The organism is Paenibacillus brasilensis (assembly GCF_009363115.1).
In the GTDB taxonomy this organism is placed as follows: Bacteria; Bacillota; Bacilli; order Paenibacillales; family Paenibacillaceae; genus Paenibacillus; species Paenibacillus brasilensis.
Genome location: NZ_CP045298.1, coordinates 1,002,672 through 1,118,014 on the forward strand (window position 1 = coordinate 1,002,672; position 115,343 = coordinate 1,118,014).

General features: G+C 48.0%; 104 protein-coding genes, 1 tRNA gene, 8 pseudogenes and 2 riboswitches (1 of these 115 only partly in view). Of the genes and pseudogenes, 39 read left to right on the top strand and 74 right to left on the bottom strand.

The features are described 5' to 3' along the window. Nucleotides 1-706, bottom strand: partial view of an MIP/aquaporin family protein gene (locus GCU48_RS04615; protein ID WP_152379216.1) — the 5' portion only. 116 nt of this gene lie to the left of the window's left edge; only the first 706 of its 822 coding nucleotides appear in the window; it begins with the start codon at nucleotides 704-706; its stop codon lies off the left edge, out of view. 344 nt (nucleotides 707-1,050) lie between these two features. On the opposite strand from GCU48_RS04615, the gene GCU48_RS04620 reads away from it, so the two are divergent. Continuing rightward, a complete protein-coding gene (locus tag GCU48_RS04620) occupies nucleotides 1,051-2,529 on the top strand; it encodes a PTS transporter subunit EIIC (RefSeq protein ID WP_152379217.1) in 1,479 nt (492 codons plus the stop codon). A 235-nt stretch (nucleotides 2,530-2,764) separates the two neighbouring features. Here the strand turns inward: GCU48_RS04620 and GCU48_RS04625 are convergent, their stop codons facing one another. Continuing rightward, nucleotides 2,765-4,183, bottom strand: a complete 1,419-nt coding sequence (locus GCU48_RS04625; RefSeq protein ID WP_208811950.1) for an alanine/glycine:cation symporter family protein — start codon at nucleotides 4,181-4,183, stop codon at nucleotides 2,765-2,767. 168 nt (nucleotides 4,184-4,351) lie between these two features. Then, nucleotides 4,352-4,446: riboswitch (glycine riboswitch) on the bottom strand. 584 nt (nucleotides 4,447-5,030) lie between these two features. Here GCU48_RS04625 and GCU48_RS04630 point away from each other — a divergent pair. Then, nucleotides 5,031-5,546: a thioredoxin family protein gene (locus GCU48_RS04630; RefSeq protein WP_152379218.1), complete on the top strand. Its 516-nt coding sequence runs from the start codon at nucleotides 5,031-5,033 to the stop codon at nucleotides 5,544-5,546. A gap of 197 nt (nucleotides 5,547-5,743) precedes the next feature. Here the strand turns inward: GCU48_RS04630 and GCU48_RS04635 are convergent, their stop codons facing one another. Further along, complete coding sequence (locus tag GCU48_RS04635; protein WP_152379219.1) at nucleotides 5,744-7,102, bottom strand: sugar phosphate nucleotidyltransferase; 1,359 nt, start codon at nucleotides 7,100-7,102, stop codon at nucleotides 5,744-5,746. Nucleotides 7,103-7,262: 160 nt separating this feature from the next. Here GCU48_RS04635 and GCU48_RS04640 point away from each other — a divergent pair, with 160 nt between their 5' ends. After that, complete coding sequence (locus GCU48_RS04640; protein WP_152379220.1) at nucleotides 7,263-7,958, top strand: response regulator transcription factor; 696 nt, start codon at nucleotides 7,263-7,265, stop codon at nucleotides 7,956-7,958. Nucleotides 7,959-7,999: 41 nt separating this feature from the next. Here the strand turns inward: GCU48_RS04640 and GCU48_RS04645 are convergent, their stop codons facing one another. From GCU48_RS04645 to GCU48_RS04655, 3 genes are read right to left on the bottom strand one after another with little or no spacing between them, the layout of a single operon-like run. Then, nucleotides 8,000-12,427: a polysaccharide biosynthesis protein gene (locus GCU48_RS04645; RefSeq protein WP_152379221.1), complete on the bottom strand. Its 4,428-nt coding sequence runs from the start codon at nucleotides 12,425-12,427 to the stop codon at nucleotides 8,000-8,002. 48 nt (nucleotides 12,428-12,475) lie between these two features. Further along, a complete protein-coding gene (locus GCU48_RS04650) occupies nucleotides 12,476-14,209 on the bottom strand; it encodes an ATP-binding protein (protein WP_152379222.1) in 1,734 nt (577 codons plus the stop codon). Next, complete coding sequence (locus GCU48_RS04655; RefSeq protein WP_025718351.1) at nucleotides 14,206-14,655, bottom strand: hypothetical protein; 450 nt, start codon at nucleotides 14,653-14,655, stop codon at nucleotides 14,206-14,208. Before GCU48_RS04655 ends, GCU48_RS04650 begins: the two co-directional genes overlap by 4 nt. A gap of 46 nt (nucleotides 14,656-14,701) precedes the next feature. Here GCU48_RS04655 and GCU48_RS04660 point away from each other — a divergent pair, with 46 nt between their 5' ends. Then, complete coding sequence (locus tag GCU48_RS04660; RefSeq protein ID WP_152379223.1) at nucleotides 14,702-15,406, top strand: response regulator; 705 nt, start codon at nucleotides 14,702-14,704, stop codon at nucleotides 15,404-15,406. On the opposite strand, the gene GCU48_RS04665 is transcribed toward GCU48_RS04660, so the two are convergent. The 4 genes from GCU48_RS04665 to GCU48_RS04680 are packed head-to-tail and all read right to left on the bottom strand — an operon-like array spanning nucleotide 15,374 to nucleotide 19,846. Beyond that, nucleotides 15,374-16,285, bottom strand: a complete 912-nt coding sequence (locus tag GCU48_RS04665; protein WP_152379224.1) for a glycosyltransferase family 2 protein — start codon at nucleotides 16,283-16,285, stop codon at nucleotides 15,374-15,376. The two genes, GCU48_RS04660 and GCU48_RS04665, sit on opposite strands and share 33 nt — an antisense overlap. Beyond that, the gene (locus tag GCU48_RS04670; protein ID WP_152379225.1) at nucleotides 16,248-17,471 is read right to left on the bottom strand and encodes a glycosyltransferase family 4 protein; all 1,224 of its coding nucleotides are present in this window, start codon (nucleotides 17,469-17,471) and stop codon (nucleotides 16,248-16,250) included. The genes GCU48_RS04665 and GCU48_RS04670 overlap by 38 nt, the downstream gene beginning before the upstream one ends. Then, complete coding sequence (locus GCU48_RS04675) at nucleotides 17,455-18,720, bottom strand: polysaccharide biosynthesis protein (RefSeq protein WP_152379226.1); 1,266 nt, start codon at nucleotides 18,718-18,720, stop codon at nucleotides 17,455-17,457. Before GCU48_RS04675 ends, GCU48_RS04670 begins: the two co-directional genes overlap by 17 nt. A 4-nt stretch (nucleotides 18,721-18,724) precedes the next feature. After that, a complete protein-coding gene (locus GCU48_RS04680) occupies nucleotides 18,725-19,846 on the bottom strand; it encodes a glycosyltransferase (RefSeq protein ID WP_152379227.1) in 1,122 nt (373 codons plus the stop codon). 411 nt (nucleotides 19,847-20,257) lie between these two features. On the opposite strand from GCU48_RS04680, the gene GCU48_RS04685 reads away from it, so the two are divergent. The 7 genes from GCU48_RS04685 (at nucleotide 20,258) to GCU48_RS04715 (ending at nucleotide 27,828) form a co-directional block, all read left to right on the top strand. Then, the gene (locus tag GCU48_RS04685; RefSeq protein WP_152379228.1) at nucleotides 20,258-21,979 is read left to right on the top strand and encodes an NAD-dependent malic enzyme; all 1,722 of its coding nucleotides are present in this window, start codon (nucleotides 20,258-20,260) and stop codon (nucleotides 21,977-21,979) included. Nucleotides 21,980-22,051: 72 nt separating this feature from the next. Continuing rightward, on the top strand, nucleotides 22,052-23,005 hold the full coding sequence (locus GCU48_RS04690) for an AEC family transporter (RefSeq protein ID WP_152379229.1): 954 nt from the start codon (nucleotides 22,052-22,054) through the stop codon (nucleotides 23,003-23,005). Nucleotides 23,006-23,164: 159 nt separating this feature from the next. After that, a riboswitch (TPP riboswitch) is annotated at nucleotides 23,165-23,268 on the top strand. Between the two features lie 134 nt (nucleotides 23,269-23,402). Then, entirely contained in the window at nucleotides 23,403-24,092 is a 690-nt protein-coding gene (gene tenA / locus GCU48_RS04695; protein WP_025718339.1) for a thiaminase II, read from the top strand. Continuing rightward, nucleotides 24,089-24,931 carry a hydroxyethylthiazole kinase gene (thiM, locus tag GCU48_RS04700; RefSeq protein ID WP_152379230.1) on the top strand — a complete coding sequence of 281 codons (843 nt, stop codon included), beginning with the start codon at nucleotides 24,089-24,091 and terminating at the stop codon, nucleotides 24,929-24,931. Before tenA ends, thiM begins: the two co-directional genes overlap by 4 nt. Continuing rightward, nucleotides 24,928-25,758 (top strand): bifunctional hydroxymethylpyrimidine kinase/phosphomethylpyrimidine kinase, encoded by an 831-nt coding sequence (gene thiD / locus GCU48_RS04705; RefSeq protein WP_152379231.1) that lies wholly within the window; start codon nucleotides 24,928-24,930, stop codon nucleotides 25,756-25,758. Before thiM ends, thiD begins: the two co-directional genes overlap by 4 nt. Then, complete coding sequence (gene thiE / locus GCU48_RS04710) at nucleotides 25,755-26,444, top strand: thiamine phosphate synthase (RefSeq protein WP_152379232.1); 690 nt, start codon at nucleotides 25,755-25,757, stop codon at nucleotides 26,442-26,444. Before thiD ends, thiE begins: the two co-directional genes overlap by 4 nt. A gap of 265 nt (nucleotides 26,445-26,709) precedes the next feature. Next, complete coding sequence (locus tag GCU48_RS04715) at nucleotides 26,710-27,828, top strand: MFS transporter (RefSeq protein ID WP_370881028.1); 1,119 nt, start codon at nucleotides 26,710-26,712, stop codon at nucleotides 27,826-27,828. Between the two features lie 48 nt (nucleotides 27,829-27,876). Here GCU48_RS04715 and GCU48_RS04720 read toward each other — a convergent pair whose 3' ends face one another. Continuing rightward, nucleotides 27,877-28,356, bottom strand: a complete 480-nt coding sequence (locus tag GCU48_RS04720; protein ID WP_152379234.1) for an Lrp/AsnC family transcriptional regulator — start codon at nucleotides 28,354-28,356, stop codon at nucleotides 27,877-27,879. A gap of 171 nt (nucleotides 28,357-28,527) precedes the next feature. Between GCU48_RS04720 and GCU48_RS04725 the strand changes: the two genes are divergently transcribed. Then, a complete protein-coding gene (locus GCU48_RS04725; RefSeq protein WP_152379235.1) occupies nucleotides 28,528-29,709 on the top strand; it encodes a serine hydrolase domain-containing protein in 1,182 nt (393 codons plus the stop codon). Between the two features lie 382 nt (nucleotides 29,710-30,091). Further along, on the top strand, nucleotides 30,092-30,592 hold the full coding sequence (locus tag GCU48_RS04730; protein WP_152379236.1) for a hypothetical protein: 501 nt from the start codon (nucleotides 30,092-30,094) through the stop codon (nucleotides 30,590-30,592). 105 nt (nucleotides 30,593-30,697) lie between these two features. Here the strand turns inward: GCU48_RS04730 and GCU48_RS04735 are convergent. The 5 genes and pseudogenes from GCU48_RS04735 to GCU48_RS04755 all read right to left on the bottom strand — a co-directional run bounded on the left by GCU48_RS04735 (nucleotide 30,698) and on the right by GCU48_RS04755 (nucleotide 35,629). Then, nucleotides 30,698-31,708 (bottom strand): annotated as a pseudogene (locus GCU48_RS04735) (transposase). A gap of 140 nt (nucleotides 31,709-31,848) precedes the next feature. Beyond that, a complete protein-coding gene (locus GCU48_RS04740; RefSeq protein ID WP_152379237.1) occupies nucleotides 31,849-33,135 on the bottom strand; it encodes an MFS transporter in 1,287 nt (428 codons plus the stop codon). An 84-nt stretch (nucleotides 33,136-33,219) separates the two neighbouring features. After that, complete coding sequence (locus GCU48_RS04745; protein ID WP_081752212.1) at nucleotides 33,220-33,987, bottom strand: CPBP family intramembrane glutamic endopeptidase; 768 nt, start codon at nucleotides 33,985-33,987, stop codon at nucleotides 33,220-33,222. Then, on the bottom strand, nucleotides 33,971-35,104 hold the full coding sequence (locus GCU48_RS04750; RefSeq protein WP_152379238.1) for a helix-turn-helix transcriptional regulator: 1,134 nt from the start codon (nucleotides 35,102-35,104) through the stop codon (nucleotides 33,971-33,973). Before GCU48_RS04750 ends, GCU48_RS04745 begins: the two co-directional genes overlap by 17 nt. A gap of 303 nt (nucleotides 35,105-35,407) precedes the next feature. Beyond that, nucleotides 35,408-35,629, bottom strand: a complete 222-nt coding sequence (locus GCU48_RS04755; protein WP_231503764.1) for a hypothetical protein — start codon at nucleotides 35,627-35,629, stop codon at nucleotides 35,408-35,410. A 428-nt stretch (nucleotides 35,630-36,057) separates the two neighbouring features. Here GCU48_RS04755 and GCU48_RS04760 point away from each other — a divergent pair, with 428 nt between their 5' ends. From GCU48_RS04760 to GCU48_RS04770, 3 genes are all read left to right on the top strand, one after another. Further along, a complete protein-coding gene (locus GCU48_RS04760; protein ID WP_152379239.1) occupies nucleotides 36,058-36,468 on the top strand; it encodes a lactococcin 972 family bacteriocin in 411 nt (136 codons plus the stop codon). A gap of 98 nt (nucleotides 36,469-36,566) precedes the next feature. Next, nucleotides 36,567-38,795 carry a bacteriocin-associated integral membrane family protein gene (locus GCU48_RS04765; protein ID WP_167518646.1) on the top strand — a complete coding sequence of 743 codons (2,229 nt, stop codon included), beginning with the start codon at nucleotides 36,567-36,569 and terminating at the stop codon, nucleotides 38,793-38,795. A gap of 1 nt (nucleotide 38,796) precedes the next feature. Next, nucleotides 38,797-39,438, top strand: a complete 642-nt coding sequence (locus GCU48_RS04770) for an ABC transporter ATP-binding protein (RefSeq protein ID WP_152379241.1) — start codon at nucleotides 38,797-38,799, stop codon at nucleotides 39,436-39,438. A gap of 25 nt (nucleotides 39,439-39,463) precedes the next feature. On the opposite strand, the pseudogene GCU48_RS04775 reads toward GCU48_RS04770, so the two are convergent. Next, nucleotides 39,464-40,433: pseudogene (locus GCU48_RS04775) on the bottom strand (LacI family DNA-binding transcriptional regulator). 171 nt (nucleotides 40,434-40,604) lie between these two features. Here GCU48_RS04775 and GCU48_RS04780 point away from each other — a divergent pair. Further along, nucleotides 40,605-41,950 (top strand): annotated as a pseudogene (locus tag GCU48_RS04780) (6-phospho-beta-glucosidase). Nucleotides 41,951-42,192: 242 nt separating this feature from the next. On the opposite strand, the gene GCU48_RS04785 reads toward GCU48_RS04780, so the two are convergent. Next, nucleotides 42,193-42,266: transfer RNA gene (locus GCU48_RS04785), tRNA-Arg, on the bottom strand. 172 nt (nucleotides 42,267-42,438) lie between these two features. Here GCU48_RS04785 and GCU48_RS04790 point away from each other — a divergent pair. Further along, nucleotides 42,439-42,732 carry a magnetosome magnetite crystal formation protein family gene (locus GCU48_RS04790; protein ID WP_025717540.1) on the top strand — a complete coding sequence of 98 codons (294 nt, stop codon included), beginning with the start codon at nucleotides 42,439-42,441 and terminating at the stop codon, nucleotides 42,730-42,732. A 304-nt stretch (nucleotides 42,733-43,036) separates the two neighbouring features. Here GCU48_RS04790 and GCU48_RS04795 read toward each other — a convergent pair whose 3' ends face one another. Then, complete coding sequence (locus GCU48_RS04795; protein WP_025717538.1) at nucleotides 43,037-43,396, bottom strand: hypothetical protein; 360 nt, start codon at nucleotides 43,394-43,396, stop codon at nucleotides 43,037-43,039. 163 nt (nucleotides 43,397-43,559) lie between these two features. Here GCU48_RS04795 and asnB point away from each other — a divergent pair, with 163 nt between their 5' ends. Then, nucleotides 43,560-45,404, top strand: coding sequence for an asparagine synthase (glutamine-hydrolyzing) (gene asnB, locus GCU48_RS04800; protein WP_152379242.1), 1,845 nt, complete (start codon nucleotides 43,560-43,562; stop codon nucleotides 45,402-45,404). Nucleotides 45,405-45,554: 150 nt separating this feature from the next. Here the strand turns inward: asnB and GCU48_RS04805 are convergent, their stop codons facing one another. From GCU48_RS04805 to GCU48_RS04815, 3 genes are all read right to left on the bottom strand, one after another. Continuing rightward, a complete protein-coding gene (locus GCU48_RS04805) occupies nucleotides 45,555-46,187 on the bottom strand; it encodes an XTP/dITP diphosphatase (RefSeq protein ID WP_152379243.1) in 633 nt (210 codons plus the stop codon). Continuing rightward, nucleotides 46,187-46,948, bottom strand: coding sequence for a ribonuclease PH (rph, locus tag GCU48_RS04810; RefSeq protein ID WP_152379244.1), 762 nt, complete (start codon nucleotides 46,946-46,948; stop codon nucleotides 46,187-46,189). Before rph ends, GCU48_RS04805 begins: the two co-directional genes overlap by 1 nt. A 93-nt stretch (nucleotides 46,949-47,041) precedes the next feature. Beyond that, nucleotides 47,042-48,100 carry a GerMN domain-containing protein gene (locus tag GCU48_RS04815; RefSeq protein ID WP_152379245.1) on the bottom strand — a complete coding sequence of 353 codons (1,059 nt, stop codon included), beginning with the start codon at nucleotides 48,098-48,100 and terminating at the stop codon, nucleotides 47,042-47,044. A 151-nt stretch (nucleotides 48,101-48,251) separates the two neighbouring features. Between GCU48_RS04815 and GCU48_RS04820 the strand changes: the two genes are divergently transcribed. Beyond that, entirely contained in the window at nucleotides 48,252-48,809 is a 558-nt protein-coding gene (locus tag GCU48_RS04820) for a phosphatidylglycerophosphatase A family protein (protein WP_152379246.1), read from the top strand. Nucleotides 48,810-48,848: 39 nt separating this feature from the next. Then, nucleotides 48,849-49,313: a GNAT family N-acetyltransferase gene (locus GCU48_RS04825; protein ID WP_152379247.1), complete on the top strand. Its 465-nt coding sequence runs from the start codon at nucleotides 48,849-48,851 to the stop codon at nucleotides 49,311-49,313. A gap of 107 nt (nucleotides 49,314-49,420) precedes the next feature. On the opposite strand, the gene GCU48_RS04830 is transcribed toward GCU48_RS04825, so the two are convergent. From GCU48_RS04830 to GCU48_RS04850, 5 genes are all read right to left on the bottom strand, one after another. Beyond that, nucleotides 49,421-50,206 (bottom strand): SDR family NAD(P)-dependent oxidoreductase, encoded by a 786-nt coding sequence (locus GCU48_RS04830; RefSeq protein WP_152379248.1) that lies wholly within the window; start codon nucleotides 50,204-50,206, stop codon nucleotides 49,421-49,423. Between the two features lie 112 nt (nucleotides 50,207-50,318). Further along, nucleotides 50,319-50,951: a TetR/AcrR family transcriptional regulator gene (locus tag GCU48_RS04835; protein WP_152379249.1), complete on the bottom strand. Its 633-nt coding sequence runs from the start codon at nucleotides 50,949-50,951 to the stop codon at nucleotides 50,319-50,321. Nucleotides 50,952-51,167: 216 nt separating this feature from the next. Beyond that, entirely contained in the window at nucleotides 51,168-51,803 is a 636-nt protein-coding gene (locus GCU48_RS04840) for an NAD(P)-dependent oxidoreductase (protein WP_152379250.1), read from the bottom strand. 82 nt (nucleotides 51,804-51,885) lie between these two features. After that, nucleotides 51,886-52,905, bottom strand: coding sequence for an MBL fold metallo-hydrolase (locus GCU48_RS04845; RefSeq protein ID WP_152379251.1), 1,020 nt, complete (start codon nucleotides 52,903-52,905; stop codon nucleotides 51,886-51,888). A 22-nt stretch (nucleotides 52,906-52,927) separates the two neighbouring features. Continuing rightward, complete coding sequence (locus GCU48_RS04850; protein ID WP_025717526.1) at nucleotides 52,928-53,710, bottom strand: class I SAM-dependent methyltransferase; 783 nt, start codon at nucleotides 53,708-53,710, stop codon at nucleotides 52,928-52,930. 231 nt (nucleotides 53,711-53,941) lie between these two features. Between GCU48_RS04850 and GCU48_RS04855 the strand changes: the two genes are divergently transcribed. Further along, complete coding sequence (locus GCU48_RS04855) at nucleotides 53,942-54,820, top strand: DUF72 domain-containing protein (protein ID WP_152379252.1); 879 nt, start codon at nucleotides 53,942-53,944, stop codon at nucleotides 54,818-54,820. Here the strand turns inward: GCU48_RS04855 and GCU48_RS04860 are convergent. Genes GCU48_RS04860 through GCU48_RS04880 form a run of 5 tightly spaced genes read right to left on the bottom strand, consistent with a single transcriptional unit; the run spans nucleotide 54,812 to nucleotide 59,780 of the window. After that, the gene (locus tag GCU48_RS04860; RefSeq protein ID WP_152379253.1) at nucleotides 54,812-55,942 is read right to left on the bottom strand and encodes a glycosyltransferase family 2 protein; all 1,131 of its coding nucleotides are present in this window, start codon (nucleotides 55,940-55,942) and stop codon (nucleotides 54,812-54,814) included. The genes GCU48_RS04855 and GCU48_RS04860 overlap by 9 nt on opposite strands. Next, nucleotides 55,939-56,727 (bottom strand): class I SAM-dependent methyltransferase, encoded by a 789-nt coding sequence (locus tag GCU48_RS04865; protein ID WP_152379254.1) that lies wholly within the window; start codon nucleotides 56,725-56,727, stop codon nucleotides 55,939-55,941. The genes GCU48_RS04860 and GCU48_RS04865 overlap by 4 nt, the downstream gene beginning before the upstream one ends. Then, entirely contained in the window at nucleotides 56,720-58,069 is a 1,350-nt protein-coding gene (locus GCU48_RS04870; RefSeq protein WP_152379255.1) for a nucleotide sugar dehydrogenase, read from the bottom strand. The genes GCU48_RS04865 and GCU48_RS04870 overlap by 8 nt, the downstream gene beginning before the upstream one ends. Nucleotides 58,070-58,072: 3 nt before the next feature. After that, the gene (locus GCU48_RS04875; RefSeq protein WP_152379256.1) at nucleotides 58,073-59,053 is read right to left on the bottom strand and encodes a polysaccharide biosynthesis protein; all 981 of its coding nucleotides are present in this window, start codon (nucleotides 59,051-59,053) and stop codon (nucleotides 58,073-58,075) included. A 19-nt stretch (nucleotides 59,054-59,072) separates the two neighbouring features. Continuing rightward, nucleotides 59,073-59,780 (bottom strand): glycosyltransferase family A protein, encoded by a 708-nt coding sequence (locus GCU48_RS04880; protein WP_152379257.1) that lies wholly within the window; start codon nucleotides 59,778-59,780, stop codon nucleotides 59,073-59,075. A 184-nt stretch (nucleotides 59,781-59,964) separates the two neighbouring features. Between GCU48_RS04880 and GCU48_RS04885 the strand changes: the two genes are divergently transcribed. Beyond that, complete coding sequence (locus tag GCU48_RS04885) at nucleotides 59,965-60,678, top strand: GT-D fold domain-containing glycosyltransferase (RefSeq protein WP_152379258.1); 714 nt, start codon at nucleotides 59,965-59,967, stop codon at nucleotides 60,676-60,678. A gap of 69 nt (nucleotides 60,679-60,747) precedes the next feature. Beyond that, a pseudogene (locus tag GCU48_RS04890) lies at nucleotides 60,748-61,803 on the top strand (SGNH/GDSL hydrolase family protein); the annotation flags it as partial. A 218-nt stretch (nucleotides 61,804-62,021) separates the two neighbouring features. Here the strand turns inward: GCU48_RS04890 and GCU48_RS04895 are convergent. Then, a complete protein-coding gene (locus GCU48_RS04895; protein WP_025716820.1) occupies nucleotides 62,022-62,438 on the bottom strand; it encodes a hypothetical protein in 417 nt (138 codons plus the stop codon). A gap of 174 nt (nucleotides 62,439-62,612) precedes the next feature. On the opposite strand from GCU48_RS04895, the gene GCU48_RS04900 reads away from it, so the two are divergent. The 3 genes from GCU48_RS04900 (at nucleotide 62,613) to GCU48_RS04910 (ending at nucleotide 66,383) form a co-directional block, all read left to right on the top strand. After that, nucleotides 62,613-64,592 carry a methyl-accepting chemotaxis protein gene (locus GCU48_RS04900; RefSeq protein ID WP_152382110.1) on the top strand — a complete coding sequence of 660 codons (1,980 nt, stop codon included), beginning with the start codon at nucleotides 62,613-62,615 and terminating at the stop codon, nucleotides 64,590-64,592. 58 nt (nucleotides 64,593-64,650) lie between these two features. Beyond that, nucleotides 64,651-64,827: a YjfB family protein gene (locus GCU48_RS04905; RefSeq protein WP_152379259.1), complete on the top strand. Its 177-nt coding sequence runs from the start codon at nucleotides 64,651-64,653 to the stop codon at nucleotides 64,825-64,827. A 200-nt stretch (nucleotides 64,828-65,027) separates the two neighbouring features. Beyond that, the gene (locus GCU48_RS04910) at nucleotides 65,028-66,383 is read left to right on the top strand and encodes a dipeptidase (RefSeq protein WP_152379260.1); all 1,356 of its coding nucleotides are present in this window, start codon (nucleotides 65,028-65,030) and stop codon (nucleotides 66,381-66,383) included. A gap of 369 nt (nucleotides 66,384-66,752) precedes the next feature. On the opposite strand, the gene GCU48_RS04920 is transcribed toward GCU48_RS04910, so the two are convergent. The 5 genes from GCU48_RS04920 to GCU48_RS04935 form a co-directional block, all read right to left on the bottom strand. Beyond that, the gene (locus tag GCU48_RS04920; protein WP_208811952.1) at nucleotides 66,753-67,139 is read right to left on the bottom strand and encodes a hypothetical protein; all 387 of its coding nucleotides are present in this window, start codon (nucleotides 67,137-67,139) and stop codon (nucleotides 66,753-66,755) included. Nucleotides 67,140-67,209: 70 nt separating this feature from the next. After that, complete coding sequence (locus GCU48_RS04925; protein WP_025716815.1) at nucleotides 67,210-67,701, bottom strand: hypothetical protein; 492 nt, start codon at nucleotides 67,699-67,701, stop codon at nucleotides 67,210-67,212. A 144-nt stretch (nucleotides 67,702-67,845) separates the two neighbouring features. After that, nucleotides 67,846-68,319: a hypothetical protein gene (locus GCU48_RS04930; RefSeq protein ID WP_152379261.1), complete on the bottom strand. Its 474-nt coding sequence runs from the start codon at nucleotides 68,317-68,319 to the stop codon at nucleotides 67,846-67,848. A 298-nt stretch (nucleotides 68,320-68,617) separates the two neighbouring features. Continuing rightward, a complete protein-coding gene (locus GCU48_RS26760) occupies nucleotides 68,618-68,791 on the bottom strand; it encodes a hypothetical protein (RefSeq protein ID WP_208811954.1) in 174 nt (57 codons plus the stop codon). 47 nt (nucleotides 68,792-68,838) lie between these two features. Next, nucleotides 68,839-69,066, bottom strand: coding sequence for a helix-turn-helix domain-containing protein (locus tag GCU48_RS04935; RefSeq protein ID WP_007431813.1), 228 nt, complete (start codon nucleotides 69,064-69,066; stop codon nucleotides 68,839-68,841). Between the two features lie 303 nt (nucleotides 69,067-69,369). On the opposite strand from GCU48_RS04935, the gene efeO reads away from it, so the two are divergent. The 3 genes from efeO to GCU48_RS04950 are packed head-to-tail and all read left to right on the top strand — an operon-like array spanning nucleotide 69,370 to nucleotide 73,466. Further along, nucleotides 69,370-70,248, top strand: a complete 879-nt coding sequence (efeO, locus tag GCU48_RS04940; protein WP_152379262.1) for an iron uptake system protein EfeO — start codon at nucleotides 69,370-69,372, stop codon at nucleotides 70,246-70,248. Nucleotides 70,249-70,252: 4 nt separating this feature from the next. Beyond that, a complete protein-coding gene (efeB, locus tag GCU48_RS04945; protein WP_152379263.1) occupies nucleotides 70,253-71,614 on the top strand; it encodes an iron uptake transporter deferrochelatase/peroxidase subunit in 1,362 nt (453 codons plus the stop codon). Nucleotides 71,615-71,639: 25 nt separating this feature from the next. Beyond that, entirely contained in the window at nucleotides 71,640-73,466 is a 1,827-nt protein-coding gene (locus GCU48_RS04950; protein ID WP_152382112.1) for an FTR1 family iron permease, read from the top strand. Nucleotides 73,467-73,575: 109 nt separating this feature from the next. Here the strand turns inward: GCU48_RS04950 and GCU48_RS04955 are convergent. The 12 genes and pseudogenes from GCU48_RS04955 to GCU48_RS05010 all read right to left on the bottom strand — a co-directional run bounded on the left by GCU48_RS04955 (nucleotide 73,576) and on the right by GCU48_RS05010 (nucleotide 85,998). Continuing rightward, nucleotides 73,576-74,977 (bottom strand): annotated as a pseudogene (locus GCU48_RS04955) (type III PLP-dependent enzyme domain-containing protein). A gap of 105 nt (nucleotides 74,978-75,082) precedes the next feature. After that, nucleotides 75,083-76,186 carry a Gfo/Idh/MocA family protein gene (locus GCU48_RS04960; protein WP_152379264.1) on the bottom strand — a complete coding sequence of 368 codons (1,104 nt, stop codon included), beginning with the start codon at nucleotides 76,184-76,186 and terminating at the stop codon, nucleotides 75,083-75,085. Further along, entirely contained in the window at nucleotides 76,183-77,343 is a 1,161-nt protein-coding gene (locus GCU48_RS04965) for a UDP-glucuronosyltransferase (RefSeq protein WP_152382113.1), read from the bottom strand. Before GCU48_RS04965 ends, GCU48_RS04960 begins: the two co-directional genes overlap by 4 nt. A gap of 53 nt (nucleotides 77,344-77,396) precedes the next feature. Continuing rightward, nucleotides 77,397-78,932 (bottom strand): hypothetical protein, encoded by a 1,536-nt coding sequence (locus GCU48_RS04970; protein WP_152379265.1) that lies wholly within the window; start codon nucleotides 78,930-78,932, stop codon nucleotides 77,397-77,399. 64 nt (nucleotides 78,933-78,996) lie between these two features. Further along, the gene (locus GCU48_RS04975; RefSeq protein ID WP_152379266.1) at nucleotides 78,997-79,809 is read right to left on the bottom strand and encodes an ABC transporter permease; all 813 of its coding nucleotides are present in this window, start codon (nucleotides 79,807-79,809) and stop codon (nucleotides 78,997-78,999) included. Between the two features lies 1 nt (nucleotide 79,810). Further along, a complete protein-coding gene (locus tag GCU48_RS04980) occupies nucleotides 79,811-80,617 on the bottom strand; it encodes an ABC transporter permease (protein WP_152379267.1) in 807 nt (268 codons plus the stop codon). Next, a pseudogene (locus tag GCU48_RS04985) lies at nucleotides 80,607-81,598 on the bottom strand (ABC transporter ATP-binding protein). The gene GCU48_RS04980 and the pseudogene GCU48_RS04985 overlap by 11 nt, the downstream one beginning before the upstream one ends. Nucleotides 81,599-81,655: 57 nt before the next feature. Next, nucleotides 81,656-82,786 carry a hypothetical protein gene (locus GCU48_RS04990; RefSeq protein WP_152379268.1) on the bottom strand — a complete coding sequence of 377 codons (1,131 nt, stop codon included), beginning with the start codon at nucleotides 82,784-82,786 and terminating at the stop codon, nucleotides 81,656-81,658. Next, complete coding sequence (locus GCU48_RS04995) at nucleotides 82,779-83,024, bottom strand: acyl carrier protein (protein WP_152379269.1); 246 nt, start codon at nucleotides 83,022-83,024, stop codon at nucleotides 82,779-82,781. The genes GCU48_RS04990 and GCU48_RS04995 overlap by 8 nt, the downstream gene beginning before the upstream one ends. 17 nt (nucleotides 83,025-83,041) lie before the next feature. Next, entirely contained in the window at nucleotides 83,042-84,418 is a 1,377-nt protein-coding gene (locus tag GCU48_RS05000) for a preATP grasp domain-containing protein (protein WP_152379270.1), read from the bottom strand. Between the two features lie 50 nt (nucleotides 84,419-84,468). Then, a complete protein-coding gene (locus tag GCU48_RS05005) occupies nucleotides 84,469-85,662 on the bottom strand; it encodes a radical SAM/SPASM domain-containing protein (RefSeq protein ID WP_152379271.1) in 1,194 nt (397 codons plus the stop codon). Nucleotides 85,663-85,719: 57 nt separating this feature from the next. Then, the gene (locus GCU48_RS05010; protein WP_152379272.1) at nucleotides 85,720-85,998 is read right to left on the bottom strand and encodes an acyl carrier protein; all 279 of its coding nucleotides are present in this window, start codon (nucleotides 85,996-85,998) and stop codon (nucleotides 85,720-85,722) included. A 351-nt stretch (nucleotides 85,999-86,349) separates the two neighbouring features. Here GCU48_RS05010 and GCU48_RS05015 point away from each other — a divergent pair, with 351 nt between their 5' ends. From GCU48_RS05015 to nagA, 3 genes are read left to right on the top strand one after another with little or no spacing between them, the layout of a single operon-like run. Further along, a complete protein-coding gene (locus GCU48_RS05015) occupies nucleotides 86,350-87,216 on the top strand; it encodes a MurR/RpiR family transcriptional regulator (RefSeq protein WP_152379273.1) in 867 nt (288 codons plus the stop codon). 1 nt (nucleotide 87,217) lies between these two features. After that, nucleotides 87,218-87,946 carry a glucosamine-6-phosphate deaminase gene (gene nagB, locus GCU48_RS05020; protein ID WP_152379274.1) on the top strand — a complete coding sequence of 243 codons (729 nt, stop codon included), beginning with the start codon at nucleotides 87,218-87,220 and terminating at the stop codon, nucleotides 87,944-87,946. Beyond that, a complete protein-coding gene (nagA, locus tag GCU48_RS05025; RefSeq protein WP_152379275.1) occupies nucleotides 87,943-89,163 on the top strand; it encodes an N-acetylglucosamine-6-phosphate deacetylase in 1,221 nt (406 codons plus the stop codon). Before nagB ends, nagA begins: the two co-directional genes overlap by 4 nt. A 91-nt stretch (nucleotides 89,164-89,254) precedes the next feature. Here nagA and GCU48_RS05030 read toward each other — a convergent pair whose 3' ends face one another. Next, nucleotides 89,255-90,235, bottom strand: coding sequence for a YhcN/YlaJ family sporulation lipoprotein (locus tag GCU48_RS05030; RefSeq protein WP_152379276.1), 981 nt, complete (start codon nucleotides 90,233-90,235; stop codon nucleotides 89,255-89,257). Between the two features lie 172 nt (nucleotides 90,236-90,407). Between GCU48_RS05030 and GCU48_RS05035 the strand changes: the two are divergent. After that, a pseudogene (locus tag GCU48_RS05035) lies at nucleotides 90,408-91,188 on the top strand (alpha/beta hydrolase); the annotation flags it as partial. A gap of 67 nt (nucleotides 91,189-91,255) precedes the next feature. Here GCU48_RS05035 and GCU48_RS05040 read toward each other — a convergent pair. Beyond that, the gene (locus GCU48_RS05040) at nucleotides 91,256-91,522 is read right to left on the bottom strand and encodes a helix-turn-helix domain-containing protein (protein WP_081752171.1); all 267 of its coding nucleotides are present in this window, start codon (nucleotides 91,520-91,522) and stop codon (nucleotides 91,256-91,258) included. Continuing rightward, a complete protein-coding gene (locus GCU48_RS28790; protein ID WP_081752170.1) occupies nucleotides 91,459-91,821 on the bottom strand; it encodes a hypothetical protein in 363 nt (120 codons plus the stop codon). Before GCU48_RS28790 ends, GCU48_RS05040 begins: the two co-directional genes overlap by 64 nt. 185 nt (nucleotides 91,822-92,006) lie before the next feature. Here GCU48_RS28790 and GCU48_RS05050 point away from each other — a divergent pair, with 185 nt between their 5' ends. Then, nucleotides 92,007-92,210: a hypothetical protein gene (locus tag GCU48_RS05050; RefSeq protein ID WP_025719269.1), complete on the top strand. Its 204-nt coding sequence runs from the start codon at nucleotides 92,007-92,009 to the stop codon at nucleotides 92,208-92,210. 80 nt (nucleotides 92,211-92,290) lie between these two features. On the opposite strand, the gene GCU48_RS05055 is transcribed toward GCU48_RS05050, so the two are convergent. The 4 genes from GCU48_RS05055 to GCU48_RS05070 are packed head-to-tail and all read right to left on the bottom strand — an operon-like array spanning nucleotide 92,291 to nucleotide 96,454. After that, nucleotides 92,291-93,229, bottom strand: coding sequence for a DUF4340 domain-containing protein (locus tag GCU48_RS05055; protein WP_152379277.1), 939 nt, complete (start codon nucleotides 93,227-93,229; stop codon nucleotides 92,291-92,293). Further along, nucleotides 93,226-94,617 (bottom strand): GldG family protein, encoded by a 1,392-nt coding sequence (locus tag GCU48_RS05060; protein ID WP_152379278.1) that lies wholly within the window; start codon nucleotides 94,615-94,617, stop codon nucleotides 93,226-93,228. The genes GCU48_RS05055 and GCU48_RS05060 overlap by 4 nt, the downstream gene beginning before the upstream one ends. A gap of 5 nt (nucleotides 94,618-94,622) precedes the next feature. Next, the gene (locus GCU48_RS05065; protein WP_025719264.1) at nucleotides 94,623-95,345 is read right to left on the bottom strand and encodes an ABC transporter permease; all 723 of its coding nucleotides are present in this window, start codon (nucleotides 95,343-95,345) and stop codon (nucleotides 94,623-94,625) included. Then, nucleotides 95,342-96,454, bottom strand: a complete 1,113-nt coding sequence (locus tag GCU48_RS05070; protein ID WP_244316084.1) for an ABC transporter ATP-binding protein — start codon at nucleotides 96,452-96,454, stop codon at nucleotides 95,342-95,344. The genes GCU48_RS05065 and GCU48_RS05070 overlap by 4 nt, the downstream gene beginning before the upstream one ends. 732 nt (nucleotides 96,455-97,186) lie before the next feature. Between GCU48_RS05070 and GCU48_RS05080 the strand changes: the two genes are divergently transcribed. After that, nucleotides 97,187-98,281, top strand: a complete 1,095-nt coding sequence (locus GCU48_RS05080; protein WP_152379280.1) for a glycosyltransferase family 4 protein — start codon at nucleotides 97,187-97,189, stop codon at nucleotides 98,279-98,281. Nucleotides 98,282-98,426: 145 nt separating this feature from the next. Here the strand turns inward: GCU48_RS05080 and GCU48_RS05085 are convergent. Beyond that, nucleotides 98,427-98,849 (bottom strand): annotated as a pseudogene (locus GCU48_RS05085) (apiosidase-like domain-containing protein); the annotation flags it as partial. 215 nt (nucleotides 98,850-99,064) lie between these two features. On the opposite strand from GCU48_RS05085, the gene GCU48_RS05090 reads away from it, so the two are divergent. Both GCU48_RS05090 and GCU48_RS05095 read left to right on the top strand, forming a co-directional pair. Then, a complete protein-coding gene (locus GCU48_RS05090) occupies nucleotides 99,065-100,108 on the top strand; it encodes a LacI family DNA-binding transcriptional regulator (RefSeq protein ID WP_152379281.1) in 1,044 nt (347 codons plus the stop codon). Next, complete coding sequence (locus GCU48_RS05095; RefSeq protein WP_025719254.1) at nucleotides 100,105-100,323, top strand: DUF5316 family protein; 219 nt, start codon at nucleotides 100,105-100,107, stop codon at nucleotides 100,321-100,323. The genes GCU48_RS05090 and GCU48_RS05095 overlap by 4 nt, the downstream gene beginning before the upstream one ends. Before the next feature lie 13 nt (nucleotides 100,324-100,336). On the opposite strand, the gene GCU48_RS05100 is transcribed toward GCU48_RS05095, so the two are convergent. The 4 genes from GCU48_RS05100 to GCU48_RS05115 form a co-directional block, all read right to left on the bottom strand. Further along, nucleotides 100,337-101,242 carry an NAD(P)/FAD-dependent oxidoreductase gene (locus GCU48_RS05100; protein WP_152379282.1) on the bottom strand — a complete coding sequence of 302 codons (906 nt, stop codon included), beginning with the start codon at nucleotides 101,240-101,242 and terminating at the stop codon, nucleotides 100,337-100,339. An 86-nt stretch (nucleotides 101,243-101,328) separates the two neighbouring features. After that, a complete protein-coding gene (locus GCU48_RS05105) occupies nucleotides 101,329-101,727 on the bottom strand; it encodes an Rrf2 family transcriptional regulator (RefSeq protein ID WP_152379283.1) in 399 nt (132 codons plus the stop codon). A 129-nt stretch (nucleotides 101,728-101,856) separates the two neighbouring features. Beyond that, nucleotides 101,857-102,786 (bottom strand): NAD-dependent epimerase/dehydratase family protein, encoded by a 930-nt coding sequence (locus tag GCU48_RS05110; RefSeq protein ID WP_152379284.1) that lies wholly within the window; start codon nucleotides 102,784-102,786, stop codon nucleotides 101,857-101,859. A gap of 127 nt (nucleotides 102,787-102,913) precedes the next feature. Continuing rightward, the gene (locus GCU48_RS05115) at nucleotides 102,914-103,234 is read right to left on the bottom strand and encodes a hypothetical protein (RefSeq protein ID WP_244316086.1); all 321 of its coding nucleotides are present in this window, start codon (nucleotides 103,232-103,234) and stop codon (nucleotides 102,914-102,916) included. A gap of 311 nt (nucleotides 103,235-103,545) precedes the next feature. Between GCU48_RS05115 and GCU48_RS05120 the strand changes: the two genes are divergently transcribed. After that, nucleotides 103,546-103,923, top strand: a complete 378-nt coding sequence (locus GCU48_RS05120) for a hypothetical protein (RefSeq protein ID WP_025719246.1) — start codon at nucleotides 103,546-103,548, stop codon at nucleotides 103,921-103,923. A gap of 4 nt (nucleotides 103,924-103,927) precedes the next feature. Here GCU48_RS05120 and GCU48_RS05125 read toward each other — a convergent pair whose 3' ends face one another. The 12 genes from GCU48_RS05125 to GCU48_RS05185 all read right to left on the bottom strand — a co-directional run bounded on the left by GCU48_RS05125 (nucleotide 103,928) and on the right by GCU48_RS05185 (nucleotide 115,342). Next, the gene (locus GCU48_RS05125) at nucleotides 103,928-105,121 is read right to left on the bottom strand and encodes a glycosyltransferase family 2 protein (RefSeq protein WP_152379286.1); all 1,194 of its coding nucleotides are present in this window, start codon (nucleotides 105,119-105,121) and stop codon (nucleotides 103,928-103,930) included. A gap of 58 nt (nucleotides 105,122-105,179) precedes the next feature. Next, on the bottom strand, nucleotides 105,180-105,893 hold the full coding sequence (locus GCU48_RS05130; protein ID WP_152379287.1) for a glycosyltransferase: 714 nt from the start codon (nucleotides 105,891-105,893) through the stop codon (nucleotides 105,180-105,182). Further along, complete coding sequence (locus GCU48_RS05135; protein WP_152379288.1) at nucleotides 105,890-106,891, bottom strand: NAD-dependent epimerase/dehydratase family protein; 1,002 nt, start codon at nucleotides 106,889-106,891, stop codon at nucleotides 105,890-105,892. Before GCU48_RS05135 ends, GCU48_RS05130 begins: the two co-directional genes overlap by 4 nt. Next, the gene (locus GCU48_RS05140; RefSeq protein ID WP_152379289.1) at nucleotides 106,852-107,706 is read right to left on the bottom strand and encodes a dTDP-4-dehydrorhamnose reductase family protein; all 855 of its coding nucleotides are present in this window, start codon (nucleotides 107,704-107,706) and stop codon (nucleotides 106,852-106,854) included. Before GCU48_RS05140 ends, GCU48_RS05135 begins: the two co-directional genes overlap by 40 nt. Next, nucleotides 107,703-108,689 carry a polysaccharide biosynthesis protein gene (locus tag GCU48_RS05145; protein ID WP_152379290.1) on the bottom strand — a complete coding sequence of 329 codons (987 nt, stop codon included), beginning with the start codon at nucleotides 108,687-108,689 and terminating at the stop codon, nucleotides 107,703-107,705. Before GCU48_RS05145 ends, GCU48_RS05140 begins: the two co-directional genes overlap by 4 nt. Next, nucleotides 108,682-109,773 (bottom strand): non-hydrolyzing UDP-N-acetylglucosamine 2-epimerase, encoded by a 1,092-nt coding sequence (wecB, locus tag GCU48_RS05150; RefSeq protein ID WP_152379291.1) that lies wholly within the window; start codon nucleotides 109,771-109,773, stop codon nucleotides 108,682-108,684. Before wecB ends, GCU48_RS05145 begins: the two co-directional genes overlap by 8 nt. 131 nt (nucleotides 109,774-109,904) lie before the next feature. Continuing rightward, the gene (locus GCU48_RS05155; protein WP_152379292.1) at nucleotides 109,905-111,542 is read right to left on the bottom strand and encodes a glycosyltransferase family 4 protein; all 1,638 of its coding nucleotides are present in this window, start codon (nucleotides 111,540-111,542) and stop codon (nucleotides 109,905-109,907) included. 60 nt (nucleotides 111,543-111,602) lie between these two features. Further along, complete coding sequence (locus GCU48_RS05160; protein WP_152379293.1) at nucleotides 111,603-112,736, bottom strand: CgeB family protein; 1,134 nt, start codon at nucleotides 112,734-112,736, stop codon at nucleotides 111,603-111,605. Between the two features lie 33 nt (nucleotides 112,737-112,769). Next, a complete protein-coding gene (locus GCU48_RS05165; protein ID WP_152379294.1) occupies nucleotides 112,770-113,861 on the bottom strand; it encodes a CgeB family protein in 1,092 nt (363 codons plus the stop codon). 177 nt (nucleotides 113,862-114,038) lie between these two features. Further along, nucleotides 114,039-114,395 carry a hypothetical protein gene (locus GCU48_RS05170; RefSeq protein ID WP_167518603.1) on the bottom strand — a complete coding sequence of 119 codons (357 nt, stop codon included), beginning with the start codon at nucleotides 114,393-114,395 and terminating at the stop codon, nucleotides 114,039-114,041. Nucleotides 114,396-114,692: 297 nt separating this feature from the next. After that, nucleotides 114,693-115,025, bottom strand: coding sequence for an alpha-helical endospore appendage domain-containing protein (locus GCU48_RS05180; RefSeq protein WP_152379296.1), 333 nt, complete (start codon nucleotides 115,023-115,025; stop codon nucleotides 114,693-114,695). A 29-nt stretch (nucleotides 115,026-115,054) separates the two neighbouring features. Next, a complete protein-coding gene (locus tag GCU48_RS05185) occupies nucleotides 115,055-115,342 on the bottom strand; it encodes a nucleoside-diphosphate sugar epimerase (RefSeq protein ID WP_152379297.1) in 288 nt (95 codons plus the stop codon). Nucleotide 115,343: the final 1 nt, after the last annotated feature.

Below are 115,343 nucleotides of genomic sequence, written 5' to 3' on the forward strand. Positions count from 1 at the left end.
CTTTAAACACTGCCTGGTAAAACAGCCCTCCGAAGGAGCCTCCCAACAGCGGTCCTACCATTGGTACCCAGGCGTATTTCCAATTGGATGCTCCCTTGCCGGGAATCGGTAGTAAATAATGTACAAGCCGCGGGCCAAAATCCCTCGCCGGATTAATCGCATAACCCGTCGTTCCGCCAAGCGATAAACCAATACTCACTACCAGAAAACCCACAATTAGCGGCTTCAGGCCCTCTGTAAATGAATTGGCACCAAGCGCCTGCAAAGCAAGAACAAAAATGAAAGTACCTATCAGTTCACTCAGCACGTTGGCGAATGGATGATCCACAGCCGGCCCTGTGGCAAATACACTGAGTTTGGTTGCTGCGTCCTCTGTCTCTTTCCAATGGGGCCAATAATGTAAAACCACAACCACAGCACCCGCCATGGCACCAAGAATCTGAGCCACAATATACCCGAGAACGTCTTGCCATGGAAAGACACCCTGAAATGCCAACGCCAGTGTCACTGCCGGATTCAAATGCGCTCCGCTGATTTGACCTACCGCGTACACTGCAATAGCAACCGCGAGTCCCCACCCCATTCCGATGACAATCCAGCCGGAAGCGTGGGCAAATGATTTTTTCAGGGATACCCCTGCGCACACTCCGCCACCCAGGACAATCAGAATCATCGTCCCTATAAATTCGGCTACGTATGGCGACATATAACCTACCTCCTCAATAGACCACCCAATTTTAATCGCTTTCATCGCGCACAACAAAAAAAGAAAAGCCATCACAAACCGCTCCCGTGCTTTAGCATAGGATGTCTGCGTGGCTCTCTTGTCTCCGTCACGATTATTAACTTAAATTTGATATTATATAAGGATGTAAGCGATGTCAACTACGAATTTACGCTGTTCTATGGTTCAAAATAATCGTTGACCATGTCAGATGCTCCACTTTATGATGTAAAAAAATGGGTAGCATAGCGGTTCTTTTTTGTTGTCGGCACATATTTCAGAGAGAACATGTTGTTCCCAAACTGAATGATGAAGGGAAGAAGGTTATGCTGAAATTATTGCAAAAAATCGGAAAGTCGTTAATGCTTCCGGTAGCAACGCTACCCGCGGCGGGAATTTTGCAGGGGCTGGCTCTGATCAACTATGAGACGGATATTCCGCTTGGCTCTGTGGTAGGTGGCTTTTTGAATCATTATGTCACTCCTTTTTTGAACGAAGGCGCCGGGGCCATTTTCGGCAACCTGGCATTAATCTTTGCCATCGGTGTTGCGATCGGTCTGGCAGGGGATGCTGTAGCCGCACTATCTGCAGTCATCGCCTATATGGTGCTGACCCGTATTTTGGCGGCAGTACCGGGCATTTTCGCGTATATCCCCGATGACGTTAAGCTGGATATGGGGGTGCTCGGCGGCATTTTTATCGGTGGCTGGTCCGCTTATCTGTTCAAAAAGTACCATAACATCCAGCTTCCGGATTGGCTCGGCTTCTTCTCCGGCAAACGTTTCGTCCCCATGATTACCGCCTTCACCACCATGATTTTAGCTGTTCTGCTCGGTATGATCTGGAGCCCGATACAAGATGCGATTGCGACCTTCGGCAACTGGATCGTTGGCTTCGGCGGAATAGGGTCGATGGTGTTCATGATTGCCAATCGACTGCTGATCCCGCTCGGTCTGCATCATGTACTAAACTCAATCGCGTGGTTTCAGATTGGTAACTATACGAATGCAGCTGGCGAGGTTGTTCATGGTGACCTGACCCGTTTCTTTGCAAGCGATAAATCAGCTGGCCTATTCATGTCCGGCTTCTTCCCTATTATGATGTTTGCTCTCCCGGCAGCCGCTCTCGCATTCATCCATACGGCCAAACCTGAAAAGCGTAAAGCGGTCGCTTCTATTTTCATTGGATCTGCGCTCGCATCTTTTTTGACCGGAATTACCGAGCCCCTTGAATTTTCCTTTATGTTCGTTGCACCGTTGCTTTATGGCATCCATGCGCTGCTTACAGGTCTGAGTGGCCTGATCATGTACCTGCTGGATGTCAAGCTCGGCTTTTCTTTTTCAGCAGGACTCATCGACTATTTGGTCAACATGAAGCTATCCACCCACCCGCTGCGAATGATTGCAGTCGGTCTAGCTTTTGCCGTCGTATATTATTTCCTGTTCCGGTTTATCATTATCAAATTCAATCTCAAAACCCCTGGACGTGAAGACGACGTAGAAAACAGCCTCCTTTCGGATACAAACCAATCCATATCCATTGAAAAGCCAGAAGTCCTATCTGACGGCCAAGCGAACGATGCAGGGAAGATACTGGCCCAGCTTGGCGGTTCAGACAATATCCAAAGCATTGATGCATGTATTACACGACTACGGCTGACAGTCAAAGACGACCATGCTATAAACGACCAAGCCCTCAAGCAGCTTGGAGCGTCGGGAATCATCAGGCTTGGCAACGGTGTAGTGCAGGTTATTTTCGGTACTCGGTCGGAAATTCTGAAAGATGAAATACAGCGCCTAATATGACAATTCTGACGATGAACCAGATTGCGTGATCTTGATATTAAAGACACACACGTGCTTTTTTTGGGTGGGTGAATGATGCTATGCCAGTTTATTTCCGACCTTGCCGCCGGGCAGTTAAGAATCGAATTTACTTGAATCCATGAACCACAAGTTTTGATGATACTATCAAAAAGGAGTGTCCTATAAGCCTGTGATGGCTGAAGGCACTCCCTTTATAGTTTACGGCTTTCAATTATTATGAATTGGCCGCCTGTCCTTTTTCTTCTACCTGGATAGTCGCACCAACACTGGCACCTGCAAAAATACCCTTTTTCTTATTAGGATAGAGGGAGTCCATATAGGTTCGGGTTTCTGCAACGACAATGCCCGACAAGCCGAGCAGTGCAATCAGATTCGGAAAGGCCATCATCGCGTTAAAGATATCTGCCAGCAGCCAGATGGCATCCAGCTTGATGAACGCGCCTCCGGCAACCAGTGCGATGAACAGATATCGGTATGGCTTAATCCATTTGACGCCAAGCAAATATTCAACACAGCGTTCCCCGTAGTAATTCCAGCCAAGCATGGTCGTGAACGCGAACATAATCAGAATGATCGTAAGCAATTCTGCACCCAGCGGAAATGCGCTGGAAAATGCCTGCTGAGTCATCAGACCCGCATCGGTAGGACCGCTCCACACACCACTAACCAGTAGCGTCAGCCCGGTCATCAGACAGATAACCATGGTGTCAATAAACACACCTGTCATGGAGATCAGCCCTTGCTCCGCAGGCCATTTGGTTTTGGCAGCTGCGGCTGCAATCGGCGCGCTTCCCAGACCCGCCTCATTGGCAAAAATACCTCTGGCTACCCCACTGCGCATCGCCAGCATAATCGTGGCCCCGGCAAATCCCCCCGTCGCAGACGTGGTCGAAAATGCGGAGTGCAGCACAAGCGCGATTGCGGCGGGAAGCTGGTCAGCAAACCGAATCAGTACGATGATACAAATCAGCACGTACAGGCCCGTTTTAAAGGGAACGACCTTGGTCGATACCTTGGCAATGCTTTTGAGCCCTCCAATCGTAACCAGTGCTGTAAGGGTGGCAATAATCAGCGCTGTTGCAATTGGCGGAACGCCAAAGCTGTTTTCGGTCGAGGATACAATGGCTTTGACCTGTGGAAACGTTCCAATGCCGAATAACGCCACCAGCATACCCGAAAAGGCAAACAGCATCGCCAGCGGTTTAAAGCGGCGTCCCAGACCATTTTCAATATAATACATCGGGCCACCGGAAAATTGTCCATTCCGATCCTTCACCCGGTACTTTACCGCAAGTACACCTTCCGCATATTTCGTCGCCATCCCAAAAAAGGCTGCAACGAGCATCCAGAACAAAGCACCTGGCCCACCCAGCTTAATAGCTGTCGCTACGCCGACAATACTTCCTGTGCCAACTGTAGCCGCAAGCGCTGTGCTCAGGGCCGCAAAGCTGCTTACATCCCCGCTGCCTTCATTGGGGGCCTTGCCAATCAGCTTGATCGCCAAAGGCAGGCGAAATACCTGCAGCAATTTTAAACGTATGGTCAGCCACAACCCCGTTCCCATCACGAGAATAATGAGAGGCGCCCCCCATATCCAACTGCTAATCGTTTCTAACACATGTACCAAATTCATCTCAACCCGCTCCTCCAGCATATTAAAAAACAAAAAAGAGTCAAATCCGCTGATTCGACTCCTGGAGAGGTTAAAGGCACGAAAAAATAAAACCCTTTTGTGCAGGTTCTGGGCCACTACATAGCTTAAAATAGCTATAAAAAAGTAGGGCACTCCCTGTCACAGGTTATTCGCGTCTCTGTCCTTTTGCCTGAGAGTTTAAGCAGATGTTCTCTGCGGTGCACCTTCGGCGCCCAATTAAGGGTCTCTCCAGAGTTCTGTCCGTTTACGGTCCCGCTTGCTGTAATCAGCCAAGCACCTGAGAGTTTTGCCCCTTCGGTCGGAACTTTCGTTCCATCTCCCGCAAACATCAACCAGACATATGAAATTGTTTTTTATTATACAGAAAACTTTCAGCTTATTACAAGTGAAAAATTTGTGAAGCCCTCTGAGATATATTATTGTAACTTCCTTTCCTGATGGTGAGTTTAGGATCAATATGAAGGATACATGCTGGCGCTAAAGCATCTCGCTGGACTTCTTTTAGACATTAGAAAAACTCCCATCATTGTAGCAGTAGAAGTTTTTGTTTTTTCTACTGTTTACTATGATGGGAGCATATCACAACGGCTACGCCGATTATTGTAACGAATTCTGCTCAATATCTCGATGTGCTGAGCACAATGGAAACAGAAGTGAAGCGCGAGGATTACTTATTGACTGTGGTTGTCTAACGTTTAGCTTTAGGACAAAAGAAGTTTTCCATAGGGAAAGTTTCTTTTTTTGTACATCATGAGACAAGTATTACAGCTAAAAATGGAAATATCACTTATTGTAAGTGTGAGATTGTAAAAAAAGGAGGATTTCTGTGAAAAAATCATATATCGCCGGGCTAAGTGTCATTGTTCTGCTTCTCATTGCTATCGCTATTTCAGCTGTAGTGAAATTTCAGGACCTGGAGCAGGTTGTTCAGCAGAAAGACAAAGAAATTCAAGCGAGTAAAAGCAATTACCCCGAAATATATGACCACTTGAATGCGGTTACATTTGATGGCTTTAAAAGCTTGATTCAGCAGGATCAAAGTGTGTTTGTCTACGTCGGCAGACCTAGCTGTGGTGACTGCAACCGTTTTGAGCCTAAGTTTAACAAGATGGTTGAACAGTATCATTTGGGCTCCAAAATTACATTTTTTAATGTTCATAAAATTCATGAAGACAAGCCCCAATGGAATAAATTCAAAGCGGATTACAATGTAAAATACACCCCCACGATTGCAGAATTCAAACAGGGCAAGCTGATTGATAAAATAGAATGGACGCCTGAAAGAGACCTCAGTACGGATGCCGTCAAAGAGTGGCTGATTTCTAAGAAACTTATCTTATAAGCCTTGTGCTTCGCTAAGCATTACGGTATACAAACAAGCTGTTCATGCGAAAAAAAGGTATTCATGCGCCCAAAGCATGAATACCTTTTTTTTGGAAAACATACAAGTATCCACTCAATAAAAATAGGTCTTCCCCCTGTTTTACTACCTTCTCATTACCTGAACATTTACCCCCGAGTCCCTTATATTGTAAGAAATCATAGGGCATGAGTGTCCATCGGATCGGGAAACTCGTATCGACTAATATCCGTTTCAGATACGATATGTCCGATTTGTGACTCGATGAATTCCAAATCTCCCTCTATTGCCCCTATAAAATGCTTTGCACCAGGCTCCACGACGATAACCTCACCGGGGCTGACCGTCTGTGTCACGCCATTGATACATACGCTCCCCATTCCTGAGACGATGGTCCAAACTTCTTTTCGGAAATGATGTTCATGATAGCTGATAAATCTCCCAGCCGAAATGACGACTCGTTTGGTCACTGTCTGCAGTCCACTTGCCGCCTGTTGATGAGATAATACAGTTTGCTTTCCCCAGAAGCGCTCTTCAAAACGCGGACCGATTTCAATTTCTGCCACCATATCCTTAATGCCTGTAGAAGATTGTCGATCTGTAACCAGTACGCCATCCGGCCCGGCAACAACGATAATGTCTGGAACATTCCAGATGCTGACCGGAATCTCCAATTCATTGATAATATGCGATTCATGTGAAGCTTCCGAAATATAGCCAGGCCCGCTCAGCTCTGAGCTCATCTCCCGTACCAACGAATCCCAGGTGCCCAAATCCCTCCACTCTCCATGGTATGGAAGCACAGAGAGCTTACGTGTCTGCTCTACTACTGCAATATCGAAGCTCGTTTTGGGCAAGTCTGCATAATTTGTCGAAAGAGATTCATAGTCTGCTGGCAACCCCTTTTGCTCCAGTATATCCAACAAAAAACCAAGTCTGAAAGCAAACACCCCGCAATTCCATAAGGCCCCTTCACGGATCAACGCTTCCGAACGAATGAGATCCGGCTTTTCTACAAATGAGCTAACTCTATAAAATGGCTGGTCAAGCGCAGGAGATGACGAAGGTACAATATACCCGTATTTATCTGAAGGCTCGGTCGGAGCCGCTCCCATCAGTGCGATATCACTACCCGACTGCTCTAAAACAGCAGGAAGTCTGCGCAGATGCTCAAAAAATTCATCTCCCGCATATCCGTCCACTGGCATGATCCCTACGATCTCGTCGCGTGAGGCACCTGCAACGTTATGCAAGTAGGCCGTAGCCAGTGAAATGGCTGGAAAGGTATCGCGCTGAGCGGGTTCCTCTATAACCACAGCATCTCCGCCAATTTGACCCCGGATCAGCTCAGCCTGAGCCCCGCTCGTTGAAAAATAGGCCTCATCAGCCAAATTCGCTTCATCTAATTGTCGCCATACCCGTTGCAGCATGCTTTCAGGCCGCTCGTCATGGCGCAGAATGGAAAGAAACTGCTTGGGACGGTTCACATTGGATAAGGGCCAAAGGCGCTTACCTGAACCTCCGGATAATAAAATCATTCGCAAAGATGCCACCTTCTTTCTCTAAATTAAAATTTTTTCTTCTAATTAGGACTGTTTGTTTTTCGTGTTTCTGCCGAATACATAAGTATGTATTATCGTGGCAAATACATGATTATGCAATGTTATTGTATCTTTGTCTATACAGGAGATGTCAGTTATGCCCATAAAAATACTTATTATTGAAGATCAAGAAAGTTTGGCAGATATGATTGCTCTTCACCTTCAGGAGGAAGGTTATCATACCGAGCTTATCTATGATTGTAAACTTTCCATTCCTACACTTATGCGTTTTAAGCCGGATGTTATTGTGACCGATCTGATGTTTGGCGGTAGAGTTGAATGCGCACTGATCGGTCAGATCCGTCAATTTACAACGGTTCCTATGCTAGTAATCTCTAATAACACCTTGCTGAATATAAGAATAAAAGCTCTGGAGGACGGCGCGGATGACTTTTTATGCAAGCCCTTCAGTCTAAGAGAGTTAAATGCACGCATCAAAGCCTTACTGCGTCGCAGCGGCAGCAATATGCTTACCGAATCGCAAACGGTAATCCAAAAGATTAAAAAGGTAAGGGTTTGGGTAAATGATTACCGTCATAGCCTGTTAGTCGATGACCAAGAAATTGAAGTTACTCAAATCGAATTTTCCATTATAAAAGAGATGTCCTCCAATCCAGGGAAAGTCTTTACCCGCAGCGAGCTGATGGATCGGATCAAAGGTGGTGATGGCGCTTATCTGGATCGTACCATCGACGTACATATTTCCAGCCTTCGCAAAAAAATAGAACGTGACCCTAAAAATCCTCAGCATATCCGCACAGTCTGGGGCAGAGGCTACAAATACGAAATTTAGCCGTATCATGCAACCCAGTCCCCACCTGAGCAGCTTGCTTCTTATGGAAGCTTTCGCTTTTTCCATCGCCGATAAGGAAGAAAACAAGCTGCTCCACCGAGTATCCCGATGAAGAACAGTACCCACCCGAAACGATAAGCCGAAGCCAAAATAACGACAACCTTTCCGTTTCCGTTGCCACTGGTAATGAATCCGGTAGTCACGCCGTTCACAGACAGACGGGCACGCTGATGTTCGCTTCCCAGCCTAAACTCCCAAAGCGGGTTGGGTGACTCGGTCTCCCGGATCAGCACCTCCTGATGCGTCGGGTTATATAGCGTAAAGCTGCGTTCCATGGAGTTTTCACGAGTAGCCTGAATACTTTCTGAAGCATGTGGCGCAACAAAAAAGGTTTCCATATCCGTTCCCTCAAACAACATAAATTGATCCACTGTAATCATTGCTCGATAAGGGATGATGGAGTAGTTCTTCATTTGAAACAAGCCTGACTGCTTCTTATTCGCATGTGCCAAAATCTGAAACTGCATAAAGGCGGTCTCTGCCGGAGCCTTCACAATCTGATCATAATGATTCCATTGCTCCTTATCCCTCTCCTCCACCTCGTCAATATAGGAGGTTTGGAGAATTTGGGAGGCTTTATTCAAAAAAATGACCTTCATATGCCGACTTCCAATTTGCTCTGACCGCGCATCCAACTGCACGGCATACTCTTGTAGTGGCTCAGCCTTCATTTTCCGGGACGCATAAATATTCCAGTCACAGGAATAGCTTGGTGCATAACGTATGGATAGCCCCTTGGCTGACAAAGCCAGATTCGTCTGTCCAGGCCGAATATCCGCCACACAGCCTACATCGGTACTTAAGGATTCCGTCGTATCCTCCTCAGGTATCATGGTCACTTCCTGCCCAGCCATCCGATGAATATCATTAAAGCTGCTCAAAGACGGAACCTGACTGTCCAGCACAAGTGTTAAGCGGTACTTCCCCTTGGGTAAGAATAGATTCCTAAATTCTACTCGTCCGTATTCGTTCAGCAGACCGGGGACATGAATGATTTGTTTGGGGAAACCATCCTGATTGGGCACCGTCTCAATAACCTGATTTTCGAATGAAGAGATGGTGGGCAATCGCTTATACGCCTCACCTGTACGAATCGTTCGTGTCAGCACCTCTCCTGTCTCTTGGTTCGTCCATTTCATCGTCAGCGCCCCATGATACCCGGAGGGTAAATCAGCCAGAATAGCTGTGGAGTAAGTGCCTGTTTTGGCGACTTCTACATTCCTGCTTAATGAACCTTTCTGAAAACTGATACCCCGCCCCATACTGAGTCGTGGTAGAGCGCGTTCTGTCTGCACATTCCCTTCGACATTAAAATCGTTCTCTGCCTCCAAGGTGAAAAAGAGCTTGCCCCGCTTCAACGCCTGCTCTATCGGAAAAGATAGCTTATCCAGCTGATCTGTGGGTATAATCGCAAATTGATTGACCGCATTAAAGCCTTGCAGGTTAGTAACCGTGATCGGGGTATCCCCTTTGGGGAAGGCATGCTCTCCCAGATCAACCCATTGGAATTGGTTCAAGCCCTCATCCTCTGTTTTAATGTTAGCCACTCCGTCCGGCAGTGTGACTTGCAATTTTCCGCCTGCCTTATTCATAAACACTCTGGCATACACATGCGAGGCTTGCGGTTGATTCAGCTTTTTATGCATTGTAAATGAGTTGGGCTTGCTGTATTTGCCCAAATCACGTAGCTGGATATCATGAATCCACCAGTAATTTTTTTGCTGCGGACGTTGCAGGGTTAGCAAATCCATTCGCATCCAATAGCTGCCGGGTGGCGACACATATTCCCCGTAAAATTTTACACCGTCAAAATTATATCCCTCTGAAGGCGCCACGACATAGCTAACCCCCAGCTCACGCATTTGCTTATCGTAAAACCGCATTTTTACATGCATTTTGTTCGTCCCGCGGCCGGAAACAGTGATTTGGAACTGATACGGATTATTTTCCTTGGCTTCCAGCAACCCGGATTTGGCGACCTGCCATATATTGCTCGGATCTCCCTTCATAATCTCACCGTGCAGTGTCGGTACATCATTCAATTCCTCACGGGGATTAGCCTGCACACTGAATAACTGCGGATTATCCGGCTTGAAAAAGGTTTCGGTCTTCAGCATAGAGTCAAAATCCACGACCGTGTTCCCCTCGATGCTGCTCATCTGATAAGGAGCCACATCCAGCTTTTTACTGGCAAAGGTGACCGCAATCCCTGCATCCATTTCCATATCGAACGGAAAGTTTCGTATCCCTTGGGAGGATAAATACCACAGCCAGTCGTTGGTCGAGGCAAAGGTTTTGGACCATTTCAAAAAAGCATTGCCATCCTCAATCGCATCAAAAGGCCGCAAGTAATCCTCTGCCGGAAGCTGAGACAACAGCAAATCATTAAAGGAGGCCGCTTCTACATAATCCCCTTTGTTGACTGTCTGAATGGTGTTTAGCTCTGGCTTTAACGCACTGAATAATACCCCGAAGCGACTAAAATCAAAGCCAGGCAGATGACTGTAGCTCTCCAATCGGCTAAACCCGTAAGGTGTCACAATTTTACTCGCCAGGATGTTCATATAGGGCGGTGCCTGATCCAGATTAAATATGGAAAAGATCCCGTTTTTATAGGTGCGTTTCAGCCCTGTCTGACCTTCCAGCTGAGACAGATGAAAATCCTGACGCTTCTCCTGCCCCACATATTCATCATGGTAGACCAACTGGTTAACCCCAAAGGTAGAGAACAGCCAGCCTAACCGGGAGCTCAGCCCATTGTCCATGACATACTGCAGAAAATTGATATAGTATGTAATCCCGGGATCATTTCCCTCATGATGGAAGATGGTGTTTTTAGGAGAAGAGTACACCTGGAAATCTCCGGTCGCCTTCTCGTTTGCAGTCTTCCCTTTATTCCATTTGGGCGTGGCTACTCCGTTATAGCTTTGAATCATATTATCGGCAATCGGAAAATACAATGCCTTACTGTCAAAACGATCCGGGTCGGTCAGCTTTTCAGCCATTTGGCTATAATCCTTTGGCACTTGCACCGGCTTGTAATACCCCTCAATGAACTGGGTTCGCAGGGGAGCAAAATATACCCCCAGACACAAGACGACGATAACCATCGCCAGCTTTTTATACACACGCTGCAACGGAGATGAACCGAACCATTCCATAAACTGAATCACGCCAAAGGTCAGCAGCACCCCAAAGTTAAGAGCGATTAGACCAATAAATTTGTTGGGGTCACGGAAAACCGAACCAATCACAGGCGTTTTCGTAACCAAAATGACGAACCATTGGGCAATGGATGGGAACGTCGTCCCGGTAGCTGCGACCAGAAACAGCACCGTAAGCAATGAAAAAATCAAAATGATCGGATTTTTATGTGAACGAGTCACCATCGCATAACCGATCAATAGCAGCAAAAATCCCCCTCCGACATAAAATAGGGCAGGCAGTGAGGAAAAGGAAAACATAGGCCACCAATAGCTCAATAAATAACCCACATTATCTAAACTGCTGTTACGGCTGAACAGAGACAACGTATCCACGACGTTGATATTGTGCTGAGACGCTTGAGCGTCCATCAGCATGCTACCGACATACAGGGACAGCCAATAAAAGCTGAGTAGTCCAAAAAATACGCCAAAAATAATCCCTTTACGCAAAAAATTGCCGTATAACGGCTGTAAATAGGTGCGTCCGGCCTTACGGTGGGTCCAGGTCAGCTTGATCAACAGCAGCATGGTGAACAAGCCCAAATAAATCATGCCGAAGAAAAAATAATGAATGGCCGCAGCACTAACGGTGAATACCGCAGCCAACAGGAACAGGTCGATCCAGTTCCGCTGATACAGCTTGTGGGGATGATAGTTTTTAATTTGTTGAATTTGAAATTTGGGATCAACTGCACTGAAAAAGAATCTCAGCATTAGCGGAAACAAGCTATATCCACAGAGCAGATAAATATGCTGGATGCGGAAAATAACCCACGGATTCAGTGCATAAAACAACGAGCCGACCATAATGGCAAAAATACGGGTTTTTGTAAATCTCGGTGAATAATACACACTGACCAGCCGCTTGGCAAAGGCATACATCGAGAACGCCGAAGTAAATAACAGACCCGTGATAAAAGATTTCAGCAAGACCGGCCCGCTCTCGTCAAATAACAGTGAAAGTCCATAGAAGGGCAAAATATACAGGATACGTGGAGCATTGAACAAGGTCGAGGTAGACCATCGTTCGTTCCATACCCCCGTTATTTCCTCCAGATACCGATGAGAGGTGGCTCCAAAGGCAATGTCACTAAACACAATTTGCCCTGGTCCATAGATGGGAGCAAGATATGCAACAATGGCAATCAGCATCAACATCATTGCCGCCATATCATAGCGATAGCGAAATATCCATTTTTTCATGCTCAGCCCCCTCTCTTGAACTTCTCGTTATCTGTCGGTTATCTTTGGCTATCTTCTCAAGCGAACAATGGCCTGCAAGCCTTGATCCGTATTACGCAGCTTTAAACGTCCACCTATCGTCTTCAGGTATGCATCCATATGATACAGGCTGAAGGTATGCTCCTGCGAGCTCTGGGAATAATCCGGCTGAAAATAGCTCCAGCGCATTTTATCATCAATCCCACCGCCCGTGTCTTCAATAAGAATAATAATTTCTCCTTCTTCAAGCCGTGAACTCACCTTGAGCATTTGAGACTTGTGCTTGGATCGAAACCCTGTTCGGCTTTGCTCCTGATTCTCTATCGGCTCTTCACCTTGACTCATGGCCTGCACTGCATTTTCCAGCAACCCCTGAATCGTTTTGTACAGCATCGGCGCTTGTGCTGCAATGGATGGAACAGGCTCTTGCCGCAAGATGACTTGAATGTTCTTCATGTTCAACGAACGGTTCGCCCATTTCAACGACTCGGACAATACCTCATTCATATCTGTGAAGCTAATTCCACTATTATCATGCATCTTTTCTTCCAGCTCATCGCGCAGGGTGCGTACTCCCGTTAGCAGCTCTCCCAGTGAGGACTCCTGTCTGAGACGGCCCTGGATGAAATTTTCATTCAACTCCCGGAAGTATTCCAGTTCCTCATGAGATGCTCCTTTTCCCTGGCTGGAAGCCGCTTCAAAGCGGTTGGCCAGATCATGATAGAAGCCCAGCAGCTTCAGATCATCACCGCCTGTCAGACGGGCAGTCTGCTCTTGCAGCTCCTGGAGCTGCTGCTCAATCGACTGCATTAACGGTAAATAATAGGTGTCCTGCTGCTGTCGCATATCCTCATCCCGCCGCTGGTCACGCACCTGGTTATTTACGATGGCATCCTTCACAACCCGTTTGCGGAACTGTATGAGCATGGCCCACAGCATCAGTAATAGCAGAGTCATAACCATCCACAACTGTTTGCGGAAAGAGCTGATGCGCCCCGCAATGTCCTGACTGACATCTTCAACCGATATGTAAAGCGCCTCTTCCCCAATGCGGCTGAACCCTATTCCATGTTTCTCACCGCTATCCTCAATGACGCCCGTATTGCCCTCCAGCAGCCTGCGGGTTTCGTTTGTAATATCCGTTCGGTTGATATCCGATGAATTGCGGGAAGCTACGACCTTAAATTGATTATTATAAAATAAAACCTTGTCCTGATCGACTGGTTTACTTTTAATGATTCCACTAAGCATATCAGCGTCAATCGTTCGTACCATAAAGCCGCCCATCTGAGCCCCTTGAATCCTGCATACCATATACTGAGCAGGCTGATGATCCTCTGTCACAAAGGTGCTTACGGCGCATCCGTTTTGCAGCCATTTAACCTGCTGCACCGCGCTCTTCATCTCACGATTTTCTCGTCCGGCAATCACATGATACTGTTCATCCAGCACATAAAAGGACCCGGTTTCACGTTTAAATCCCTCGGGGTATTGACGCTTCCCCTGATTCAGTATATCTCTGCCCAGACTGGATGACAGCTCCTTCAGTTCAGTCTGCCATACAGTGTAACGCTCAGTTATATTGGCGGACAGTTCCTGCACCTCATGCTGGAGCTGTTCATTTTGAATTTCTCCCAAGTGACTGCTGAATTGCCGTACGACAAACCATTGAAGCACAGCAGCCAGGAATACAATCACGCACAGAACGATCAGGTACAGGATCATCTTTTGCCAACCCGGTTTCAACAAAGCCCATTGCTTCATGCTCCCCTGTCCCCTCCATTTTGTTCAAGACGGCCCAAAATGGCCTGCATTAGGCATTCTAGCTCGTAGCTGACCAGCGGCAGGCGTGCACACAGCAACCGGGGAGTCCGGCGCTGGAGTGCCGCAAACCTCACAGCGGTTTCCGGTGCCCCGTCCGTCAGCAAAATCAACTCGCAAGTTTTTGCGATATACAAGCGATCCAGCTCTTCTTCGCTATACTCCCGCAGATCGACCACATAAATATCATGACGATCATCCATGTGCTGAAGTGCGCTAGAGACAGTCAGGGTTATACCCGTATGTCGCACAGCATGATACTGATGAAGCAGACGCATGCCTTTTTCCCAGAGCGCATGTTCAGCCGAATCGAATCGTTCACAAAAAAGACGCAACGCCCGTTCTGCATTGACATCTTTCAAAAATGCCAAAACGCTGATATTATACATGTAGTTCCTCATTTCTTACTTCCTGATTGGAGTTGCCCAGTTGCTTATGACACCCCAACACATTCTATTTGTTGACGACAGCCCTATGGTTCTGTCCCTGCTAGAACGGACTTTAACGCAAGAAACGTTCACCTTACATACCGCTCATACCCCGAAAGAAGCCTTGCAGGTGCTGAAACAGCATCCCATTGATGTAGTGGTATCCGATCTGCTCATGCCTGGTCTGGACGGGATAACGTTCCTTCGTATGATTAAGAAGGACTATCCGCTTATCGTACGGATCATTTTGTCAGGTCACCTGCATACGCAATCTATTTTATCGGCGATCAATCAAGTCGGCGTGTTCCGCTTTTTGACGAAACCCCTGGAACTGGATAATGATACGCTAAAAAAGATACTGTACGAGGCACTGGATCAGGCCCAGCTCAATCGGAGCAGCCAGTATGCAGACCAAAATGTGACTCACGGCTTGTCGGTATTTATAAACAGCATTCTGAATGCTCCGTATCGGCCTTATGTGCTGCTCAATGATCAGCATATCGTAGCTGCTGTACACGCTGCGCTCGCTGAGCTGTATCCTGTAGGCAGCTCACTTCGTCATCCTGACGGTGAAGGTATTCAGTTAACTGCCCATTCACTGTATATACCGTATGAGGAGTCGGAATCTTCCGATCCCGACCTGTACACACTGGATACGCTGACTGTGGGCCGTTCATCCTTACGCCTTATCCGCCTTAGCGAGATCGCCTGAGTGACGGTTGCCGCCCTTTAATACGGCGGCAACCCCAATCACAGTCAGACATGTATACATCCACAACATGCCCGCCGTCAACAATGGATGACGAATGTAGCTTTTCAAATTCCCCCAAGTATACAGCACCGGACGGAAGAAGTACCAGCGTTCCAGTGCCTTTCGCAAGCCCCCCTCTTCGGATGACATCGTACGATCCATCACCGAAAAATAGTAGGCTTTTTTACGTAATACATCATGCAGATATACCTCTTTTTCATCATGATATACCCGTGTAAATACCGCCCGGCGAATGACTCCGCCAGACTCTATATAGCGTAAGGTAGGCTGTATTTCTTCGAAGGCAATCTGCTCCGCATTAAAGCCGCCTGTCGATTCGTAAGCGCTCATTCGCCAGAAGCGTGCCGCTTCTATGGAGCGTTTTCCCAAGGTTTCACCTGCGTTGTTAATTACATTTCGTTCGAAGACTTTCACTTTGGAAAAAAAATTGTCCGCTTCCGAATACGCCTCCTCAGGAACAACCAAGGCGCCAATGTCCTGATGATCGTCAAAAAAGTCGATGCTCTGCTGGATCAAATGCTCGGCTAAAATCATATCGGAATCCAATACAAGTATGTATTCGGCACCCAAGCGTTCCGCTTCCTCAACCGCTCTGACCCTCGCGACTCCACGCTCCCCGTGGGGAAGCTCCAACACTGTAACAGGCACTGAACTTCCTGCCGACAACGTACGAATCACCTCCACAGTCCGGTCATCCGAGCCATCATCAGCAATCACGATATGCAAGTCCTTGTAATTTTGCCCCATGCAGCTGCGCAAGCATGGCTCTATTGTCCGTTCATTATTGTATGTGGAGAAGAGAATGACCACTTTGTCCACTCTGTTCCGCCTCCTCTGTCCAATCTCCCATCAACTGCTCAAACGCAGCTGCCGTATGATCAAAATGAAATCTCAACGCATACTGATACGCCCGCTCACGAATGGCCATGTAGTCTTCGCCACCCTTCGCTGCTCTTTCCATCTGTTCAGATAAACCCCGGATGTCACCGTGAAAACATAGATATCCGCTTTTCCCAAAATCCGTCGCATCCACCAAGCCGGGTGAATTGCTGACAATACTGGGAGTTCCAACGGCCGCCGCTTCGGTAATCGTCAGACCCCAGCCTTCACGCAGGGAGGGGAATACAAGCGCGTGGGCACGGCTCATCAGCTCCAGCTTATGCTCTGCTGAAACGAATCCGAAAAAGGTAATATCCGCTTGGGATTGTCCTTGCTCATCCGGTTCTCCGTAAGTCAATCCATACCGTTTCATAATCGGCAATAATTGTTCTGCCACATAGGTTTTATCGGTTTTTCCGACGATCCACAATATAGCCTGAGGGAATTTTTTCTTGAGCCTCCCAAAGGCTTCAACAACCAGATCAATCCCTTTATATTTCACAAAGCGCCCTGCGTACATAAAGGTCGGACTGGACTCCTTCGGTAAAAATCGTTCACGCGGCCAGTGGTCAAACTCAATGCCTTCCGGCAAGAGATGAAGACGATCCGGGTGAAAGCCCAGCTTAAGCAAATCATACCGGGTGGACGGGGAAACGGTGAGTGTACGGTCCGTACGTGCCAGCTTAAGCATCAGCGGTTCCAAATGAAATCCGATCACATTTAGTGGAAATTTGGCATTTTCAAACCATATTTCCCTTGTTAGCTGGTGTATAAAAAAGATCCGCTTGGATGCCTCCACCCAAAACCGGGTAAAGAACTGGTGTGTATTCGCCTGATTAATGACATAATCAATATGCTTGCGGTGACGGCGATAATAACGCATGGCAAAATAAATCACGCTGTATATATTTCCTTTTCGGATATACGTAATTCCGTCTATGATTTCATGCTCGGGCAATCCCTCAAATTGGGGCGAAAAATGAATGAAGTGAAAGCGGCCTTGCTGTGAGCGTTTTAGCATCTCATGGGTGAAAACTTCTGCTCCTCCGCTTTTAGGTGAACGAATGTCACGCCAGGATAGCAATAGAACTACGGTCTTACCGTCCTGTTCATGGATTGTATTCATGGGCCGAATCCCCTCTTAGCTTTATTTTGAACAAATAGATATAGGCATCTACTACAAAGTAGAGAGACATGGCGCCATACACCACCAGCTCAGACAGTAAAAAATCGGATGGCTTGTTGTGGGCCATATGAAAGGCTGCCAGTAAAGCCGCCGCTCCTGCGATTAAGCTGAACATAAATTTGCGTCTGCCCACCAATACATGCATATGAACAAAAAACAGTACGATGGAAAACAGCCAGTACACCCATCCTCCCCATGGAATAAAAGCTTCTGCCGACTGATAGGAAGACCCGAATAATACAGGAATAGATGATGGGAACACAAAGGTTGTACCTGCATACACACAGATTGCTGCCACAGCCATTAATCCGGCATACACAGCGATCAGCTTCCCCAAGGCTTGACGGTCATGACCATGCGCACCGAGCTTTGGAATAAATGCAGCGATCAGACTGTACGAAACGTAATAGACTAATTGGCTGTACTTCAGCGCGATGGCATAGCTACTAGCCTGTTCCGGGAAATAATGCTGCACATACAGCATGTCAATGGAAATGCAAAACAAAATAAATAAGTTCGTTATGAGACTATCCGTAAAATCCTGACCTAGTGATTTCCATAGCCCGGATGGTATACGTGCTTCACTGTGACTGAATAAGGATAAGCCTCGAGCCGAAACGATCCAGCCATGAAGCAGCGAAAGTAACATTCCCCCACAGCTAGCCAGCAGCAGGGCTTCCAGCTTTAATCCCAATGCAGCCAACACAAAAAACAGGCTCAACTTTCCTAAAACCTCAATATAGTAGTTCACATTGAGCGCCAGCATGCGTTCCCTGCCCTGTAAATCTCCGCGGCACGAGCTCACGAGAATATGCAGCCCTACCAAGCCATACAGCATGAACAGCGGGGCGGATTGGACGCCTAATAGCGAGCGCAGCAACGGATGAAAGATCACCAGCACGACGATGGCAAGCACGGTGAGCAACAAAGGAGCTTTTAGCAAGAGAGAGCCAAGCGGCAGATTGCGCAGCGGAAGCTTGTGGTCTCCCTTGGAGACCAGCTTGGCGGTTAGTAGCTGAATCGATAAGCCCAAAACGGACAACAGGGCAAAGAGGGCCAACAGCGCATTCGCCTGACCATAGGCTTGTCCAGTAAGATACCAGCTTGCTGCAATATGAAAGAAAAAATTAAATCCGTTCAGCAGCACATTAAATAAAGGAAACATCAACGGACGTAGTCGGTTGTTCACGTTGTTATCTCACCCGCCGATCCAGCCGCCAAATATCAATAATGGAACGTAGAAAACGAATGGAATCCTTCCAGACATGGATGTGCGATCCATCCCGGTCAATACACTTGACGGGTAGCTGCAGCACACGAAGCTGGAGTCGCTTGGCGATAAACATCATTTCCAAATCCAGCGCCAGCCCGAGCTGCTCCTTCAAATGCGGAAACATCCGCTTCACCGCCACCGAGCTCATGACTTTAAGCCCTGTCTGGGAATCCACCACACCTGTCGGTAAAAACGGGCGGGAAACCATACGTTTGCCAAAGCTGACGATAGATCGTAATAAAGAGCGATTTTCGGCTGTCATATCCTTGGTTCCAATCACGACATCGTAGTAGCCCTGTCGAACCACGTTTATCATTCTGGCAATATCCTCAATAAAAAAGGAATCGTCCGCGTCCACAAATACGTAATAATCCGCACCGATGGTTCGCATCCCTTCCAGATACGTTCCTGCCTTACGGGTATTGCGCCCCAATTCCTTGGTTTGAATCAAAGGATTAAGATTCTGATTAATCCGGTTGACGGACAAATCCGTTGTTGCCTTCAGCGCTCTGATCAAGTCATTCGTGCCATCGTGGCTGCCATCATCAATGAGGTAAATCGAGCCCTCTACAAGATGACTGCGAATAAAGTCTTGCAGGCGTTCAGCAAATGCCTTGACGTGAACAAAACGCTGCTCCTCGTTATATACAGACAAAATGAAGGCAATATGCCCACCTTTGGCCGAATACTCGGGGTAGAGCAAGCTTTGTATTTCGGACAGCATTTCCTCGTTATTACCGGCTTGCCAAAATAGCAGACGCAAACGGCCTATTCCTGTGATTTGCACCATATGCTGATCACTGAATGGGACCGTTACATCCGTTACCACTAACAGCGGCATTTGCGGAAATTGACTTCGGATCTGATTGGCTATCCGCACCGCCTTCTCCGGCTCCCTATAATCAATCAGGCAACAACATGCGTTCTCATAAACTGAAGCTGCCTCAGGGTCTCTGCACTGTATAGATTGGTAAAAATGAATCACGTTGGGATAATCAATAGCCCTGTCATTATCGCTAAAAATGGCTATAGGTCCCTCCACACAAACCTCTCCTTTTTTCCTCCAGATGGTTCTATTTTGTTGAAAAAGAATTAAAAATGTTTGCTTAGAGGCGTTAAATTAACATGCAAATACTTCATATTTTCTTAACAAAATAGCTGACATGCCATGATACATAAGGATATAAGGAGATGAAAACCAATTTTATATTTTGCAAAAAAAGAAGATTTAGAACTAATTCATTAGAACCAAAAATAACGAAATAATCTTATTTATCAATATTTATAATTAGTTCTTTATGATCAATCACACAAAAAATTAATGGGTACTTTGTCACAGATAATATGCGAATAAAACATATTACCATGACCATACTATGGTCAACATGTCATCTTTCGTCATGAATAAACCTTAATAAACATCATCAATACGAAGAGAAAGAAGGGTATTATTATGGAAGCATTTTATGTCAATCGGGACGGCTCATTATCCACCCCATTACGAGGCAAGGATGTGTTAGCGAACCCCCTTTTGAACAAAGGTGTCGCTTTTACAGAAGAAGAACGCAAAGAACTGGGTTTGGAAGGAATCCTTCCTCCAACGGTCCTCTCACTGGAAAAACAGAGCGTACGAGCGTATCAGCAGTTTTTGGCACAACCGACCATGCTGCGTAAAAATGCTTCGCTCAACGACCTTCACAATCGAAATATCGTACTCTACTATCGCCTACTTACCGACCATTTGAGTGAAATGCTGCCTGTGGTGTACACACCTACGGTAGGAACCGCGATTCAAGAATATAGTCACGAGTACAACCGCCCTGGGGGCGTATATTTGTCGATAGATAACCCGAACGGAATTGGACAGGCGTTCTATAATTCCGGTTTGAGTGGTGAGGATGTGGATCTGATCGTCGTGACGGATTCGGAAAGTATTTTGGGCATCGGTGACTGGGGTGTCGGGGGGATTAACATTGCGATTGGCAAGCTTGCTGTATATACAGCCGCAGCAGGCATTCATCCCGGGCGGGTGCTGCCGATTGTACTGGATGTAGGCACGAATAATGAAAAGCTGCTGAATGATCCGCTCTACATCGGAAACCGCCATAAGCGGGTCCGCGGAGAAGCCTATAACCAGTTTATTGATACTTTTATCAATAAAACGCTAACACAGTTTCCGAAGGCGCTTTTGCATTGGGAAGATGTCGGCAGCGTAAACGCACGCCATATTATAGGCAAATACGGTCAAAGCATTCTCACCTTTAACGATGACATTCAAGGCACAGGAGCTGTAACCCTGGCTGCGATTCTTTCGGCGGTAGGTGTTACCAAAATTCCGCTGCGTGAGCAAAAAGTGCTTGTCTTCGGACCGGGGGCCGCAGGCATCGGTAACGCTGACCAAATTCGGGGAGCTATGATCGCGGACGGCCTTTCGGCGGAGGATTCATTTAAACCATTTTGGGCCTTTGATTACCGCGGGCTGTTAACGGACGATATGGAAGATGTGCTGGAGTATCAGAAGCCGTATGTACGTACAAAAGAGGAAGTCAGCTCATGGATGCGGTCTGATGACGGAAAAATACCGCTGCTTGAGGTCATTCGTCAGGTGAAGCCTACGATATTAATAGGAACTTCCGGTGTGGGAGGTGCCTTTACTGAAGAAATTATCAAGGAAATGGCGAAGCATGTAGAACGCCCGATCATCATGCCCATGTCCAATCCTACAAACCTTGCCGAGGCGGTACCCGAGGATTTAATACAGTGGACCGATGGCAAAGCATTGATCGCTACCGGAAGTCCCTTTGAGCCGGTTACCTATAATGGTACGAAATTTGAGATTGGACAAGCGAACAATGCTTTTGTATTCCCGGGTCTTGGTCTGGGCGCGATTGTGGTCAAGGCAAAAAGAATCACCCCTGCCATGTTTACAGCTGCAGCAGATGCCGTTGCCAATGCCGTAGATTCGAATGAGCCTGGCGGTGCGCTGCTTCCCCATATCCGAAAATTACGTGATGTCTCGTACGCGGTTGCGGTTGCGGTTGCGAAGGCCGCGATTCAGGATCAGGTGGCTCAGGCACACATTTCAGATGTTGAACAAGCCATTCGGAATGCGATGTGGAACCCGGAATATGCAAGGATCAAAGCCGTGGAAAGTGCCATACATCACCCTCACTAATCCTTCAATCAGGGGCGGGGATGTATGTTCAGACAGGCAGGATACGTCAGTTCAAGCAAGGAGAATCGATCTATGAGTGTCGGACATATTCTTTACATTTTGGTGCCGATTTTTTTCGTTATTATTTTAGGATGGCTAGCAGGGCATTACAAAAGCTTCGATGCCTCTTCCTCCAAGGCCCTAAATGCGCTCGTCACCAAATTTGCGCTGCCTGCGCATCTATTCATCGGCATTACGACAACGAACAGGAAAGCACTCATCGAGCAATGGCCATTCCTGCTAGCTCTGTTCATTGGCATTGTCGGCTTTTTTACCGTTCTCCTTCTGCTTTCCCGATTTGCGGGGAAGCAGTCGGTGAAGGATGCCGCTATGTTTGCTTTAAACTCGGCACAGCCGACCTTTGCTTTTATGGGCATTCCTGTGCTTGGAGCCATCTACGGCTCCTCAGCCGTGGCTATTCCTATTGCACTTACGGGAATCGTAGTCAATGCCGTCCTTGACCCGGCAGCTACGATTATAGCTACCGTAGCCAACCAGAATTCAGGCAAGGAACGGAACGGTCACTTCGGAAGACTGATCTGGGACTCCATTCTTCACGGTTTAAGGGAACCGCTGGCGCTGGTGCCGCTGGTTGGTGTGGTTTTGACCTTGTTCGGCTTCCATTCACCTGATTTGTTGAACAAATCGTTTAATCAAATCGGTGACATTACATCCGGGGCCGCTTTATTTGCAGTCGGTGTGACCATTGGCGTACGCAACATTAGTTTTAGCATAAGGGCCTTTGCCATCGCGCTGTTAAAAACAATCGTACAGCCTTTATTAATGCTGCTGATTGCCTACCTCTGCGGTCTGTCGTCTACCGATACCGTTAAGGCGGTTCTGCTCGTTTCCTTCCCGGGTTCAGCAGTCGCTGCTATGATCGCTACCCGTTTTGAAAGCCTGGAATCAGAAACCGCCTCCTCCTTTGTCATCAGTGCTGTCATCTCTCTCGTTACACTCCCTGTGCTAATTTCGTTATTGATGTAAAATATCACCTGTTCGCTCCTGTTATTAGTGCCGTCCGATTTTGTCGGTTTTTGTCATGATTCATGTCCCCCTCGATTTAGTAGATTTCCCAATAAGAATGAATTGAGGAAGGTTTGACATAACGTATGAACGAATGTACAGTAATAGTCAAAAGAATAGGAAGTCCACTAGGGGAGCCGCTTATGGCTGAGACAAGAACGTATCTTGGACCCTTTGAACCTGATCTAGTTCGTACTAGCGTAGGAAAGTGGAGCCTTCGTATATAAGGTCCCTCGTGTTTTTTTATGCATTAGACCTATGATGAAGCCGCTCCAGTTTTCGGGGCGGCCTTTTGGCGTTGTTCCGAAACTGTCTTCTTACGGGACTTCCTGCTCTTCATTTTGTTGGAGGTGGGGAAATGAGCTTTACGCAAGAGCTTCGTCGGCAGGCGGATGGTATTTTTCAGGCGATTTTTGAGCATCCCTTTGTTAGAGGTATTGCCGAAGGAAGCTTGGCAAGGGAACAGCTGATTCACTATGTAAAACAGGACTTTGAATATTTAAATGCCTATATGCGGATTTACGGCATCGCGATCTCCAAATGCACGAGCCGGGAGGACATAGCTGCATTTAACGAACAGATCTCTTTTATCCTCCACAGCGAGATTCATCCGCATCAAAATTTCTGCGCTGTTGCAGGTGTGGCCTATGAAGAAATGCAGGGATATCCGCTCGCACCGTCTGCCCACCATTATATCCATCACATGCTGACGGTCGCACACGAGGGCAGTCTTGGCGAGATCATGGCTGTGCTGCTGCCGTGTCCGTGGACATATCTTGAGATTGGCCGCAGGCTGCTGGATGAGGTAAGACCGGACGAGTCCCATCCGTTCTATGAATGGATCAACTTCTACCAGTCTGAAAATCTAACAACCAAATTCCGGGAACGTGTGGATGCTTGGGCGGAAGGCGCAACGACTGCCGAGCGGGAGCGGATGATTGAGCATTTTATGTTAAGCTGCCAGCTGGAATATATGTTCTGGGATATGGCTTATAAGCAGGAAAACTGGCCGGTCCAGATGCAGGCCGCGGTGGGGTCAACGATATGAATACATGGGAAAAGGATTGTTCGGAGCTCCTGACAAAGGTACACAACAGCAACCCCCTTGTTCACAACATGACCAATGTGGTGGTCACCAACTTTACAGCCAACGGCCTGTATGCGCTGGGCGCTTCGCCAGTGATGGCTTATGCCCCCGAGGAAGTCGCGGATATGGCAAAAATAGCAGGGGCCGTCGTATTAAACATCGGTACATTGAACCGCGAGCTGGTCGATGCCATGATCATTGCCGGACAATCGGCGAATGCACATGGTGTTCCGGTCCTGCTAGATCCGGTCGGTGCGGGAGCGACTCGCTTTAGAACCGAGTCGGCACTGCGAATCCTGAGTGAAGTCAACATTTCAATGGTGCGGGGCAATGCAGCCGAAGTCGCCCATCTTATCGGAGAAGCCCATGAAATTAAAGGCGTAGATGCTGGTGAGAGTGCCAGCAGCAGTCATGTCGATCTGGCAGCTCGGGCTGCACGAGCGCTCAATACCATCGTTGTCATCACCGGAAAAGAAGACGTCATCACCGATGGGGCCGAAGTACGAATGATCTGTGGCGGAGACGCGCTGCTCACAAAAGTAACCGGAGCAGGCTGCCTGCTGACCTCTGTATTGGGTGCTTTTGCTGCCGTTGAACCTAATCTGCTGCTCGCAGGGACAGCAGGCTTGGCATTTTACAGTGCAGCGGCTTCCCGGGCCGCTGCACGTACAGCAGAGCTGGGACCCGGCAGCTTCCAGATTGCCTTTCTCGACGAGCTAGCCAAACTGCATATCGGCTCGCTGAAGGGCCATGTATCTATTCATGAAGCCGGAACAGCTACGGCAGGTGGTGCACAATGACAGACGTTCGTGTACCTAGAGCACTGACGATTGCCGGTTCGGACAGCGGCGGCGGGGCTGGCATTCAAGCCGATCTCAAAACCTTTCAGGAGCTAGGGGTGTACGGCATGTCGGCGATTACAGCCATTACCGTACAGAATACCCTGGGTGTCCACGGTGTATATCCCTTGCCACAGGAAGCGGCGGCGGAGCAGATCGAGGCCGTAGGATCAGACCTCGGCGTGGATGCCCTAAAGACTGGCATGCTGTTTCATGCGGGCATCATCCGCCTTGTGGCCGAGCAGATCCGAAAGTTCGGCTGGGAGAAGGTTGTTGTCGATCCCGTGATGATTGCCAAGGGAGGCGCAGCGTTGCTGCAGCCGGAAGCGATGCAGGCTTTGCAGGACGACCTGCTCCCCTTGGCCCTGGTCGTTACACCGAATATCCCGGAAGCGGAAGCCCTGACAGGAATCAGCATCCGTACGATGGAGGATCGCCGCGAGGCTGCAAGAAATATTAGCAGTCTGGGTCCAAAATTTGTCGTGATCAAGGGCGGCCACGCCGACGAGAGCGAGAACAGCGGACAGATCGTTGACCTGCTCTTTGACGGAACCGCCTTTACAGAACTGAGCGGCAAGCGGGTACGGACTGTCCATACACACGGAACGGGATGTACCTTCTCGGCAGCGATTACCGCGGAATTAGGGAAAGGGATGTCTGTACCGGAGGCTTTCTTGAAGGGTAAAGCCTTTATCCAGGCGGCGATTGAGGAACCTTTACAGCTTGGGCAGGGACATGGCCCCACCAATCATTGGGCCTACCGCCGTCGTCAGGAGATGTTCCAATGAGCGCCAGAATATTACCAGAGATGATGTGCCAGCATCTGCAAGTGTATCTGGTGCTTGGAAGCGTGAATTGCCTCGCGGAACCAGGCAGGATCGTGCAAGAGGCTCTGGCCGGAGGGACAACCATGGTCCAGTTCCGGGAAAAGGGCCGTGGCGCGTTAACAGGCGCCCCCAGGATTGAGTTAGCACGTCGGCTACAAGAGCAGTGCCGCCGTGCCGGGGTTCCCTTCATCGTGAATGACGATGTGGAGCTGGCTCTTGAGCTCGACGCCGACGGCGTTCACATCGGTCAAGACGACGAATCATCTGATTCCGTCCGCGAGCGGATCGGAAACCGGATTCTCGGCGTTTCCGCCCATACGATTGAGGAAGCCCGCCGAGCTATCCTGCAAGGTGCGGATTATCTCGGCGTCGGGCCAATCTATCCTACCCTCTCGAAGGATGATGCTCATGCCGTGCAGGGTCCAGTCATATTGTATGAGCTGCGCAAAGCTGGAATTGATGTGCCGATCGTCGGAATCGGGGGCATTACGGCGGACCGTGTTGAGGAAGTGATACGCGCAGGTGCGGATGGTGTGGCGGTGATTTCAGCTGTAACGCAGGCAGAGCGGATTCAAGCTGCGGCTGAGAAATTAAAGAAGAAGGTCGTTTTGAGCATCAAACATCCGGGGGTGTCCCAAAAGCCATGAGATACATGCTTTCATCTGTTTCTTTAAAATTAAAAGAAGAATCGAAAAAATAAATGATTTTTCGTCTAATAATTAGTTTTTTACCTTTAATCATGTATGCAAAATAGCGAATCCTTTGTGTAAGCTTATGAAAAGCGTATCGCTTTTAAAATTTCAACAAAGGAGACGTTTTATCGTGAGTTCAAATACAACTTGTGTGAAAGAAGGCAATATAAATACTGGATTTTCAAACAGTCTTCCGTGGATTGGCTTGCTTGCTTTAGCCATGGCGGGTTTTATCTGCATTTTGACTGAAAGCCTACCTGCAGGTTTACTTCCTCAAATTTCAAAAGACCTTGATGTCTCGGAAGCTCTTGTAGGACAACTAGTTACTCTCTATGCAGTGGGATCGCTTTTAGCCGCAATTCCATTGACCGCTGCTACACGTGGTTGGAGGAGAAAACCGCTATTATTACTATGCATCGCTGGCTTTTTGGTGTTTAATACCATAACCGCACTATCTTCTATCTATGTTCTGACGCTTGCTGCTCGTTTCTTTGCAGGGGTATCTGCCGGGGTGTTATGGGGAATGAGTGCTGGTTATGCGCGTCGTATGGTCCCAGCTTCACTGAAAGGAAAAGCCATGGCTGTGGCTATGGTTGGCACACCTCTGGCATTGGCGCTAGGAGTTCCAGTTGGAACCTTTTTGGGCACACACATTGGCTGGCGCCTAATTTTTGGAATTGTAACTTTATTGGCAGCAGTCCTAATAGTTTGGGTCCTTTGGAAGATGCCGGATTTTGATGGAGAGCCTGACGATGAAAGGCTTTCCCTTCATAAGGTCTTTCTGATTCCAGGGGTACGACCGATTCTGGTAGTAGTTATAGCCTGGGTGCTGGCTCATAATATTCTATACACGTATATTTCTCCTTACCTTGCCAAGACCGCTCTTGGCCAAAGAGTTGATTTGGTTTTGCTTATTTTTGGAATCACTTCGGTTATTGGCATTTGGGTTGTTGGCATGTTGATTGACCGCTTTATAAGATTAATGACTATATCCAGTATCACTGCCTTCACCCTGGCTTCAATAGCAATGGCGATCGGTATCGATCAGCCTGTGATCATCATCTTCGGTGTCATTATATGGGGACTTACCTTTGGCGGTGCTGCCACCATTCTTCAAACAGCAATTGCCCAGGCTGGAGGCAAGAGCGCAGACATAGCTCAATCAATGCTGGTTACAGCATGGAACTTGGCTATCGGTGGCGGAGGTATTATTGGCGGTATCCTGCTTGAGATATTTGGACCCGAACTCCTTCCCGGCTCGTTATTTATACTACTGCTTCCTGCCTTGCTGATAGTTGTGTTAGCCAAAAAGCATGGTTTTCCTAAAGGAATTAAATAAAACCATTTATATATACCAAAAAAATAGGAATCCGCAGAGACCGGATTCCTATTTTTTTTCTTTTTTAATTGAGGTTATACTCTGGACGGCCATTAAATTGGTTCCTTGAATGAGTTTTTTAAATGGGATCGGAGAGGACATCACAATTAGAGTCGTGTAGGTTCCAAATGAATCGCATTTGTTCTCAAACTCTTCGAGGCCCTGAGTTGATTCCGTCAATATTTTTAATAAATAATTGTGTTCTCCACTTATTCGATAACATTCGACCACTTCAGGTGACGAACGACAAAAATCAAGGAAGGCATGACAATCTCTTGTCCGAAATAGCACATAAGCTGTGCTCTGCTTATTCAATTTATGAGGTGAGAACAATGTACGGTATTCCTCGATAACACCTTTTTCCTCCATTCGCTTTACTCGTTCAGTTACAGCAGGCTGAGACAACCCAACCAGTTTTCCTAATTCGGTCATTGGTAATCGTGCATTATTCTCTAAATGGAACAGAATGTTATTATCAATTTCGTCCATAAAAAATGTCTCCTTTTAATCTCAAGGATATTCCATTTAAATACCTTTAGATTCGTAGTAGTTTGCCTCATATTACTTAAATCACATATGTAAAGGAAATAAAATCATTTATATAATTATCATACTTACTGTAAATAATCAAGTAAGCAATACAAGGAGAGGATGAGGGATATGAGATTTACGGATATAAATACTTTACAAAATTGTGTGGATGAAGTAATTGAACGCACACTTATTGAGAAAAGAATAGTAGGCACAGTTGTTCAAATAGCATTAAGAGGGGAGCTGGTGTATAGCCGAGCCAAAGGTTTAGCCGATCGGGAACAGAAGCGTCCGATGCAAGAAAACGCGCTGTTTAGATACGCCTCCGTAACTAAGCCTATTGTATCAACAGCTGCTTTAATATTATTTTCGCAAGATAAGTTGCGTTTAGATGATCCGGTAGTAAAATGGTTACCTTCATTTCGTCCGAAACTGCCAAATGGCCAGTATGCCTCTATTACCATTCGACACTTAATTACTCATACTGCCGGGTTAACTTATCGCTTCTTTCAAGAAGACAAGGGAGCCTACGAAATGGCCGAGGTATCAGACGGTATGGATATATCCGGAATTACTTTGGAAGAGAATCTCGAGAGACTCGCAACTGCACCACTTCTTTATGAACCAGGAAAAATGTGGAGGTATTCCATCGCCACTGATGTTCTCGGTGCGGTCATCGAGAAGATCACCGGGATGCCGTTAAGTGAAGCTGTACAAATGCTGGTCACTCACCCACTTCATATGAATGACACTAGTTTTATAGCAGTAGATAAAAATAGGTTAACTGCTGCATATGCTGATAGCTCAGACGAACCTCGCCGGCTGCACGATAACTTTGACACTATTCCTTTTATTGAAGGTACAGCTGGTTTTCGCCTTGCACCCGACCGGGCTAATGATAAGTCTGCTTATCCTTCTGGTGGGGCTGGTATGGTTGGTAGTGCCGGAGACTTCCTAAAATTACTGGAAACTTTACGGCAGGGAGGAGATCCTATTCTTCCGAAAGCAATCGTCACTGAAATGACAACTAATCAAATTGGCGACCTGGAAATGCCTTACTGGCCGGGAAGGGGTTTCGGCTTAGGATTCACGTTACTTAAAGACCCTAAAGCTGCCAATACTTCGGAATCACCTGGAACGTGGCGAATGGGTGGGACTTACGGCCATTCCTGGTTTGTTGATCCAAGTCAAGAACTGAGCGTTGTAGCATTCACAAATACGGCGCTTGAAGGGATGTCCGGAAGATTTACAACTGATCTATGCGAAGCGGTCTACGCAGGATTGCAAGGTTCAAACAATAATTTGTATTGAACCAACAGAAAACGGTAGTTAACATAAAGGGTTTCACTTATTAGGCATGCATAATATGTAGAACCCTTTACTTCATTTTTCAAGACATCTCAATCCTTCAGCCTTCAAACCCTGAACCTTTTATAGCATTTATCTTCATTTGGTCGGCTTTTGCCATTTATGCTTTTTCTTCTGTAACCAAGTAGGGTCAAGAGAGAGAAAAAGTAAAATTGAAGCCTATGCTGCCGCACATGCTGGGATATACAATAAAACGAAGGTTCATTCGATTGACGCCTTCGTTTTTTTACATAAATTTAAAAATAGAGTAAATTATGATATAGGCATTGCAACTTTCTTTAACATAGTATTCGTTATAGAAAGAGAAAGGATGTATTAATCTAATATGAATAAACCTGCTCAAATTATTTCTATACTTATACTTTCTGTAAATGTGCTTGCTGGTTGTGGAAAGCAGGAAACAACAGGTGCATCCACCAATGAAACAGTACCGACAACCTCAGAATCGGTAGTAAAAGAAGGAACAGCTCAATCAGCCGCACTGCAAAGCTTGGACGAGATCAAATGGAATGAAGTTAAAGACCCTCTGATTGAGGATGCCATGATAACAAAACTCAAAGCGGCAATAGCCGCCTTTGTGTCAAAAGATTTGGATCAATTCCATACTGCGCTCGGTCCAAACGTTGGAACAGGTCATGATTACCTCTTGGATCATCCGGTGAAGTTTACTGGTATTGCCGAAGCTGTAAAAGAAAACGATCGGATTTTGATACCCGTTGTAGGCGAACGGCTTAATAAACAAGAAGGCTATACCCCTGATATACGGTATACCTTCTATTTTGCCAAAGGTAAAGATGGAGCATGGCAAATTGTTTCAATTGACTGATTAAATCAGAACGTCTTCTCAGGCTGTCGAGAAACCCCGTCTTTTGAGACGCGGGTTTCTTTTTCTTTACATCATAATGGTCTGGTATCTGGGAAAAACGGGGGGTTACCCCTGTTTCTCCAGGCGATCCAGGTGAATCGCTATCTTCTTCATGTTCTGCACGGCTGCGGTTATAAGGGCTTGTTCCTTGACGTTCGGAAGTCCGCGCAAACGGCAATAGCGAAACCCATGGAGCTCTTTGGCATCCGCGAAGCTTCGCTCAATCGTCTCTTTTCGTTTGCGGTACAGCTGTTTCCCGGATGGGCTCAGCCGGTTGCTCCGTACCCATTCTTTGCTGTCCTCCCAGACATGGCGAGTCACCACTTTACGGTGGTTCTGAGACTGGGTACACTGGCCCAGCAGCGGACAATGCCAACACTGGGCTGGGTCAGACGCATACTGCCTGTATCCCTTACGGTCCGTCGTTCGGTAAGACAGTTCCTGTTGAGCTGGGCATCTATACACATTGCGTTTGGCATCGTATTCAAACTTCCTCTCGGGATTTTAACGCTTTTTTCCATGGTTTCTCCGGTCTTCCTTTACCGCTGCGTTCAGCTCGTCCATATAGTCTTTGGTATTCTGTAATACTCGCTCTTTGGTGTACTGGTGTTTGTTGGCATTGGCTTTGACGTGTGTGGAATCGGTGATGAGAACACGTCCGCCCACCATTCGGTGAGAGATCGCCTGCAGCACAATTTCATCGAAGATATCTTGAAAGATCGTGGTGTCTTTAAAGCGAGTGCGACGATTCCAGCTTATGGTGGTGTGGTCTGGAACTTTATCCGTTAAGCCCAGCCCCAGGAACCAGCGATAGGCCAAGTTGGTCTGAATCTCCCGCTCAAGCTGCCGTTCTGAGCGAATGCCATAGAAATAACCGAGGAAGATCATTTTAAACAACACGGTAGGATCAATGGCAGGACGCCCGTTGTCCGCACAATACAGCATGCTTACCTTCTCATGAATAAAGGAGAAGTCTATATATTTATCCACTTTGCGAAGCAGATGATCTTGCGGTACCAGCTCTTCCAGAGAAACCAATTCAAAAGATTGTTGCTTGTCTCGATGAGGTCGCAGCATATCAACACCGTCCGTTCTACAATAGTTACCTATATTATACAACATTAACGCGGTGTCGTCTTAAACAAAATCAACATAAAATAGGCTGTCGAGACTTTCTCGACAGCCTGAAAATCCGGCTGGGTGTAAAGCTGATTTTACTACTTGATCTTCTGCGGGCGTATCCAAAACATAATTGGAATCAAAAGAAGAGAAAGGAAACTGCCTGCATAGGCTAGCGTAGCATAACTGGAATTTGCAACTACCATGCCAGATAACGCTCCTCCAGATGCGCCTGCTAATGCAATCAATACATCCACAACTCCTTGCACTTTGGCCTGATTAGATGTTTTGGTTGAATCTACAATCAGAGCAGTTCCACTAATTAGTCCAAAATTCCAGCCCAGTCCCAAGAGAGAAAGAGCAACAATTAGCATAACCATCGATTCAGAAGGCGCAAGAGCAGCTATAACTCCTGCAACTAACAAAGTTAAGCCAGAAGCCGCCGCCATTACAGTCCGCCCTACTTTATCTACCAGAATACCTGTAATTAGAGATGGCAGATACATAAAACCAATATGAAAACCGATAACCACTCCAACTTCACTCAATCCATGTCCATGATGTGCCATATGTATGGGAGTCATCGTCATAATCGCTACCATGACAATTTGAGTCAATATCATAACTAAAGCACCGAGAGTAATTCCTCCACGTCCATTATAAGTTGCTGTATTGGCTAAAGAAGATTTTGCTTCTGTATCTACCTTATGCGCAATAGCATATGCAACCAGCAGAGGATCAGGGCGAAGAAACAACAATAGAACAATTCCTGCAAAAAGATAAGTAACTGCTGATAAAAGAAAGGGTCCTGCTAAACTGGGAACTCCGATCGAAAGGGCGAGTCTGCCAGTTGCCTCTACTAAATTCGGCCCCGCTACTGCTCCAATTGTGGTAAAAACCATAGCCAGACTTGCAGCAGTGGCCCTCTGTTTAAAGTTCGCTAGGTCTGTACCTGCGTAACGAGCCTGTAGATTGGTAGCTGCTCCCGCTCCGTAGATAAGAAGTGAAATTAAAAGTAAGACAATGCTATTGGCAAGAGCTGCCCCAACAACGCCGATCGCTCCTATTCCTCCTGCAATAAAGCCCAATCCTAAACCCATTCTTCTACCCAATCTTTGGGAGAATCGACCAACAAGTAAAGCGGCTACTGCTGATCCTAGTGTAAATAAAGCTGTAGGAACGCCACTGAACTTATCGGTACCCAGCATATCCCGTGCTAATAATGCCCCGACTGTTACTCCAGCCGCAAGACCGGCACCACCAAAAATTTGCGAAATAATTACCGTAATGATTGTACGGTGATATAACTTTCTTTGCTTTTCAGGAGAATCCACGTATGTTTGTATAAGATCCTGCTGCTTTCTTGAAATATTAGTTATAGTCATAAAATGAATATCCTTTCAAGGTCCTCGGCCGGATGATTTATAAGGCTCAATTGATGTGATGGCTTGTATAAACCTTTATTGCTACTAAAGTAGGAGGTATAACAAAATAACATGATGAATAACATGCGCCAAAGCGTGTGCCATCATCGCATATTGCAATCCCAGCTTCCGATACAGCCAACCAAAAACCATACCAAAAATGCCGTTGAGTAAGAAGCAGCGGATTAGAATTAAGGTGTTCAGACCACCAAACGCCGCAATCGTTGCCGGAATATGTCCTGCTGCAAACAAAAGTGCTGATACAATGTTGGCAACTACAAATACCCATACTGGGATATTCTCTTTTTCTTTGCTGCGGGCAAACAGCTTCCAAAAGATAAAAGCAGCCAATGACATGAAAAATAATCTCATCATAATTTCTTCTATTACTCCACCGTAAATAACCGAGACGGCCAGATAGATTAGCGAATAGCTATCCTTCGTATAACTTGCCGCAACTTCGGGAATCATTTTGGCGAAAAAGAAATAATCCGATAATAAAAGCAGACCAGCTATAATGCTAATAAATAAAGTAATCAGCGTACTTTTTTTTGTAAAAGTCAGCTTTTTCAGCAGGTTTACCTTATCAGCTAAAATATACCCCAAAAATCCCATAATACCAGTATATAAAATGCCCGTCTGAATACCTGAGACTATAATGTATACTTCTTTGGACATCTGAGATAGGATCTGGTTAATCATTTCTTCATTCAGCGTAGCGATGTTATGCATTCCTATCAGTACTCCACCAATAATACCGATTGGTAACATACAAAGTGAAAATTTCAATGCACGCTTATAAATGTTTCCCATTTTCGTTCATCTCCAATTTGAATTTTAAGGTTCCAACAATACTCTTATATCTCGGCAGTTCTGCCAAGACAGCAAATGCGGGATTTTCTACAATACCTTGTATCATGCTTGCTTTGACTGTCTCTTCATTACGAACGATCTTTGATCCTAGCTTGAATTCCTTGAGCCAGTCGTCAATGACATCAAAATAAGAATCACCATGCAAGTCATATAGAGAAAAATCTAAAGTACAAATAGACAAATACTTTTGCAACATATCCAAGGCGGTTTCGTGATTACCCTGCATGCAATACACCTGTGCAGCCGTATAGTATACCTTTACCATCGTATTGGGATGTAGCTCCTCTAGGTCATAAGCATCTGCAAGAGCAAAAGTGCGTTGCAAGATTTCCTCTGTTTTTTCTACCTTTGACGCATTTAGGAGTAGATAAGACGGTACTCCTGAAGCCAGTAATAACAAGTGCTGATACATACTAATCTGCATGACTTCATTGGCCTTTTTCACGTTTCCCATCATTTGATACGCCTGTGCTACCATTTCATCAACCGGAGAATGTGGACGGAGGGTTTCACCAAGTAAATCCAGGACCTCCTGCGGTTTTTGTAACATAAGATAACAGGTAGCTTCCAATGATACTGCATCTTTGGTAAGCGAAACATCCTCACTTTCTGTTTTCACCCGAATACATAGGCTGACAGATTCTTCAAGCATTTTCGTCCGTTTTTCCGGCTCTGCCGCCAGCATATGATGATTGGTAAGCAATAACGCCATCTGAAGCAGCAGAGGAAAACAGGAATAATATTTTTTTATGATCCCACTGCACTCTGTAATCACTTCATCAAAGGGCTTTTCAGTAAAATCAGAGGCAAGTCTGTGATACAACTTTTTAATATCTTCCTCTGTCATTTGAGGCGCATATCCTATTAATTCATCGATGCTGATATTAAAATATGCCGCCAATTGAGGAAGAAAGGTAATATCGGGATAGCTCTGTCCCGTTTCCCATTTTGAAACAGACGCTTTTGTAACACCTATAAATGCTGCCAGCTCATCCTGCGTAATCCCTTTTTCTCTGCGCTTTACAATAAGTGTTTTAGCAGTATTGATTTCTTTCATTTCATCACCTCCGTTATAATTATACGGATTATGGCCACACAAACTATGGATTTAAAGTTTATTTCCGTTGATAAAATCAACTACAGAGAAACTCAAGATCATTTCTTAATTACAATCATATCGTAATGGGTGACAATTCAGCGTATTACTAGCTATGGTAAGATGAAGTATCTTGTTACCAAATAAAAAATGACATAAGATAAGCCCTTAAATAAGGCCCTCCAATGTCATTGATCTAGAATCTTTTACTAAGCATGATCTGATATCTTTTTGATTGAAACAAAATATACTTAAATGAATTTGCTACTTTTCGGCAGCATGAGCAATTCCTTGATAACGGTGAGCAAGGGCTTTGTGATAATACTCTTGTTCGGCAAACTGAAAAAACAGCACTGGATTGTTGGCATTAGCCATTTTCATCCGTTCGAAATGCTCCGCCTTTACAAAGTTTTCACCGGCGAGTTGATTAGGATCGTTAGACGTATTCATATCGCGATAAAAAGTTGTATTGTACAAAATAAGCACTCCCTGTCTGGTTTTGATGTGTAGTTAAAATACTATATGGCAAACACCCTGTTTTGGGCACATGATGAGAGCCCAAAATTGGCGGGACCCCACTCCCTTCAAATATCAACATGCATCAACGGTCTTTTTTCAATATTTGCATAACAAGCCAGCATCCTGTCAAAATCAGGTAGTCGCTCGCTCAACTAATTTGAACTCCAAAGGATGTATATGCCAGCTAAATGCAAGGTTGAAGCCACTCATTCGAAGGTACAGACAATCCGAATATATAATGACAATTATTGATTTATTTCTCTTTATTCGACATTAGATTACAATAAAAGTTATTTTTCGCTATATACTATTTTCCTAAGTAAGAGTACAATAAAAATTGTAATTTCCGGAAATTACATATTAATTTTATTTTATTCATTTAGGAGGAAGTAAAAATGAAAACAAAACGTGCTCTAGTTGCTTTATTTGCTGCTGCTATGCTAGTTGTTTCTGCCAGCCAAGCCATGGCCGAAACTAATAGCAATCTAACAAGTGGTTCTGTGGATCTTACTAATGCTCCTCTTCAGAATGAATCGGTTACTCCGTTTAAAGTTACTACTGCTGTAGATGCAGGGGGAGGACAATGGGATTACGGAACAAGTCCCGTGTTCGGCTGGGGAATATCAAAGCAAGTATGGTCTAATTACAATCATCCTAAATACTATCATTCTTCTTCCTGCTCCATCGGAACAACTGAAAGTCACAGTGGCTCTCAAAGAGGAGGGAATACCGCTTACTCTAGTGCTACTGGAGAAAGAGATGCCAAAACCCATGCTTACTGGAAAGTAGAAGACGGCGTGGAATAAATTTTGACTTAAACTTTTTTTGTCAGGAGATTATCGGGCTATAGGATAATCTCCTGAGCTCTTCTACAGACATATATTTCCTAAAAGGAGCATTAGATTTGAAAAAAATAGCAGTGTGTTTCTTGATAATTTTGTCAATCATTTCATTTTCAATAATATATATTCAAACAGATATAGATCAATTCAATGATATAGCACATCTGGAGCGTTCTATTGCTAGGGAATTTTCTATTCCAGAAGCTTCACTACTAGCCAATCCGCTTGAATTCTATCCGATACTTGCTAAAGCAGCGAGAGAAGCCCAAGTTAACATTATAAGAACAGGTATTAATTACAAGCCTGACAACCAAATTGAAATTGTAAAATACGTTTTGCTGTACAGTGACTCTCAAATCTATAATAAAATACGGATTACAAGCGGCAGAAAATTAGCTCCACAAGATATGGAAAATGGAAAATATTTTTTATCATCTGTACAAACACATAATGCTAACCAAATTGGAATGATACAGGACTTTGGACAAAATGATCAAATTACTGTTCAACCGCTTATATTATCCTATCAACATTTACCTACAGCGGGTGTGTATTATGTAGAAACGACAGAACCACAAAAATTCAAATATTTTTTGCAATTATTATCGAAGCATTTAAACGATCAATTCAAATTAACCCATTCTAATTTTAGAATTAAATCCGACACCTTAATGTCCCATGTTAAAAATCTGGATACTCCAAAAAATTCTCCTTCATTGATAACACTTACCCAGATTCAATATGGGCTATTTCTTTTGATTCTGATTTTTCTAGTTTATTCTGTGTTTAACCAATCCAAAATGATAGGCATTTATAAATTACACGGAATAACAAATTGGAGAATATGGTTTAACCTCCTGGGGAAAATCATTATTATTTCAGCTATCGTGTCCACTTTTTTTTGCGGGATTTTTTCTTTGCTCATTCCCAATGCAGGTCTTCTTTTTGCTATAAGCGCTATGTTATTTATGCTTCAAAGCTACATTATACTATTGTTCATTTCATTCATTCCATTTATATATGTATATAGGTTGACGATCAACCAAATCATAAAAAATCGTAAACCAACTCAAGGTATTTTTATATTGAATACCGTTGCAAAACTAATTTTCTCCATACTTATCATCGTGTCGGGTACATCCTTAATTACCCAATATCATGAGTTCAAAAATCAGCAGCAAAATTTAAAAGGTTGGGAGAACAGTAAAGATTATGGCACGTTTTATCCCGTGTTTACCGGATACGACCAGCATGATATGAGAACGGGGAGTACAGGTTTTGATGAGATTACAGCAGATCATTTATACCCTATTGTGAATAAAATGGGTGCTTTGCTTATCAATGCCCGGCAATATGAAGAAACTGCATTAAAACTTGATTCCGATTATAAGGGGATACGCACAGTAAAAGTCAACAACAATTACTTACAACAATATCCAGTCTATGATCTGCATCGAGAAAAGGTTTCTGTATCTGAAAATAATAAGCATTGGCTTTTACTCGTACCTGAGAAGTACCGAAACAAAGAAAAAGAAATTAAATCCTTTTTTATAGAAGATCGAAAAATGCTCTTTGATTATGAACGAAAAACCTATAAACACCAAGTAGATAAACATTTAGAAAACCAGACCATTGAAATCATATGGTTAACCAATCATCAACTTTTGTTCAGTTTTAATCCCGATGTCTTCAAATCAGAACATAATTTTATTCTGGAGCCTATTATTGAAGTGGTTACTGAAAAAAACAGTTTTATAACAGATTGTACAGGTATTCTTGGCAACGGCGGAACGGACCCGCTAAAAATCAAACTCGTAAACCGGGATACTGCTCAGACTTACAAGGCATTAGAAGCGGAATTAAAAAAGTTGCATATTGATGACAACCTAAAATATATAGTGACCGTAGATCAGTACATTTTAACACGAATATACGCTTTACAGGATGGATTAAAGCTGCTATCTTTGATCATTTTCGGCATTACGCTAGTTTTGTTATTTCTCATAGCACAAAATTTAATATTGTTGTTTAACAAGTATGAGCAAACCTTTATCATCCGCAAACTGTTCGGCTTTGGTTTTTTCAAAACCTACAGAGAATTTATTAGATGGTTTATAGCAACCTGGGCCATACAAGCTACTATTGCCGTATGTTTTTCTCCGACATTTGGTGTTGAGTTTCTTGTCGTGCTTGCTTTTTTCATAACTGTTGAGCTTCTAGCCAGTGCAATCACAGTGGCACTCATCGAACGTAAAAATAGAATTTCAGTATTGAAAGGTGGAACGTTATAAAATGGTAAATAACATATGTGAGCTGATTAATGTCAGCAAAAAGTATGGAAATTATTCTGTGCTTCGGCATATTAACATGTCTATAGCCCAAGGAGAAATGATCGCTATAACAGGAAAAAGCGGAGCTGGGAAAACAACCATTTTAAATACCATCGGGATGCTAGAGCAGCCTGACGAGGGCAGCATTAAACTGTTTGGTAATGATCTCCCCCATCCACGCTCATCCCACGCTGTCAAGCTATTAAGAAACCACATCTCATATTTGTTCCAAAATTACGCATTGATTGACAATGCTACAATAGATGCTAATTTGGACGTTGCGTTGGCCTATTCAAAAAAATCTAAATCCGAGAAAAAGCTTCTAAAAATCAATGCTCTTTCCCAAGTCGGCCTTAACCTGTCCCTTAAACAAAAAGTTCATGAGCTTTCCGGCGGCGAACAGCAACGTGTAGCCATCGCACGGGTGATTTTGAAACCGTGTGAGTTAATCCTCGCAGATGAACCAACAGGGTCGCTGGATGGCCATAATCGGGATGATATCTTAGCACTTCTGCAACAATTAAACTCAGAGGGGAAAACATTAATTATTGTTACTCATGACTCTGCGGTTGCCCAGGCTTGTAGTCGAATCATAAATATATGATGGATTGTAATAGGCGCAGGAGAGATCAGGTAGTCGCTCGCTCAACTAATTTGAACGCCAAAGGATGTAATTGCTCCTGCATCCCCTCGAGGGTATTTCGAATCATGATGAACGCATTTTCCGCTTGTTTATCAATGGGGTAATGAATGGTGGTTAAATCAAGCAAATGCGATATTTCTGTGTTATCAAAGCCCACCACTGCAACATCACTTGGGACAGAGACACCGAGCCTACGCGCTTCGGTTAAAAGCCCTGCTGCCAAATAATCGGTAGAACAAGCAAACGCATCCGGCTTGTTGGGCTGTCCTCTCCACCAGTGAGCGATTTGTTCACCTTCTGCTATTGAATTTAAGCCATAAAAGTGCGGGAAGGCCTTAGCGTCCAGACCATATTTTTTGCAAAAATCATGATAGGCCCGGATGCGTTCCTTCGTATTTAGTCCCTTCAATTCCCATATACGTTCACAATGCTGCGATAGCCTTTGGCATACAGATGCTCCAACGTGAGCATATAGCCCTGATACTGATCCATAAATACGGACGGAATTGCCTCTCTATGTTCACACGCTGCCATGTCACAATGGGGCCGTATTTGGTATAATGCTCGATCACACTCCACTCATTGACACGAATCATGAAAACCAAGGCATCCAGTTGCTTTCTCCGCAGCAATTCTAATGCCTCAAGCTCCCGATCCCTCACGCCGTTCGTAATAAACAACGCTATATTAAAGCCATGCTCCTGAGCATACATGGTAAATCCACGCACAAATAAACCCAATGCATCATTAAAAGAAATTGAAACAATTCCTATGAGCTTGGTCATGCCCTTTTTTAAAGATACTGCATTTAAATTAGGAACGTAATCCAGTCGATCTATAACCTCCTGCACACGCTGTCTTGTCGATTCACTTATGTACGGATGGTTATTGATGACATGGGACACTGTAACCGAGGATACACCCGCGAGCTTTGCAATTTCATGGATATTCGCCACATTTCTCACCTCGTTCTTTCTATTTTAGTATGCTCGCGGCCTCCGCCCTATAATTGTCATCCTTTCACAATAAGTTTTTTAAAAGCGCGTGACCTGTAATGCATTACAGGGATTACAGTGAAATTGTGCTTAGGAAAGCGGTTTAAAAAACATACTCAGGAGGCAACAATCATGAAAAAAGGCTTAAAGATAGCAACCATCGGCGGCGGTCCAGGGGCTGTACTCCGGAATTAGTGGAAGGCTTTATCAAACGTTATGCAGAGCTTCCCATTCGGGAGTTATGGCTGGTAGATATTGAGGCAGGGCGCGAAAAGCTGGAGATCGTAGGGGCCATGGCCAAACGGATGGTCAAAGCAGCGGGCATTGATTGTGAAGTACATTTGACGCTGGATCGTCGGGAAGCCTTGAAGGATGCCGATTTTGTAACAACACAGTTTCGGGTAGGCTTGCTCGAAGCTCGGATTAAGGATGAAAGTATTCCTTTAAAACACGGCATGATCGGCCAGGAAACCAATGGAGCCGGAGGAATGTTTAAGGACTTGTGTACGATTCCCGTTATTCTTAGTATCGTCGAAGATATGAAAGAATTGTGCCCAAATGCGTGGCTGATTCATTTCACCAATCCGGCAGGAATGGTCACGGAAGCCGTGCTGCATTATGGTCAATGGGACAAAGTCATTGGTCTATGCAATGTTCCGATTGGCGCAATCAAAAGTGCGGCAGCGATGCTGGACACACCAGAAGAAGAGCTGTTTTTTAAATTTGCGGGCATTAACCACCTTCACTGGCATAAAGTATATGACAAATCCGGCGCTGAATTAACGGAGCAAGTCATTGAAGGATTGTACGCGCCTGGTGCAAAGCCGGAGAAAGTCGTCGAAAATATTAAAAACATGCGTTTCCTGTATGACCAAGTTCGTCAATTGAAAATGCTGCCTTGTCCTTATCATCGGTATTACTATATGACGGATAACATGCTGAAGGAAGAATTGGTGGAAGCCAAAAACGAAGGAACTCGGGGTCAAGTCGTCAAACGTCTCGAAGAAAGTCTGTTTGAACTGTATAAAGATCCGAATCTGGATTACAAGCCTGAGGAATTATCCAAACGCGGCGGTGCGCATTACAGCGATGCAGCCTGTGAAATTATCAATTCGATCTATAACAATAAAGGCACACTGATGGTGGTAATTACACGGAATAACGGAGCTATTGACGACCTCCCTTATGACTGTGCTATCGAAATTACCAGTGTGATCCGTGCCCATGGTGCGGAGCCTGTAAACTTCGGCAAATTCCCGCCTGCACAGCGGGGCCTGCTGCAACTCATGAAGGCAATGGAAGAGCTGACGATTGAAGCGGCGGTCACTGGCGACTACGCGACCGTACTGCAAGCCTTCACTCTAAATCCGCTTGTTCCAAGCGGTGACATTGTCCAAACGGTGCTGGATGAATTACTGGAAGCACATAAAGAGCATTTGCCGCAGTTCTTTGTCAATAACGGGAAGGCGACAGTGTGAAATTTATAATGCAAGCTATCTTGCCGGATATATGAAAAACGGCCGTTTCCTCCACTTTGAATGGGTCTCGGCCGTTTTTTTGTTATCCATGCCTAATATATATCCCAGGAGGGATACTCTCCCTATGGTCGAGACTGCGAAGCTTATGCTAACGAGGATTATGCCCTGGCGTCCCCAAAATGGGTTCTCATCCCACTGGAATGAAAAAAGCTTCCTAATTAGATAGGAAGCTTTTCTCTATACGTCCCAGGAGGGATTCGAACCCCCGACCGACGGCTTAGAAGGCCGTTGCTCTATCCAGCTGAGCTACTGGGACAAAATGTTATTTAGATAATGCTTATGTAATCAGTGCATTAGTTATTATACCACATTTCGGTTAACTGTCAAAAGCATTTTTTCATCCTCCAGGGAAACGACCGAGAAAGGAATCATTTGGACGCTAACGGGGTATTATGTACAAAAGGCTATGCTATAAAGGAGGGGTATCTTTGAAGGGTCTATTGTCGTCACTTTGTTATTTCAGTATTTTCTTCGCACCTTTTCTATTGCCTGTCATTGTGTGGATTGCAGTACGAGACGAATATGTACAGGGACATGCGAAAAAAGCCCTTTTATCGCATATTTTCCCCATTATTGCGGCGATTCCACTTGTGTATTTTATTGCAACAGCCAATCATGCAGGTTCTGTAATCGGGTTTGTACTATTATTCGTAGTGGTCTATCTCGGGGTTTTTGTCTATAACATCTACAAAGGGATTATGACACTGCGTGAAGCTGCATAGCACCAAAAAAGCCTCCTGCATTCCGCTTGTTAGCCGGAAGTGGAGGCTTCTTTGGATAACTGGATGATCAAACCTTATCCTTCCCGCCTATTTATTGCCAAAACGTTTAGGATTTCTTCGTACCTCATGCCTTACGTTTTTCTCCAGCACTTCTTCCGCAAACTCATTGTTATGAATATAACTGCTGCTTTTGTTCTTCTTATATTTCGGTTTGCCGTCTATGATTTCCCCCTCCTTTCACGCTGATTCTGTGATGATGCTGGAGTCCAAACCAACAGAAGCCGAGGCATAGCGCACCAAATTCTCATCCCCCGAACTCCTTGGCAAACTCCGTGCTAAGCTGCCCATAGGAGAGCAATTCCCGTTTAAACTTGTCCCGTTCCTCACCAGCGGTAATGTGTGTGGATTCGGTAAAAGCCTTGTCTGTCACTTCTTCAAATGCGGAGTGCAGATTATTGTCGTACCAATCCAGCTCCAAATCGGCGTCATTGCGGATGATCCGTACCATGTCATAGTCATTCTGACCGTCCTGCTGATTGTTGGCCGTGATATACACCAGCAATTCCGGGTCATCTGCCGCACCGGGCCGCACCTCTACCTCTGCGCAGCGCACTCCGTCGATTTCAGTGAAACGACGTATTTTGGCGTCCTTGATGTAGTACATTGGTCTCCCTCCTTCCTTGCGAGTAGACGGGTTGCCCCATCTGTAGTTTTCGGAACGGACAGACATTTTATGCTTCTTTTCGGCATATATACTGATGAACTGGGGATTTAGTTTTAATTCATTCCAACACTGGATGAACACGACAAAGAGAGGATGAATAGACATGTGCGGAATTACAGGTTTCATACAGTGGAACGGAGACTTGATGCATCAGTCGGAGCTGCTGCTGAATATGACGCAAACACTCTCCGATCGCGGACCGGATGCTGCGGGTACCTGGATATCCAACCCGTGTGCCTTCGGACACCGAAGACTGAGCGTAATGGACCCCGAAAATGGCGCTCAGCCTATGATCCGGCAGCTTGAGGATATCACTTATACGATTGTATATAACGGGGAATTATATAACGCGCCTGAGTTAAAAAAAGAACTGCAGCAGCGTGGGCATTTTTTCCGTACACAATGCGACACAGAGGTGCTGCTCGAGGCCTATATCGAATGGGGCCCCGAATGCGTGGATCGGTTGAACGGCATTTTTGCGTTTGCTGTCTGGGATAGTGGGCGACAGCAGGTATTTCTGGCACGGGATCGCCTGGGGGTAAAGCCGCTATTTTATAGCCACACGGAGAATGTATTCGTATTTGGCTCTGAACCCAAAGCGCTGCTTCAGCACCCTGCCGTCGAAGCGGTCGTTGACGCTGAGGGATTGGCGGAAATTTTTATCATCGGACCGGCACGTACCCCCGGACACGGCGTCTATTCGTCCATGAAGGAGCTGCGGCCCGGACAAACGCTGACCTACAACCGCGATGGCATGCACATTCAGACTTATTGGAAGCTGGAAAGCATTGCGCATGAGGATGACACGGAACAAACCGCGCTAAAGGTACGAGAGCTATTGCTGGATACGGTGGAGCGGCAGCTCATTTCGGACGTTCCGGTGTGCACCTTGCTGTCTGGCGGTCTGGATTCAAGCGCATTGTCCGCATTAGCTGTCGATTATTATAAGCGTACCGGGCAGGGACAAGTTCATACGTATTCGGTCGATTATGTGGATAACGACAAGCATTTTAAAGCCCATGCCTTCCAGCCCGGAGCCGATGCCCCCTGGATTCAGCGCATGGTGGATGAATTAGGCACAAATCATCACTGGATCGAATTCGATACACCCGAGGTCGTAGCGGCCCTGAACAACTCCACGCTAACACGGGATTTACCCGGGATGGCGGATGTGGATTCGTCGCTGTATCTCTTCTGCCAGGAGATTAAGAAAGGAGCGACGGTTGCCATTTCCGGCGAGGCAGCGGATGAAGTGTTTGGCGGATATCCGTGGTTCCATCGTGAGGATATGCTGAACTCAGGCACGTTCCCGTGGGCAGTCGCTCCCGATATGAGAGCCAGTCTGCTGTCTCCCGAGGTACGGGAATGGATCAAGCCCTTGGAGTACCTAAACGACCGTTATTCAGAGGCTATAGGAGAAGTGCCAAAGCTGTCAGGGGAAACAGGTAAAGCTGCGCAGATGCGTGTTATGTCCTATTTAAACATCACTCGTTTTATGCCTACACTGCTGGATCGCAAGGATCGGATGAGTATGGGGGCCGGACTCGAAGTACGGGTGCCGTATTGCGATCATCGGCTGGTGCAGTATGTATGGAACATCCCTTGGAGCATTAAGATGACAGGCGGACGCGAAAAAGGCATTCTACGGAAGGCGCTGGAGGGTATATTGCCGGATGATGTACTGTACCGTAAAAAAAGCCCCTATCCCAAAACGCATAACCCTTCCTATCTTGCCGCTGTGAAAAAGCAGGCGCTGGAACTGCTGGATGATTCCTCTTCCCCGCTGCTTAAGCTGATTGATACGCAGAAGGTGCGTGATATCGCGGCTTCGCCAGAGGCATCCACTAATCTGCCCTGGTTTGGCCAGCTGATGTCGGGACCTCAATTATTTGCGTATCTGACCCAGGTGGATAACTGGCTGCGAACCTACAAAGTCGCGATTCGGTAGGATTAGCTGACAGCTATAGCCGTTTGAAGCCGAAAGGGCGGCTAATTCAGAGTGCACAGGGAATAGACATGCAAAAAGGCTATCCGCTGCTCATCGCTGGCGGATAGCCTTTTTTATGTGTTCAAGCGGGTAGTCGATCCTACTGCAACGTTAAGCCTGCGGATTGCCCAGCTTTGTCATCAAATTACGCAGAGCTATCCCTCGATGGCTGATAGCCTGCTTTTGTTCCAGCGTCAGCTCGGCCATCGTCTTCTCGTACTCAGGCAAATAAAACAACGGATCATAGCCAAATCCGCCGCCGCCTGCGGTTTCTGTTGTAATCCAGCCATCCACCGAGCCGGTTGATTCCAACGTCTCCCCTGTCTGCGGATTATACAGAATTAAGGTACAGACGAATTGAGCCGAGCTTAGCAAGGGCTGTTCTGTATCATCACCCAGCTGCTTCGATTCCAAAACATCGAGCAGCTTAATATTGTTTTCGTGATCGCTGGCACCCTCTCCAGCATAACGGGCCGAGTATACGCCCGGCGCACCGTCCAGCAAGTCCACGCACAGGCCGGAATCATCGGCCAGCACGGGCAATCCAAGGGCATCTCCGACCGCTTTGGCTTTTTTCAGCGCATTCTCCGCAAACGTTTTGCCATCCTCAACCACATCAGGAATGTCGGGGTAATCGTACATGCTTTTGACTTCCTTGCCGAGCGGAGCAAAGGCATGTGCAAATTCACGCACCTTCCCTTTATTCTTCGTAGCGACAATGACAATCGGGCCGTCCAGTCGCATTAGACTCCAGCCCCCGAGCGTCCAGCCCCGATCTTATCAGCAATCGGTCCAAGCACTTCTTTTTGACGCTCGATCATTTGCAGAATCCCTTGTTCGCCCAAGCTAAGCAGCTGATCCAATTCGTTACGGTCGAATGGACTCTCTTCTCCGGTACCTTGCAGCTCGACATATTTGCCACTTCCAGTCATTACCAGGTTCATGTCTACCTTGGCCTTGGAATCCTCTTCGTAGTTCAGATCCAGCAATGCTTTCTCACCAACAACCCCTACACTGACAGATGCCAGAAAATCTGTAATCGGAAAAACAGGTAGCTTGTGCTGGGTGACAATTTTATTGACCGCAATCGCTAACGCTACGAATGAGCCGGTAATTGAGGTTGTGCGCGTTCCCCCATCGGCCTGAATAACGTCACAGTCCAGCGTAATGGTCCGTTCACCAAGCGCCTGCAAATTTACAACCGAACGCAATGCTCTTCCGATTAGACGCTGAATTTCCATGGTACGGCCCGTCAGCTTGCCACGCGCGGCTTCGCGCTGATTACGGCTATGAGTCGCCCGCGGAAGCATGGAATACTCTGCAGTCACCCAACCCTTTCCTTGTCCCTTCATAAAGGGAGGAACGCGTTCTTCCACAGTAGCCGTGCATATGACTTTCGTCTCGCCAACCTCTATAAAAACAGAGCCCTCCGCGTATTTATTTACTCCTGCTGTCAATTTCATCGGGCGCAGCTCATTACCGTTTCGTCCGTTAGATCTACTCATGCTTTTTCCTCCTACGTCGTATGCAACCTGTTCTTATATGTTTATTTTACCAAAGTGTGCAGGCAAAAGCACCCCAAGGACGATTTCACGCCCTTAAAGAGGAATTTCGTTAATGTGCTGCGGCTTGGCTACAGGTTCTCCATAATTCTGATTATTTTGTCCAATAACACTTTTCTCGCCATTCAGTTCAATCCGAATTTTCGTTTTAGCCGCATCCTCTGAATTATCTGCTACTGTCAGTACGACCGATTCCAGAAATTCCGCAGGTACCGCTTCTCCCTTGGCGAACATATCATCTGAAAGTGACACCGTAATTACGTTGTCCTTGGAACGTTCTACCGATTTTAGCGCTGTCTCCCCTGTCATCACTTCCTGTAATCCGTCCTCCAGCTGCGGCCCTTGAATCAATTGATGCAGCGCGGATTGGACACGATCCTTTTCCGGGCTGACCAGCCGCGTGACGGGCACATAATATTGAACTCCGGCAGGAGATGAGGATGAGAAATATACCGTAACCGGGCTGGAATCCAGCGGTGACACGCCATGACCAACCTCCAAATTAATGCCTACTGCGCGCGTCAACGGATGATCCAGCGGCGTGCCGTCAACAGGCATTTCGTTCAGCTTTTTGCCATCCACCCAAATCTGTACGCTCTCAATATCGGGGCGGTCGGTCAGAGTCCAGGTCAAGCTTTCCATTAATTTGCGTTCTTCCTGCGGCTTATAGTTTGCAAAAGATTTATTGAATTCAACGACAGCCAGCTTGTTTTTCTTGTCCACTGTCACACTCTTCACTTCTGTACCTTGGGGCAATACGCCTTTGAAACCCTCTGGCAATAATCCGGCATACGGCCCACCCTCAACCAGTGTTTCCAGCGCCGACTTGGCATCTGCCTGTACATCACCTGTAGCAATCGGTAAAGATATTGGGGCCAGCAAACCGTTATGATCTTGCAGAAAGACAGCTCTCAGTTGCCCGGTGCTCACCGTTTCTTTTCCGCTCACGGCCTTGATCATGGACTGCTCTAACGTGGACGGCGGGGGATCAATAGATGCTGACTCATTGCCGAAGAGACTGCATCCGGACAACAACAGGGGTAGGGACAGCAGCCCTGCTGCAGAGGTTATACGCCATGGGTGTTTTAGGTTCATAAGTGAAGTTCCTCCCTAACAATTTTGTACAGATTGTACTAATATGTATACGAGCCTCGCGTAAAAAATAACTACTTTTTAAGCTGACTGGACACACTGGTCATATCGCAGCAAAAATCAGAACCTATACGAGGAGGGGAACTACCGTTTTATGGATAAGAAAAAAGCACCTTATAGCCTGAATAGTAAAAAGGTAGCTGATGCCACCCGTGAATGGCTGCACAAGCGTGGTGTAAGCATGACTGAAATCGCAGAACTGGTCATGCTGCTACAGAAAGAATATTACCCAACTCTAACGATCGAAGAATGCATTGAAAATGTGGACAAGGTCCTGATGAAGCGCGAGGTTCAAAATGCAGTGCTCACCGGTATCCAGCTGGATATCCTTGCCGAACAGGGCGCTCTTATTCCCCCATTGCAGGATATGATTGAGAATGATGAGGGACTGTACGGAGTCGATGAAATTCTGGCCTTTTCCATCGTGAATGTATATGGCAGCATTGGGTTTACCAATTACGGTTATGTCGATAAACTCAAACCGGGTGTGCTGAAACGCCTGAATGATAAAAGCCTCGGGCCGATCCATACGTTTCTGGACGATATTGTCGGCGCTATCGCAGCTTCAGCCAGCAGCCGCATCGCCCATCGCAAACAGGCAGAGCGTGAACAGGAGCTTGGGGAAGAAAGCGCACCGCATACAACACGTTAGACAACAACAGATAGATACAGGGTAAGAGGAGAACTGGACATGACAGGCCTAACTGAAAATGTAAATGACAAATATACAATCCGCATGATGAGGGCTGATGATTACGATCAGGCTTTTGCACTATGGAACGGTTTGGAAGGATTGGGATTAAGCGAAGCCGACTCGCCGGAGCGAATTGCATGCTTTTTGCAGCGAAATGAAGGACTTAGCTATGTGTGTGAGTATGAAGGCAGTATCGTAGGTACGATTATGGCAGGACATGATAGTCGTAGAGGATTTCTGTATCATCTGGGCGTAGCTACAGAGCATCGCGGTCAAGGAATTGCCCCGTTGTTGGTGAATGAAGCATTGTCAGCTTTACTGCGAGAGGGCATAGATAAATGTCATCTATTTGTGATGGAGCATAATGAAGCAGGGCAACGCTTCTGGTCGGCCAACGGCTGGGAGAAGCGGGATGGAATTTTACTTTATTCCAAAGGGCTGGATTCCAGAAGGCTGGAGTAGCGAGCGTTTATTCATGTAAACAGAAATGTCAGGTCTGATACAGCTTAGAACCGATCAGACCTGGCATATGAAGTACACCTGATGCATTGCTATTACTTACAGCCCGCTTATTTTTGCGGTCGTAGCGTACGTTCTACAATTCCCAATGTGGCTTGACGGGAAAAAAATCGGGAAACCTGGGCGACCCAATAGTTTTGGCGACCGGAAATGATGTGACTTCGGCCTTTTTGAAATGCTCTTAGCGCATTTTTCACAACCGTGTCAGGCGTTTCTCTAATGCCAACAGATGCTTCACTTGCGTTAACAACATCAAAAAATGGAGTTTCTGTTGAACCTGGGCAAAGGGCAAGCACTTTTAACCCTCGTTTTCGATTTTCAGCCCAAAGCGCTTCGCTAAAGGAAAGCACGAATGCTTTGGTTGCTCCATAAACAGCCATATACGGATCGGGCTGAAATGCGGCTGTGGAAGAGACGTTGATGATTCCCCCATCCCGGTTACGCAATAAATCAGGCATAAAAGCATGTGTAATATCTACTAAGGCAGCGACATTGAGCATGATCTCCTCATGCTGCCTTTCTCCTGAGACCTGTTCAAAGTACCCATAAGTAGCAAAGCCTGCATTGTTGATTAAAAGATCCACCTTCAGCTGATGTTTTTGAACCTCCTGATGCAATATTTGTGGCGCCCCTGCTGCGGACAGATCAAGCGCAATCACTGTTGTCTTTACGTAATATTTTTCGGAAAGCTCTTTGGCGAGCGCCCTTAATTTCGTTTCATTTCGTGCCACCAATATAAGATTACATTTTTTAGCTGCGAGCGAATAGGCGAACGCCTCGCCAATACCGGATGAAGCCCCCGTGATCAGAGCCGTTTTATTTGCATACATAAACATGATGATGACCTCCATAGTATTGTTGTTTTTTTTCAGAAACATTGTTACCACTACTCTATAATGAACTGAAGCCATCTATTATGACGACCTCAGCACATTTCAAATCTTATAATTACAATGAGGGGACCTTACATGCAGCCAGTGTCTGCTTCATTGTAAATGCATAAATCTCTTTGGCCACAGAGGCATCCGAATAATGGCCTGCAAAATGCAGGTGTATAACCCCGTGTAAAGCAGACCACAGCATTCGGACGACCAGCAACGGATCTTGCTCCGCCAATTGACCCTGCTCCATAGCGTGTACGACGGTTTGCTGGAATCGGGACAGGGCTGTTGTCGTACCTTCCAGGCTCTGTTCATCCGGCTTGAAATCTGATAAGGCCCCGCCAAACATCATTTTGTAATAAGCCGAATGAAGCTGCGCAAATTCCCAGTACGCCCAGCTTAAGGCTTCCAAGTCAGTGAGTGTGTTTTCGGTGACGGGTACTTGCTGAAAGGCTCCCGCCAGCAGTCGGCATCCATCCAGGTACATCTCGTTGGCCAAACCATCTTTGCTGCCGAAGATATTGTAAATAATTTTGGTTGAACAGCTTAATTTCTGCGCAACCCGTCGTACGGTCACGGCCTCAGGCCCTTCCTCTACAAGAAGGATGCATGCGGCATCAATAACATTTTTACGAAGCAATTGCTGCTGCTGAAGCTTCACTTCCGAATAGGTTTTATAGGGCTGCGATGACTCAGACATGATTTACACTTCCTTTTACTTAGTTGTTGCTCTTTTGAAGATACTGCCATTTTCAATATAAAACCTTACTCGCGATAATGGAAACAATGTTTCCATTAAGAATCATAGTATTCTAATCCTGATGGTTTGTCAAATAAAATAGAACGCAAATAAGTAGATACACTTACCGCGCTCTCACTGAATGTTAAAAATAAAACTATGGTTGACGTTTTACGATCAGTAGGCAATGCCTACACGTGCATGTATAAATTCGTCGCTCTTCCATTGACGATAGGTAAAATCAGCCGTATCAGCGGTAGTAATTTGAGAACCGCCTTCAGGCAAAAAGTCTTTTTCCACACGATAAATTCCTGTCCGCGCACCGTCCGGCAGATAGGTTGGACAGACAATGGTCCAGTCCAGCGCCGAAGCACGCAGCAATTCGTACACTCGCCGATGCTCCTCTGCCGCACGGGTACTGCGTCGCCGAGTCTCGGACGACTCATACCGAAACATGCCCGGCTCGGTGCGACTTTGCAAAATCCCTGCTGTCCCTACCGTAATAAGACGGGCAACCGACTGCTTCTGCATGTGCCGGACCAGCAGGTCGATATTCACGGATAAGGTAGTAGCCCCATCCGTATTCAGTGCACTGATGACAGCCGACGCCCCGTCCGCCAGCGCTCGCGCTACATCCTCGGTATGGGTAGCATCCCCTTGCACGATCTGGAGCTGAGCCCCGTATTTTAATGCGTATTCCTCCAGCTTGCCTGGTGAACGGACAAGGGCCGTAACGGTATGGCCGTCCGCCAATGCGTATTCCAATATAAACCGTCCTACGCGTCCGGTGGCTCCCAGCAGCAGCAAATTCATAAAAGCCTCTTTCCCGGCATGCGTGCCGCTTTGTTATGTTGCTTAGTCTAGTTGCTATGTTCGGTTGCTATATTCGGTAGCTTTATGCGGTAACTATTCCCGGCAAAGGTATAAAGTGCGTAATCTGCCCCGTCTCGCTCATCCAAACCCGATCACGGCGTACCAGCTCCACCAGATGAGCCAGCGTCTCCGACATAGCAAACCGCAGTTGGTGTATCCCCAGCTTGCCACCAAACACGGCTATACATAGCTCGTAGGAGGTACTCCCCTCCGGCTGAATCAACTGCCGGAATTTCTCCAGCCGTTCTTCATGATGAGTCAGCAGCGCTTGCGTCCGTTCATGAAAAGTATCAAACGGATTGCGATGCCCCGGGTATGCCCATGCTACCTCCAGCTCGCGCAGTCGCTGCAAACCGTCTATATAAGACTGCAAGGGCTGGGCATCACTTCCGGGCAGCAGACTGATATTGGGCGAAATCTGCGGTAAGACCGCATCTCCGCACAGGATGACGCCGCTTATCGCCTCATACAAGGATACATGCCCGGGTGCATGCCCTCCTGTCTCAATAGGTTGCCAGCGGCGTCCGCCCAGCTCCAAACAGGCATTCTCCCTAATAGGAATGACCGTAATCTCAGGCTGTGGATTCACTTGCGAATACGCCTGCAGCATATGGGCTACCAAGCCGGGTACCTGCTCCAAAGGGAAGCCATGCCGGACAAAAAAAGCGGGAAGCGTATGCTCCATCGCAGCTGTCGATGCCCGGCCCCCCCACATCATTATTGCTTCCTGATGGCTTCGAGCCGACATATGTACGCGCGCTTGGCTTTGCTGCTGCATCCAGCCTGCCAGCCCGTAATGATCCGGATGATGATGAGTCACCACAATGTCCGAGATATCCGCAAAGGACATCCCTAGCCGCTGGAAGACATGCGCCCATTCTGCCTCTGTGTCCAAATTGCGCGGACCAGGGTCTACAATCGTAAAACCGTGCTGTCCCTTGAGCACATAGCTGTTCACCCAACGCAGCGGAAAGGACATTGATATTTTGACCTGAAAGCCCCCATCTATCCCTTCACACGGTGTAAGCTCTGGCAATTTCATGCTACCCATCCGCCTTTCCGTTTCAAACCCGCATGCCGACAAAAATCATTCGGGGTGAGGCGTCCTCGATATATTGATCTTCATTATAGCTTCCGTGCACCTGTTCTACGGATAATCCGGCTTGCTCCAGCAATGCCCGGAATTTTCCATATGGATATAGCTTCACCCGCTCATGGTACACCCGCACGGATTCTTCCCCTGCGGTAGTATCCAGACCAGCCGCAGCTTCAGCGGTCGCAGCCGATTCGGATGAGCGAATCGCGATCTGTTTTTTCACAAATCCATCCTCAATCACCCGATGCTCCTCAATCCAATTCCCTTCATCCTCGCGTGATGAATGTGGCACCAGATGGGCAGCTACATAGGCAGGGTTCAAATAATCTATGATAAAGCGCCCTCCCGGCTTCAACAGCCGATAAATTTCCTTTAATACTTCAAGCTGCTCTTCATCCTTCTCAAAATAGCCGAAGGAGGTGAACAAATTCACCACTGCGTCAAAGCTTTCATCCAGCGGTACGGCTCTCATATCGCCTTGATGCCAGCTTACCCGTCCTTCCGGATCAGCAGCATGCGCCTCTCTTAACAGCACATCGGACAGATCCACCCCCGTCACCTTATAGCCCGCATCGGCAAGTGCAAGCGAATGACGTCCCATCCCACAGCATAAATCCAATACGCTGGAGCCCTGCGGTAATTTGAGCCAAGAGATCATTTTCTGCACTTCCTGATAGGCTCCCTGAAAGTCGCGATGCTTGTATACCAATAAATAATCTTCCCCAAAGCTTTGCTCGTACCACTCTGCCATATCGTTTCTCCTCCATGGACTCATTTCACTCTATTACATATTATATTAGCTTTTTCAAACTGGAAACTCAAAAGCATTACGATTAAGGAAATGTTACAATAATCGTAATTGAGCTTAAATATTCATAGGAACTCCATACCAGCTTCATGAGGTTCACCCCATTTTATCATTAAAATGAATCGTGGGAATGCCTTTTAAGCGTATTTCATGAAGGAAAGGAGCGATAAAGCTATGATTCAAATTGGACTGACAGGCTGGGGCGATCACGATGACCTGTATCCGACCGGCACCAAAGCTAATCAAAAATTAAGCGTTTATGGAAGCCATTTTCCGGTAGTGGAGATGGATAGTTCTTTTTATGCGGTGCAACCGACGGATCGCATGGCCCGCTGGGCAGCCGAAACCCCTGACTCCTTTTCATTTCTCGTCAAGGCCTATCAGGGCATGACCGGACATACACGTGGCAAGCAGCCTTATTTTAAAACAACTGATGCAATGTATGAAGCATTGCATGCATCCATACAGCCTCTCCTCGAAGTGGACAAGCTCAAGGCGGTGCTGTTTCAGTACCCGCCCTGGTTCGACTGTACACGCGAAAATGTCGCCCTACTGCGAGACACAAAAAAAAGAATGGGAGAAGTCCCATCTGTACTTGAGTTTAGACATCAAAGCTGGTTCACAGCCGAGTTTCGCAAACAAACACTGGCATTTATGCGCGAGGAAGGCTGGATACACAGCGTATGCGACGAGCCACAGGCCGGACCAGGCTCTGTTCCCATTGTGCCGCAGGCTACAGACAGTAATTTGACGGTCGTACGTCTCCATGGACGAAATAGTTCCGGCTGGAATCAAAGCTCCGCACCCAACTGGCGGGAGGTTCGTTATCTGTATCGGTACAACGAACAAGAGTTGACCGAATGGAGAGACAGATTGCTGGAGCTGGAGCAGCAGAGCCGTGAGATTTGCGTTATTTTCAATAACAATTCGGGAGGAGATGCCGCTGCTAACGCCAAGCAGCTGATGACGTTGCTCGGCATGGACCCCAAGCCTTTTCCACCCCGCAAACCACCTCAGGGGAACGAGGGGCCAGAGCAGCTTGAATTATTTTGAAGGAGGGGCAGCGGAAGATAGATCGGGAATAGCCTCCCTGAGCTTGCCCTCGTTAGCCAGCAAATGCGGATCGTCAGGCAAATAACGTAAAGCGGCCCGGTTATGCTCATACGATGCGTCCAGCTGACCCAAATGGGCGTAGCAATGACTGAGCCGCACATGGGGCAACCAGGAGTAGCATGGCCGCGGGACAGGTCTTAAATCCGTAGCATGGTGCTGCTGCTCCAATGCTTTTTCGTACCAGTACACGGCAGTGCTCCACTCGTTGCGCGTGAAAAACCAGTCACCGATCATGCAGCATAAATCTGCTTGCGGCACACCGTATCGAAAGGACCGCAGCAGACTATCCAGCTGCTGCTCCGGCTTGCCGAGATGGAGATAACATTCCGCCAATCGCGCGCAAGCTGTAATCCGATCCTCCCGATACCCGCTTGGCTCCTCCAGCAGACGGCTGAACGCCTCTGCCGCCTCGGCATATTCCTTACGATCAAAGCATTCATTCGCGTGAAAATACAGCAATCGCCCTTCCAGCTTGCCACTTTCGCTGATCCACCGGGCGAGGATACGTTGATTACGGAGCGTGTGGTCGTCCATTCGGCGGTGCGTTACAGCCACATCCGCATGGATGATTCGTCCCTTGGGTATCACCAAATCCTCATGCAGACGCCCTTCCCAGCGGTATTGTCGTTCTCGCTTCACGAGGCGGGTACGGCGTGAGGTGAACAACAATTCACCCTGCTCTCCTTCTGCCAAATGAAGCGGCATCACCACTGCGTCGATATCCGCAGACAAACGCTGCTTCAAGGAACGCAGGCGCTTGCGATCGGGTCCCAGCAGTACATCGTCCGCATCCAGCCACATGATATAGGAGCACGTCGCCTGATCAAACGATGCGTTGCGGGCGGCCGCAAAATCATCATCCCAGTCGAACGTATACAGCCGATCCGTATAACGGGCGGCTATCGTTTTCGTCTGATCCGTTGAGCCCGTGTCCACGATGATGATTTCATCCATCAGGTCCGCGACCGAGTCCAGACAACGGGCAAGTGTCTGCTCCTCGTTTTTCACAATCATACACAAGCTGATGGTCGTTGGTTGTCCGGCTATGGGTTGTTCAGTCATGGCTGCACCTTGCCTATCTGTTCTACACGTGCATGCCCTTCCAGTGAAAAAAAATGTTCCTCCATCTGTCGGGTTCGCTGTACCGCCTTGTCCAGTGCAGCCTTACGCTGATTCATTTTACGAGCATGCTGCTGCTCCACCAGACGAAACTGCTCCTCGTCCAGCTTCATCCAACGGGCCAGGTGCTCTGTCCCCGGCTGGACCTCACGCATTTCTTTTGACTTTTTGCGGCCTGCGAAGCACAAATATTTGTGATGAACCTCCAGCGCTTTTTCATCAAAATAAGGATACAGCACACGAGACAGGCTTCCGGCATAATAGGTCCGCTTGTGATCGTGAAACGGATGGTATCCGTAGGGTACGGAAAGAACAAGTGATCCTTTTTTATTCAATAAGCGGTAGACATGAGCAAGCAGAGTATGAGGGTGCGCAAAATGCTCTAATATTTCGCCTAAAATAATCGTATCAAATCCGCCGGGAGGACGTTCAAATTGTGAAATATCCTTTAACTGAAAGTGGACTCTTCCCCGGACAGTTGCAGATTCCTGGCGAAGTTCTCTTTTTGCATATGAAATACTGTCCTCTTCCAAATCAATGGCCGTCACCTCAAAGCCCTCCCGCCCGAGCAAAATGGACGTTATCCCCTGGCTGCACCCGACATCCAGCACGGTACGGCCCTGCACATGGCAGCAAATCCAGTGGATTCTATGGCGGGTGGCCTCATGTGATTCCTCCGAATTGATCTGCCCGTAATAACGTTCATTCACCTGATCACGGTTAGCCAACAGCGGCGCCCCCTCTATCACCGGGATGCCCCAGTATCACGACGTGGCCACCCTTGCAGTGCGCTGTGGCATTGCGCGTGTCGAAGACCAGCCGAGCATGGTCCACCAACTGCTGGTAGTCCAGCACAGAGTGGTCAGTCGTAATAACTACAATATCTGCACTTTCCCATAGCTGGGCATTGGCCGTCCGAGATCGGATCACCTTCCCGTTCAGCTTAAAGCTTGATACATGCGGGTCGGTAAAGCTTACCGAAGCCCCCTTTTCCATCAGATGCTCAAACAGGGCAAGAGCAGGGGATTCGCGCACATCATCAATGTCTTTTTTATAGGCTACGCCTGCCAGGATGATATTGGCCTTATTTATGGCTTTCCCTTCCTGTGCGAGCATGGTTTCAATTCGGTCCGCGATATACAGCGGCATACGTCGGTTCATGCGATCGGCCAAATCCACAAACTCGAGCGGAAGCCCATGCTGCTCGGATTTCCACGACAAGTACAACGGATCGACCGGGATGCAGTGTCCCCCGATGCCAGGTCCCGGGTAAAAAGGCATATAGCCAAATGGCTTGGTTGCGGCTGCATCCAGTACCTCCCATATGTTGATGCCCATTTTCTCACAAGCAGCTGTCAGCTCATTGACCATTCCAATATTGACGCTGCGAAACGTATTCTCGAACAGCTTGGCGGCTTCCGCCACAGTTGTCGAGCTGACCGGGACGATTTGCTCCAGAAAGGAGCCATAAAAGCTTGCTCCTGCTGCCAGACAATCCGGCGTACAGCCGCCGATCACTTTAGGTGTGTTGCGAATATTAAAATGGACACTGCCCGGATCGACGCGTTCCGGTGAAAAGCACACATAAAAATCCTTACCTACCGTCCAGCCCCTCCGCTGTTCAATTACCGGTCGAATCAGTTCCTCGGTCGTTCCCGGATAGGTGGTGCTTTCCAGAATCAGCAGCGTTTGTCTGCGTAAATGAGGGATTGCCTGATCAATAGCTGTTTCGATATAGGATGTATCGGGCTGATGTCCGGCTGTCAGCGGCGTAGGCACGCAAATGACAACAATATCGACATGCTCCAGCACCTTGATATCCGTAACCGGGTATAGCTGCTGCCCGATCAGACCTTTCAACGCAGCATCGCTAATGTCTATGATGTACGACTGTCCTTGAAGCAGCTTGGCTACTTTGGCGGGATCGGAATCCACACCATACACATCATAACCGGCCCTTGCCATTTCGACTGCCATCGGCAGCCCCACGTAACCGAGGCCAATTACCGCAACCTTTACAGTTCCTTTAGTTATTTTTTCAATAAGTTGCAAAATACCCACCTCTTTCATCGGTTACTCCATTCCTCGCAGCAGCTCACCAATCCCCGCGCGGTCCATCAATTCATCGTCCGAGCGATATTGATCGAAGCTCACCCGTTCCAGTCCGCCATATTGGCTCAGCAGGCGCTCGTCTGCTTGCGGGGGAAGAATAACAAAATAACGATCATCATAGCGGTACGTGTGCGGCACCTCATAGGGGGAAATCAGCACCTCATGCAGCTTTTCCCCGCCGCGTATGCCAATCTCCTTCACTTTCAACGTCGGCTGACCAGCCTGTTCCTTCATCACGTTTGCCAGATCAGCAATATTGCAGCCCTTCATTTTCATCACCAGCGTCTCTCCGCCAATCGCCATGACAGAAGCCTTCAGCAGCAAACCGATCGCCTCGCCGAGCGTGAGAAAGAAGCGTGTCATCTCAGGGCTCGTCAGCGTTAAATCCTGCCCTTCTGCGATCTGACGTTTGAACAGAGGTACGACACTTCCACTCGTCCCCAGCACGTTGCCGCCGCGAATACACACAAAGCGAGTGCGCTCACTCAAAGCGTTGGCACGAATCATCATTCTCTCGCCAATTGCCTTGGTCATGCCATATACATTCACCGGGTCTACCGCCTTGTCAGTAGAGACGTCAATAACCTTGGCAACTCCCTGGTCAATACTGGCCCGGATCACATTTTCCGTACCGTGAACATTTGTCTTGAAAGCCTCCTCGGGCTGTCTCTCGCACACAGGAACATGCTTCAATGCCGCCAGATGGAATACATAGTCCACCCCGCGACAGGCTTCTTGCAATGCCTGAAGATCCCGAATATCCCCAATGACAAAATTCAATCGAGGGTCAGATTGGAATTGCCGCTGCATAGCAATCTGTGCAAATTCACCACGTGAAAAAATACGAATTTCCGCCGGTCCCTCCTTCAGCAATTCAGCCGTTAGCCGTTGCCCCCAAGATCCCGTTCCTCCGGTCACCAGCAGTTTTTTTCCTTTGAACAATATAATCTCCTCCTGACCGTTACGAATTGGCAGTGTCCGTTCCCATAAATTCAGCCAGCACAGCGTTCATTTCACTCTCTGTCAGCCGATCCTTGGCCGGTACTTTCTTCACCGAGGTATTGGCAGCATGAATGACGTTCACATAGTTGCGAAGCGGAATCACCTCGTGCGGAAGCTCTGTTACATATCCGTGCGTACCCTTGCCAGGAATGACGATACGATGATCATTCAGAAAATCCTTTACTTGATAGCGGAATACATAAAAGGAAGGCGAACGGTGGAATACCAGTGCCATCTGACCCTCAACCGCATCCCACAGATACCCCAGTTGGTTCACCAACGCAATCGTATCCGGCTGAAACTCATAATCATGCAATTGTTGTACAAAAGAACGATGATACAAATCATCAGAATCAATGCGTGCAATGAGCAATTCGTCCGCACCTTCGACATACGCCTGAATACGACGCTTGCTTTCGATACTCGTGCCAAAGCGGATAGGGTCGGGAATGGGCTCCCGCTTGGCCAGTTCCTCTTCCACGATGTCACTGCATCCGCCCGCCAGCTTGACAACAGATAGGAAATCCGTATTTGTCTGACTGAGCAAGCTGCGCAGCGTGTAGGTTCTGAAGATATCTATGCGCTCACTAATCCACTCACGTGTCAGGCGGTTGGGATTCATCCCATAGTTGTTAAAATTAATTTCAATCACAATCCTGCGGTTCATCGTTCTTCCTCCCTTTCAACCGTCTTCTCTTAAATTATGAAGACGCTTGTGAAACGGCACGTACAAATGCAACAACTCTTGTAAAAGTTAGGTAGAATTCAAAAAAGAATAGCCGTTCATACAAAAAACCTTTTTGCTTTCGACATATGATAGAATACAAAGTTCAACTGGGAGGAAACATGATATGACTAATCCAAGGTATCTGGAGATAGATGAGGTACTAAATGATCTGAAGCTGGCACTGGATCGACAACAGCCCTTCTCGCTCATTCGTATTGGAGATGGTGAAAATCTGATTTTGTCTCAGGATACGGTCTGGCCGATAGAAAAAGTGCTACAGGAACGTTGGGCGGTCAAAGCCAATCTCGGTCAAAAAGGATTGTTTCTACCAAATACGGAGCTGCGAGACGCGGTGGCTGAAGCGGTGCGCAAAGCTACCATTTCCGGCATTTTGCCATATGATGATGAATCTATTAAAGCTCCAACCTATATGAAGCGGGAGCTGACTGATCAGGTTTTTGCTCACTATGCTCTTTCTCCCCCGCTGACCTGCCACGCCTGCCTGAATCGGTATTTGGCTCAGACACCTGCTTTCTGGGACATGCTCAAGGATCGACGTATTTTGCTGGTCACCCGGACGGCCGCCGAAGTCAAGCCCGTTCTTGAGGCTGAGCCCTACGGGCTTCATATCGCACATACGCTTGCATTTCATCAATATGAACAGATGCACGAAACACTCCAATGGATCACTTCACACCAAGATGAGTTTGATATTGCGCTGTTCTCTTGTGGCGTCAATGCAGTCGTGTTGGCACAAAAAACGGCAGAATTGACTGGCAAAGTAGGTATAGACTTTGGCAAGGCGATTAACATTGTCATGTTCGGCAAAGCGAATTAATGGCCCCTTGCTCCCATATCAATAAAAGCACCAGCAAATTCAAGATTTGCTGGTGCTTTTGGCTATCATAAGCAAACACTTACACCACTAACTCTGTTTTGGACAGGCAGCGGCATTGAATTAAATATCAAAGGCTCGGAGCTGTGGATTGAGATGGAGGCCGATTACCAGGTATATGAGCAATGGATCAGTATAGTCATTAATGGTGCCCCGATGAGTCGCCTGATGGTAACCGCAGGACGGCATTGGATCTGTCTGTTGAGAGGGTTGAACCGTGACATGGTCAAAAATGTCCGTGTGGTCAAGGATGTCCAGCCTATGAACTCGGACTCGCGCTGCTTGTTGCAAATTCATGCTCTGAAGATTGACGGAGAATTGCTGCCGGTCACAGATAAGCCCCACAAGGTGGAATTTATCGGTGATAGCATTACCTCGGGAGAAGGAGGAATTGGAGCGAAAGAGGAGGCAGACTGGATTCCCATGTTGTTCACGGCACTACATAATTATACAGCCATAACTGCCGAAGCATTAAATGCGGATTACCGAGTGTTGTCACAAAGCGGATGGGGTGTCCTAACAGGCTGGGATAATAATCCTCATACGAACATACCGGCATATTATGAGCAGGTATGTGGTGTACTCACCGGAGAGAGAAATGAAGCATTGGGGGCATTTTCCGATCATGATTTTACCTCATGGCAGCCAGATATCGTCGTGGTAAATTTGGGAAGTAATGACGGAGGAGCCTTTTATTCTCCTGCATGGACGGACCCAGCAAGTGGGAAAGTGTACAAGCAACGCTTGAACGAGGACGGCACATTCAATGAAGAAGATTTACAAGCCTTTGAAAACGCTACCATAAATTTTCTTATCAAGCTTCGGGCCTGTAATCCTGCTGCCCATATTGTATGGGTCTATGGGATGCTTGGTACTCCGATGATGCCAGCGATCTACCGGGCGGTAGACGCGTATAAGAAAAAAACAAGAGATCGGAATGTGTCCGTGTTCCAACTTCCTAACACAACGGAAGAAACGATAGGGTCTCGCAGCCATCCCGGACTCCTCGCCCATACCAAAGCGGCAAATGAGTTGACAGGGTATTTGCGAGAGATTTTAAAGAATTAAAAACCGGGAAGCAGAATCAACTTTATTGAACATCATAGCCACGAGCCTGCGACAGATGCCTGCCCAGGCTCGTGGCTGATCAGCTTGGAGCCTTCATTTCTTGTTGCAGTATTGGTGATCTGCTGTTAGTCATTCCACGACCAACGCAGCCGCCTAATCATAGAAGAACTATGAACAGGCAGCGAGCCTCTTAATAAGGAAATACTCGTCTGATATATTTATAAAAATGGAGTTGAAGCGATGCCGGTGAATACCTCCGGACCATTGCGAACCGTCGTCGATACACCGGAAATATAAGAAGAATACACCGTTTGTATTGCCCATGGGGCAGACAGATCCTGCGCGTTAAAGGCCTGCGTTTCATTAGCCCCTGTAGCTCCCAATACCCCCTCAGCTCGGTAGACTACCTCGCTCGGATCGTAGTCGGCGCCACGTACGATTTCAACCGCATACGTATCACCAAGTTCACCAAGCAGCCCAATTGAACCGCTAAAGGTCACAATCGGACTCGGTACAAGAAAGGTTCTCAAGGTAATCAAACCAAACCGCTCGGGTACAGGACCCAGTTGTATATTGGGACCCTCACCTGTTTGTGATGAATTGGTGGAGCCTCTCATATCCAGAAAAAAACCCATACCTCATCCCTCCACATTGCAAGATACTCCAATCTATGCAAAAACATTTTGAACGTATTGGACAAATTAGCAATAAATCTATTAATTCAGCTTAAAATAACCGATAGTAAATACATATAATATAAATATTAGAAGTGAATATGCACGTAGAAAGCAGGGGGTTGGATGAAACAACTGAAACAACTGACACGACTGACAAATTTAACATTACGCAAAAAATTGACAACAGCATTTCTGCTGGTCATGCTAGTACCTTGTATTATTGTCAGCACGTTTTCCTATCAGGCAGCATATGACCAAACGGAATCTCAATTACTCGATAGTGCGACAACTAGCATTACCGCATCCGATCACGCAATTAGCCAAACCATTCAATCCGAAATCGACGATCTTGAATATTACACTTCTACGATGACAGCTAGTAATAACAGTGCAGAAGCAGATAAAGCTATTCAGGAAAGACTACTAGTGTATATAAAAATGCATTCGGAAGTCATCAATATATTTTTAGGAACTCCCGAAGGGAAACTTATTCTCGGCAAAGCTACCGAAGTCTATAACGACCCTCGTGAGCGTCCGTGGTACAAGCAGGCTATGGAGAACCCCGGCCAAACCGCAATCAGTCCTGTCGAGCTCAATACGAGTAAGGTTCCCGTTGTGTATATTTCACGTACACTTCCCGACAATAGCGGTGTTCTCGGCATTTCGCTGAACCTGAATAATTTGAAAGAACTTACAAAATTAAAAATCGGACAAAAGGGCTATATCGTCATATTCGATAATAACAAGCATATCGTTACTCACCCGACAGAAGTCAGCGGAAGTACGAAAATGGGAGAAATGCTGCCACAGCTGTTTGCCTCCAAGGAAGGCAGCTTTAACTATAATTTAAATGGCGTAGCCAAAAACCTGATTTTCAAAACCAATACGCTGACGGGCTGGAAAATTGCCGGAACGATAGACAAATCGGAAACAAGTGCCTCCGCCAAACCGATTCTGATCACTACTATCATTGTGCTGGTGATTTCAGCCATCATCATCGGTATGCTCGCACTATGGTTAATCAGCAGTATACTCAAGCCGATCCAAAGATTACGTAATTCCATGGAAGTGATCAGCCAAGGTAATCTTTCCATCAATGTGGCGACAACCAGCTTCGATGAAATCGGCGATTTGTCAAGATATTTCCAACAAATGCTGGATAACCTGCGTAACATGATCCGAGAGGTTAAAGCAATGACAGGCAATTTGTCAGCCTCCTCGCAAGAGCTTGCCGCAGGGGCAGAACAAACGACCCGTGCCATCGAGCATGTGACCGTAGCTATTCAAGATGTGGCAGCAGGCAGTGAACGTCAAGTGGGCAGTGCTAAAGATAATCAGGAACGGGTTCGCGGCATGTCCGAGGACATTGCGGCTATGACCACAACCATGGCTGAAATGACCACCTACTCTTCACAGGCCATTCAGGCTTCGGATGCAGGCAGTGAGCATATCGGCAATAGTGTCGTTTCCATTGACGGCATCCGCACTACGGTGGAAGAGCTGGATACGATTATCAGCGCTTTGAGTGACCGATCCGGACGAATCGGAACGATTGTCACTGTTATTACGGAAATCGCCAGTCAGACTAATCTGCTCGCGCTGAACGCTTCCATTGAAGCAGCACGCGCAGGGGAGCACGGCAAGGGTTTTGCTGTCGTAGCGACCGAGGTCCGCAAGCTGGCTGAGAACTCAGCTCATTCAGCACAACAAATTCGTGAACAAATTCAAGGGATACAGAGCGGTGTTTCTGAGGCCCTGATCGCAATGGAATCGGCCAAAGAACGCGTAAGCGAAGGCATCAATTCCATTGACCTGTCCGGTCGCTCCTTCGCCCGTATCCGTAGAGCGGTAGCCAAATCGGCAAAGCAACTCGATAACGTTGCAGCCTCTACGGCCGGGGTCGCAGAGGGTACAAGTACAGTCGTTAGCAGTATGGAGGAAATTACGCGTATCGCTGAGGAAGCTGCGTCCCATACGGAGACTGTATCCGCCGCTGCTGAGGAACAGCTCGCCTCGATGGAAGAGATCGGTTCTTCTGCTGCAGATTTGACTCGTCTGGCCGAGCAGCTTCAGGATTTGCTGCACCAATTCCAATTGGATGAAACAAAATAACCATTCCAACCGATAAATATAGAGAAAGAGAGTCTTCACCATGAAGGAGGGTTGGAACATGGATATTACAGCATTATCGACAGGTATGAGCCAAGCCAGCTTAGCTCAAGCCGCGAGTTTTAAGGTTGCTACTATGGCCAAAGACCAAGCTAATGAACAAGGACAAGCGCTGATACAGATGATGGAAAAAAGCGTGCAGCCTCATCTAGGGGGTCAGTTGGACATTCGGGTGTAAGTGCAAGTGCAACCTATTCATGATGAAGTGGCGATTCTATTCAGGTCTGAACGACGGACCGGGATAGAATCGTTTTTTTATCTCCATATTTTTCGTTCAGCGCAAAACGTAGTAAACTAGATATATCGTCCACAACCTCGGTTCGGGGTATAAAGCAAAAAAATCGCAAGATTACAAGTGCAAAGGAGGATACATATTTTATGAGTTATTCTGCTTATTTCGAAAAAGCCAGAGAGCAGCAGCTAAACGAGCTGCAGGAATGGTTGGCCATTCCAAGTATTTCCGCATTATCGGAGCACAAAAAGGACATTAATCAGGCAGCCGACTGGCTCGCTGCCAAACTGACTGCTGCCGGCCTGGAAAACGTTGAAATAATTCCAACCAAAGGTCATCCGCTGGTGTACGCTGATCATTTGCATGCACCTGGTAAACCGACCATCCTCGTATACGGCCACTATGATGTACAACCCGTTGATCCACTTCACCTGTGGGAAACGCCGCCATTCGAGCCAGCTATCCGCGATGGAAAGTTATATGCACGCGGAGCGACAGACGACAAAGGCCAGGTGTTCTTGCACATTAAGGCGGTTGAAGCCATTTTGAAGCAAGAGGGCAAGCTGCCGTTGAATATCAAATTCTGCATTGAAGGCGAAGAAGAAGTATCCAGCCCGAGCCTGCTTGAGTTTTTGCACACTGGAGCTGAACGTCTGGCGGCCGACGCTGTGCTGGTGTCCGACACCTCCCTGATCGAAAAAGGAAAGCCTGCAATTTGCACAGGCCTGCGTGGATTGTGCTCACTGGAAGTGGCCATTCACACCGCAAATACGGATCTGCATTCCGGCTCCTTTGGCGGCGGCGTACCGAATGCTCTGCACGCTATGGTGTCTTTGCTGGCAACCCTGCATGACGACAAGGGTCGTGTGAGCGTCAAAGGATTCTACGACGATGTTGCCCCGTTATCGGCTGAGATGAGAGACGAATTTGTGAAGCAAGGCTTCAATGAGGGCAAGCTGCAGCAGGAACTTGCGCTGGATTCTCTATATGGCGAAGAGGGTTTCAGCTTCGTCGAGCGTGTTGGAGCGCGTCCGACACTGGAGCTGAACGGCGTGTACGGTGGATTCCAGGGTGAGGGTACGAAAACGGTCATCCCGAAGGAAGCTCACGCGAAAATTACGTGCCGTCTGGTGGCGAACCAGAATCCGCAGGATATTCTGGACAAAATCGAGCGCCATTTACGCGCCCATGTTCAGCCAGGAGCCACTCTGGAAATCCAACAGGGTGAGAAAGCAAACGCCTTTAACATTGACCCGTCACATGCGTTTTTGCAAGCAGCGGCAGATGCTTTTGAAAAGGTGTACGGTGTGCGTGCCCTGTTTACCAAAGATGGCGGCTCCATTCCGATCGTGGAAACCTTCTCTCGTGTGCTGACTGCTCCGGTTGTATTGATGGGCTTCGGCTTGCCGGATGAGAACCTGCATGCGCCGAACGAGCATTTTAATTTGGAGAATTTCGACAAAGGTCTGCTAACCATTGTGGAGTTCTTGAAATCGGTGTAAGTTCACAGCTTCTTATTAAATATGTTACAATAGAGAGGGCGAAAGCCCTTTCTATTTTTTTAGGGGAGTGCTGCACCATATGCCGATTTAAAGAGCATTTTCAACTTCTAAACGTCGAGCGGGTAACCTATTGTTTTCCGTTACATGCCGATCTCATGGAGCCTTTAATCCATATGACTCCCTTAACGTGGGGAGCCACGGAAGCAGATTGGCATCGAGTACAGAAAATGAATTTAACCCATATTACAGTAGATTTGCTCATCTTATGCGGTAGAAAATAGAGGGCAAGCTAACAAAGCATTCACGGCATGTGTTACACATGCTTCGTGAATGCTTTTTTGGGTTATTCTTGTTTTCGATCACACCGACTTATGTAAAACGGGTATAGCGCAGCAGACGCACCAGTTGATCCAGCCGCTCTATTTCCCGATCCCATTCGTGAAGCGGCTGCCCGGCCAAAGCAGCATTCGCTCTCTGATCACGTAACGGGTTCATCCTGCGACCAATCAGCTTTAGTACCGTGGCCTTACCCATATTATTAATTACCGCATATTGCGTTAAGGGATCTACCTCAATCCACAATACATGATGCTGTTGAAAAAACGACAGCAATTGCTGTTTCAGCTCCTCCTGTTCATCAGGCTCACCTGCGATTTGTGGATGATGGTGAAAAGCAATGTAGCCCATCACCCGCAGATCACTTATGATTTGTTCCAGTTGAAGCGTTTCGTTGATGTACACTTTGTTCGTACTCATGCGGTTTCTTGCCCCGTTCGTATAATTTTCCCGGATGACGTTCACCCCCAATCATAAAAAAACAACCGGCTTACACGCCAGTTGTTTCCCGGTCCACAAAATACTTATTCGTCATATAATGAGCCTTGCCTCTAGAAGTGTCAACCATTCCCTTTTTACTGTCAAGAAAGACAATCTCCCGGCATTTGGTGCAGTACCACTTGGTCCGCTTAATGGGGGATTCTGTTACATACGATGTACCACATTTGCAATCTACTTTAATCAAGGTTTCTGTTGATTTGTAAGCTTGGGACAACTCTTTTAAGCCAGTATCCGGCTGTTGAATCGGGATAATGACCTCCTGATAGCTTGAATACTGATTGTGCACTTTAAAATCTGCCACCAATTCTGCATGCAGTCCAAAGTACTCTTTGCCAATCTCGGTTACAAATTTTTTGCCGATTCTGTAACACTCAAGCCATTCCTGTATCTGCTGATTAGACAAAGGCACTGTGCCCTTGATACCGCTATTTAATGTGTAAGTCATGATGTATAAAGTATCATCTTGTCTATGTCCGTACATGAGAAGCCTCCTTATAATACACTTGATAATGTACTACAAAGCGCAAAAAACATCAATTTTATTATTTGGCAAAAGCTTATAGCTGATTTATAAAAGTCAGGGAATCGACATATGGAATAAAACAACTGACCCAGGTCAGTTGTTTTATCTTTCCACATAGTACATGTTCGTCATATACCACGCCTTGCCTTTTTCCGTATCCACCATACCCTTCTTACGATCCAGAAATACAATGTTATTGCATTCCTTGCAGGACCACTTGGTTCTTTTGTGCGGTGACTCCTCCATATAAGAGGCTCCACATTTACATTCAACCTGAATTAATGTTTTATGCTGATTGTATGCATCTGCCAGCGGGTCCACATTTATAACCTTGCGTTCTATTACAGGCTGTATCATGGATATGTGCTCTCTCTGCTCCGAGTATTCATTATGTACCTTAAAATCTGCTACCAACTCAGGGTTTAAGCCAAAATATTGTTTACCTACTACCGTTACAAACTTGCTGCCAATTCGATATGCTTTGATCCATTCCTGCACCTGCCTACTGGATAGGTCGACAGTTCCCTTTATGCCGCTGTTCAGCGTATAAGTCATCAAGTGTTGGTTGGGTGTCATATGTCTCCTGTTCACCTCCAATCAAGAATATACCAGGTAGCTCTATGGAAAAGCTACTTCCTGCTACCCTCGAGACCTGATCCATCTCTTCCATTCTGTCGATACCCTGAATACTGATCTTTCAGGGATTCCATATTGCATTTACATTCTTAGACTATCACCGAATGCATTATTATCCTTGTATAACTTTGTGGTACAGCCTTCTGCATTGATTGCTCATATGAGCGGCTACATGATTGAATGGTAGTTTCTTCCTTCTATATATAATACAACACTTGCACACAAATTCCCACATATTTCAGCGGTTTAAGCGTTTTATTTTTCTACCTTCCTTGATAAGTGTATATACTGTATCTAAATCTAAGAGCGTTCGATCAATACTAGCTGCAAATAATAATTTAAGCCAAAAAGCGTCTTCTTGAGCATAATTTTGCATACCTACAAAACAAAAGCCTTCCCGCCCTTCCTTCATGTAAAAGGATCATCGAGAAGACTTTGTACCCCGCAAGGAACGAGAGGTCAGATTTTTAATTCGCCAAGCCTGATTAATTCCACGACCGCCTGTGAACGACCTTTTACGTTCAATTTTTGCATAACATTAGAAATATGGTTTCGGACCGTTTTTTCGCTAATAAATAGCTGTCCGGCGATGTCACGCGTCGTTTTGTCCTGCACGAGCAGTTCAAATACTTCACGTTCACGGTGAGTTAACAAAAACTTGTTTTTGTGGTCGTTACCCTTCGTCAATTTCACCCCTCCTTGCTCGGGTTTTGTGTGGTGTAACAAGGTTAAGGGATACAGTCAACACATTTTATGTCATGTGCTCAGGTATGGTTCAATATGCGGGTAAAAATGGGCATAGGCACCTTACTTGCAGCTTTAATGATGCGTTGAACTTTGTGTCTAAATTATGTATTGACAGGCATATGGGCCAGCCTTATGATAAGAAAAACCGCGACTGATAATCATTATCAAATAATAATTCGATATAGATATCTCGCAACAGACTATGGTTCAGGGCCAGTGTGGCCGGAAAGGGTGTCATTGATTATGAAACTACGTTATGCCGTACCGGCTGGAGTGCTGGTCTCTTCTATTCTGTTCGCAGGCTGCGGACAAGCCGGAACTGCTACTCAGCAGCCGGCTGCAGCGACCAAAAATGCGGGGGCAACAACACAGACAACGACTCCTGCAGCTCCTGCTCCCAATTTCGATCAAGCGGTAGCAGCTTACCGCACCTATGCCATCGAGCAATGCGATACATTTGTGAAGAAGACGGAAGAATTCACGAATGCGGTCAAAGCTGGCGAACTCGACAAAGCCAAGTCGCTGTATGCTCCTGCGCGCATGTACTATGAGCGGATTGAACCAATTGCAGAAGCGCTGGGCGATCTGGACCCCAATATTGATGCCCGCGACGGTGATGTGGATGCCGCGGATTGGCGCGGCTTTCACCGTATTGAAAAAACATTGTGGGAAGAGAACACGACCAAAGGATTGGACGAGTTTGCCGACCGCCTGTTGAGTGATGCCAAACTGCTGCGTGCCAAGGTAGAAACGGTTAACATTGACACCAGCCTGATGGTAACGGGGGCAGTGGAGCTGTTGAATGAAGTCTCTTCCTCCAAGGTAACCGGTGAAGAGGAACGGTATTCGCATACAGATTTGTACGACTTTGCAGCCAATGTGGAAGGCGCCCAAAAGATATATGACATCTTGAAAACAGACCTGAACCAAAAAGATGCGGCGTTGGAAAAACAAATTGGTGAGCGCTTTGCCGCCTTGCAGCAGGAGCTGGCTCCTTTCAAGGAAGGTGAAGGCTACGTGTTGTATACCAAACTGAAGCCGGAAGAAATTAAAAAGCTGAGCCAGAACCTCGATGCCTTGGCAGAACCGTTGTCCCAAATGGGTAAATTGTTAGGAGTGTAACGACATGAAAGGCTTTAGGCGACAAAAGGAACAGGGAGCCCCGCAGCATGCGGAATCCCATAAAGAACAAGCTGATCTGGAAAAAAAGGATGCTCAGCCAGCGGATGGTGAGCTGTCAGGAAAGAGCACAACCGTATCACGCCGGGAGCTCTTGAAGCTGGCCGGGGTAGGTGGACTGGGTCTCCTGCTCGGCGGCGGTGTCGGAGCTGTGCTGTCAGCTGGTCAGCGCCTCGAAAGCATGGTGACGGAGGCAGATACCCAAGATGTGGTCCCTTTTTACGGCAAACATCAGGCCGGTATTGTGACTCCGGCTCAGGATTTTATCTGCTTTGCAGCCTTTGATCTGACGACAAGCGACAAGGAACAGGTACGCAGCCTGTTCAAAGCCTGGACGGAAGCCAGTGCTGCGATGACTTCTGGCACGCTGATCGGTACCGATAATGAAAACCTCAACCTGCCTCCTTCCGATACAGGCGAGGCGGCAGGGTTGTCACCGTCCCGAACGACAATCACATTTGGAGTGGGCCCATCCTTTTTTGATGGCCGCTATGGCCTGGCAGGGTTTAAACCTGCCGGGTTCCGTGAGCTGCCCCGTTTCCAGGGGGATGCGCTGGAAGAGCAATGGTGCGGCGGCGATATTGGCGTACAGGTATGCGCCAATGACCTGCAGGTCGCTTTCCATGCCCTGCGTAATTTGGCACGGATCGCCCGAGGAACGGCAGTGCTTCGCTGGACGCAGGAGGGCTTCCAGCGGACAGCACAGGCCGATCCGGCGGGAAGCACACCACGCAATTTGCTTGGCTTCAAGGACGGTACAGGGAACCCGGATACGTCCAAGGCAGACGAGATGAAGCGGCTGGTATGGACACAGTCCAGTGACGGTCCTGCATGGATGGGCAACGGCAGCTATATGGCTGTACGCCGTGTACGCATGCGGATAGAGGTTTGGGATCGCTCGACACTGGGCGATCAAGAGGATACCTTTGGGCGCCATCGCAGCAGCGGTGCGCCACTGGGCAAGGCCAAGGAGTTTGACAAGCTCGATCTGACGGCTACAAGTCCAGAAGGCAAGCCGCTTACGCCCCCCACCTCTCATGTTGCATTGGCTCATGGAGATGGGAGCATTAATATTTTGCGGCGGTCTTATTCGTATTCAAGTGGATTGGACAAGCAAACAGGACAGCTGGATGCCGGACTGTTGTTCATCAGCTACCAGCGTGATCTATTCAAGCAGTTCGTTCATATTCAGGAGAAGCTTGCACGCAATGACAAGCTGAACGAATATATTGTACACAAAGGCAGTGCGGTGTTCGCCTGCTTCCCGGGTGTATCGCAAGGCGGCTACATCGGGGATACGTTATTGTAACAGCAGGCAAGGAAGGGGATTTATGATGAAGCGGCGCAATAAAAACTTGGGATGGGTGTTTCTGCTGGCAGCTCTGCTGCTGACAGTGACTCCGTTCATATCCAATTCGGGAGCGGTCGCTTTGGCACAATCAGACGCCAAAGCTGTCTCCAACGATCAACTGATGCCTGTGGTGGGCGGAGCGCTGGTGGAGGCGGGACAAGCCCAATGGATGGAAGCCTCCAAGGATCTTAAACAATTCCGTGCTCTGTGGGAGAATGCCAAAACAAATGGCGGTGATTCAGCCCACATCGCAGCCGTGGATCAAGCACTCACCGACGCGGAGCAGGCGCTTGCCAGTGGCGGCGGAGAGTCAGCAAAAGCTGCACTATCCGTGCTGGCCCGCTCAGTCAATGAGTATGTGACTGCTGCTGAAGGAGATCAATCAGCTCCGGCTGGAGCCACAGCAGCAGAAAAACTGCTGCCTATGGCCAAGGGCAGTCTGGCTGCCATGCAAAAAGGCAACTGGACAGCTGCCCGGCTGGATTACGACCAAATCGTAAAAGCCTGGTACCAGGTGGAAACGCCGATTCGTTCGGACAATTTTCCAGTATACAGTGCGCTGGAAACTAAAATCAGTCTCATTCGCATTTCTATGCAAGCCGAGCCGATTCGTCAAAAGCAGGCTCTTAAGGAAATGCAGGAGCTGACGACCCTGCTATCCGATTATAGTCAGGGCAAATCCGTGAACACAGGACAGGGAGCAGGTGCAGGCAATGCGGCGGCTGGAACGACAAATGGTTCGGCGGCTTCCCTGGCCGATGCAGTCCAATTGCTCGAATCCGCACGACAGGATGCGGTAGCCCGTCAGCCAGCGCCAGCGGCTGACAAAATAGGTCAGTTTATCGCTATGTGGCCTTCTGTGGAAGGACATGTGCAAATTTCCGATCCAGCTTCGTATACTGCGATTGAAAATGAAATGACCGAGGCTTCCGGTCATCTGCTGTCTTCTTCACCAGACACGGCCAAAGCGATCCAGACGATTGATCAAATGCTGGACAGGCTTCGTCCGTTGACGGAAAATCGTTCCTACACCGCCTGGGATGCCGCTCTGATTTTGCTGCGCGAGGGCTTGGAGGCCATTCTCGTGCTTGCAGCTCTGCTGGCGTATGCCAAAAAAAGCGGCGAGGCCGTGGCTGGCCGCTGGATCTGGGCAGGCGCCGGCACGGGACTGGTGCTGAGCGGTGTCCTGGCGGTGCTGTTCACCACGCTGGTGGCGGCTGCCGCCTCAGGCAGCATGCGTGAGCTGCTGGAAGGCGTTACCGGGCTGGTAGCGGTTGTGCTCATGCTGACTGTGGGCAGCTGGCTGCACAGCAAATCCAACGCTGCTGCGTGGAACCGCTTTGTTGAAAACAGCGTCGGCAATGCGCTGGCGCGTGGCAGCCTGTGGTCGCTATTTGCAGTGTCTGCACTCGCGATTTTGCGTGAGGGAGCCGAGACAGCCATCTTTTATATCGGTATGGCTCCAGCCATCGAAACCTCACAATTGCTGATCGGTATTGGTTCAGCAATAGCTATACTGGTCGTCCTGGCATTTGCAATCATTAAATTCAGCGTACGTTTGCCGATTCGCGCCTTTTTCCTGACTGCCACTGTATTGATTTACTATCTCGTATTCCGATTTTTGGGCGAAAGTATTCATTCGCTTCAAGTGGCTGGCAAGCTTTCGGGGCATACTGCCTCCACGCTTCCAACCACTAGCTGGCTCGGAATGTACCCGACTTGGGAAACGTTTGTCCCACAAGTGGCTGTACTGATTTTTATGGTGTGGCAGCTCGTACGTCAGGAAATGCGCAGCTCCAAGCAGCGCTAATCCAATCGACAAAGCTTACAACGTAAAAAAACGCCAAAACACGGGAAGCCGATTTTGTATCGACTCCCCACGGTTTTGGCGTTTTTGCATGCTTATAGCACATCTTTGCTTACAGCACATCCTCGGGCAACGGAATCATACGCTGATGATGCAGCAAATCCGTGCGGTCACCGTGTTCACGAATCACATGTATTTCCCCGCGAAAATCAAGCAGCTCTGCCGGGGTAGCATGTCCCAGAAAATGTACTGGACTATAGCTTAATCCATAAGCTCCCGCGTTTGGAAAGACGATATAGTCGCCCTCCTGAATCGGGGGAAGCTGCGCCTTTTTCACAATACAATCCTCGGGTGTGCAGAGCGGGCCAACAATGCTTACCGTTTCCAGCTCCAGTGATGCTTCTACCGGATGCTCCCCGATCCGACTTGCAGCCTCCCCTGGCAGCTCAACAGCCATGGCCTCCTGAAAAGGAACGTTTCTCTGCTCCATGCGCATGTTAGCTCCCACTTCCTGCACTTCCCGTTCCGTTACTTGCTTGCGCATAATTCGCACCGGGTAGTTGTCCCGAATGCGGCGTCCCCGAAAAGCAGCCGAGGCATAATGATTCATGCCGCCATCAGCCACGACAAATTTCTCTCCCTTGGACTCCTTTGTATATAGTGCCCGGCAAACATACATGCCTGCTTGAGCGACCAAATACCTTCCGCTTTCGATAATCAGCGTAACCCCCGGCATACGGGAGCGGGTCTGCTCCGCGAGTGCGTTTAGTCCGTCGATAACTTGCTCCATATCGAGCGGCTGCTCATGAGCAAAATAAGGAACACCAAACCCGCCGCCCAAATTTACCGTATGCATGGCAACCCCATACCGGGCCTGTACCCGTTCCGCCAACTGCAGCGTATTCGCAAATGAAGCCAGGATCTGATCCGCTTTAAGCATTTGCGTGCCTGTATACACCTGGATACCTTTAAAATAAACATGCGGACAATCCTCCAGCACCTCAAAAAAGTGCTCCAGTTGCCCTTCATCGACACCAAAGGGACGTGGAACACCGCCCATTTTTATCGTCGCCCCCGACAGATCGTTATCGGGATTGATACGAACCGCAGCTCTGACAAACAAGCCCGCCTGGGCCGCAATATCCTCCAGTAGACGCAGCTCCCGCACCGATTCGACATGAATGCAACCAATTCCGCAGGCTACCGCCTCATTCAGCTCGGCTGCCGTTTTTCCCGGTCCGGCGTACAACACGTCTTCCGCTGCATATCCGGCCTCCATCGCGACGAACATTTCCCCGGCCGAAGCGATCTCGGCCCCGCAGCCTAACGAACGCAGCAATCCCGCCAAGGCTACGTTACCGTTAGCCTTAAGTGCGTAATGTACACGCACAGCCGGATGCAACCGGGCCAGTAGCGAGCTGACATGAGCAATACATCGCGTCTCCGTCGTAATAGTAAAATGGTGTCCGGTGCTTACCGAAACGCTCCAGCAAGGCCTTGTCCTTTTCAACCATCTGCTGAATCCCCCCTCTCTTCCCTGTTCTATCCTCAGCATTTTGCATCATTCGGTTCCCAACGCTCCTGAGATTTATGCAAAATACTCATTTATGCAAAAATACTCATCCTGCATAGATCGTCTCACCCGAACGTGCTGCCTCATGAATGGCTGCCAGCAGTCTGACGCGCTCGGCGGCCTCACGGAACGGAATCGGCTCCGCTTCACCCCGGATGATGCTGCAGAAGGCCTCTAACTGATTGACATAATAGTTCATAGGCTCGAAAACGGTTTTCATTTTGGATTGCAACTGATGTGATGGTCCCTCTGTCGATGCATCCGTTGCTGCAATATTCGGCGTGATGTCCCTGCCTATATCCGTCATTTCCGTCTTGAGTGTTATTTTATAAAAGCCCAAATTTGCCCGAAAACAGTCCTGCAAGGTGACCACCGCCGAATCAAAGGTAAATACATGAGCACAGCGGTAAGGCCGCTCAAATGAAAAAAGAGCTGACGCCTCCAAGCCACCCGGATAGTGGGCCTGTGCATGAAATGTCCAGTCACAGCCATGGGGACCATTGAAATCCGATTGACTGCGGAATTCGGCCTGCTCCAATCCCACGACGGCCTGAAGCAGCTGGAGCCAGTACACGCCCAAATCCCAAAAGCATCCCCCACCTTGCTCTGGCCGGGATCTATAATTGTGTACATGCCCATCTTTGGCGGGAATACACAGACTCGTCGCTATGGTGCGTAAACGACCGTAGCAGCCTGATTCCACGATCCTTCGCAGCTCACGCTGCCAAGGGTGATGCTGCACCATGACGCCCTCCAGCAGGTAGGCACTGCTCTGCTCGACAGTCGCAGCCAGGGGAATCAGATCCGCCGTACTCAGGCATAACGGCTTTTCCACCAGCACGTGCTTGTGAGCCTGCAGTGCTTTACCAATCCACTCGGCATGCAGGTCGTTGCTAAGTGCAATGTATACAGCGTCGATGTCCGGGTCCTTTAGCAAATCCTCGGCATGTCGATAGACGACACTGATCCCAAAACGATCCGCCATTTCTCCTGCCTTCGCAACTGTACGATTCGCCAACGCGGTTACACGGGCCCCTGCAACGTGCCCAATCGGCTCCAGCAATGCACGCGGCGCAATGGCGGAACAGCCAATGATTCCAAAGCGGATATCTCTCACCGCAGGTTCGTGTGCAGCGACAGCGACGTTCATGACCCTTGCTCCATTCCCGCTGCGCTTGCCTGCATTTGGATGCTATTCACATACAACTCAACATAGCGCGGCGTCCGGCTGCGCAGCTCCACGATCCTCCGATGCATATCCTCCAGTACATTAGAGCTGCCGCCATAGGTTTCCATCCACGTCTCGTAGCGCATACCTAGTCCCAGACGTTCCCACAGATCCGCATTATGCTTCTCATGCACACCAAACGGCTCCAGCATAATAAGCGGAGTTGCTGTAGCGAACGAATCGGTCAGACTGCCTCCTCCAGGCTTACTGACAATGGCTTGGACATGGCACGCCCGGTCCAGCATGCCATGGTAATCTGGCCCAACCTGATACATCGTCTCCTCACCCGATTTTACCTCTCCGAAAGGGGGAAACGTATGCTCTCCGGCTTCATTTCGCTGCCATGTTCTCCACTGCGGATCCATCCGAAAATAGCGTATACTGTCCCGCTGTTCATCCGGTTGATCCTGATCATACAACAGCAGATCCAGCTCCCAGCCCGCCTCTTCCAGCTGCCCAACCTTGTCACGGTATGTGCCCATGCCCCAGCCGCCGCCATGTACGAATAAGCGGGATTGCCGTGCTTCAAAAGGGATATGCTCTACTGCCGGGATATCAATATAATGGCTGACTCTATTCTTGTCATTTTCAAAAAAAGTCGTTTCTCCACATCCATCAGCAAAACGCGGGTGATGCTTGGCAAGATTTTTCCAGGAAGGAGAAGGTGTCGAATCCATATACACGATATCCACATGCACCGGCTCCGGCTCTCTCCGCCTGCGATACTCCTCTAGTACATATATCCAATGACCGGATAAGCATATAAAATACCGCCGATCCTCCGCCGTCCATTGGTTCAGCAGCACTTCCATCGCAGCGGGGTCCAGTGAATTGCGCATATCCTGCGGAACCTTCTGTGACATTAAGGCTACAGCAAAATTGTCGTGATAAGCTTTGCGGCTCTTGTCGACCTTGAGACGGGCCGATTCCGGCAGCACATTTTCAAATACATGAATCGCCGTATCTACGCCCAGCCTGCGAAGACCCGCCTGCAACAACAAGCCGGGGGTATAAAAGCCCAATCCGAAGCCGGAACACAAAATCGTTACCTTAATAGGCTTATCCATAGGCTGATCCATAAGCTGATCCATAAGCTGATCCATACTCTCACGCATGCTCATACGCCTCCCGTTTAATTCAGCACTGTAAAATGATGCTCCGCCAAAAAACGCTCCAGCTTTGTAGTCAAACGCATTTTTTCTTCATCTCCCGTAGCAACCAGCTCCAAATAAAGACGACCTTTTCCTCGTGCCCGTTCGCTTCCGGCAGCTTCTTTTTTACCACTTAAGTCCGGCTTAGCCATGCCATTCTCTTCCGATCCGCCATAGTCGGCACTCATCCCACTCACGCGAACCTGCTTGGCAGATGATCTGCCCCCGCGCACGGTTGCATTGCTGCTCGGTGTGCTTGTATGGCCTTCAATCCTGTGTTTCCCATCTCGTCCACCTGTGTTCACATATAACGTATTGGCGCCCAGCGGCATTATGCCTTCCTCACGTTCACCTGTGAACAGCAGTCCTTCGCATTTCAATCCTTCCAGCAACGCCTCATAAGACAGACTGCCGTCATGGGACAACGAATAATTCGTCAGCGTGCCACGCATGTTTTTCGCGGCGAGAAAATTATCGAGCTGATGCTTGATCAAACTCATCGACTTGCGGGCGTTAATTTCGATAATGGGCTCCAGCTTCCCGCCACGAAGTGTCATGGAGTCAATGCAAACATCACCGTAATATCCATCCTGATACAGCTGCCGTCCCACGTCCTGCATTAAGCTAAAATAGCCCTCACGCTCCAGCCGTTCCATAAAAGCCCCGTCCGGCGACAAAGATTCCCGATAGGCGAATTGAGTGTTAGCCAGCCATTGCACAGATAAGATATCGACTCTTCCATCATCACCAATCGAAAATTGGCATGAAAAATCCCGCTCTTTTTCCAAAAAAGGCTCCAGAAGGAATAGCACCTGTTTGCCTTTACGCTCCTGTCCACGTAAATACGATACAATCCGGTCCAGCATTTGCGTCGAAGTAATGTGCAGATTTCCTTTGCCCGATACGCCAAAATCATCCTTGATTAAAAAGCTTCCATCCCGCAGCAGCTTACGCCCCGCCTCAGCTACATCCGCAAACGAAGTCACGATATGGCCCGGGTTACGCAGACCGAGACTGCGTTTTAGATCAGAGGAATAGGTTTTGGCATTTACCTTGCGAATCGTCTCCAGCGGTGGCTGATGCAATGTGATTCCCCAGGCACGGGCAGCCTCCTCCACATACGGCAAACCCGCAAACGGACTCAGCACACAGCCCTCCAGCTGAGGGAAATCCTCGCCGCTATCGGCCTTGCGGCTGCCCAGCAGCTCAAAAACGGAAGCCGCCGACACGTTGCCACCGGCTTGCTCCATTCCGTCCGTCAAATCCCGTTCGTTGACAGCCGGATGAAAGCCCAACTCGGCGATATATTGACGATGCACGGGTGACATCGCATAACGGGTCAATAACGCGTCCCCTGGCTGGCAAAAGCTGAACAGCAGTTCATCCATCGCCGCTACAATCGCTGAAGAAGCCCGGTCAGGCAGGGCAGGCAGGGAAGCCAACCGGGTATCCCGCCAGTATGCCTCCGCTTCGAACGTTCCCATATACAAATGACGCTGGCTCGGTATCGCATTCATGTCATTCGCTTCCTTTCTTGCTTCGTTATTAGCCTACTATGACTAGCCTACTGAGACGGTAGCGCTACTGACTTGCACTCGTATAATCACGCAGCGCAAACTGCCATATCAAACGAATGATCGCCAGCAGCCAGAGAGGTGCGAGAAATGCCCATACAATCAAACCGGTATCCATTTTGCCGAGAATAAACATGGGCGGAAAGTTACAAATGACAAACACCGGAAGCACAAACAAACCGATACGCTGAATCAGATTGCTATACACGGCCATCGGCACATAGTTGGTCTCGAAAATGCTGTTGGACAGCTCCGTTACGCCGTTCGTACGGATAATCCAAAAGGCCAGCAATTGTGGCAGCAAAAACACGGAATAGGCCGTAAGCACCCCGCATCCGAGCAGCACAGCGAAGCCTCCCACGGTTTCCAAATCAAATGGCAAACCAAGCCGATACCAGCCGATGCCCGTCATAATTCCACCACCCACTACATTCGACACAGTGTAGCCCAGCTCAAATTGACGCAGCGTCACCATAAATTGCAGCGACACCGGCTTGGTGATAAGCACGTCCAGTGAGCCGGTACGGATTTTGTCAGGCAGACTTGTAAAATTACTGTAGAACAAGCCACTGTAAAACCCGCTCATCATCGTAAATACGCCGATATATAGCAGCACCGCATCGGGAGTCCAGCCGTTAATATCCGTCCCGGCCCGGTATGGAACCGAAGCGTACAGCAGCTTGATGAGCAAATAAGCCGTTTCAACCAGAAACGCAGTAATAAAATTTATGCGGTATTCCATCTGTGACATGACGGAAAACTGGATGAATTTCCAGTACAGCCTGAGGTAACGTCCAACGTTTCGGAAAACATTTTTCATGTTAGCCTCCCACCGAGACAAAGCGTTTGAGCCCAGCCTGCCACACCCAGCGCGATACCGCCGCCAGCACTGCAATCCAGAGCCATTGCACACCAATGCCTTTAGCAGCTTCCAGCACAGTCAGCTTACCTGTTAGCGCGTTCACGGGAAAAAATACGGTGTAGCTAAACGGTAGCAAGCTGAACAGACGGGCCAAAGCATCTCCAAAAATCGTCAGCGGGAATACGGTACCGCTAGCTACATAAATGACAAGCGACAGCGTGTAAAATAATCCTGCCGATTCCGTCACCCAAAAGGCTATGCCGCTCAGCGCGTAATAGACCACAAAATTGAGCACAAGCGCTCCCGGCAACGCCAATATGTAAAGCAGAATATACGACAGCCTGAAGCTGATATGTCCGTCCAGACTGAGACATAACAGCAAAATAGCCGCCGCCAGCAGCACGACTGCGGATTGTACCGCTTTGCCACCGATAAATCGGGAAAAACGGTAAGCAAAATAATGCACAGGCTGCACCATGAACTTGGCCAATCCGCCTTCCTTGATATCTGTAGCAATTTCATATTCAAAGCCTGTGGCGATCAGTTTTCCAGTCACGCCCGCCATGACTACATAGACCAGCATTTCCGGCAGCGAATAGCCCAGCACTCTTGCCTGTCCCGAAGAGCCGAATACCGCAAGCCAGAGAAAAATTTGCGTCATGATCGGCAGCATAAACCCCGCCATCTGGAGCCAATAATTGGCCCGGTATTCCATTTCGTTTTGCATGCCAAGCTGGAGTACCTTTACATATTTGTTATTTCGCATCAGCCAGCCTGCCCCCATCATACAAATTGGCTATCCCCTCTTCCAGCGGGACATCCTCAATCGTAAAATCAACGACAGGCAGTGCATCCAAAATCTTTTTGGACCAGGTCAAAGTATCTTCTGCATCCAGCTCAAATATCGCCTCCAGCTCCGAATTAGAGCGCAGCTTGCCGAGTCCCGTCAACGTCAGATTAGGTACGGGGGTCTCCAGTCGAACTTTGAGCAATTTACGAGCACCGATGACCTCATTCACCTTGTGCAAATCTCCGTCATAAACCAACTGGCCACCGCTAATGATGATGGATCTCCTGCATAAATCCTCAATATCCTTCATGTAATGGCTTGTCAGCAGGATGGTCGTCCGGTGCGCGCGGTTATAGGCTTTAAAAAACTCACGAATCCGCCGCTGAGAAACAAGATCCAGTCCGATCGTCGGCTCGTCCAGTAAAATAACCCGTGGACGGTGCAGCAGAGCGGCGATCAGCTCCATTTTCATACGTTCACCGAGAGATAGCCGCCGCACCTGTACATGAAGCTGCTCCTCTACACCAAGCAGGGTGACCAGCTCGTCCAACGCCTCCTTATAACGCCTTTCATCTATTTCGTAAATAAGCTTGTTCAGCTCGAATGACTCACTGGCAGGCAGATCCCACCAGAGTTGGTTTTTCTGTCCCATCACGATGGAAAACTGACGTCTAAACTCTTTTTGGCGCTTCCACGGAGTAAAACCGAGTACCGATGCTTCCCGTCGCTGGGGTGGAGAATGCCGGACAGCATTTTGAGCGTCGTTGTTTTGCCCGCCCCGTTCGGACCGAGAAACCCGACAATTTCACCTTCCTCAATGCTGAAGCTGGTATCTTGCACAGCCTTCTTGGTCAGCTTTTCCCGCCTGAACAGGTTTTGTAACGATTTGCGCACGCCCGGCTCCTTTTTGTAGTACGTAAACGTTTTCGACAATTGATGCAATGTAATGGACGGCAATGAATTCCCCTCCTCTTCCGACTGGCCCAAACGATTTAACCGAACGATCGACCTGAGCTAATCGGCTGCTTGCTCCGCCAGAACCATCAATTCCTCCAGCATATGCCGCTGTCTTTCAATCAGACTCAGCGCGCGTTCCGTAATCTCAGGCATCCGCTGCTTGCACAGTTGGAGACCTGTTTTGTAAATATGCAGATTGAGCTTGTGCCAATCCGCATACAACGACTGCGCCAATTCAATCACATGCTGTACTTGAGGTCCCAGCGTGTCTTGATGCAGCAGGCAATAATCAGCCGTGTAATCCGTCAAATGAAGGGCACTGCCCAATCGCAGATTGTAATAGATTTCATGGCAGTACGTCCGAAAATCCTGGTCCTCCATGTCGGCCAGCAGGCGGAAGTCGTCAACAAATGTCCGGTAACCCGCATCCCCCCGCTTGACCTGCTTACCTGTCAGGGCCTTTCCGGCCTGATTTCCCGACTCATCAGGCGAAGGCACACCTCTCCAGACAGCTTCGTGCCCGGTCACATACTGACGAATATGGTATGCACACGCAGCATGCAGCTCGCCTGGCGAAAGCCGGGCAGGCTCCTCTACCAGCCATGCATACTCAATAATCCCTTGCATCAAATCATCGAGACGGGCCGGTCCCACGTAAGTCATAGCCTGTCCCGAGGAATCCAGCAGGAAGCTGTCATTGACCTGTGCCGTTCGCTCCCCCAGGTCCAAGCCGCACAGCTCAATCACATGACCCCTTGGGTAATTTTTCACATATACATCGTGATAGGTTAAGGCGGTGCTCGACGTATGCAGCATCGTACCATAACCTGAGGTGAGCACCCGCAGCAGATCGGTTTCATCACTTACGCCAGCAATCCACGGCTCCACCCGAATCACAGGTCCGCCACTAGCCGCCATTTCTTGCAGCTGTTCCGGGTATTTCTCAGGTCCGAAGCGCTTCAAATCTCCGCTATACTCCGCGCACATACTCCCACACAGCATGAACAGCTCGGACTCCGCCATGTTCACCCCATAGCGCCGCAATGAAGTGCGCAGAGAAGAATATACACAATGTTTCCCCGGAAGAGCGTTGGCTTCTTCTGCAACAGCGTGGTCAACAATGGAATCAGGACGACTATCTAAGCCAGATTCCTGCACAGGTCTGGTCTTCTCAGCGCCCTTATGCATATTTGCCCAGCAAACGTTCAATGCCTTGCAGTGTAGATAGGTGCTCCAGCACGAGATCGTCGTCCTCCATCGTAATGTCAAGCTCATTTTCCAACTCTACAATCAATTCAACAGCGGACAGAGAATTCAGCCCCAAAGCTCGCAGGTCCTGATCAGGAGCCAACTGTTCAAGCTCGCCCGGAGCCAGCTTTAATACTTTTTCCAGCAAGGGTACTACATGGTATACATCTGTTTTCATCTTGAATTCCTCCCGAATTATGAGCATCCCAATCCAGCGATAATCCCTTCCAACTTGTGCGCATATGCTTCTGCTTCCTGCCAGCTGTCTGCCAAAATAAGTGTGAATATTCGGTTCACATATCCCCGTTTTACAGGAATACCGGATAGCGTACCCGCCGTATAAACGAACACTCCTTGAGGACGTTCCGGTGTATAAAGCAATCCTTCCTCCGCGAGTAAGTCGCACAAGCGGCTGTAGGTAAGGGGTGCGGCGGTAACGTTGCGATAGTAACGGGACAATGTTTTATGCTGCTCTCCCAAGACAGAGGACAGGAACGAGATATACGTAGACAGGGTAAACCTGCCGTTAATCTCGATCACCGGAACCAGCAGTCCGCCTTCATCCACAAAACCGTCAATGGAGGCCATACCTGTATATCCGATGGAATACAGATAGGTTCCCAGCTGACAGGCGCAGCGTCTCACTTCTTCCTCCAGTGCAACGCCAATTTCAGCCGGAACTTGAGACCCGATATATACAGTCCCGTCCACGTTTTGCTTTTTTAGCGAAAACATCGTCACACCGCCGCTCTCGTCGATACAGAGCTGATAGTTGAGATCCATCTGCTTGTTGTGCCAGCGCTCCACCAGCCAACCGCCGGAGGATGGCGACGAGCCGCCGAAGCGCCTCATCACACTCAGCAGCGTGTCCAGCTTGGACAGCTCGTCCAGCATATACATGCCTTGTCCCGAAGCGCCGTGCGGCTGCTTGATAATCAGCTTCACAGGTCCGTCCGCCAATTCAGCCAGTCTGACACACTCCCTGCGGATCGCCGCTTCGTCTTCACATACAGCCCCTTCACTGACAGCAAAACCAAGCTTTTGCGCGGTCAGGCGACTGAATATTTTATCATTCACCCGAGCGCTGACCGAGGACGGAGCGCCGATCAGCTTCAGCCCGCAGCACTCCGCAATCGCTTCCTCCTGCGGTGTGACCGCATACGGAACGAGCCACGCTTTGGCTCCACCGCCGCTGTGGCCTGCTTCCGCAACCGCGCGCAGTCGTGCCAAAAGCGCCTTGTCCGCCAGCACCAGCTCCGAAATCGGCGTTAGTGGGTCAGAAGGCTCCGGCACCTCAATACGCGGCAGGCTAAAGCCCAATCGCTGAAGCATGTCCAGAAAAGCCTCATCCGGCTTTTCGCGAAGTACAATGATATCCTGACTTCGGCACAGCAGGAGATTCATTTCCTCCATCCGGTTTACGACCTGCTGTTCATCCTTGTCCACCATCCCCCCCTTGCGGAGAGACGGATGCCATACCTGCTCTGCGCCAATATTGAACAGCCAAATCAGTACACCATGATCTCGTTCATGAGCAAGCGCTTCCACGAGATTTATCGTTTTAGTCGTCACGTCCTGTCATCCCTCTCTTCCATTCCGTAACAAACAACATTCATAGGACACTAGATATATTTCAAAGAGCCGGCTCCGTGCAGGTATAAAACGCTGCATTTGGAGCATACAGGCGTTAAGCCCTCGTGATTAATCTTTTGACGGGTTTTCTCATACGCATCCGATTTCCATATCTCCTCCAGACTGTGCTCACGCAAGCTTCCAATCGTGAACTCACTGAAAAATTTGCAAGGCATAACCTTTCCATCCGGCAAAATATCCGTTCTGGAGGTGAGTGCCAGGCATTGATTGGAACAACGGCTGACCATTTCCTCGCCATGTATAAATTTATCAATCTCCTCATAGTCCAAACCGGGCTGATAGCGCACACGAATGTTCCATACCCGTTCATTGATCCGCTGCAGCTCCTGCATCAGAGGGTCGATGTTATCCGGGTTGATTTTATATTTGAAAGCATGCCAGCTGCTAATATTATTTTCCTCAAGCTGTCGGAGCCAGGAGAAATTGCGTGTAAAATATTCAACCATTTTGAGGGAGGTTTCTTTGGAAATGTACCAGGGGAACGTCAGCAGCACCAGATCCAGCCGTTTGTCCTCCAGCATTTGCAGAAATTCGTACATCCGTCCGATCATGTTATCGTTAATGACCGCATGGACGGTTACCCGCCCTTTGTACAATCCCTGGTCACGCAGTTCAATCAGCTTATCCATCTGCCGCATCGTTTTTTGAAAGGTGCCTTTACCGCGAATCAGATCGTGTTCTCTTTCAAAACCTTCAATCGCTATTAATAGTTCCAGATTTTCAGATAAATCCAAAATCCGGTCCAAATATTTGTCAATGAGTAGTCCGTTCGTACAAAACGTCATTTCGCGCCGGTCTTCCGCCAGCACGTCCAAAATTTCATCAAAGCGCCGGTGAAACATCGGTTCACCGCCCCACATGTATAAACGGGACTTGGCTTCCTTGGTCTCGCTCAAAATTTGCCGAAGCATGTCCGGGGCAAGATCCATGTTTTGCTCTTCTTTATCCATTTGATGATGATAGCCTTCCTCGTTCCATTCAAAGCAGTGAGTACATCTCAGGTTGCAGCGGTTGGTCAGCTTAATGCCGATCGTCTGGGGCATGTCCGTTTTGAAGGCAGGGTTCTGGGTTGCGTTACGATAAGACACGGAAGCGTTTTTCAGGTTACGCTTGATGAGCTTGAACGCCTTCTCATCAATCAGCACATTGCTTTTGGGCTGCATGCTAACACCTCGTGTAATGGATTTTCAGGCAGAGTGTACCTAAGCCAAAGCCGCCTCTCAGACCGTCTTTATTCCCTCCGGGTGCGGTACTTGTTCCGCTTCGCTGATCCCCTGTATATAGCTGCAAAAGGCATCTACCGAGCACAGATGTTCCAGCTCAAAGGAATCAAAATCAATTTCCACATCAAACGCATCCTCTACTTGCAGCATGAAATGAACCAACTGCAACGAATCCAGTCCTGCATCATGAATAATATCTGAATGTCCATCCAGCTTACCGACCAGTTCAGGATCTTCCTTGACCGCGCTGATCATTTCAATCACTCGGCTTTGCATAGCAACTCCTCCTTGTGGATGAGATTCTGTTTGTTCTGCCCAACGATATCCTTTGCAAGCTCTTAGAAATATTCCTTCACTGGAACTTTATTCAATTATACTCCTCCAATGAAGAGACAAGTCAATAGGTTGTTTTGTAAATAAAACTCGCAATATGTAAATTAATGTGTGATCATTTCCACAAATTTTGCAGCCTATTTTTATGTGAAATACAGCAAATATTCTCTTCACTTCTCTTGCAGGAACGACATAATTATTTTACAATATACACGAAAATATTTTTCTTTATTTCATTTTATATAACGATACTTTTTTTCATAAAAACATTATACAGCTAAAGGAGCACCGCTCATGTCACCCATTCTTCATACATTAGCCCGTAGCCTGGAGCAGCTTCCCGTACAAGAGCGCAGGCTGGCAGAATCCATTCTGCAATCCCCGGAGGACGTGCTGCATCTGGGTATTCGGGAACTGTCAGAGCGTTGTGGTGTGAGTGCAGCGACCGTAACACGGTTTTGCAAATCATTACATTTTAAAGGCTATCCTGATTTCAAAATGAAGCTGGCCGCCGAGTTGTCCCATTCAAACCGTAATGGTGAAGAATCCTATCAGGACATTGTTGCCGGAAATTCACTTTCCCGTATCGTGCAGGCTATTCAGGCCAACCACACTGCATCTATTGCGGACACGACTCGGCTGCTGGATTTCGCCAAGCTGGAGCAGGCCATTACGTGGCTGTCAGCTACAAGCCGCATTGATTTGTACGGGATGGCGACCTCCTCCATTGTGGCGCAAGACTTTTACCAGAAGCTCATTCGTATTGGCAAAAACGGTACCGCCTTCGCTGATTCGCATATGCAGATCACCTCTGCCTCCTCGCTTGGACCGGGAGATGTCGCCTTTGCAGTCTCCTACTCGGGGGAAACCCAGGAGACGATCGCAGCTCTGCGCTGTGCGAAGGAGCAGGGAGCTAAAACACTATCCCTGACCTCCTTCGGAAATAATACGCTGGCGGGTATTTCGGATATTGCTTTATTTTCCTCTTCGCTGGAGGAAGGAATGCGGCGGGGAGATATGGCGTCCCGCATCGCCCAGCTTCATATCATAGATATCCTGTTTACAGGTATGGTGAGCGCGAATTTTGACAAATATATTCCGAGATTGGAAGGTTCATATCAACAAGTGAGCAAGCTCAAAAAACAACCAGGGGGTCACTAAGATGAACATACGCATTTTGAACAGCCGTGAAGACCTGAACGCTACTGCCGCCGCTGTGATATCCGGCTTGCTGTTAACCAAGCCTCAGGCCATGCTTGGTCTGGCTACCGGTAGTACGCCTATTGGCATCTACCGACATCTTGCAGATATATACCGCAAGGGACAGGTCAGCTTTGCACGAGCCTACGCTGTCAATCTGGATGAATATGTCGGCCTTTCCCCGGATCACCCGCAGAGCTACCGCAGCTTTATGAATGAACACCTGTTCCAGCATATTGACATTCCCATTGCCCATACACGTGTACCTGACGGGAATGCAATGGATTTGGCGGCAGAATGTGCGGCACACGAGCAAGCCATTTTGGATCATGGACCCGTGGATCTTCAATTGCTGGGCATTGGTCATAATGGTCATATCGGCTTTAACGAACCTGGTCACAGCTTGACTGGGTCCACACATGTTGTCGATTTGGAAGAAAGAACGCGGACGGCAAATGCCCGATTTTTTGGCAATATAGATGCTGTACCCCAGCAAGCCATTACGATGGGCGTAGGCACGATTTTAAAGGCAAAACAAATTATACTGGTGGCTTTTGGCGCGTATAAGGCTGACATTATAAAGCAGGCCTTAACCGGACCCATCACTACAGAATGTCCGGCTTCTCTGCTGCAATGCCACCCCAACGTGCTTATATTACTGGATCAGGAAGCAGGAGGATGGTTCAATTGAACTCAGATGAATCGAGTGGCAGCATAACCCAGCTGCTGTATGGACAGGTTGTTATCGGGAACGACATTATTGAAAAAGGGGTTGTTATCATTAAGGGACAATCCATTGTATATGCTGGTTCAGAGGAGAGCTTGCCTGCAGATTGGACATCAGTTGACAAGACAAGTCAGGCAGATGGTACAACTGAAGCAATGAATATAGTTCGTTTGGAAAGCGGCTATCTGCTGCCGGGCTTTATTGATATTCATGTTCACGGTGGTAATGGCGAGGATTTTATGGACTCCGATCCAAGGGTACTGGCTGCGATCACCTCCTTTCATGGCTCGCAAGGAACGACTGCCATGCTGGCTACCACGATGACCGCACCCAAGGAACGAATTGACCGGGTGCTGAGCGAAGTTCACGCCTATATGGCACAGCCCATGCCCCATGCACAGCTGGAGGGCGTGCATCTGGAGGGTCCGTTCATTAGCCCGAACTGGCCCGGAGCACAAAACCCGGAACACATCGTGCCTCCAAATCTCGCGTGGATGATAGAATGGGAGCAGCGCTACCCTGGCCTTGTACGCCAGGTGACACTTGCGCCCGAACAGGAAGGCGCGCTGGAACTGATTGCATGGCTGCGCCGTCATGGTATTACCGCAGCACTGGGTCATACGGATGCCACGTATGAAGAGGTAGAGCAGGCAGCGGCGGCGGGCCTTAATCATGCGGTGCATACGTTCAATGCCATGACTCCGCTGCATCACCGCAAGCCAGGAGCGGTTGGAGCGGTACTAGCTGATCCGCGCATTGAAGCGGAGGTCATCGCGGACGGCATCCATGTGCATCCCGCTGCCATATCTCTGCTCGCTAAGCTAAAGCAGAATCATAATCTCATTTTAATTACTGATGCCATGTCTGCCACCGGGCTGAAGGACGGGCACTACACGATCGGTGACCTGCCAGTAATCGTGCAGGATGGTGTGGCACGATTGGAGGATGAAATCACATTGGCGGGAAGCACACTGACCATGATTGCAGGCTTTCGTTTTCTGGTTCAACAAGTGGGCCTGAGTATCCCCGAAGCATCACAAATGGCCAGCCTGAATCCGGCTCAATCCCTGAACATTCACGATCGGACAGGATCGCTAGAAGCAGGCAAGCAAGCAGACATCCTGTTGCTGGATGCCGATCTAAATCTGCAGGGCGTATGGATTAAAGGAATGCGCCAATAATTTATATCATTCCACCAAACCAAAAAGCTATCCGTCGGCGCATTCGCCGAAATGGATAGCTCTTTTTTTGGCATTATACATATGTTGTGAATTAGCGATAATTCATAGGTGCAGGTGTATGATTTTGTGGACGTGTTGGTGATGTAATTGGACGGTTTGTACCAGCCGCAGGTGTTGGAAAAACGCGTTGAATGATATCACCTAGTTGGGTACTCATTCCTTTGATCGGATGACCACTTTGCACACTGCGTGCAAAGTCGGTGCTATGCTTGATAAAATCAGGGTTCGCTGATACATACACCTGTTGAATCGATGGCGCAAATTGCTTAACCTTGTGGGCAATTTTACTTTTGACCGCTTCGGTCAGCGTGCTAGGCTCATACGCAGTTCGTGCACCCTGAACTGTGGTGCCATCCGTGCGGGTACCATCCGTCAAGCCACGAATCATACCATAAGAACCTGTACCCATTGTGCCGTATAATCCGTCACCACGACGCGCAGGTGTTCCGTATCCGGTAACCCCATCTGTCACTCCGGGCGTAGTGGTACCCGTTGTATAGCCCCCGCGCGTACCATTAACGCCACTCACGCTCGGTGCATTTCTGTAATGCTGAGTACTGGTGGCGCTAGGAGTACCCACACCAGTTGCGTTGGCATGGTCCTTCAAGGAAACCGCTACATAAGCATTACGATCACCAACCAGTACGGTCGCAGATTTAACATCCGGCAACTCGGCTATACGTTTGGACAAATTGCGATCGACTTGCAAATTACGAACTGGATGTCCGGGAACATTGGTGTTCGGGTTCAATGGCACCCCATCCATACCGTTGGACCTAACCCCATAACGGTTCACACCATCAATACGGTTTACACCATCCATACCATAACGATTTACACCATCAATACGGTTCACACCATCCACACCATCCAATGGACGTGTGCTTTGCACGTTATAGCGAGTAGCGTTCGTACGGACGTTTTTCGCAGTCCCACACCCTGTCAAAGTAGCCATGCTGGCAAGTAAAGCAGCAGAAATCGTCAAGCTGATGATCTTCTTAGTTCCTGGCATGAACTCATCCTCCATACATATAAAATGTGTGACGAGAATAGCATGCGCCATGAATCGTAGGGATATCCTGACTAAAAAATGACTGAAAAAATAAAATTTTAATGTAAATATGAAATACAATTGATGATTTACCACAAAATGGAATGTATAATAGGTTGGGAAAAATACTTTTCGTACAGGCTCCTACGTTTTTTCCCTGATCCAGTCCTACCTTCAAGCGAACACTCCAGCATTGAATCAGGAATCTGAGGCACTTTCAGTGGCATCTTCCCTGCCTGCTTCTGCTTTACAATCCACCTATAGCGAGATCGACAATTCATACTTTATCCGTGGCGGAAACTATAATGGAAAAGCCTCCGAAATCCTCACTGTTGAAAATGGTGTCCAAATCCATTGATCTGGACTGGATCAGCGATAAGCGTGTAAGTCAGCTTGAGTTGACCAAGCCTGACGGTACCAGTGAGATTGTTAATCTGAAAGCAGGTTATGATGACGAAATTTTTGCTGGTGCCTGGCATCATAGCGCTGCCATTCAAAATCCAAACCCGGGCACCTATAAACTGAATGTCACGGCTCCTGATAAGGGTGCGTATCTTCTGATTGCTCGCTACCAAGCCGTTCAGGTACCTGAACTAAAATACAAACTCAACGCAGTGGGTCCGAAGCTAAATCTGAAACCACAGGATTCTAAGGACAGCGTTACAGAAGTCACCTACCAGGTTCAGTACTACGGTGACCCGCAGCAAGGAATCACTTCAGCGTCCAAGGGTTTGACATTACAGCAAAAAACCGTTAATCCTACCGGACAAATCGAGCTTTCCAAAGCGGACAAACCCGGCCTTTATTCCGTAACCTATGAAATTAGCGGCGCCACCGAGGCCGGCTATCCTTACCGCCGTACGGCTGTTCAATCCATTTATATTGACGCTGACGGCAATAAATATGTGAATTAATTTATTTTAAAATATCAAAAGCCTGAGGACGCCACCTATGAGCGTTTTCAGGCTTTTTATCATGAGTCTAATCGTCAGATTTTGCAAGCTTATGATATCCATTGTCCACCTTTTCTATTTGTAATTCTTGCCGTAGCTCTTCAATAAAATCAGTCACAATACTTTGAACGGCATCCTCACGGGACATGCGGATATACCGGCTGGTTTTCTGAATATCTTCCTCAAATAAATGAAGTATTCTGCACATGGCCTCCTGATCACCACTTCGTGCTAATTTGAGCAATCGGATAAACTCAGCATCCGAAATAATTCCTTGAGCATTTTCTTTTTCCATTTATTCACCGCCTGTTGGGATAGCTTTAACTCTGCTGCAATCTGTGCTTCGGTTTTATCCAGTATGTAAAGGTCAAAGATGATGGTTTTGCCGATCTCAGACGGTAGAGAGTTGATGAGCTGTAAAGTATACATTTTAGAGTTTACAGAGTCTATAAAAGATGGAGTACCGACGGCTTCGTTCTTTTCCATTACAAATTCATGATTGGTTTGTACCCGCGCACGATATTGAATCCTCCATGCAATGCGGTATAACTTCTTTCGGTATTGTTCCACCAATGTTAGCTGAGATGTGCTAATTGTAAATCACCCTTTCTCTTTGGATTTGGCCTTTCGAAATCCTCATATTATAGGGTAATTTGGGAACCTATTTAACAACCAAAACAGAACATTTGTTCTTATTTATTATACTATTTTTCCAAGCAGTTGTATATGGTTCTTTTAATTTACCTTCATTTATATACGGATAAAAAGGAGGGAATACATTGCAGATGGATGATGCTCTTTCTTTGGTAACCAACGTCGGCTTTCCAGCTGGGCTTTGTTTTATTTTGTTGCGGCACATCCTGCACACGATGGAGGAAAAATTGGATAAGCTGGATCTCTCGCTTCATGAGCTGATTCAGGTCATTAAAGAATTAAACGATAACAACAGCCCTTCTTCCAAAAGCAGTAAATCTGATGAATAACGAGCACAAAGAAGCTCCAACCGACAATTATTCGCCGTTGGAGCCTCTTTGCATACATATAAAATTAAATCATCTTTTGTTTATTTTTTAGTCTGAGCCTGGTCGTGCCCATTTTGTTCGATACGGTTCACGTCAGATACTGACAGCCCATAGGCCCAGTTGCTTTGTGGAGGTACAACCCATACCGTATTCGGATCATCGTTAAGCGTCCAGCCCTGATAAACCAGCTGGGAATCATCCTGATTCAGCGATACGCTCAGCGTAAAGCGGTGAACAGGCTTGCTCAGCTCGGAGGCTTTGCGCAGGGGCAGATTGCTGGCCAGATTTTTGATTTGCTGCGACAAGGAGGTCGCCGTATCACCGGCTATTGACTTTCCGTTCAGCGTCCAGGAAGTGGAAGCACTATCTCCGGCCTGGCTGCTGCCAGAAGACTTGAGCATCCATGAGGCCTTTTGGCCTTCCCACTCTAGTCCGCTTAGCTTGGCATCATCCCAGTCGAACGGTGTTGTATCTGTAAAATCAGCAGTACCCAGCAGTAAACCCGAAAGTGTATCTAAAGGTACGGAAGCTACCTCTTTTTGATCTGATAAAACATAAGCAGCATCTCCCGAAGGTAACGTTTCACCAAACGCAAAGGTGTGTACGTCGCCCTTCTTGGTCTTGATCTCAATCCGGTCATGGGTAGCGCTGATTCCGTATTTGGCTACATCCTTGGGGGAAGATTCTACCGTTTCACCCAGCTTCACATCTTGAATCGCAGCTAACCAATTGTCTACTGTATATCCGTTTAACGGGTAAGACTGTGGCTTGGTCATGCTCCATTTGCCATCACGTTGTGTAAGCTCCACCGTTGCACCGTCCTTTCCTGTGATAGCGAAAGACGTAATATCTTCCCGGGTGAGCTGAACCAGCTGGCGAGCCGCTGGTGCCTGTTCACGAAAAAAGTTTTGGCTCTTGGCATAGATTATACCCGCTCCCAATACAACTAACAGCAGCACTGTGGGTATCCATTTTTTCATGCTCTTCTTCGCCTCCACCATAATAGGATTCCGACTACCGCGAACAGCAACGGCATTCCGATGACGGATATGGTCAATATTGTTTTCGCTTGTGCAGGAGTCAAATAGGCTACCTTGTAATCCTGCTCCTGACGAGGCCGAATGGTGAGTCCATCAGAGTGTTCCTGTACATAGTTCAGACTGTTCAGCACAAAATCCCGATTTCCTCCCGTGCTGATCTCGGTGTCGCTTAGAAGCGCAGACGTTCCGAGAATCACCGCTTTGGGCTTGCCGTCTTTTCCATCTACTGCATAACCCAGATCAAGTGGCCCCTGCAGATCCTTCCCATCCTTCTGTGCTTCGTTGTTCAGCAGCCCCTGGATATTCGTTTCACCATAGCTGGCGGCAGAAGATTTTAGCAGAGGCGTCGTCTTCCAATTTTTTTGCTCCTCCGCCTGTAAAGCAATAGACAGCGAAAGAACTGGATACAGATTGGAAGCTGCCAGCTTATCGGTAATCGCATGACTGCCAAAGGTAGGAACTGTCCATAGAGGTCCCAGCGTATTCGTCTGCTCCTGATCCACCACAATCGCATGCGTATCCTTCACTCCATAATCAGCCGCCAGGCCGTCTAGGTTTTTCCAGTCGGATTGCATGCTCGGATGGAAGCCCAACGCCATCAAAAGCTTTCCACCGCCGTTCAGGTACGTACGAATACTCTTCAGCTCCGTTGTGCTGATATCCCGCTGTGGCCCGATAATAGCCAACACGGATGCATCTTTAGGCACACTTCCAGCCCGATTGAGCTGTACTTCTTCTGTTTTCACATTATCCTGCGCCAGTGAGCTGCTTAATTGGGTCATTTGAGACAAAGGGATTTCCTCATGACCGGTCAGAAAAACCACTTTCCCCTGACGGGTCGATGATAGCCCCAGCAGTCCGCTGGTCAGCTTTTCTTCACCAGTAAACTGGTATGCTCCTTCACCACTCCCCTGCGCTTGCGTAAACAGACTCCCAATATCTATAACCCGTTTCTTTTCACCCTGCACCAACACAATAGATGCTGCGGTAACACCATATTGCTTGGCAAGCACCGGTTCCTGATTCAGATCGTACTGCTCGACCTTGAGCTTGCTGTTACGCTTGGCGTATTCGCTCAGCATATCCGTAACATCCCGGTTCAGCTTCTGATTTTGTGAAGTGGATACGGTAAAAGCAATTAACCGTACGTCTTCCTTCACTCCCTGAATAGCCGTTAACGTCTGGTCAGACAGCGTATACTGCTTGCCTGACGTCAAATCCAGTTGAAAACCTCCCAGCGAACGCAGAAACAACGTCAGCAAAATAAAAATACCGATAGCCGCAACCGATAATACTACACTGTTTGTATGACCCAGCCATTTTTTCATCCTGATCACCTCCACCGTTTCCGTTCGACTACTTGGATGCTGAACAGCAAAAAGAGTGCCGCCACTGTCACGTAATACATCACATCGGCTCCGTTCAGCAATCCTTTGGTGAAACTGTCAAACCGTGCGGTTAATGAAAAAGGCTCCAGCCATTGCTGTACCGTCGCAGATGCGCCCGTTTGTCCACCAAACGAATCCAGCATCCAAAATACGAGTAAAATAATAAAGCTAACAACCGCCGACATCATCTGATGCTGTGACAGCGTCGAAGCGAACAAACCGATCGCCATCATGGATGCGCCAAGCAAAAACAGTCCGATCACGGATGTAAGCACCAGCGTCCAATCCAGCGATCCATAAAAGGACATCACCACCGGATACGCCAGACTGCACAGCACTAAAATGAACAGCATGCCCAGTGACGCCAAAAATTTACCTATAATCATTTCTGTTACACTTACAGGTGAGGTTAGCAGCAGTTCATCTGTGCCCTGCCTGAATTCCTCCGCGACCAGCCGCATTGTGAGTAGTGGAACGACAAATACCAGCATGGACAGCGTATCACCAAGCACTAACCGATAGTCCAGAATACTTGGCTGATACAGGACAAAATTCGTATAAAAGAGTAACCCCGTCAGCAGCATGTACACTGCCAGCGCAAAATACGTTGTGGGTGTCCACAAATAGGCCTGTAGCTCTTTTTGACAGACCGCGAACAAACGCCTCATGACTGATTACCTCCTGTATCCTTGGCCTCTACAGCCTTGTCACCGCTGGAAGCGGACTCTTCATGATCTACCTTAACGCCTGTTGCTGTATTCTCCGTGGAGGATACAGCATCAGCCGCTTGATCGCCCATCTGACCTGCCCCCGTCTCGCGGGTTGTCAACTGCTGGAAGATATTTTCCAGACTAAGGCTCTCTTTTTTCATCTCCAGAATCGGAAGCCTCGCAGCAGACAACACATAAAACAGCTCTTCACGAAAATCCTCATTGGAAGCTCCTGTTAGTAACACTCCAGTCAAATCCTGCTCCCTTGCAGCCCGCTTCATATCCGCATGAGACAAGGCAGATGCTAAAGGCTCGACCTCCACTTTTCCCCAAGCCTGCAGGACATCCAGCACCTGCTCACGATTTCCTTTAACCTCCACCTTTACCTTAAATCCATCCTCCATCGAACCACCGAGTGCATCTGGTCGCCCATCCAACACCAATTGCCCCTCATGGATGATAAGAACCCGATTGCATAAAGCGTCCACCTCTGGCAAAATATGCGTGCTGAGTAGTACCGTATGATTTTCACCAATTTCTTGTATAAGCTGACGAATCTCCAAAATCTGATTAGGGTCCAAGCCTGAGGTCGGTTCATCCAGCACCAGCAAATCCGGGTTATGGATAATAGCCCCCGCCAGTCCCAAACGTTGCTTATACCCTTTAGACAAACTGCGTACCAGTTGTTTTTCACGCCCGTTCAGTCCCAGCCTGGAAATCATTTCAGAAATACGCAGCTTCTGCTCTCGCGCAGGTACGTCCCGAATACTAGCTACAAATTTTAAATAGGATTGGACGGACATATCTCCATACAAAGGTGGAGTCTCCGGCAAATAACCGATTTTGGAACGAGCCTGTCTGCCCTTATCCTGAATCGGGATGCCGTCAATCGTAATGACTCCCTCGCTCGGCTGGAGATACCCTGTAATCATGCGCATTGTCGTCGTTTTACCTGCACCATTTGGCCCCAAAAAACCGACAATTTCACCACGCTGCATTTCAAAATCCAGCTTATGTACGCCCCGGTTGCCCTCATACCACTTGCTCACCTGTTGCACCTTGAGCACACGTTTCACCCTTTCTTATATCGCTTTACAAAATCATACCACCCTACATACGTGGCAAAAGAATCCCACTGCAACAGCGATCGGAGACCCAAAGCCTTCGCGCAGCGGTCTCCCCTTACTGCTCTCCTACCAAAATGTGCATGAGTAGCGGGTAGCAGCGCAGCGGAGGGTTTGGAGCTGGAGAAGCGCCAGCGGTCGCCTTTGCTGGAGGATTCTTACCTTTTTATATCTCATCTAATCCAAGAAGAATCCTACAGCAACAGCGATCGGAAGCCCAAAGCCTTCGCGCAGCGGTCTCCCCCTACCTCATGCTACACTTTTAAATTCTAATAATAATCCCACACATATAGCCTTAGCTTAACGTCACTTAAATAGAAGCTTAAAATAATGTGTCTAAAATGTGAACAGGAAAATAGACTTTCATCCTCGTAAACTTGTACGGTTCGTCATAATATAGATTCGCATCTACCATCACTGTCAAAAAGACCAACCTTTTATAGTGCGATTCCCCCATGCGCTTTTTGCTGGGACACTACACTGTATGATCTCGGAGCCCTTGCTTGCTAAGAGTTGGGCCTTCTGTACAAAGCCTGTGAATTTGCAAGAGAAGCAATGGAACTCTCCCCGGAGGATGCTCGTCTCCGTCATAATTATGCGCTGATTCAATCTAGGCTTCCATATATACCCACACCCCGTCCTGTAGGTTGAATAACTTGGTATAGGGGCTTGCGATTGGCAAAGGAGGTTATGGAGATCAAAGTTCTATTCACTTTTTATATACCCAGCGGCGGCGTGGAAACCCTGAACCGCCAACGCTGTAAAGTGCTCATTCAGGACGGGATTGAGTGTCACCTTCTCTATTATCAGCAGGGAACTGGGATGCAAAACCTGCAAGGCGATATTCCGGTGTTCATGACTTCTTCCGAAGAGGAAATTCGAAAGCTGGTGGAGACTCATCGCTACGATGCAATTATCGTCTCCTCCGATTATCCTATGCTCCCCAGACTGCGCATGTTAGGCTATCAGGGGATATTAATCTATGAATCGCAAGGCTTTGGCACACACAAAGAAGCGGCATTGGTAGTCGCAGATGCGGTTCCGTATCTTCAACAATATGCCGATGCCGTGCTCCTGCCAGATACAACTCATTTAGTGAATCTATTCTCCGGCATGTGTCCGTGGCTTAAACGTTTCGCTTTTCCAAACGTACTGGATACCAGTGTATTTAATTATGTACCCAACACTCCTCCGATCCATCCGGTCATTGCATGGGTTGGGCGGCTGGAGCCAAACAAGAACTGGAGGCATTTTGTCGATATCTCCTACTGGATGCTGCAAAACCGTGCTGATCTTCGCATTTGGATGTTTTATGATGATACCTTGTCTCAGCCAGAGGATCAAATACAATTTGAGCAGATGCTCACTCAACTCGGCATGTCCTCGATTATTGAGCGCTTTAAAAGCATACCTCATGCCAAAATGCCTCTGTATTACTCCATGATTGGCGACTCCGGCGGCTACCTGCTGTCAACTTCGCTTGTGGAGGGCTTCGGCTATGCGGTAGCTGAGGCAATGGCCTGCCGTTGCCCGGTTTTAAGCTCTGATTCAGATGGAGTACGAGCATTCATTGATCACAACGAAACCGGTAAGTTTTATGAACAAGGAGACATCTTGCAGGCGGTATTGCAAGGGTTAGACTTGATGAACAATGTACCTCATCGCGAATCTATTCGCCAGAAGGGGCAAACACGGATTGTTAGCCTGTTGGCACCGGATAAATATGTGCGCTCCTTCCGTCAGATGATGAACATGTTGGGTGTATGGTAACCTACTATTTTAGCGCATGTCCACAAAAGTCTGTTTCAGTTTTCAAAAAAGCTGACGACAACCCTATTATTACACACGGGTGATCGTCAGCTTGATGAGTTTCCTTTTTATTACTTAATATTTGCGACCTATCTGATCTTTAATGTTCAACGCAATCCAACGGCATTTTATTGTCCTTTTGGAACATTTCAGCCCATGTATCCGGTACATAGTTGCACCACAGCAGAACCAACGCTGGAATAAATCCGCGCTCTACAGCCATCTTTATCATGACCCCTGCCCGGTCGAAATAAGCTTCGTTTAATGTACGGTAGTCAAAATTTTCATTTTCCAGTAATGCAAACGGCTGCAGATTTAAATCCGCTTCACTTGCATCCCATTGCCGGAGCATGTTGATTTGCAAAACGTTGAATCCCTGCACCTTTCGATAATCCAGGTAATCGCTCCACTCTTCAATTGTCGCATTGGTAAAAGCGCTCCAGACGGTATCTGCCAAGTAAAAGAAAGGCTTGCCCTCTTTTGCAAAACTTCTTTGATTTTCAGCAATGTTTAATCTCAAATAAATCACCCTTTCTTACATAAACAAAACTAAATTACATTGCAAATTTATATGATATTGTATAAAATAAACTAAATTAAAGCGTTCACAATTGAATATTAACACTATAGATTCTAAAAGGTCAACTCATTTTTCATATCGTTATTTAGTTTAATTTATAAACTAAACTTTATCGTATAATCATGATATAATTTATATAGTTTAGTCCAATGGGAGGTTCCACGTTGAAAATTGATGATATTGCAAGGCTTGCCGGTGTTTCAAAATCAGCCGTCTCTCTTGCGTTTAATAACAAACCCGGTGTTAGCGAAGAAACCAAGGAGCATATTTTAAAAATTGCCCACGAGCATGGATATAGACCACGGACCATGAAGTCAAATAAGGAATTTACTAAAAGTCACCATGTCATTCGTTTTGTTGCATGCAAAAATACAGGCATCGTGACCGAGCAATACGAATCACTTCCATTTTTCAATGAGTTAATTCATCATATTACCAATCAGGTGAGAAACCATGGAAACACTCTTATTTTTTCGTCTTTTGATAGCCATAGCCTTGTAGAGGAATTGTATGCCCTGGAAAAAGAGCAGCCCTCCTCAGGAGTGCTTCTGCTGGGCACTAATTTAACTTCCGAGATTATTCATTCTATACAATCCATTCATGCCAATATCGTTATTTTGGATACTTGCTTTGAACACATCGACGCCAGTTTTGTATCCATTAATAACTACCTTGGGGGGTATAAGGCAGGCCAATATTTAGTTCAGTCTGGACACAGACAAATAGGATATGTGCAATCCAGTACCAGAATCCTTAACTTTAAGAAACGAAAGGAAGGATTTATGGCGGCTTTAGAGGAACATGATCTTTCCATAGATGATAGGCTTACCTTTAATATGCATCCCATGCTTGTGATGTCACAGGATTCTTTTAAAACAGCTATCCAAGAATTAACGGAGCTTCCTTCGGCCCTATTTTGCGAAAATGATTACATGGCGATTAGTGCCATTAAAACGTTTCAGGAAATGAATATCCGAGTACCTGAGCAAATTTCCGTTATGGGGTTCGATAATATTCATGAGGCCAAGGTCATCAGCCCTGAACTAACTACCATTCATGTAAAAAAGGATGTTTTGGCTCAGACAGCTGTAAACTTGCTGATGGAGAAGCTCAATCAAAATCAGGAGCATCATACGCAGGTGCTGGTAAATACCGTGGTCATTGAGCGGAAATCTTGCTTAGCCTTAATAAAGGAGGGTTCGCTATGATTCATGATTATGTATGGCGGGCAGGCGCTGCCTGCATGATACTCGCTATTATATTAAGTGGAACAGGAGTTAGTGGTGATCGCATGCGTGCCAACTACTATACGGAGCAGGCATGCGATCCTGAGGGGAAAGATCGGAAGCGCAGATGGAAATGGTCCTTCATACTTATGATCCTGGGTTTAATATTGCTGGCTATATCTTTGATTCTAGAATAAAAAGGACCCTAACTTATCCGAAATCTTCATCCGTCAGATCCATATTTACGCTCGTGGCGGTTCGACTGCCGTCGGCTGCGGCAAAAATCAATTGAGAAGGCATAAAGTACGAAGAATCGCCCGCGGCGTATACACCAGGTATGGAGGTTCTTCCCGCCCCATCGGTCTTGATCCCGCCCGACTCCATCCTTTCACAGCCCAATTGTTCTCCAAACGATGCACTTTGTACCAACTGAGGTGTCACGAAGCCGCCGACCCTCGGGAGCTTGGTACCGTCCGTAAAACGAACATGCTCAAGCTGGCCATGCTGGCCAATGAAAGCCGCAACAGGCTGCTCCATCACCACGATTCCCTTGGACTGAAGCCGTTCTTTTTGCTCATCCGACAGGGATGCCTGTCCATTCGTGCATACCACCAAATCCTGACTCCAATTGAGGAGCAGCTTGGCCGTATGATAGACAGCTGGCAATTCAGAGACGAGGACAAGCGGTTGATCCCGCAGCTCCCAGCCGTCGCAATAAGGGCAATTAAACAAACTTTTCCCGTATAACGGATAAAAGCCTTCGATCTCGGGGAATATCTCCTTTAGCCCTGTCGCCAGGACCAGTTTTCGCGCTTGGACGCGAATGCCTGACGAATCAAGCACCTCAAATCGACCGGATTCGATTTTGGCAATTGAAACCACCTCGGTTGGCAAATGATCCACAGACGGGTAGCGCTGTACTTCCTCATAAGCCACACGACGAAACTCGGCCGGCGTTACACCATCTCGCGTAATAAAGCCGTGTGATGCATGCGTAACGGCATTTCTGGGCCGATTGTTGTCCATCAAAGCTACGTTTCTCCTTGCTCTGCCAAGCACAAGGGCTGCATTCAGCCCGGCAGGTCCTCCACCAATAATGACGCAATCGTACAGCATAGCATCCAACTCTCTTTAAAAGATATTAAAGATTCATTATATCTGTTATTAGATTAAAAAAAGCTTATTATAATTCCCCCTCGGCCTTAACCCTGCGTATGCTTGTGGGCCAGATCCACCAATTTTGTATTTTTAAGATGACGTTCCATTTTTTCCTCCGCTTCCCTCATGACAGCTTGAATCAAGCATTCGGAACTGTGGACAAAATCACAATCAAACAAGGAATTTGTACCCTCAATAGCATGGATTATATCCAAAAAGGTAATATCATCCTTATTGCGGGATATACGATAGCCTCCATTGGCTCCGGAAACCGATTCGATCATACCAACTTTCACAAGTCTGGTCAAAATTTTTGAAAGATAGGTTGGTGACACATTCTGGGATTCGGCCAACTGCTGAACACCTACCGGCTTAACCGACGAATCGGCAACAAGCATGAGCATGGTGTGCAGAGCATAATTCGTTGCCTTTGTAAATTTCATAACTACACCTCAATTAAAGACTTATTGTATCTATGATAGCTCCCAATCTGCTGATATGTCAACCTATCCACAATTAAGGAGGGGCTGAGTCTCGTCACTCTGCCCCTCCCTGATTCGGGCGCTCTATCACTACGTTCCTTTTTTTCCTGAATCCATGCTGCTCGTATACGTTTCCTTTAAACCAGCAGAGATGCCGTAAAGCGGTTCCCAACGAAGCCAATGTCTAGCGACCGCGTTACTAAGGCAGCTATGGTGAATGTCTCCCGCCCGCGCTGGTGAATATACGGGGCGGACGGACGAACCATGCAGCTTTAGTAAATCATAGGCCAGTCGATTGATGGATGTCGTTCGTCCCGTACTTACATGTACCGTGCGTTGATCCGCAGCGCGTATAGCCGCCACATTCGCTCTGACTACATCCTTGACGTACACAAAGTCGCGGGTCTGTGTTCCGTCGCCGTGAATGAGCAAGGGACTGCCTTTTTTCAGCCGTTCCATAAAAAGAGCGACTACGCCGCCCTCTCCCTTCGCCGCCTGACCGGGACCATACACGTTTCCGTAACGTAAAATCGTGTAGTTCATGCCATACAGTCGATAAAAAAGCCGAATATACGACTCTGCGGTCAGCTTGGACAGCCCGTAGCCCGAGATCGGCTCTGTGGGATCGTCTTCATGGATACATTGCTTTTCCAGCTCTCCGTACACGCCGGATGTAGAGGCAAATATAAGTTTGGCTACACCGGCTTCATGGCAAGCCTGCAACAGATAGATCGTCCCCAACACATTCACTTCCGCATCCTCATCCGGTTGATGAATGGAATGCTGCACATCAGCCTGTGCCGCCAAGTGAAACACAATATCCGGGCTTTCCCGAATCAGCAGCGTCCGGGTTTCAGAGCTGCGAATATCTGCTATATGCATGACCGCGCGCGGGTCCACATTTGCGACATTCCCGGTCGACAAATTATCCAGCACATGCACTCGGATGCCCGAATCAGCAAGCGCACGCACCAGATGGGAACCGATAAATCCAGCCCCCCCGGTGACCAAAGCCTTCACTAGCGCACCCTCCTTTTAAACCGAAGCCAAAGTCTTCCTTTCGCATTATGTTATGCGACGCTCTATAGCTTGGCGCAGGCACACGTACAGACAGTAAAGACAATCTAAGCCTGTATAATCCGGAACCTCAGACCTGCAGCCTGATGTTTTCCAGCATATAACACCACAGCTCATCCTGACCGTTCCATATATCCTCAGGCGGCAGCGCCATTGAAACCACCCGCTCCGGCCCCCAATCCAGCTCTATCACCTGCTCCCGGCTGCCCCCCACACGAACCAGCAGCAGACGGGACGCAAGCGCGAATTTCTCCAGTAGCCGTGTGATACGGCGATCAAGCATCGTTTTGAATGCAGGATAGGAGGTCAGATGCTGATTACCGGAGATCATCCAATCCAGCGGCCCGGCATACGGACGCAGTCCGTTTTTATCCAGCTGAATGGAAGGCAAGCAATGTCCTCCCAGGCTGAATACAGCATCATAATCCCCCTATAGGTTCCCAGCAACTCCAGCCTCCGTTTAATTTGCAGCATAAAGGCCATACACCACCCAAATGAGGAATGGGCCAGTACGTAGCCAGCAAGATTTTCACAACTGCCTCACCTCCCCGTCTAGTGCATTACGTTCCGTCGCTTCTATTAAATGTACCTTTTTCAGCATACCCTACCGACAAGCGTACAAGCTTTCCCTTCAATAGATTCATAGTATAGAAGCATCCCTCCAGGGTTCTTCAATATTTTGTTTTTGAGAGGATAATTCAATTGGCTTTTACAACCGGCTATATGACAAACACGAGAGATTTTGGCACAGCCTGCTCCAATGTTGTTGTGAATTTGGTCAATGAGGATACCGTGAACGCGGCGACCGTGGCGATCCAAATTTTTTTCTCACTTGTACCGGATACCAAAACACCGTTGTATGTGAGCTCGATTAACTTACCTGCAAATTCCATTGCCCGCCGTACCTTTTTCATTCAAGGGGTACTTGCCTATGAGGTGCAATACAACGTAGTCTCCGCTGCTCCAGCCAATGTCGTTCTGTCCAACTTTGGGCTGGACCAATTCGGTAATATTGTGCAGGAGCACCGTGTTCTTCAGTCGGAGCTGACTACAATCGCAGCACTGTCTCCTGTTAGTTAAAAGCTCAGCCCTGCTCCAGTGCCTGATGTAATCTATGGGTATAATACACGTAATTCCATTCCGGCGGTATGGACTGAACTCCTCGGCCGCTGCCGACGGTTGAATGATCATCTGTATAGTAGGAAAAGGCATGTGTAGCCTGGAGTGGACGCAGCAAATCCGTCAAATACAGCAAATCGGTCACAGCAATATACGGTTTGACACCGAAGCATACAACAAAGCGGGTCACTGTTTCCCCTATGGCCTGAATCAGTGCTTCCACGACAGAATAGTGCGGTCTTGGCGTTACGATTAGTCGAGGATCTTGCATCATGGACAGGAAAGAGGCAGCTCCCTGTTCCGGCGTTAAATCCAGTAACCGAATCATGCAATTGCTGTAGTGCTGCTCCAGCAGGTTATCCAGTAATGGCTCGGCTTGAGTCATATCTGTGACAGGCATTAAAATGGTCATTTCAAGCGGGATGCCCCGACGCGCTCTCGCCTCATACTTGGCGATTTGAAATGCGTGCCGATAGCGCCGGTGTTCCCCCTGGCTGTGCAAGCTGGCCGATACGCTAAAAGCTGAATTTACCCGGTAATCCATCAGGATTTCCGGGATGAATTTCATGCTGCACGTCTCGGTCAGCCGCAGCCAGTAGTCATAATCCTCCACGGGTTGCAGCCGATAGCCGCTAATCTGGCGGGCATATTTGCTTTTGTACATAAACGAAACCCCGACAATGCTGGCGTTCAGTAATTCATGATGCGGCTGGCTTTGATATCGGATCAGCGCTTGTTGGTGCTGCTCGTCATGCAGCGGGTTCCCTCCGGCGTCCACCTGCCGGAAGGTGGAGAATACAAGGCCGAGCGAGTCCGGCCCCTGCATCAGTTCCTGCCGCAATCGTTCTACGAATGAAGGATAATAAACATTATCACTCGATACCCACGTCACATAGGTGATTGCAGGGTCCTGGAACAACTCGTCGAAGCCCCGATTGAGGGCACTGGATACTCCTTTGTTCTCGGGAAGTGTAATCAACTGAACGCGCGGGTCCCCCCCTGCTGCGTGGAGCGCCGGTCCTATCATTTCCGGCGCTCCGTCAATAACAATAATAAACCGGAACGCTCCGTAGCTCTGAGAAAGTACGGACGAAATCGCAGCTTGTAGATAACCGATATCCTGTTTGTAAAGCGGCATAACAATCCCCGTATCGCTCATATCAATCCCCCCTGATCTACTTTCCGGGTTCATATGGTTCTCTAATGAGAAAGCCATTCTAAGATAGACCGTTCAATAGCTGATTAAAGCGATCTTGATAACGTGCTTGGGTGATGCGATATTCCCGCTCAACGTCTGGCCAATGCTTTTTGGTTCCCATTTCATCATGCCAGCGATAATTAACCAGCGACTCATTCAGAAAAAGAAATGGATATCCCGCCAGCATCACTCGGTACCACATATCCAGATCATGGGTATACGGCAGCAATTCATCGAATAGACCGATATGTGAGAACAGCTCCTTTTTAAACATGACCGTGCATCCATTAACCGGATTACCCTGCTGGAAAAAACGGTAAAACTCTGTCAGGGACGGGAATACGGCTGCTGTCTGATAGCTTGTGATTTGGCTGTATTGATTGATGAAATTGAAATTGGTATGAGAGATATGAGCACCATGTTCAACCATAAAAGAAACCTGGTTATTAATTTTGTCTCTATGGTAGGTATCATCCGAGCTGAGCCACGCAATATATTCGCCGCTGGCATGTCGGATACCGTGATTCAATGCGCTGGCTGTTCCACCGTTGGCTTTGCCCAAATAATGTATATACGGACGATAGGGCTGGAGCATTTCGACATGTGTCGTGGACCCATCATCGACGACAATAATCTCAAGTGGTCCGTAGGTTTGCTCCAATGCGCTTTGTAAAGCCTGATCCACGTAAGCACAGTTATAAAAGGGAATGACGATCGTTACTTTCGGTCTCATATCGTTCCTTCCTTTCCAGCTCGGCGGTATTGAATCATATCCTCTAGTGATTGCTCTAGCTGTATGTTCGGCTTCCAGCCCATGTCCTCCAGCTCCTTTGCACGGTATGCCTCCGTCGCTGCTGACTCTGCTGTGTCCCCCCATTGTACAGGGACAGATGTATTCGCCAGTGCAACCATACGCTCCACGATATGGCCCAGCTCTACGATGCTGCCTGTGCAGACCGGATAAATACGGCCCGGCACACCTTGCTCCAGCAGCACACCATACGCACGAACGGCGTCGCGAACGTCCAGAAAATCACGCTGCGCATGTCGGGAAGATACCCGAAACGGGGCAGGGGCAGCTTCAGTTACCGACTGCCCTTTCATGCGTTCCGTCCGAACGATATACCCCGCCAGTAATGCGCAAAATCCGGTTGAGGGACCCGGGCCGATCAAGTTGCAAGGCTCCGCCAGCATAACGGATTGATCGAATAGCGCACCCCACGACAGCGCGACTGCCTCTTGAAGGCTTTTGCTGAGACTGTATGGGTGCGTAGGATGATACGGAGCGTGCAAAGCCGTCTTAAGCCGAGAGCCCGCCACAACAATTCGAGCTTTGGGAAAAGGGCGCAGTGCATCCAGCAAATACAATGTGGACAGTACATTGGATTCCATATACAGCAGTGGACTTTGCCATGATTCAGGCACCGAGTTTTTACCGCCCAGATGAAGCACATAATCCGGAGCAATCTGGCGAATGACTTCGCCAAGACGTTTCTTGTCGAGCAAATCGCACACATAAGGCGCGATGCGGACATGAGTGCCGACATCCGGACTGAGGTTCTCATCCCCAGCCAGTGAGATCAGCTTTGATGCGGAAGCGGCAGTACGAGTCAGCGCCGCCACCTCCCAGCCAAGCTTTGCAAAATAGCGGCAGGCATGCATCCCGGTATAGCCCGCCGCTCCGGTAATGACTATGACAGGCCGACGTGGTTCCGCTGTGCTTCTGTCCATTCCAGCAGCTCCTTCAGCATGATGCTGTAGTGAGGAACATCGTAGAGCAGATCGGCCCGGGTAGAACGAAGCGTCCGATCCTGTACCGGCTCATCTTTCGGCACGATCCGAATATCCTCCCTCTTCCAGATGTCTTTAAACAGCAACAGCAAATCATGCTTGCTGATCGGTTCAGGGTGAACCAGATGAATAAGTCCATCCAGTGGCTTATTCATAAGCACCCGTATCGCTTTAGCTAATTCCAGTGTCGTGACCCCGTTCCAAAAAACACGGCGATACCCGTCAACATCTCCGCTCTGCTGCAAGAACCAGTGCAGCAGACCAATGCCTCCCGCCCGAATTTCCGGGCCGATAATGGAGGTGCGAATGGTCAGATGCCCTGCCGCCTTTACTTCTCCGAGTATTTTCGTCACAGCATAGGCGCTTGTCCCGTCAGGCTGATCCGTCTCCTTGTATAGACCAGGAACCCGCTTTCCCTCAAATACGCAATCCGTGCTGATATGAATGAGACGGGCACCGATGCCGTCCGCCGTCCGCTGAATAAGATGAGGCAGCAGACCATTGATTTGGTATGCTGTAATCTGATCCTCCCCGGCATACTGATTCAGTACGCCTACCGCGTTAATGATGACATCTGGCCGCACACTCCGCACCAGTTGCTCCACCATAAAGCTGTCCCTTACATCCAGCAGCAGACCGCCTTTACTTTCGGGATCACGGGTGGTGTAGAAGACGTTATACCCACCCTGATGTTGAAAGTAATCGACCAGGACATGGCCCGCCATGCCGTTACCGCCCAAAATAAGCAGCTTCATTTAATGAACCCCCCGCTCTGGAGGATGCTTCGAATTTCCTTTTTGGACATCAGATTGAACTCCGAGCTAAAGCTGCTGAATGACACCGGAGGGCACTGACTATAGCGGTCTTTTAATTGAGGAATATTTAAAGTTGGGAGAATGACTAAATATTGATCGTCATACACAACCGTTGTCAGGCTTTCAAAATCACTCATCAAAATCTCATGAATTTTCTCGCCGGGACGGACACCTTGTTCCACAATTTCTACGTTTTCCACACCCGAATCTTCAATGAGTACCTCAGCCAGATCCAAAATACGGCAGGTTGGCATAGTCATGATAAAAATTTCTCCGCCGATGCTTTCCACCGAGGCTTTGAACAGGAGACTGATTGCATCACGCAGGGTCAGGAAAAAGCGGGTCATTTTCATATCTGTAATCGAAACCTTGCCCTTTTGGCGAATCTGACTTTGAAACAGATGCACTACGCTGCCGTTTGTACCCAATACATTACCGCCACGCACCGTCACAAACCGTGTATCACTATTCAGCAGATTGGCGTAGACAATCAGTTTTTCCCCAATCGCTTTGGTCATGCCGTAAAAATTGGACGGATTCGCAGCCTTGTCAGTCGATATATAAATTACTTTTTTTACCTCATTGGCAACAGCGGCCTCGATTACGTTTTGCGTGCCTACGACATTGGTCTTGAGTGCTTCATAGGGCTGATCCTCGCAGACAGGCACGTGCTTGAGGGCCGCCAAATGAAACACATAGTCCACACCCTGACAAGCGGTAATCAGCGCCTCCTTATCCCGAATATCCCCAATACAGAAGCTGAGTCGTTCATCCTCAAACTGTCTGCTCATGGCAACCTGGTTCGATTCTCCGCGTGAATAGATAATGACCTCTTTGGGGTTACGCGGCAGTAGCTGGGTAACCAGCTCATGCCCCCAGGAGCCGGTACCGCCGGTAACCAAGATACGTTGATTTTCAAACATGCCGTTTCCCTCCAAGCAGAAATTTAACTACTTTATCCGACACATCTTCCGCCAGATAGCCTGCGGGACACTGCCAGTTATGCTGCATCCCGGTCATTAAGGCTACCGCGTTCGCTATAACCTCGCCGTCGAGTCCGGATACGATATTACTGCCGCAATCTACCGTTTCCGGCCGTTCTGTCGTCCGGCGCATCGTGACTGTTGGCACGCCCATGACGCAGCATTCCTCCTGTACGGTACCGCTGTCCGTCAAAGCACAGCGGGTATGCCGCTCCAGCAGCACAAAGTCAAAAAATCCGAACGGTTCGTGGAATTCCACCAGCGGATCAAGCCGGGTCGGCGGATGGCTTGCGATTCGGGCGGCGGTGCGAGGATGAATGCTGCAAATGATCCGCTGCCCGAATCGCTGGGCTACCCGGTTAAGACCATCCAAAATACCCAGCAAATGCGGCGGATGGTCAACATTTTCAGCTCTGTGGGCAGTAACCAGGAAATATTCCCCCGGCGACAATCCGAGCTTATTCAAAATATCGCTGCCGGACACCTCTTTCTCATAGTGCTGCATTACTTCGTAGATCGGATTCCCAGTCAGTATAATTCGTTGACTCGGAAAGCCCTCCCGTATGAGATGCTGCTTGCTTTGCTCTGTATACGGCATATTAATCGTAGAAATGGCGTCAATGACACGGCGGTTCTTCTCCTCCGGCACATCCAGATCATAGCAGCGGTTTCCCGCCTCCATATGCACGACCGGGTAGCCCATACGTTCCGCAAGCAATGCACATAAAGCACTGTTCGTATCACCTAGCAGCAGCACATGATCCGGGCGTTCCTTGTTTAAAATCTCCTCCATCTGCGAATACATGGCAGACAGCTGTTTGCCTAGCGTTCCCGCCTTCTCCTGAAGCACATAGTCCGGGGCACGCAGGCCCAGCTCGCGGAAGAATTGCCCGCTCAGGCTTTCGGTGTAATTTTGGCCCGTATGCACAAGCACATGTTCATCTGCATGTCGATCCAGCTTTGGAATGATTAGGCTGAGCCGTATAATTTCCGGTCTTGTGCCGAGCACGGTCAATATTTTCATAGTTTTGGAACCCACCTTTGCTGTCGTTGTTTCATTAAGCTGTGGAGTTCAATATGAGATTCATCCAGCAGGCTGGCTATGCTCCAGTTTGATGTTCAGTTTGATGTTCAGTTCAACGGTCCGGTGTATGTTCACCCGGACCGTTGTCTTGTATGCCGTCCACCCTTAAGCGTGATTCGCTTTCGCTTATGAAGGTGTTGTCGCCGTGACTTTAGTTTTCGCTTGAGCTTGGGCGACATTGTCGATCCCTGAGTACTCTTGCGACGACTTCTGCCGTTGCTGCTACTGTTGTGCTTACGGCTCTTGCGGTGGCGTAGTCTGATATGCCTGCGACCCTTCGGCCATCTTGCACGAATGCTACGCTTGCTGCGGGGCGTTTCTGGCTGTAGCTCAGGTACTGGGGGAGCTGGTTGCGGCAGGCCCTGGATGGCTGCGTATTCGATCGGCGGCAACCCCAGCACAGGCAGCTGACAAACCACAGATTCGGGAAATTCTCGAATTGTGCTGGTAAACGCCTCAGGTATAGCAATGACCTGACGCAGTCCTTCACCTTCCCTCGTCCATACAGGGCCACCCGGCTGCTGAATCAGTGGAAACCAATGGGGATGATGACACAACCATTGACTTACCATGAGATGCAAGTTGCCTCGATAGGACTCGGGTCCGTAAACACGTGTAGCCGCGCTGTTATTACGTATACCAATTCGTTTGATTTCCTCGGGATGATTGAGCAGATAACCCACTTTTTGCGCCAGCATGTCGCTGTTGCCTGGCTCCACCAAAAAATCTGTGTTTCCGGTCGCCTCCATCAATTCGACCAATCCGCCCTGCGCAAAGGCTACAACAGGCTTGCCGTAAACCAACCCTTCCAGTGCAGTCAGACCAAAACCTTCCTCCACCATACTGGGGATCACAACAATATCCATCGCACTATAGGCAGTCGACACAGACTCCTCAAAGGAGTTGAACTGAAAGCGGCGACTAAAACGAGATTGGCGGATTAACGAGACGCATTTTACGTAATATTCCGAGTCTACCGAGCTGCCGATAATCCAGAAACGACAGCGCGAATTGGTTTCGCACAGCTTTAAGGCCATCTGGACAAAAGGCAGCAGCCCCTTGGCTTCGTAGATAAAGGAAGAAATATAACCAATACAAATATGAAAATCCCGCAGCCCCAGCTTTTCACGTTTTCTTTTCCGTTCCAGCACATGCTCCTTGGGTGGCGGCATATCCATATCCCGACAAGGTGGTAACACGGTATGCAGACGTGTCAGCCCCCCGCCGTGCAAAGGACGCATAACGGCCTGTGAGATGCCGATGACCCATTGACTGTAACGCTCTATGATGGAGACTGAGACTGGCGTATGCTCATTCTGGTTAATGACCTCGGTTATTTTCCAGATCACCGGAATATTAAGCTCCTGGGCAGCTATCGCGGGCATAACGTTCACACAGGTATTGACCAGCACCACATCAGGACGGGCTTGCTGGAGCATTTGGAGCAACGGTGCATACACAACATGGCTTCGCAAATTCTCCGCATCCTGCGCTAAGCCCTCATACGGGGTATACATGCCGTGCAGCATGAACAGGCTCTGGATCTGAACAGTGATCCCGCGCTTGCGTGCAATCGTAGTCAGACGCCCTTCACCGGGTGTTACCAGAATACAGTCAAAGTACGTACGAATGTCCAAACAGAATTGCAATAGCAGCTTCTCGGCTCCCGTAATACTACGGACGTTGCTGACATGGCTGAATAGCATCATTTTCGGCTTGATCGGAGTTCACCTCCTTTAAAATAGCAACCAGCAGATGTGCGATTGGTATTATGGAAATACAATCGACAGCAACTGGTCTATCCGGTGACCATACGTGTGCTCCCGCAAGGTTCGTTCCAGCGCGCGCAGGGCAATTTCACGACGTTCCTTTTCATGTGTCAAATAAAACTCAATCTTCTCCAGTAATTCCTGCTGAGAGCTGTACGTCTCAATCTCCTCTCCCGGCTTGTAAAAACGGACCAGATCATCTCTTGTATCTGTCAGCTGCAGGGTACAGCTGGCAGAAATTTCGAACGTGCGCGGATTCGGAGACGCCCCCGGAATTTTCAGCGTGTTGTTGTTCACCGAATCATCCTGATGGGAACGATGAAGATTAATCACGATCTTGCTGCCGTTATAAGAATCATTTGTTTCGGCCGGGGACATCCAGCGGCCCAGTTCAATTTTGTCGCCATAAGACTGATAATCAGGAAGGCGATCCCACCAGATTCCATTGATTTTAATGTTACGTGCCATCAGTTGGGGCATAATCGGATTAAAGAAATAGACGCGATTCCAATAAGCCGAGCCGGTAAAGCCGATTTCACGTCTTATCGAAGCAGGCGAGCTGAGAGGGAAATAGTGAGTCAGAAATGCCCCGAAAGGCAAATAGTGTACTGAAGAGCAGCCCAACTGACGGTACAACTCTATACAATTCATTTCCAGCGTGAATACATGATCATAGTGCGGAACAATTTTAGTCGTGGTATCGGTGTAATAAGGATCGTCTGTGAGCCAGATGGTGGTTGGAATGCCCAACTGGCGTACCGCAGTAACCTGCTCCACTGGAAGATCCATTCCATCCAGTGACAGCATCAGATCCGGACGGAGCTGAGCGGCAATATCTCCTACCGGCTGGCGCGGGTCCGTGACGGTAACCTGAGCCGTCATGCTTTGCAGCGTGTTAATGACCGCCTCATCCAGCGGAGAATACGGAAGGCCTTTACCCGAGACGACATACAGTACATGGATTTGCCGAAAAGGAAAAACGGCCTTCGTCCGGGAAACAATCGCGTTGGCACGTCCTCGCAGATATCCTTCGTCATAGCCGTCATGGAGCCCCGCAGCTCTTCCCTTTTCCCAAGAGGCTGCCGCCGTCTGATGAACAGCCGGGTCATACGGTCCTGTCGTAGATATTGTCATCACTTTCACTCCTCACTGTATTTGGTATTTACTCTAGGCCATCGCCTTGTCCAGCAATTCTTCCATGCGATTTGAGTACATATGCTTTTGCATGGTGGTGCGCAGCGCGCGCCAGGCCATACGTTCCCGCTCCCAGTCATGCTTGAGATAGTAGTCCAGCTTGATCTTCAGTTCCTCTACTCCAGAGTAGGTTTCGATATCATAGCCTGGTTGGTAATAACGGCTCAGGTCTTTCCGAATGTCCGTTATTTGAAGCGTACCGCAAGCCGCAATTTCGTATGTCCGGGGATTGATGGACTCCGCTGACAGCTGATGTGTATTCCGGTTATCCAGTCCGTGGTCTGTCGGGCGGTGCATATTGAGGACAATTTTGGAGCCGTTATAGTATTGAGCGGTCTCCCACGGCTCCATATAAACCGGACGGATAAAACGTTCCAGCACATCTCGGCGAGTCAGTCGATCCCAGTGCCCACCTACGATCAGCACTCTTTTGTCTGCAAGAAAGGGAGCGAGGTAGTCAAACAGCTTCACCCGGTTCCAGAAGGCATTCCCGATGAAGCAAACATCATGCTGATGCTCCCGTTCCACCCGCCTTGGATAAAAGATACGAGCTGATGCTGCAAGCGGCAAATAGTGTACCCTCGCTACTCCCTGATCGCGATAAAGCTGCAAGCAGGACATTTCATGCGTAAATACGACATCGTAGGATTGACAGATCAACGCTGTATCCTCCGTAAAGTAGGGATCGTCTACAAACCAGATGGCCGTACGAATGCCCAAGGCTCGTATTTGCTGCACCTGCTCCAGATGATCCGCCGGAAAAATATGCAGCCCGTTCAGGACCAGCACGAGGTCGGGGCGATGGACCTCGGCGTCAGCCAGCATCGTGGCAGGCGTACCGATGACAAATGCGCTGCACATTTGGCTTAGTGCGTCTTGCACACCAGTGTCTATAGCTGTGAAGCCTTGCGGAATGTACAACACTTTCAAAGGGCGAACAGCAGGCTGTATTCCCACGACCTGTGACAGAGCAGCCGTGCAACCGCCCATTCTGCGTCCTTCCCGGTAGCCGCATCGGTATGCTTCGCGTTCATTTCCGCTTCGTTGATCTTTCACATCCTTCACCCTGTCCTGTTGTAAGATAAACTTCTGTCACTCCTAAACTATATGCGGAGGGGTCAAACGCATCATGGACGACTGCCACTGCCCGGACAAAATTGGCGTTTGCCCGTCCAACTGCCAAATCGCAAATAACCCCGAAGCTGTTAGCCTCGGGGGAGCAATATTCAATGATCTGACTATTTACTGAGCCTTGTATGCGATCTGATGACCATCTTCATAGCCTTTGGCAAAGCCGGAATTGAAGCCTTCGTTGTAAGCTGCATCATACCCCTGCTGAAATGCCTGCGGATCATGCTCCAGACGGGCAGGCTCGGACTGTGGATTTTCCGCAGCAGGGGCTGCTGCTGGATGATGAGATTTTTTGCGCCGCCGTAGAAGAGAGTGTCTTCTGCGTGTAGAATGAAGTCCTCTTCTACGTCGTCTTAGAGCAAGCAGACGTCTTCTTCTCCGTTTTAATCTGCGAATGCTGGAACGCCGGGCATCTTTGCGTCTTTTGCGGGCTTTGCCCCGAGCGAAGCGTTCCCACCTTATACTCATGTTCATTCCTCCTTGGCTTTTTCGTGATAGCTTCATTTTTTTGAACAGGGATATGGAGCCACGGCTGTGTCGGTTTCCCATATACCTGCCGTCTTAATGGAATTCCTGCCAGCATTTGCGTGATTTTTCCCTGATAGTTGCTGAGTATCCGAATGGTTTCCTCCAGACGGGCGGCCGACATTTCCGCATGGGGCGTTAAGTCCGCAAGACTGCTCAGCATCCGGGTGACGGCGTGCTGGCTGGCAGCAATAGATTCCAGCATATCCAGCTTGATCTCACGTTCACGCCTCATGCTCATTAGCTCATATCCCCCGAACCCATGCCTCCCATCATCCCTTCCATTCCGCCACCCTGCTGCTCATCCTGATCCAGCAATGCCTTGAGATTGCTGCAAAGTCCAGTCTGAAGCCGGGTTAGTCCCTCCAGCATTTCCACCATCTGCTCGTGAACCTCCAGTGGCCGTCCCAGTTGCTCTTCATCGGTATCAAATACGTTGGGCGCCAAATGGTTCAGCGCCCAATTACGCATTTTTTCCGCTTCGACCGCCTTGGCCTCCAGGATCATGGACACGTTCCTTTGCATTTTGGAAGCTGCATCCAGCATATGAATCATTGCTTTTTCCCTACTCATGTGTTCACTCCCTACCCTCGGTTGGTACGTTACTCCTCTTCCGGGTATGCCGTCTCTTTCACGACACGAACGAGCATCTCAGCCATTGCTTCCTGAAGATCGGCAATACCGTTCAAGTAGGCAACGATGCTTTTGTTTACTTGTCTCGAGCCTTCCAGAATGCCCGGAATTCCGTCAAAACGCGGCTCCTCATCCGGCAGTTCATGTATGATCTGCGCCATACGCACGACCACCTGCCGTTCCGCATCCAGCAGCCTTGACATTTGCTGCTGCGAGTGCGAAATATGAATTAGCAAATCATCTACCTCGTTATGCATA

Excerpts from the sequence above, each read along its gene's own strand:
- thiM (WP_152379230.1), top strand. The coding sequence starts at position 24,089 with ATGAATACATGGGAAAAGGATTGTTCGGAGCTCCTGACAAAGGTACAC.
- GCU48_RS04885 (WP_152379258.1), top strand. The coding sequence starts at position 59,965 with ATGACTAATCCAAGGTATCTGGAGATAGATGAGGTACTAAATGATCTG.
- GCU48_RS04655 (WP_025718351.1), bottom strand. The coding sequence starts at position 14,655 with ATGTATAATATCAGCGTTTTGGCATTTTTGAAAGATGTCAATGCAGAA.
- GCU48_RS04720 (WP_152379234.1), bottom strand. The coding sequence starts at position 28,356 with ATGGACGAAATTGATAATAACATTCTGTTCCATTTAGAGAATAATGCA.
- GCU48_RS04690 (WP_152379229.1), top strand. The coding sequence starts at position 22,052 with ATGAGTGTCGGACATATTCTTTACATTTTGGTGCCGATTTTTTTCGTT.
- GCU48_RS04990 (WP_152379268.1), bottom strand. The coding sequence starts at position 82,786 with ATGCATAAGGGCGCTGAGAAGACCAGACCTGTGCAGGAATCTGGCTTA.
- GCU48_RS05055 (WP_152379277.1), bottom strand. The coding sequence starts at position 93,229 with ATGAAAAAATGGATACCCACAGTGCTGCTGTTAGTTGTATTGGGAGCG.
- thiE (WP_152379232.1), top strand. The coding sequence starts at position 25,755 with ATGAGCGCCAGAATATTACCAGAGATGATGTGCCAGCATCTGCAAGTG.
- GCU48_RS05180 (WP_152379296.1), bottom strand. The coding sequence starts at position 115,025 with ATGAGTAGGGAAAAAGCAATGATTCATATGCTGGATGCAGCTTCCAAA.
- GCU48_RS05160 (WP_152379293.1), bottom strand. The coding sequence starts at position 112,736 with ATGACAATATCTACGACAGGACCGTATGACCCGGCTGTTCATCAGACG.
- GCU48_RS04925 (WP_025716815.1), bottom strand. The coding sequence starts at position 67,701 with ATGTACGGACATAGACAAGATGATACTTTATACATCATGACTTACACA.
- GCU48_RS05130 (WP_152379287.1), bottom strand. The coding sequence starts at position 105,893 with ATGAGACCGAAAGTAACGATCGTCATTCCCTTTTATAACTGTGCTTAC.
- GCU48_RS26760 (WP_208811954.1), bottom strand. The coding sequence starts at position 68,791 with ATGAAGGAAGGGCGGGAAGGCTTTTGTTTTGTAGGTATGCAAAATTAT.
- GCU48_RS05185 (WP_152379297.1), bottom strand. The coding sequence starts at position 115,342 with ATGCATAACGAGGTAGATGATTTGCTAATTCATATTTCGCACTCGCAG.
- efeB (WP_152379263.1), top strand. The coding sequence starts at position 70,253 with ATGAAAGGCTTTAGGCGACAAAAGGAACAGGGAGCCCCGCAGCATGCG.
- GCU48_RS05155 (WP_152379292.1), bottom strand. The coding sequence starts at position 111,542 with ATGATGCTATTCAGCCATGTCAGCAACGTCCGTAGTATTACGGGAGCC.
- GCU48_RS05105 (WP_152379283.1), bottom strand. The coding sequence starts at position 101,727 with ATGAAATTTACAAAGGCAACGAATTATGCTCTGCACACCATGCTCATG.
- GCU48_RS05100 (WP_152379282.1), bottom strand. The coding sequence starts at position 101,242 with ATGCTGTACGATTGCGTCATTATTGGTGGAGGACCTGCCGGGCTGAAT.
- GCU48_RS04920 (WP_208811952.1), bottom strand. The coding sequence starts at position 67,139 with ATGAGTACGAACAAAGTGTACATCAACGAAACGCTTCAACTGGAACAA.
- GCU48_RS04685 (WP_152379228.1), top strand. The coding sequence starts at position 20,258 with ATGGAAGCATTTTATGTCAATCGGGACGGCTCATTATCCACCCCATTA.
- GCU48_RS05005 (WP_152379271.1), bottom strand. The coding sequence starts at position 85,662 with ATGCAGCCCAAAAGCAATGTGCTGATTGATGAGAAGGCGTTCAAGCTC.
- GCU48_RS05095 (WP_025719254.1), top strand. The coding sequence starts at position 100,105 with ATGATTCATGATTATGTATGGCGGGCAGGCGCTGCCTGCATGATACTC.
- GCU48_RS04715 (WP_370881028.1), top strand. The coding sequence starts at position 26,710 with ATGGCGGGTTTTATCTGCATTTTGACTGAAAGCCTACCTGCAGGTTTA.
- wecB (WP_152379291.1), bottom strand. The coding sequence starts at position 109,773 with ATGAAAATATTGACCGTGCTCGGCACAAGACCGGAAATTATACGGCTC.
- GCU48_RS04930 (WP_152379261.1), bottom strand. The coding sequence starts at position 68,319 with ATGACACCCAACCAACACTTGATGACTTATACGCTGAACAGCGGCATA.
- GCU48_RS04840 (WP_152379250.1), bottom strand. The coding sequence starts at position 51,803 with ATGAATTTGCTGCTGCTGGGAGCCACCGGACGCGTAGGACGGTTTATA.
- GCU48_RS05065 (WP_025719264.1), bottom strand. The coding sequence starts at position 95,345 with ATGAGGCGTTTGTTCGCGGTCTGTCAAAAAGAGCTACAGGCCTATTTG.
- GCU48_RS04745 (WP_081752212.1), bottom strand. The coding sequence starts at position 33,987 with ATGGGAAACATTTATAAGCGTGCATTGAAATTTTCACTTTGTATGTTA.
- GCU48_RS05170 (WP_167518603.1), bottom strand. The coding sequence starts at position 114,395 with ATGAGTATAAGGTGGGAACGCTTCGCTCGGGGCAAAGCCCGCAAAAGA.
- GCU48_RS04740 (WP_152379237.1), bottom strand. The coding sequence starts at position 33,135 with ATGACTATAACTAATATTTCAAGAAAGCAGCAGGATCTTATACAAACA.
- GCU48_RS05040 (WP_081752171.1), bottom strand. The coding sequence starts at position 91,522 with ATGGAAAAAGAAAATGCTCAAGGAATTATTTCGGATGCTGAGTTTATC.
- GCU48_RS04950 (WP_152382112.1), top strand. The coding sequence starts at position 71,640 with ATGAAGCGGCGCAATAAAAACTTGGGATGGGTGTTTCTGCTGGCAGCT.
- GCU48_RS05030 (WP_152379276.1), bottom strand. The coding sequence starts at position 90,235 with ATGCCAGGAACTAAGAAGATCATCAGCTTGACGATTTCTGCTGCTTTA.
- GCU48_RS04860 (WP_152379253.1), bottom strand. The coding sequence starts at position 55,942 with ATGACTGAACAACCCATAGCCGGACAACCAACGACCATCAGCTTGTGT.
- GCU48_RS04625 (WP_208811950.1), bottom strand. The coding sequence starts at position 4,183 with ATGAATTTGGTACATGTGTTAGAAACGATTAGCAGTTGGATATGGGGG.
- GCU48_RS04725 (WP_152379235.1), top strand. The coding sequence starts at position 28,528 with ATGAGATTTACGGATATAAATACTTTACAAAATTGTGTGGATGAAGTA.
- GCU48_RS04635 (WP_152379219.1), bottom strand. The coding sequence starts at position 7,102 with ATGATTTTATTATCCGGAGGTTCAGGTAAGCGCCTTTGGCCCTTATCC.
- nagB (WP_152379274.1), top strand. The coding sequence starts at position 87,218 with ATGAACATACGCATTTTGAACAGCCGTGAAGACCTGAACGCTACTGCC.
- GCU48_RS04835 (WP_152379249.1), bottom strand. The coding sequence starts at position 50,951 with ATGTCTGAGTCATCGCAGCCCTATAAAACCTATTCGGAAGTGAAGCTT.
- rph (WP_152379244.1), bottom strand. The coding sequence starts at position 46,948 with ATGAGTAGATCTAACGGACGAAACGGTAATGAGCTGCGCCCGATGAAA.
- GCU48_RS04880 (WP_152379257.1), bottom strand. The coding sequence starts at position 59,780 with ATGAACCGCAGGATTGTGATTGAAATTAATTTTAACAACTATGGGATG.
- GCU48_RS05140 (WP_152379289.1), bottom strand. The coding sequence starts at position 107,706 with ATGAAGCTGCTTATTTTGGGCGGTAACGGCATGGCGGGCCATGTCCTG.
- thiD (WP_152379231.1), top strand. The coding sequence starts at position 24,928 with ATGACAGACGTTCGTGTACCTAGAGCACTGACGATTGCCGGTTCGGAC.
- GCU48_RS04730 (WP_152379236.1), top strand. The coding sequence starts at position 30,092 with ATGAATAAACCTGCTCAAATTATTTCTATACTTATACTTTCTGTAAAT.
- GCU48_RS04960 (WP_152379264.1), bottom strand. The coding sequence starts at position 76,186 with ATGAACGTCGCTGTCGCTGCACACGAACCTGCGGTGAGAGATATCCGC.
- asnB (WP_152379242.1), top strand. The coding sequence starts at position 43,560 with ATGTGCGGAATTACAGGTTTCATACAGTGGAACGGAGACTTGATGCAT.
- GCU48_RS04895 (WP_025716820.1), bottom strand. The coding sequence starts at position 62,438 with ATGGGTTTTTTTCTGGATATGAGAGGCTCCACCAATTCATCACAAACA.
- GCU48_RS04975 (WP_152379266.1), bottom strand. The coding sequence starts at position 79,809 with ATGAAAAATGTTTTCCGAAACGTTGGACGTTACCTCAGGCTGTACTGG.
- GCU48_RS04980 (WP_152379267.1), bottom strand. The coding sequence starts at position 80,617 with ATGCGAAATAACAAATATGTAAAGGTACTCCAGCTTGGCATGCAAAAC.
- tenA (WP_025718339.1), top strand. The coding sequence starts at position 23,403 with ATGAGCTTTACGCAAGAGCTTCGTCGGCAGGCGGATGGTATTTTTCAG.
- GCU48_RS04870 (WP_152379255.1), bottom strand. The coding sequence starts at position 58,069 with ATGAAAGAGGTGGGTATTTTGCAACTTATTGAAAAAATAACTAAAGGA.
- GCU48_RS04995 (WP_152379269.1), bottom strand. The coding sequence starts at position 83,024 with ATGAAAACAGATGTATACCATGTAGTACCCTTGCTGGAAAAAGTATTA.
- GCU48_RS05145 (WP_152379290.1), bottom strand. The coding sequence starts at position 108,689 with ATGTTTGAAAATCAACGTATCTTGGTTACCGGCGGTACCGGCTCCTGG.
- GCU48_RS05125 (WP_152379286.1), bottom strand. The coding sequence starts at position 105,121 with ATGAGCGATACGGGGATTGTTATGCCGCTTTACAAACAGGATATCGGT.
- GCU48_RS04855 (WP_152379252.1), top strand. The coding sequence starts at position 53,942 with ATGATTCAAATTGGACTGACAGGCTGGGGCGATCACGATGACCTGTAT.
- GCU48_RS04850 (WP_025717526.1), bottom strand. The coding sequence starts at position 53,710 with ATGGCAGAGTGGTACGAGCAAAGCTTTGGGGAAGATTATTTATTGGTA.
- GCU48_RS04905 (WP_152379259.1), top strand. The coding sequence starts at position 64,651 with ATGGATATTACAGCATTATCGACAGGTATGAGCCAAGCCAGCTTAGCT.
- GCU48_RS04760 (WP_152379239.1), top strand. The coding sequence starts at position 36,058 with ATGAAAACAAAACGTGCTCTAGTTGCTTTATTTGCTGCTGCTATGCTA.
- GCU48_RS05010 (WP_152379272.1), bottom strand. The coding sequence starts at position 85,998 with ATGCAAAGCCGAGTGATTGAAATGATCAGCGCGGTCAAGGAAGATCCT.
- GCU48_RS04820 (WP_152379246.1), top strand. The coding sequence starts at position 48,252 with ATGGATAAGAAAAAAGCACCTTATAGCCTGAATAGTAAAAAGGTAGCT.
- efeO (WP_152379262.1), top strand. The coding sequence starts at position 69,370 with ATGAAACTACGTTATGCCGTACCGGCTGGAGTGCTGGTCTCTTCTATT.
- GCU48_RS04825 (WP_152379247.1), top strand. The coding sequence starts at position 48,849 with ATGACAGGCCTAACTGAAAATGTAAATGACAAATATACAATCCGCATG.
- GCU48_RS04770 (WP_152379241.1), top strand. The coding sequence starts at position 38,797 with ATGGTAAATAACATATGTGAGCTGATTAATGTCAGCAAAAAGTATGGA.
- GCU48_RS04815 (WP_152379245.1), bottom strand. The coding sequence starts at position 48,100 with ATGAACCTAAAACACCCATGGCGTATAACCTCTGCAGCAGGGCTGCTG.
- GCU48_RS04650 (WP_152379222.1), bottom strand. The coding sequence starts at position 14,209 with ATGAAGCAATGGGCTTTGTTGAAACCGGGTTGGCAAAAGATGATCCTG.
- GCU48_RS04970 (WP_152379265.1), bottom strand. The coding sequence starts at position 78,932 with ATGAATGCGATACCGAGCCAGCGTCATTTGTATATGGGAACGTTCGAA.
- GCU48_RS04805 (WP_152379243.1), bottom strand. The coding sequence starts at position 46,187 with ATGCGACTGGACGGCCCGATTGTCATTGTCGCTACGAAGAATAAAGGG.
- GCU48_RS04845 (WP_152379251.1), bottom strand. The coding sequence starts at position 52,905 with ATGAAATTGCCAGAGCTTACACCGTGTGAAGGGATAGATGGGGGCTTT.
- GCU48_RS04640 (WP_152379220.1), top strand. The coding sequence starts at position 7,263 with ATGCCCATAAAAATACTTATTATTGAAGATCAAGAAAGTTTGGCAGAT.
- GCU48_RS04910 (WP_152379260.1), top strand. The coding sequence starts at position 65,028 with ATGAGTTATTCTGCTTATTTCGAAAAAGCCAGAGAGCAGCAGCTAAAC.
- GCU48_RS05135 (WP_152379288.1), bottom strand. The coding sequence starts at position 106,891 with ATGGACAGAAGCACAGCGGAACCACGTCGGCCTGTCATAGTCATTACC.
- GCU48_RS04670 (WP_152379225.1), bottom strand. The coding sequence starts at position 17,471 with ATGAATACAATCCATGAACAGGACGGTAAGACCGTAGTTCTATTGCTA.
- GCU48_RS04645 (WP_152379221.1), bottom strand. The coding sequence starts at position 12,427 with ATGAAAAAATGGATATTTCGCTATCGCTATGATATGGCGGCAATGATG.
- GCU48_RS04795 (WP_025717538.1), bottom strand. The coding sequence starts at position 43,396 with ATGTACTACATCAAGGACGCCAAAATACGTCGTTTCACTGAAATCGAC.
- GCU48_RS04660 (WP_152379223.1), top strand. The coding sequence starts at position 14,702 with ATGACACCCCAACACATTCTATTTGTTGACGACAGCCCTATGGTTCTG.
- GCU48_RS04750 (WP_152379238.1), bottom strand. The coding sequence starts at position 35,104 with ATGAAAGAAATCAATACTGCTAAAACACTTATTGTAAAGCGCAGAGAA.
- GCU48_RS05015 (WP_152379273.1), top strand. The coding sequence starts at position 86,350 with ATGTCACCCATTCTTCATACATTAGCCCGTAGCCTGGAGCAGCTTCCC.
- GCU48_RS05060 (WP_152379278.1), bottom strand. The coding sequence starts at position 94,617 with ATGAAAAAATGGCTGGGTCATACAAACAGTGTAGTATTATCGGTTGCG.
- GCU48_RS04965 (WP_152382113.1), bottom strand. The coding sequence starts at position 77,343 with ATGGATCAGCCTATGGATAAGCCTATTAAGGTAACGATTTTGTGTTCC.
- GCU48_RS04830 (WP_152379248.1), bottom strand. The coding sequence starts at position 50,206 with ATGTTTATGTATGCAAATAAAACGGCTCTGATCACGGGGGCTTCATCC.
- GCU48_RS04620 (WP_152379217.1), top strand. The coding sequence starts at position 1,051 with ATGCTGAAATTATTGCAAAAAATCGGAAAGTCGTTAATGCTTCCGGTA.